The sequence below is a fragment of the Salinimicrobium gaetbulicola genome, from assembly GCF_042676025.1.
Taxonomy (GTDB): domain Bacteria; phylum Bacteroidota; class Bacteroidia; order Flavobacteriales; family Flavobacteriaceae; genus Salinimicrobium; species Salinimicrobium gaetbulicola.
On the sequence record NZ_JBHTJP010000035.1, the window covers coordinates 913,037 to 1,025,953 of the forward strand.

Annotated in this window: 111 protein-coding genes and 3 tRNA genes (2 of these 114 only partly in view); 61 read left to right on the forward strand and 53 right to left on the reverse strand. The window is 40.6% G+C overall.

The genetic code is table 11. From position 1 onward, the window contains the following. From ACFQ1G_RS13495 to secDF, 4 genes are all read left to right on the forward strand, one after another. On the forward strand, window positions 1–43 hold the 3' end of the coding sequence (locus ACFQ1G_RS13495; RefSeq protein ID WP_380740383.1) for a DUF6588 family protein. It extends 968 nt beyond the left edge of the window; 43 of the gene's 1,011 nt are visible here — the last part of the coding sequence; its start codon lies beyond the left edge, outside the window; it ends in the stop codon at window positions 41–43. A gap of 121 nt (window positions 44–164) precedes the next feature. Further along, on the forward strand, window positions 165–1,163 hold the full coding sequence (locus ACFQ1G_RS13500) for a DUF6588 family protein (protein WP_380740385.1): 999 nt from the start codon (window positions 165–167) through the stop codon (window positions 1,161–1,163). 84 nt (window positions 1,164–1,247) lie between these two features. Next, on the forward strand, window positions 1,248–2,180 hold the full coding sequence (gene mdh, locus ACFQ1G_RS13505; RefSeq protein ID WP_380740386.1) for a malate dehydrogenase: 933 nt from the start codon (window positions 1,248–1,250) through the stop codon (window positions 2,178–2,180). Between the two features lie 289 nt (window positions 2,181–2,469). Further along, window positions 2,470–5,448, forward strand: a complete 2,979-nt coding sequence (gene secDF, locus ACFQ1G_RS13510; RefSeq protein ID WP_380740388.1) for a protein translocase subunit SecDF — start codon at window positions 2,470–2,472, stop codon at window positions 5,446–5,448. Window positions 5,449–5,574: 126 nt separating this feature from the next. Here the strand turns inward: secDF and ACFQ1G_RS13515 are convergent, their stop codons facing one another. The 7 genes from ACFQ1G_RS13515 to ACFQ1G_RS13545 form a co-directional block, all read right to left on the reverse strand. Beyond that, complete coding sequence (locus ACFQ1G_RS13515; RefSeq protein WP_380740390.1) at window positions 5,575–6,069, reverse strand: DUF192 domain-containing protein; 495 nt, start codon at window positions 6,067–6,069, stop codon at window positions 5,575–5,577. Next, the gene (gene lgt, locus ACFQ1G_RS13520) at window positions 6,069–6,893 is read right to left on the reverse strand and encodes a prolipoprotein diacylglyceryl transferase (RefSeq protein ID WP_380740392.1); all 825 of its coding nucleotides are present in this window, start codon (window positions 6,891–6,893) and stop codon (window positions 6,069–6,071) included. Before lgt ends, ACFQ1G_RS13515 begins: the two co-directional genes overlap by 1 nt. A 53-nt stretch (window positions 6,894–6,946) precedes the next feature. Beyond that, complete coding sequence (gene yidD, locus ACFQ1G_RS13525; protein WP_380740394.1) at window positions 6,947–7,195, reverse strand: membrane protein insertion efficiency factor YidD; 249 nt, start codon at window positions 7,193–7,195, stop codon at window positions 6,947–6,949. 15 nt (window positions 7,196–7,210) lie between these two features. After that, a complete protein-coding gene (cysS, locus tag ACFQ1G_RS13530; RefSeq protein ID WP_380740396.1) occupies window positions 7,211–8,695 on the reverse strand; it encodes a cysteine--tRNA ligase in 1,485 nt (494 codons plus the stop codon). A gap of 21 nt (window positions 8,696–8,716) precedes the next feature. Further along, a complete protein-coding gene (gene folE / locus ACFQ1G_RS13535) occupies window positions 8,717–9,394 on the reverse strand; it encodes a GTP cyclohydrolase I FolE (protein WP_380740398.1) in 678 nt (225 codons plus the stop codon). Window positions 9,395–9,553: 159 nt separating this feature from the next. Next, a complete protein-coding gene (locus tag ACFQ1G_RS13540) occupies window positions 9,554–11,089 on the reverse strand; it encodes an OmpP1/FadL family transporter (RefSeq protein WP_380740400.1) in 1,536 nt (511 codons plus the stop codon). 19 nt (window positions 11,090–11,108) lie between these two features. Then, window positions 11,109–12,149, reverse strand: a complete 1,041-nt coding sequence (locus ACFQ1G_RS13545) for a hypothetical protein (RefSeq protein WP_380740402.1) — start codon at window positions 12,147–12,149, stop codon at window positions 11,109–11,111. Window positions 12,150–12,248: 99 nt separating this feature from the next. Here ACFQ1G_RS13545 and proS point away from each other — a divergent pair, with 99 nt between their 5' ends. The 4 genes from proS (at window position 12,249) to rpsT (ending at window position 14,272) form a co-directional block, all read left to right on the forward strand. Next, window positions 12,249–13,727, forward strand: coding sequence for a proline--tRNA ligase (gene proS / locus ACFQ1G_RS13550; protein WP_380740404.1), 1,479 nt, complete (start codon window positions 12,249–12,251; stop codon window positions 13,725–13,727). Between the two features lie 78 nt (window positions 13,728–13,805). Then, a tRNA-Glu gene (locus ACFQ1G_RS13555) sits at window positions 13,806–13,877 on the forward strand. 44 nt (window positions 13,878–13,921) lie between these two features. Continuing rightward, window positions 13,922–13,993, forward strand: a tRNA-Glu gene (locus tag ACFQ1G_RS13560). A 30-nt stretch (window positions 13,994–14,023) separates the two neighbouring features. After that, window positions 14,024–14,272, forward strand: a complete 249-nt coding sequence (gene rpsT / locus ACFQ1G_RS13565; RefSeq protein ID WP_380740406.1) for a 30S ribosomal protein S20 — start codon at window positions 14,024–14,026, stop codon at window positions 14,270–14,272. A 312-nt stretch (window positions 14,273–14,584) separates the two neighbouring features. Here rpsT and rho read toward each other — a convergent pair whose 3' ends face one another. Further along, window positions 14,585–16,285: a transcription termination factor Rho gene (gene rho / locus ACFQ1G_RS13570; protein WP_380740409.1), complete on the reverse strand. Its 1,701-nt coding sequence runs from the start codon at window positions 16,283–16,285 to the stop codon at window positions 14,585–14,587. A 195-nt stretch (window positions 16,286–16,480) separates the two neighbouring features. On the opposite strand from rho, the gene ACFQ1G_RS13575 reads away from it, so the two are divergent. Then, window positions 16,481–16,891, forward strand: a complete 411-nt coding sequence (locus ACFQ1G_RS13575; protein WP_380740412.1) for a DUF4293 domain-containing protein — start codon at window positions 16,481–16,483, stop codon at window positions 16,889–16,891. 93 nt (window positions 16,892–16,984) lie between these two features. Here the strand turns inward: ACFQ1G_RS13575 and ACFQ1G_RS13580 are convergent, their stop codons facing one another. Next, on the reverse strand, window positions 16,985–17,479 hold the full coding sequence (locus tag ACFQ1G_RS13580; protein WP_380740414.1) for a metallophosphoesterase family protein: 495 nt from the start codon (window positions 17,477–17,479) through the stop codon (window positions 16,985–16,987). A 105-nt stretch (window positions 17,480–17,584) separates the two neighbouring features. Between ACFQ1G_RS13580 and truA the strand changes: the two genes are divergently transcribed. Both truA and ACFQ1G_RS13590 read left to right on the forward strand, forming a co-directional pair. Continuing rightward, on the forward strand, window positions 17,585–18,325 hold the full coding sequence (gene truA / locus ACFQ1G_RS13585; RefSeq protein WP_380740416.1) for a tRNA pseudouridine(38-40) synthase TruA: 741 nt from the start codon (window positions 17,585–17,587) through the stop codon (window positions 18,323–18,325). Next, on the forward strand, window positions 18,325–20,097 hold the full coding sequence (locus ACFQ1G_RS13590) for an ABC transporter ATP-binding protein (protein ID WP_380740418.1): 1,773 nt from the start codon (window positions 18,325–18,327) through the stop codon (window positions 20,095–20,097). Before truA ends, ACFQ1G_RS13590 begins: the two co-directional genes overlap by 1 nt. A gap of 1 nt (window position 20,098) precedes the next feature. Here ACFQ1G_RS13590 and cdaA read toward each other — a convergent pair whose 3' ends face one another. Continuing rightward, window positions 20,099–20,872, reverse strand: a complete 774-nt coding sequence (cdaA, locus tag ACFQ1G_RS13595; RefSeq protein ID WP_380740420.1) for a diadenylate cyclase CdaA — start codon at window positions 20,870–20,872, stop codon at window positions 20,099–20,101. Between the two features lie 35 nt (window positions 20,873–20,907). Continuing rightward, window positions 20,908–21,732 carry a dihydropteroate synthase gene (gene folP / locus ACFQ1G_RS13600; RefSeq protein ID WP_380740422.1) on the reverse strand — a complete coding sequence of 275 codons (825 nt, stop codon included), beginning with the start codon at window positions 21,730–21,732 and terminating at the stop codon, window positions 20,908–20,910. 84 nt (window positions 21,733–21,816) lie between these two features. Here folP and ACFQ1G_RS13605 point away from each other — a divergent pair, with 84 nt between their 5' ends. The 6 genes from ACFQ1G_RS13605 to ACFQ1G_RS13630 all read left to right on the forward strand — a co-directional run bounded on the left by ACFQ1G_RS13605 (window position 21,817) and on the right by ACFQ1G_RS13630 (window position 26,661). Next, window positions 21,817–22,374 carry a DUF1599 domain-containing protein gene (locus ACFQ1G_RS13605; RefSeq protein WP_380740423.1) on the forward strand — a complete coding sequence of 186 codons (558 nt, stop codon included), beginning with the start codon at window positions 21,817–21,819 and terminating at the stop codon, window positions 22,372–22,374. 12 nt (window positions 22,375–22,386) lie between these two features. Continuing rightward, on the forward strand, window positions 22,387–23,481 hold the full coding sequence (locus ACFQ1G_RS13610) for a BT_3928 family protein (RefSeq protein WP_380740425.1): 1,095 nt from the start codon (window positions 22,387–22,389) through the stop codon (window positions 23,479–23,481). Window positions 23,482–23,702: 221 nt separating this feature from the next. Next, complete coding sequence (gene tpiA, locus ACFQ1G_RS13615; RefSeq protein WP_380740427.1) at window positions 23,703–24,455, forward strand: triose-phosphate isomerase; 753 nt, start codon at window positions 23,703–23,705, stop codon at window positions 24,453–24,455. Between the two features lies 1 nt (window position 24,456). Then, entirely contained in the window at window positions 24,457–25,296 is an 840-nt protein-coding gene (gene prmA / locus ACFQ1G_RS13620) for a 50S ribosomal protein L11 methyltransferase (RefSeq protein ID WP_380740429.1), read from the forward strand. Between the two features lie 53 nt (window positions 25,297–25,349). Beyond that, entirely contained in the window at window positions 25,350–25,625 is a 276-nt protein-coding gene (locus ACFQ1G_RS13625) for an ATP-dependent Clp protease adaptor ClpS (RefSeq protein WP_380740431.1), read from the forward strand. Between the two features lie 157 nt (window positions 25,626–25,782). After that, window positions 25,783–26,661: a DUF6252 family protein gene (locus tag ACFQ1G_RS13630; RefSeq protein WP_380740433.1), complete on the forward strand. Its 879-nt coding sequence runs from the start codon at window positions 25,783–25,785 to the stop codon at window positions 26,659–26,661. Between the two features lie 92 nt (window positions 26,662–26,753). Here ACFQ1G_RS13630 and ACFQ1G_RS13635 read toward each other — a convergent pair whose 3' ends face one another. From ACFQ1G_RS13635 to ACFQ1G_RS13650, 4 genes are all read right to left on the reverse strand, one after another. Further along, window positions 26,754–27,935, reverse strand: coding sequence for an amidohydrolase (locus tag ACFQ1G_RS13635; RefSeq protein WP_380740434.1), 1,182 nt, complete (start codon window positions 27,933–27,935; stop codon window positions 26,754–26,756). Window positions 27,936–27,962: 27 nt separating this feature from the next. Next, entirely contained in the window at window positions 27,963–28,334 is a 372-nt protein-coding gene (locus tag ACFQ1G_RS13640; RefSeq protein WP_380740436.1) for a VOC family protein, read from the reverse strand. A gap of 21 nt (window positions 28,335–28,355) precedes the next feature. Then, on the reverse strand, window positions 28,356–28,928 hold the full coding sequence (locus ACFQ1G_RS13645; protein WP_380740438.1) for a GNAT family N-acetyltransferase: 573 nt from the start codon (window positions 28,926–28,928) through the stop codon (window positions 28,356–28,358). 125 nt (window positions 28,929–29,053) lie between these two features. After that, window positions 29,054–29,224 carry a hypothetical protein gene (locus tag ACFQ1G_RS13650; protein ID WP_380740440.1) on the reverse strand — a complete coding sequence of 57 codons (171 nt, stop codon included), beginning with the start codon at window positions 29,222–29,224 and terminating at the stop codon, window positions 29,054–29,056. Window positions 29,225–29,515: 291 nt separating this feature from the next. Here ACFQ1G_RS13650 and ACFQ1G_RS13655 point away from each other — a divergent pair, with 291 nt between their 5' ends. Continuing rightward, the gene (locus ACFQ1G_RS13655; protein WP_380740442.1) at window positions 29,516–31,213 is read left to right on the forward strand and encodes a CoA-disulfide reductase; all 1,698 of its coding nucleotides are present in this window, start codon (window positions 29,516–29,518) and stop codon (window positions 31,211–31,213) included. Window positions 31,214–31,259: 46 nt separating this feature from the next. Here the strand turns inward: ACFQ1G_RS13655 and ACFQ1G_RS13660 are convergent, their stop codons facing one another. Then, the gene (locus tag ACFQ1G_RS13660; protein ID WP_380740444.1) at window positions 31,260–32,414 is read right to left on the reverse strand and encodes a porin; all 1,155 of its coding nucleotides are present in this window, start codon (window positions 32,412–32,414) and stop codon (window positions 31,260–31,262) included. Between the two features lie 476 nt (window positions 32,415–32,890). On the opposite strand from ACFQ1G_RS13660, the gene ACFQ1G_RS13665 reads away from it, so the two are divergent. Together ACFQ1G_RS13665 and ACFQ1G_RS13670 are read left to right on the forward strand one after the other, a co-directional pair. Next, complete coding sequence (locus tag ACFQ1G_RS13665; protein ID WP_380740446.1) at window positions 32,891–34,228, forward strand: phage integrase SAM-like domain-containing protein; 1,338 nt, start codon at window positions 32,891–32,893, stop codon at window positions 34,226–34,228. An 8-nt stretch (window positions 34,229–34,236) separates the two neighbouring features. Beyond that, window positions 34,237–35,178 (forward strand): hypothetical protein, encoded by a 942-nt coding sequence (locus ACFQ1G_RS13670; protein WP_380740448.1) that lies wholly within the window; start codon window positions 34,237–34,239, stop codon window positions 35,176–35,178. A 30-nt stretch (window positions 35,179–35,208) separates the two neighbouring features. Here ACFQ1G_RS13670 and ACFQ1G_RS13675 read toward each other — a convergent pair whose 3' ends face one another. Together ACFQ1G_RS13675 and ACFQ1G_RS13680 are read right to left on the reverse strand one after the other, a co-directional pair. After that, on the reverse strand, window positions 35,209–36,291 hold the full coding sequence (locus tag ACFQ1G_RS13675) for a CfrBI family restriction endonuclease (protein WP_380740450.1): 1,083 nt from the start codon (window positions 36,289–36,291) through the stop codon (window positions 35,209–35,211). 4 nt (window positions 36,292–36,295) lie between these two features. Then, window positions 36,296–37,588, reverse strand: coding sequence for a DNA-methyltransferase (locus ACFQ1G_RS13680; protein WP_380740452.1), 1,293 nt, complete (start codon window positions 37,586–37,588; stop codon window positions 36,296–36,298). A gap of 85 nt (window positions 37,589–37,673) precedes the next feature. Between ACFQ1G_RS13680 and ACFQ1G_RS13685 the strand changes: the two genes are divergently transcribed. The 3 genes from ACFQ1G_RS13685 (at window position 37,674) to ACFQ1G_RS13695 (ending at window position 40,693) form a co-directional block, all read left to right on the forward strand. Beyond that, window positions 37,674–37,949 carry a helix-turn-helix domain-containing protein gene (locus ACFQ1G_RS13685; protein ID WP_380740454.1) on the forward strand — a complete coding sequence of 92 codons (276 nt, stop codon included), beginning with the start codon at window positions 37,674–37,676 and terminating at the stop codon, window positions 37,947–37,949. 55 nt (window positions 37,950–38,004) lie between these two features. Next, on the forward strand, window positions 38,005–38,991 hold the full coding sequence (locus ACFQ1G_RS13690; RefSeq protein ID WP_380740456.1) for a hypothetical protein: 987 nt from the start codon (window positions 38,005–38,007) through the stop codon (window positions 38,989–38,991). A 418-nt stretch (window positions 38,992–39,409) separates the two neighbouring features. Next, a complete protein-coding gene (locus tag ACFQ1G_RS13695) occupies window positions 39,410–40,693 on the forward strand; it encodes a pentapeptide repeat-containing protein (RefSeq protein ID WP_380740458.1) in 1,284 nt (427 codons plus the stop codon). Window positions 40,694–40,838: 145 nt separating this feature from the next. On the opposite strand, the gene ACFQ1G_RS13700 is transcribed toward ACFQ1G_RS13695, so the two are convergent. After that, window positions 40,839–40,912 (reverse strand) — tRNA-Arg (locus ACFQ1G_RS13700). A gap of 91 nt (window positions 40,913–41,003) precedes the next feature. Further along, the gene (locus tag ACFQ1G_RS13705; protein WP_380740460.1) at window positions 41,004–41,690 is read right to left on the reverse strand and encodes an arylesterase; all 687 of its coding nucleotides are present in this window, start codon (window positions 41,688–41,690) and stop codon (window positions 41,004–41,006) included. A 64-nt stretch (window positions 41,691–41,754) separates the two neighbouring features. On the opposite strand from ACFQ1G_RS13705, the gene ACFQ1G_RS13710 reads away from it, so the two are divergent. The 3 genes from ACFQ1G_RS13710 (at window position 41,755) to ACFQ1G_RS13720 (ending at window position 46,439) form a co-directional block, all read left to right on the forward strand. After that, complete coding sequence (locus ACFQ1G_RS13710) at window positions 41,755–42,441, forward strand: ABC transporter ATP-binding protein (RefSeq protein ID WP_380740462.1); 687 nt, start codon at window positions 41,755–41,757, stop codon at window positions 42,439–42,441. Further along, window positions 42,438–44,996 (forward strand): ABC transporter permease, encoded by a 2,559-nt coding sequence (locus ACFQ1G_RS13715; protein WP_380740464.1) that lies wholly within the window; start codon window positions 42,438–42,440, stop codon window positions 44,994–44,996. The genes ACFQ1G_RS13710 and ACFQ1G_RS13715 overlap by 4 nt, the downstream gene beginning before the upstream one ends. A gap of 72 nt (window positions 44,997–45,068) precedes the next feature. After that, window positions 45,069–46,439 carry an alanine/glycine:cation symporter family protein gene (locus ACFQ1G_RS13720; protein ID WP_380740466.1) on the forward strand — a complete coding sequence of 457 codons (1,371 nt, stop codon included), beginning with the start codon at window positions 45,069–45,071 and terminating at the stop codon, window positions 46,437–46,439. On the opposite strand, the gene ACFQ1G_RS13725 is transcribed toward ACFQ1G_RS13720, so the two are convergent. The 5 genes from ACFQ1G_RS13725 to ACFQ1G_RS13745 all read right to left on the reverse strand — a co-directional run bounded on the left by ACFQ1G_RS13725 (window position 46,436) and on the right by ACFQ1G_RS13745 (window position 52,241). Then, window positions 46,436–47,485, reverse strand: a complete 1,050-nt coding sequence (locus tag ACFQ1G_RS13725) for a Gfo/Idh/MocA family oxidoreductase (protein ID WP_380740468.1) — start codon at window positions 47,483–47,485, stop codon at window positions 46,436–46,438. The genes ACFQ1G_RS13720 and ACFQ1G_RS13725 overlap by 4 nt on opposite strands. 102 nt (window positions 47,486–47,587) lie before the next feature. After that, entirely contained in the window at window positions 47,588–48,022 is a 435-nt protein-coding gene (locus ACFQ1G_RS13730) for a response regulator (protein ID WP_380740470.1), read from the reverse strand. Then, window positions 48,015–50,765, reverse strand: coding sequence for a PAS domain-containing protein (locus ACFQ1G_RS13735; RefSeq protein ID WP_380740471.1), 2,751 nt, complete (start codon window positions 50,763–50,765; stop codon window positions 48,015–48,017). Before ACFQ1G_RS13735 ends, ACFQ1G_RS13730 begins: the two co-directional genes overlap by 8 nt. A gap of 287 nt (window positions 50,766–51,052) precedes the next feature. Next, window positions 51,053–51,541: a hypothetical protein gene (locus ACFQ1G_RS13740; RefSeq protein ID WP_380740473.1), complete on the reverse strand. Its 489-nt coding sequence runs from the start codon at window positions 51,539–51,541 to the stop codon at window positions 51,053–51,055. 214 nt (window positions 51,542–51,755) lie between these two features. Further along, window positions 51,756–52,241: a YciE/YciF ferroxidase family protein gene (locus ACFQ1G_RS13745; RefSeq protein WP_380740475.1), complete on the reverse strand. Its 486-nt coding sequence runs from the start codon at window positions 52,239–52,241 to the stop codon at window positions 51,756–51,758. 179 nt (window positions 52,242–52,420) lie between these two features. Between ACFQ1G_RS13745 and ACFQ1G_RS13750 the strand changes: the two genes are divergently transcribed. After that, window positions 52,421–52,936 carry an adenine phosphoribosyltransferase gene (locus ACFQ1G_RS13750; protein WP_380740477.1) on the forward strand — a complete coding sequence of 172 codons (516 nt, stop codon included), beginning with the start codon at window positions 52,421–52,423 and terminating at the stop codon, window positions 52,934–52,936. Here the strand turns inward: ACFQ1G_RS13750 and ACFQ1G_RS13755 are convergent. After that, complete coding sequence (locus ACFQ1G_RS13755) at window positions 52,933–53,085, reverse strand: SsrA-binding protein (RefSeq protein WP_380740479.1); 153 nt, start codon at window positions 53,083–53,085, stop codon at window positions 52,933–52,935. The two genes, ACFQ1G_RS13750 and ACFQ1G_RS13755, sit on opposite strands and share 4 nt — an antisense overlap. 139 nt (window positions 53,086–53,224) lie before the next feature. Here ACFQ1G_RS13755 and ACFQ1G_RS13760 point away from each other — a divergent pair, with 139 nt between their 5' ends. From ACFQ1G_RS13760 to ACFQ1G_RS13775, 4 genes are all read left to right on the forward strand, one after another. Beyond that, window positions 53,225–54,172 carry a calcium/sodium antiporter gene (locus ACFQ1G_RS13760; RefSeq protein WP_380740481.1) on the forward strand — a complete coding sequence of 316 codons (948 nt, stop codon included), beginning with the start codon at window positions 53,225–53,227 and terminating at the stop codon, window positions 54,170–54,172. Window positions 54,173–54,294: 122 nt separating this feature from the next. Next, window positions 54,295–56,481, forward strand: coding sequence for a glutamine synthetase III family protein (locus ACFQ1G_RS13765; RefSeq protein ID WP_380740483.1), 2,187 nt, complete (start codon window positions 54,295–54,297; stop codon window positions 56,479–56,481). A 110-nt stretch (window positions 56,482–56,591) separates the two neighbouring features. After that, the gene (locus tag ACFQ1G_RS13770) at window positions 56,592–57,773 is read left to right on the forward strand and encodes an AIR synthase related protein (RefSeq protein ID WP_380740485.1); all 1,182 of its coding nucleotides are present in this window, start codon (window positions 56,592–56,594) and stop codon (window positions 57,771–57,773) included. Window positions 57,774–57,911: 138 nt separating this feature from the next. Further along, entirely contained in the window at window positions 57,912–58,901 is a 990-nt protein-coding gene (locus ACFQ1G_RS13775; protein WP_380740487.1) for a DUF2156 domain-containing protein, read from the forward strand. 85 nt (window positions 58,902–58,986) lie between these two features. On the opposite strand, the gene ACFQ1G_RS13780 is transcribed toward ACFQ1G_RS13775, so the two are convergent. After that, window positions 58,987–59,481, reverse strand: a complete 495-nt coding sequence (locus ACFQ1G_RS13780; RefSeq protein ID WP_380740489.1) for a peptide-methionine (S)-S-oxide reductase — start codon at window positions 59,479–59,481, stop codon at window positions 58,987–58,989. A 143-nt stretch (window positions 59,482–59,624) separates the two neighbouring features. On the opposite strand from ACFQ1G_RS13780, the gene prfA reads away from it, so the two are divergent. The 3 genes from prfA (at window position 59,625) to ACFQ1G_RS13795 (ending at window position 62,462) form a co-directional block, all read left to right on the forward strand. Beyond that, window positions 59,625–60,701, forward strand: a complete 1,077-nt coding sequence (gene prfA, locus ACFQ1G_RS13785) for a peptide chain release factor 1 (RefSeq protein ID WP_380740491.1) — start codon at window positions 59,625–59,627, stop codon at window positions 60,699–60,701. Between the two features lie 66 nt (window positions 60,702–60,767). Continuing rightward, entirely contained in the window at window positions 60,768–61,577 is an 810-nt protein-coding gene (gene pyrF / locus ACFQ1G_RS13790; RefSeq protein WP_380740493.1) for an orotidine-5'-phosphate decarboxylase, read from the forward strand. Window positions 61,578–61,649: 72 nt separating this feature from the next. After that, on the forward strand, window positions 61,650–62,462 hold the full coding sequence (locus ACFQ1G_RS13795) for an ABC transporter substrate-binding protein (RefSeq protein ID WP_380740495.1): 813 nt from the start codon (window positions 61,650–61,652) through the stop codon (window positions 62,460–62,462). Here ACFQ1G_RS13795 and ACFQ1G_RS13800 read toward each other — a convergent pair. Together ACFQ1G_RS13800 and ACFQ1G_RS13805 are read right to left on the reverse strand one after the other, a co-directional pair. Next, window positions 62,444–62,629 (reverse strand): Lacal_2735 family protein, encoded by a 186-nt coding sequence (locus tag ACFQ1G_RS13800; protein ID WP_380740497.1) that lies wholly within the window; start codon window positions 62,627–62,629, stop codon window positions 62,444–62,446. The genes ACFQ1G_RS13795 and ACFQ1G_RS13800 overlap by 19 nt on opposite strands. Window positions 62,630–62,850: 221 nt before the next feature. After that, the gene (locus ACFQ1G_RS13805) at window positions 62,851–63,555 is read right to left on the reverse strand and encodes a DUF4197 domain-containing protein (RefSeq protein WP_380740499.1); all 705 of its coding nucleotides are present in this window, start codon (window positions 63,553–63,555) and stop codon (window positions 62,851–62,853) included. A gap of 178 nt (window positions 63,556–63,733) precedes the next feature. On the opposite strand from ACFQ1G_RS13805, the gene ACFQ1G_RS13810 reads away from it, so the two are divergent. Then, complete coding sequence (locus tag ACFQ1G_RS13810; protein WP_380740501.1) at window positions 63,734–67,165, forward strand: methylmalonyl-CoA mutase family protein; 3,432 nt, start codon at window positions 63,734–63,736, stop codon at window positions 67,163–67,165. 51 nt (window positions 67,166–67,216) lie between these two features. Here the strand turns inward: ACFQ1G_RS13810 and ACFQ1G_RS13815 are convergent, their stop codons facing one another. The 3 genes from ACFQ1G_RS13815 to ACFQ1G_RS13825 are packed head-to-tail and all read right to left on the reverse strand — an operon-like array spanning window position 67,217 to window position 69,055. Continuing rightward, window positions 67,217–67,627 carry a YkvA family protein gene (locus ACFQ1G_RS13815; RefSeq protein ID WP_380740503.1) on the reverse strand — a complete coding sequence of 137 codons (411 nt, stop codon included), beginning with the start codon at window positions 67,625–67,627 and terminating at the stop codon, window positions 67,217–67,219. A gap of 13 nt (window positions 67,628–67,640) precedes the next feature. After that, complete coding sequence (gene ligD, locus ACFQ1G_RS13820) at window positions 67,641–68,456, reverse strand: non-homologous end-joining DNA ligase (protein WP_380740505.1); 816 nt, start codon at window positions 68,454–68,456, stop codon at window positions 67,641–67,643. Between the two features lie 2 nt (window positions 68,457–68,458). Beyond that, window positions 68,459–69,055, reverse strand: coding sequence for a DNA polymerase ligase N-terminal domain-containing protein (locus tag ACFQ1G_RS13825; RefSeq protein WP_380740507.1), 597 nt, complete (start codon window positions 69,053–69,055; stop codon window positions 68,459–68,461). 202 nt (window positions 69,056–69,257) lie between these two features. Here ACFQ1G_RS13825 and ACFQ1G_RS13830 point away from each other — a divergent pair, with 202 nt between their 5' ends. The 4 genes from ACFQ1G_RS13830 (at window position 69,258) to ACFQ1G_RS13845 (ending at window position 72,270) form a co-directional block, all read left to right on the forward strand. After that, window positions 69,258–69,872 carry a MarC family protein gene (locus ACFQ1G_RS13830; protein ID WP_380740509.1) on the forward strand — a complete coding sequence of 205 codons (615 nt, stop codon included), beginning with the start codon at window positions 69,258–69,260 and terminating at the stop codon, window positions 69,870–69,872. A gap of 76 nt (window positions 69,873–69,948) precedes the next feature. Further along, entirely contained in the window at window positions 69,949–70,140 is a 192-nt protein-coding gene (locus ACFQ1G_RS13835) for a cold-shock protein (RefSeq protein WP_380740511.1), read from the forward strand. Window positions 70,141–70,258: 118 nt separating this feature from the next. After that, window positions 70,259–71,653 (forward strand): hypothetical protein, encoded by a 1,395-nt coding sequence (locus tag ACFQ1G_RS13840; protein WP_380740513.1) that lies wholly within the window; start codon window positions 70,259–70,261, stop codon window positions 71,651–71,653. Window positions 71,654–71,667: 14 nt separating this feature from the next. Continuing rightward, on the forward strand, window positions 71,668–72,270 hold the full coding sequence (locus ACFQ1G_RS13845; protein ID WP_380740515.1) for a DUF1684 domain-containing protein: 603 nt from the start codon (window positions 71,668–71,670) through the stop codon (window positions 72,268–72,270). On the opposite strand, the gene crcB is transcribed toward ACFQ1G_RS13845, so the two are convergent. Both crcB and ACFQ1G_RS13855 read right to left on the reverse strand, forming a co-directional pair. Next, window positions 72,267–72,635: a fluoride efflux transporter CrcB gene (crcB, locus tag ACFQ1G_RS13850; protein WP_380740517.1), complete on the reverse strand. Its 369-nt coding sequence runs from the start codon at window positions 72,633–72,635 to the stop codon at window positions 72,267–72,269. The two genes, ACFQ1G_RS13845 and crcB, sit on opposite strands and share 4 nt — an antisense overlap. A 7-nt stretch (window positions 72,636–72,642) precedes the next feature. Next, on the reverse strand, window positions 72,643–73,671 hold the full coding sequence (locus tag ACFQ1G_RS13855; protein ID WP_380740519.1) for an SRPBCC family protein: 1,029 nt from the start codon (window positions 73,669–73,671) through the stop codon (window positions 72,643–72,645). A 158-nt stretch (window positions 73,672–73,829) separates the two neighbouring features. Between ACFQ1G_RS13855 and ACFQ1G_RS13860 the strand changes: the two genes are divergently transcribed. Next, on the forward strand, window positions 73,830–75,869 hold the full coding sequence (locus ACFQ1G_RS13860) for a dipeptidyl-peptidase 3 family protein (protein ID WP_380740520.1): 2,040 nt from the start codon (window positions 73,830–73,832) through the stop codon (window positions 75,867–75,869). An 80-nt stretch (window positions 75,870–75,949) separates the two neighbouring features. Here the strand turns inward: ACFQ1G_RS13860 and ACFQ1G_RS13865 are convergent, their stop codons facing one another. After that, complete coding sequence (locus ACFQ1G_RS13865; RefSeq protein WP_380740522.1) at window positions 75,950–76,141, reverse strand: hypothetical protein; 192 nt, start codon at window positions 76,139–76,141, stop codon at window positions 75,950–75,952. Between the two features lie 35 nt (window positions 76,142–76,176). Between ACFQ1G_RS13865 and ACFQ1G_RS13870 the strand changes: the two genes are divergently transcribed. Next, window positions 76,177–76,563, forward strand: coding sequence for a pyrophosphohydrolase domain-containing protein (locus ACFQ1G_RS13870; protein ID WP_380740524.1), 387 nt, complete (start codon window positions 76,177–76,179; stop codon window positions 76,561–76,563). Window positions 76,564–76,633: 70 nt separating this feature from the next. Here ACFQ1G_RS13870 and ACFQ1G_RS13875 read toward each other — a convergent pair whose 3' ends face one another. Beyond that, window positions 76,634–77,707: a branched-chain amino acid aminotransferase gene (locus tag ACFQ1G_RS13875; RefSeq protein WP_380740526.1), complete on the reverse strand. Its 1,074-nt coding sequence runs from the start codon at window positions 77,705–77,707 to the stop codon at window positions 76,634–76,636. Window positions 77,708–77,806: 99 nt separating this feature from the next. Here ACFQ1G_RS13875 and ACFQ1G_RS13880 point away from each other — a divergent pair, with 99 nt between their 5' ends. The 3 genes from ACFQ1G_RS13880 to ACFQ1G_RS13890 all read left to right on the forward strand — a co-directional run bounded on the left by ACFQ1G_RS13880 (window position 77,807) and on the right by ACFQ1G_RS13890 (window position 79,961). After that, complete coding sequence (locus ACFQ1G_RS13880) at window positions 77,807–78,289, forward strand: DUF4920 domain-containing protein (RefSeq protein ID WP_380740528.1); 483 nt, start codon at window positions 77,807–77,809, stop codon at window positions 78,287–78,289. A 1-nt stretch (window position 78,290) separates the two neighbouring features. Continuing rightward, window positions 78,291–78,971 (forward strand): tRNA (5-methylaminomethyl-2-thiouridine)(34)-methyltransferase MnmD, encoded by a 681-nt coding sequence (gene mnmD, locus ACFQ1G_RS13885; RefSeq protein ID WP_380740530.1) that lies wholly within the window; start codon window positions 78,291–78,293, stop codon window positions 78,969–78,971. 69 nt (window positions 78,972–79,040) lie between these two features. Then, the gene (locus ACFQ1G_RS13890; protein WP_380740532.1) at window positions 79,041–79,961 is read left to right on the forward strand and encodes a TIGR01777 family oxidoreductase; all 921 of its coding nucleotides are present in this window, start codon (window positions 79,041–79,043) and stop codon (window positions 79,959–79,961) included. Between the two features lie 36 nt (window positions 79,962–79,997). Here the strand turns inward: ACFQ1G_RS13890 and ACFQ1G_RS13895 are convergent, their stop codons facing one another. Next, window positions 79,998–80,681: a YceI family protein gene (locus tag ACFQ1G_RS13895; RefSeq protein ID WP_380740534.1), complete on the reverse strand. Its 684-nt coding sequence runs from the start codon at window positions 80,679–80,681 to the stop codon at window positions 79,998–80,000. A gap of 151 nt (window positions 80,682–80,832) precedes the next feature. On the opposite strand from ACFQ1G_RS13895, the gene ACFQ1G_RS13900 reads away from it, so the two are divergent. The 6 genes from ACFQ1G_RS13900 to ACFQ1G_RS13925 all read left to right on the forward strand — a co-directional run bounded on the left by ACFQ1G_RS13900 (window position 80,833) and on the right by ACFQ1G_RS13925 (window position 87,257). Continuing rightward, a complete protein-coding gene (locus tag ACFQ1G_RS13900; RefSeq protein WP_380740536.1) occupies window positions 80,833–81,408 on the forward strand; it encodes a nucleotide exchange factor GrpE in 576 nt (191 codons plus the stop codon). A gap of 34 nt (window positions 81,409–81,442) precedes the next feature. Then, on the forward strand, window positions 81,443–82,570 hold the full coding sequence (dnaJ, locus tag ACFQ1G_RS13905) for a molecular chaperone DnaJ (RefSeq protein ID WP_380740538.1): 1,128 nt from the start codon (window positions 81,443–81,445) through the stop codon (window positions 82,568–82,570). Between the two features lie 231 nt (window positions 82,571–82,801). Further along, a complete protein-coding gene (locus ACFQ1G_RS13910; RefSeq protein WP_380740540.1) occupies window positions 82,802–83,731 on the forward strand; it encodes an ABC transporter ATP-binding protein in 930 nt (309 codons plus the stop codon). Continuing rightward, window positions 83,724–85,016, forward strand: coding sequence for an ABC transporter permease (locus ACFQ1G_RS13915; RefSeq protein ID WP_380740542.1), 1,293 nt, complete (start codon window positions 83,724–83,726; stop codon window positions 85,014–85,016). Before ACFQ1G_RS13910 ends, ACFQ1G_RS13915 begins: the two co-directional genes overlap by 8 nt. A gap of 2 nt (window positions 85,017–85,018) precedes the next feature. Continuing rightward, on the forward strand, window positions 85,019–85,945 hold the full coding sequence (locus tag ACFQ1G_RS13920) for a mechanosensitive ion channel family protein (RefSeq protein WP_380740544.1): 927 nt from the start codon (window positions 85,019–85,021) through the stop codon (window positions 85,943–85,945). Between the two features lie 148 nt (window positions 85,946–86,093). Continuing rightward, the gene (locus ACFQ1G_RS13925) at window positions 86,094–87,257 is read left to right on the forward strand and encodes a sigma-54-dependent transcriptional regulator (protein ID WP_380740546.1); all 1,164 of its coding nucleotides are present in this window, start codon (window positions 86,094–86,096) and stop codon (window positions 87,255–87,257) included. 3 nt (window positions 87,258–87,260) lie between these two features. On the opposite strand, the gene ACFQ1G_RS13930 is transcribed toward ACFQ1G_RS13925, so the two are convergent. After that, window positions 87,261–87,851 carry a hypothetical protein gene (locus ACFQ1G_RS13930; RefSeq protein ID WP_380740548.1) on the reverse strand — a complete coding sequence of 197 codons (591 nt, stop codon included), beginning with the start codon at window positions 87,849–87,851 and terminating at the stop codon, window positions 87,261–87,263. A gap of 183 nt (window positions 87,852–88,034) precedes the next feature. On the opposite strand from ACFQ1G_RS13930, the gene ACFQ1G_RS13935 reads away from it, so the two are divergent. The 4 genes from ACFQ1G_RS13935 (at window position 88,035) to ACFQ1G_RS13950 (ending at window position 91,748) form a co-directional block, all read left to right on the forward strand. Beyond that, a complete protein-coding gene (locus ACFQ1G_RS13935; RefSeq protein WP_380740550.1) occupies window positions 88,035–89,456 on the forward strand; it encodes a M20/M25/M40 family metallo-hydrolase in 1,422 nt (473 codons plus the stop codon). Window positions 89,457–89,535: 79 nt separating this feature from the next. Further along, entirely contained in the window at window positions 89,536–90,903 is a 1,368-nt protein-coding gene (locus tag ACFQ1G_RS13940; RefSeq protein WP_380740552.1) for an MATE family efflux transporter, read from the forward strand. A gap of 20 nt (window positions 90,904–90,923) precedes the next feature. Next, entirely contained in the window at window positions 90,924–91,151 is a 228-nt protein-coding gene (locus tag ACFQ1G_RS13945; protein ID WP_380740554.1) for a hypothetical protein, read from the forward strand. Window positions 91,152–91,154: 3 nt separating this feature from the next. Beyond that, on the forward strand, window positions 91,155–91,748 hold the full coding sequence (locus ACFQ1G_RS13950) for a phosphatase PAP2 family protein (protein ID WP_380740556.1): 594 nt from the start codon (window positions 91,155–91,157) through the stop codon (window positions 91,746–91,748). Here ACFQ1G_RS13950 and ACFQ1G_RS13955 read toward each other — a convergent pair. From ACFQ1G_RS13955 to ACFQ1G_RS13965, 3 genes are read right to left on the reverse strand one after another with little or no spacing between them, the layout of a single operon-like run. Further along, complete coding sequence (locus ACFQ1G_RS13955; RefSeq protein WP_380740557.1) at window positions 91,714–93,336, reverse strand: ArnT family glycosyltransferase; 1,623 nt, start codon at window positions 93,334–93,336, stop codon at window positions 91,714–91,716. The two genes, ACFQ1G_RS13950 and ACFQ1G_RS13955, sit on opposite strands and share 35 nt — an antisense overlap. Continuing rightward, the gene (locus ACFQ1G_RS13960; RefSeq protein ID WP_380740559.1) at window positions 93,329–93,952 is read right to left on the reverse strand and encodes a lipid-A-disaccharide synthase N-terminal domain-containing protein; all 624 of its coding nucleotides are present in this window, start codon (window positions 93,950–93,952) and stop codon (window positions 93,329–93,331) included. The genes ACFQ1G_RS13955 and ACFQ1G_RS13960 overlap by 8 nt, the downstream gene beginning before the upstream one ends. After that, window positions 93,945–94,661, reverse strand: a complete 717-nt coding sequence (locus ACFQ1G_RS13965; protein WP_380740561.1) for a glycosyltransferase family 2 protein — start codon at window positions 94,659–94,661, stop codon at window positions 93,945–93,947. The genes ACFQ1G_RS13960 and ACFQ1G_RS13965 overlap by 8 nt, the downstream gene beginning before the upstream one ends. Window positions 94,662–94,794: 133 nt before the next feature. Here ACFQ1G_RS13965 and ACFQ1G_RS13970 point away from each other — a divergent pair, with 133 nt between their 5' ends. Next, a complete protein-coding gene (locus ACFQ1G_RS13970) occupies window positions 94,795–95,736 on the forward strand; it encodes an NAD-dependent epimerase/dehydratase family protein (RefSeq protein ID WP_380740563.1) in 942 nt (313 codons plus the stop codon). Here the strand turns inward: ACFQ1G_RS13970 and meaB are convergent. Then, window positions 95,731–96,813 (reverse strand): methylmalonyl Co-A mutase-associated GTPase MeaB, encoded by a 1,083-nt coding sequence (gene meaB, locus ACFQ1G_RS13975; RefSeq protein WP_380740565.1) that lies wholly within the window; start codon window positions 96,811–96,813, stop codon window positions 95,731–95,733. The two genes, ACFQ1G_RS13970 and meaB, sit on opposite strands and share 6 nt — an antisense overlap. A gap of 66 nt (window positions 96,814–96,879) precedes the next feature. On the opposite strand from meaB, the gene ACFQ1G_RS13980 reads away from it, so the two are divergent. The 4 genes from ACFQ1G_RS13980 (at window position 96,880) to ACFQ1G_RS13995 (ending at window position 100,029) form a co-directional block, all read left to right on the forward strand. Next, the gene (locus ACFQ1G_RS13980; RefSeq protein WP_380740567.1) at window positions 96,880–97,287 is read left to right on the forward strand and encodes an Ohr family peroxiredoxin; all 408 of its coding nucleotides are present in this window, start codon (window positions 96,880–96,882) and stop codon (window positions 97,285–97,287) included. 268 nt (window positions 97,288–97,555) lie between these two features. Continuing rightward, window positions 97,556–98,047, forward strand: coding sequence for an RNA polymerase sigma factor (locus tag ACFQ1G_RS13985; protein ID WP_380740817.1), 492 nt, complete (start codon window positions 97,556–97,558; stop codon window positions 98,045–98,047). After that, window positions 98,031–98,645 carry a hypothetical protein gene (locus ACFQ1G_RS13990; protein ID WP_380740569.1) on the forward strand — a complete coding sequence of 205 codons (615 nt, stop codon included), beginning with the start codon at window positions 98,031–98,033 and terminating at the stop codon, window positions 98,643–98,645. Before ACFQ1G_RS13985 ends, ACFQ1G_RS13990 begins: the two co-directional genes overlap by 17 nt. Next, complete coding sequence (locus tag ACFQ1G_RS13995; protein ID WP_380740571.1) at window positions 98,626–100,029, forward strand: hypothetical protein; 1,404 nt, start codon at window positions 98,626–98,628, stop codon at window positions 100,027–100,029. The genes ACFQ1G_RS13990 and ACFQ1G_RS13995 overlap by 20 nt, the downstream gene beginning before the upstream one ends. Window positions 100,030–100,094: 65 nt before the next feature. Here the strand turns inward: ACFQ1G_RS13995 and ACFQ1G_RS14000 are convergent, their stop codons facing one another. The 11 genes from ACFQ1G_RS14000 to ACFQ1G_RS14050 form a co-directional block, all read right to left on the reverse strand. Beyond that, window positions 100,095–100,673, reverse strand: a complete 579-nt coding sequence (locus ACFQ1G_RS14000) for a DUF2911 domain-containing protein (protein WP_380740573.1) — start codon at window positions 100,671–100,673, stop codon at window positions 100,095–100,097. Between the two features lie 89 nt (window positions 100,674–100,762). Further along, window positions 100,763–101,260, reverse strand: coding sequence for a PA2169 family four-helix-bundle protein (locus ACFQ1G_RS14005; protein ID WP_380740575.1), 498 nt, complete (start codon window positions 101,258–101,260; stop codon window positions 100,763–100,765). Between the two features lie 167 nt (window positions 101,261–101,427). Beyond that, a complete protein-coding gene (locus ACFQ1G_RS14010; protein WP_380740577.1) occupies window positions 101,428–102,156 on the reverse strand; it encodes a VIT1/CCC1 transporter family protein in 729 nt (242 codons plus the stop codon). Window positions 102,157–102,186: 30 nt separating this feature from the next. After that, window positions 102,187–102,675 (reverse strand): DUF4199 domain-containing protein, encoded by a 489-nt coding sequence (locus ACFQ1G_RS14015; protein WP_380740579.1) that lies wholly within the window; start codon window positions 102,673–102,675, stop codon window positions 102,187–102,189. A 123-nt stretch (window positions 102,676–102,798) separates the two neighbouring features. Beyond that, the gene (gene secA / locus ACFQ1G_RS14020) at window positions 102,799–106,152 is read right to left on the reverse strand and encodes a preprotein translocase subunit SecA (protein WP_380740581.1); all 3,354 of its coding nucleotides are present in this window, start codon (window positions 106,150–106,152) and stop codon (window positions 102,799–102,801) included. A gap of 86 nt (window positions 106,153–106,238) precedes the next feature. After that, entirely contained in the window at window positions 106,239–106,460 is a 222-nt protein-coding gene (locus ACFQ1G_RS14025; protein WP_013070580.1) for a DUF2795 domain-containing protein, read from the reverse strand. Between the two features lie 148 nt (window positions 106,461–106,608). Further along, window positions 106,609–107,184: a cob(I)yrinic acid a,c-diamide adenosyltransferase gene (locus ACFQ1G_RS14030; protein WP_380740584.1), complete on the reverse strand. Its 576-nt coding sequence runs from the start codon at window positions 107,182–107,184 to the stop codon at window positions 106,609–106,611. Window positions 107,185–107,542: 358 nt separating this feature from the next. Next, window positions 107,543–107,707, reverse strand: a complete 165-nt coding sequence (locus ACFQ1G_RS14035; protein WP_380740586.1) for a hypothetical protein — start codon at window positions 107,705–107,707, stop codon at window positions 107,543–107,545. 54 nt (window positions 107,708–107,761) lie between these two features. Next, entirely contained in the window at window positions 107,762–108,463 is a 702-nt protein-coding gene (locus ACFQ1G_RS14040) for an ABC transporter ATP-binding protein (RefSeq protein WP_380740588.1), read from the reverse strand. A gap of 125 nt (window positions 108,464–108,588) precedes the next feature. Continuing rightward, window positions 108,589–109,368, reverse strand: coding sequence for an O-methyltransferase (locus ACFQ1G_RS14045; RefSeq protein ID WP_380740590.1), 780 nt, complete (start codon window positions 109,366–109,368; stop codon window positions 108,589–108,591). A gap of 21 nt (window positions 109,369–109,389) precedes the next feature. After that, window positions 109,390–111,255: an ABC-F family ATP-binding cassette domain-containing protein gene (locus tag ACFQ1G_RS14050; protein ID WP_380740592.1), complete on the reverse strand. Its 1,866-nt coding sequence runs from the start codon at window positions 111,253–111,255 to the stop codon at window positions 109,390–109,392. 162 nt (window positions 111,256–111,417) lie between these two features. Between ACFQ1G_RS14050 and ACFQ1G_RS14055 the strand changes: the two genes are divergently transcribed. Then, window positions 111,418–112,206 (forward strand): polysaccharide biosynthesis/export family protein, encoded by a 789-nt coding sequence (locus ACFQ1G_RS14055; protein WP_380740594.1) that lies wholly within the window; start codon window positions 111,418–111,420, stop codon window positions 112,204–112,206. A gap of 3 nt (window positions 112,207–112,209) precedes the next feature. Further along, window positions 112,210–112,917, forward strand: the start of a protein-coding gene (locus ACFQ1G_RS14060) for a GumC family protein (RefSeq protein WP_380740596.1). Its footprint extends 1,758 nt past the window's final position; only the first 708 of its 2,466 coding nucleotides appear in the window; the start codon lies at window positions 112,210–112,212; its stop codon lies beyond the right edge, outside the window.

Consider the following 112,917-nt stretch of genomic DNA (forward strand, 5'->3'; position numbering starts at 1 on the left):
GGAATACGATGCAGTGTCTGTAGGGCTTCATTTGAGTTTCTAACAGTTGCTGACTTAAAATATTTAAAAGCCCGCATTTTTTGCGGGTTTTTTGTTTCTTGAAAGATTCGGAATGGGGCAAATCTTTTTTTAGTATTTTTAATTAACCACTTAAAATATTTTCCGTGAAAAGTAAAGTATTAGCCCTTTTGATCATGATTGTTTTAGCACCCGTTTCGCTGGTTGCTCAATCTGAGGAAAACACCGAATTATTTATTGCCGATATGCTGACCCTTGCCGATAATTTTGCCCGGCCGGCATCAAACGGAGCTACTTACCAGGCTAGTGCCGGATGGTTTAGTTCCGCCAAATCTCTTGAAAAATGGGAGTTCAGGATCGCGTTGCATGGAAATGCCCTTTTTGTGCCTGACGAAAAAAAGAACTTCAGTTTAAATAATTCTCAGCTAAGACTGCTGGAAATAGAAAATGCTCAGTCGGCACGATTGCCCACAGCTTTTGGGTCAACTACTAATAATTATTTTACTGGGGAAGTGACCTTTTTGAATCCTGTAACCCAGGAAATGCAAACCCAGGAAGTGAGATTCAAAGCTTTTGAAGGGATTAACAGAGATTATATTCCTCATGCCTTTTTGCAGCTCGCTGTAGGATTGCCTTATGAAACTGAATTGACCGTAAGAGCAATGCCCGAGGTCACAATTGATGATGTTACGGCGAGTACGTACGGAGTGGGCTTAAAACATAGTCTTAGTCAGTATTTTATTGATGATCCCGATGGATTCCAACTGGCAGCGGCCATAGCTTTTAGTAAGTTCAATGTAGAGTACGGCTTTGAACCCATAGAGGTGGAAGGCTTGGTTATGATGGACCTGATCATGGTAGATGCTGATCTTTGGATGGTGGAGGCTATTGCCTCACAACGCTGGGGAGTTTTTGAAGCATTTGCTGCGGCAGGGATCGCCAATTCCAATTTCAATTATGAAATGGGTGGAAATGGAATTGCTTTAAGCATGGTGAATACTGAATTGCAAAAGCTGGGCGATACCGAGGCGAAGTTCAAAGCAGATCTCGGCTTCAATTTGCATTTCGGAAAATTCAGAATAAGCGCGATGGGAACAGGGGGGAAATATTTCAATGCTAATTTGGGTCTTCATGTCCGCTTTTAAAACTGGTCTTTTAACGGATAGATTCCTATAAAAACTCCTCTATAATTCGTATTTTCGCAACACTAATAATCAAACACATAAATTATGAAAGTTACTATAGTAGGTGCAGGAGCTGTTGGAGCCAGCTGTGCAGAATACGTTGCCATTAAAAATTTCGCTTCAGAAGTAGTTTTGGTTGATATCAAAGAAGATTACGCTGAAGGAAAAGCAATGGACCTTATGCAAACAGCTTCATTGATGGGCTTTGATACTAAGATCACCGGTGCGACCAATGATTACTCTAAAACAGCGAATTCAGATATCGCAGTTATTACCAGCGGTATTCCACGTAAACCGGGAATGACCCGTGAGGAATTGATCGGGATCAATGCTGATATCGTGAAGTCTGTTTCTTCTAGTCTTATTGAGCACTCTCCTAATGTAACTATCATCGTGGTAAGTAATCCTATGGATACAATGACTTACCTGGTTCATAAAACAACTAATCTTCCAAAGAACAAGATCATTGGAATGGGAGGAGCTTTAGATAGCGCCCGTTTCAAGTATCGTTTAAGCGAGGCTTTGGAATGCCCTGCTTCAGATGTTGAAGGAATGGTAATTGGGGGGCACAGTGATACCGGAATGGTGCCGTTGTCAAGATTGGCGACCCGTAACAGTGTTCCTGTATCTAAGTTCCTTTCAGAAGACAGAATCAATCAGGTAGCAGAAGATACTAAGGTTGGCGGTGCTACGCTAACAAAGATGTTGGGTACCAGCGCATGGTATGCTCCGGGAGCAGCGGTTTCTTCCCTTGTACAGGCGATCGCTTGTGACCAGAAGAAAATGTTCCCATGTTCTGCTCTTTTAGAAGGAGAATACGGCCTTAATGATCTTTGTATTGGGGTGCCTGTGATCCTTGGAAAGAATGGAATTGAAAAGATCGTTGAGATCGACCTTGATGAAGCTGAAAAAGCTAAGATGAAAGAAAGTTCAGAAGGGGTTAAGAAAACAAATGGTCTTTTGGATCTGAAGAAATAAATTTTCAGAAAAAATAGAGCTTTTTTAAAGGAGCTGTTTGAAGAAAACTGAATTGCTAAAGCGACGAAAATACTCTGGAAAAATCAGGTGACATTTAGCGTCTAAATCTTCAATTTTCAAATGAGAGAATCTGCTGAAAATGTGAGGAAAAGTAAGAATTCAGCAACATTTTCAAACCGCTCCTTTTTTAATCTAAAAAGTTAATTTTTTCAAAAAAAAATAATTGGGATTTCATTATTGAAAACCTATATTTGTCCGTTTTTAAAATTTGAACATAAATTAAAGAATAATGCAGAACAAGGGAATAGTCAAGGTGTTTGCGATTTTGTTCGGGCTGGTATGTATTTATCAGTTGTCTTTCACATTTATCGCGAATAACGTTGAGAAAGATGCCGAAGCATTTGCTGAGCAAAAAATCAGCTCAGATCAGGAAAATTACATTACCCTAAGAGAAAGGGCAGAACAAAGGTATCTTGACTCTATAGGAGGCGAGGAGGTTATTGCGGGGATCACCTACAATACTGCCAAAGACAAAGAATTGAACAAAGGTCTTGACTTGAAAGGTGGGATCAATGTGATTCTTCAAATCTCTGTTAAGGACATTCTTAGAGAGCTTGCAAACAATACTAAAGATCCTGCTTTCAACCAGGCTTTAGCAAAGGCAGATGAAGAGCAAAAGAAAAGTCAGGAGAACTACGTAGATCTTTTCTTCGAAGCTTTCGAAAATATTCCTGATGCGAAACTTGCTTCCCCTGATATTTTTGCAAACAAAAATCTTAGCGACGAGATCAATTTTGAAATGAGCAATGATGAGGTGAAGCCTATCATCCGCAGAAAAATTGACGAGTCTATTACTTCGGCTTTTGAAGTATTAAGAAAACGTATCGATAAATTTGGTGTAACTCAGCCAAATATTCAGCGTTTAGGAAATTCAGGAAGAATTCTTGTTGAACTTCCTGGAGCGAAAGAAATTGACCGTGTAAAAGGACTTTTACAGAGTACAGCTCAGTTAGAGTTCTGGCATGTTTATAAAAGCAATGAATTTCAGAATTTCTTCGTGCAGGCTAACAACATGTTGAAAGACATGGTTGCTCAAAAAGAAGAAAAAGCAGACACTACTTCAGCAGAAGCTGATGAGATCGATGCCCTTCTTGAGTCGGCAGATGATTCTACTGAAGTTGCTGAACAAAATAATCCATTATTCGACCTGATGGTACAACCTGGATTCCAGGGAGGGCCTATCCTTGCAACTTTCAAAGTTGGGGATACTGCTCAGGTAAACGAATATTTGAACAATTCTCAGGTTCGCGGATTGTTAACAGGAGATCAGCGTTACGCGAAATTCGTTTGGGGTAAGACCAGCGAAGATGATGAGGTTGCTGAATTGTATGCCCTTAAAGGTAACAGGCAAAATGAACCACCACTTTCAGGAAGTGTGATCACTGATGCAATGCAGACATATGACCAGGTTGGTCGTATTGCTGTAAGCATGCAAATGAATGGTAAAGGAGCGAAGAGCTGGGAAGATATGACAGCTTACGCTTTCGAAAATCAGAGTCAGATCGCTATTGTACTTGATAACATTGTTTATTCTGCACCAGGTGTTTCTTCCGGTCCTATTTCTGGAGGAAGAAGTGAGATCACCGGTGACTTTTCGATTACTGAAGGTCAGGATTTAGCGAACGTACTACGTGCCGGTAAACTTCCTGCTTCTGCTGATATTATTCAAAGTGAAGTAGTTGGTCCGTCATTAGGACAGGAAGCTATTGATAGCGGGGTTATGTCTTTCGCTATTGCTTTAGTGCTTGTTTTGCTTTGGATGATCTTCTATTACGGTAAAGCCGGGATATTTGCAGATATCGCCCTTGTGGTGAACATTCTGTTCATCTTCGGAATACTTGCAGGACTTGGTGCTGTATTGACCTTACCTGGTATTGCCGGTATCGTTTTAACGATCGGTATATCGGTTGATGCCAACGTACTTATCTTCGAACGTATTCGTGAAGAGTATGCGAAAGGAAAACTTCAGAAAGACGCTATTAGAGACGGTTTCAATAATGCCTTGTCTTCGATCCTTGATGCGAACATTACTACGGGGCTTACAGGTCTTATCTTACTTGTTCTTGGAACAGGGCCAATTAAAGGATTCGCGACTACCTTATTGATTGGTATTGCTACCTCTTTATTTACCGCGATTTTCATTACACGTTTGTTCATTGATGGTTATGGTAAAAAAGGTAAGAACCTTGATTTCTCTACTTCAATGACCAAAGGTCTTTTCGCTAACCTGGGAATTAATTTCCTTGGAAAAAGAAAGACTTTCTACATCGTTTCGGGAATTTTCATTCTTGTGAGTTTAGGCTCATTGTTCACTCAGGGTCTTAACCAGGGAGTAGATTTCGTAGGAGGAAGAAGCTACACTATCAGATTTACTGAGCCGGTTAACCCTACTCAAATCGAGTCTGACCTTGTAGCTGAATTTGGAAGTGCTGATGCCAAAACTTTTGGTGGGGCCAACCAGATCAAAGTTACTACCAAGTATAAAGTAGATGAAGAAGGAACTGAGATCGATAACGAGATCCAACAGAAGTTATATTCTTCTCTTCAATCATACCTTCCTGCCGACCTTACCTACGAAGATTTCTCAGTAGGTGAAGGAGAGCGTGAAATTGGAATTATGCAGTCTATTAAAGTTGGACCATCTATCGCAGATGATATCAAGCAGGCTTCTATTTGGGCTGTACTTGGTTCTCTATTGGTGATCTTCTTATATATCCTGCTTCGATTCAGAAAGTACCAGTTCAGTTTAGGTGCCGTTGTTGCGGTTATCCATGATGTTTTGATCGTGTTAGGTGTATTCTCACTTACTTACAAGTTCATGCCATTCAACATGGAGATCGACCAGGCTTTTATCGCGGCTATCCTTACCGTGGTAGGTTACTCGCTGAATGATACCGTGGTTATCTTTGACCGTATCAGGGAGTTCTTTAACGAGCATCCGGGATGGACTCAGAAAGATGCTATTAACGCAGCGATCAATAGTACTGTGAGCCGTACGTTGAACACCTCGATGACTACCTTAGTGGTGTTACTTGCGATCTTCATTTTTGGAGGTGAGAGCATCAGAGGATTCATGTTTGCCTTGATCGTAGGTGTGATCGTAGGTACATACTCTTCTATCTTTGTTGCTACACCTGTAACTTATGATACCTTCAATAAGCAGCAGGAAAAGAAGAAACTTAAGCAAAAAGAGCAAACAGTAGCTTAATTAAGAACTGTTTAATCATATAGAAAAAGCCTCCTTTATGGAGGCTTTTTTATTTGGAGTTTGATCCGCTACTTTAATTGATTAGTGCTTCTTCGGAAGGTGTAAAATTTGTTGCCTGGATTTATATTAGTTACGAATCAGATTTAATCGATCTCCGGGTTCCAGTTTCCATTGATCTGAAAGTCCCGCGTTCACCTCTAAAACATATTGTGCGGGTTCATTAGAAGGGATCGTTTCCAGGCTATGGGGTTTTGCATCTTTTCCTATGCTGACCACTTTTAAATCACTATCAAGAAAGATAAGGTCTAAAGGAATGTTGGTGTTCTTCATATAGAAGCCTCGTTGTGCTTCGGTGTCGAAAATGAACAACATGCCTCTGTTTTCCTGAAGGCTTTGGCGATACATCAACCCTGTTTCCCTCTGGTAGGTGTCATCGGCTATTTCTACCTCCAGATGAGCCAGGGTATCACCACTGGTGTTAGTCAAATAAACTTCCCCTTCTTTTTTGAATTCAATAAGCTGGGTGTTTACCTGCTTTCCCGGAGATTTCATTTCCTCTTTACAGCCTATAAAAAAGCCTCCCAAAAGAAGGAGGCTTAGTAATGAATATTTTCGAACCATTAGTTTACACGGTTTTTGGTTGACGGCCGGAACATAAAATAGAATCCTGCCAGTATGAATGGGATACTAAGCCATTGACCGGTATTAAGAACCCAGTTCACTCTTTCGCCTACTTGAGGTTCTTTAATGAACTCCACAAAGAACCTTACGGTCCAAAGCAGCACCAGGAATAATCCGAAGAGATATCCCAGTTTATTCCTTTTTTCGGTCTTCCAGTAAGTTAGCCATAAAATTATAAATACAACAAGGTAGCAGGCAGATTCATATAATTGTGCAGGGTGCCTTGCAAAATCTTCTCCTAGTTTTGTGAAAACCACTCCATAGTCACTACCTGTAGGTTTTCCAACGATCTCCGAGTTCATGAAGTTTCCTATTCTTACAAAGATCCCTCCGGAAGCTACCGGAACTACGATCCTGTCAAGTATCCAAAGCACCGGCTTTTTAAGAACGTTTCGGCTGTACATATACATGGCGATGATTACACCGATAGCGGCTCCGTGGCTGGCGAGTCCTCTGAAGCCTGTGAATTCAAATTCAGGTTCAAATCTAACAGGAAGAAAGATCTCTAAAAGGTGATGCTGAAAATAATCCCAATCATAGAAGATCACGTGACCTAAGCGGGCACCTATCAAAATTGAAAGAACCATATAAATGAACAGGGAATCCAGTTTTTCAAGAGAAACACCTTCGCGTTTAAAAATGTTCTTCATTAGATACCATCCCAGCGTGAAGGCGATCACGAACATTAAACTGTAATAGTGAATAGTGAAGAATCCCAGGTCAATTCCTTCAGAAGGATTCCAATAGAAAACATTTAAGAGCATGTAGTAAATTTAAGGTTGGATCGTAAAGATAAGTAAAAGCTTAATTTCCCAAATTACTTTTCCTTCGGAAGTTTTTCGGGTACGGGATCATATCCCGATCCTCCCCAGGGATTGCAGCTTGCAATTCTTTTTATGGAAAGCCAGCCGCCTTTAAATGCTCCATGTTTTTTAAGAGCTTCTAAAGAGTATTGAGAACAAGTGGGGGAGTAGCGACAAGTGGCCGGAGTAAAAGGGGAGATGAAATTCTGGTAGAATTTCACCATCCCTATTAACGGATATGAAAGCCACTTTTTGATCGCCATATGTCCTTTATTGTATTACGAAATGGAGAAGGAAGTTCCTTCTTTTCCATCTTTCAGCTGAATTCCCAGTTCAAGGAGTTCGTCTCGTATTTTGTCACTGGTTGCAAAGTCTTTATTTGCACGTGCTTCAGCTCTTAGTTTGATCAACAGTTCTACGGTGCCTGAAAGTTTATTTCCGGCATCGTCATCGGCTGCTTCGGTATCCTGTAACCCTAATACGTCAAAAATGAAACTGCTCATAACAGCTTTTAGTTCCTGAAGATCCCCTTCGGTTATCTTGCCTTTGCCTTCATTGATCACATTAATTTGCTTAACGGCGTCAAAAAGTTGCGCGATCAGGATAGGGCTGTTGAAATCATCGTTCATGGCGTCATAGCATTTCTGCTTCCATTCGGCTAAGTTGAATGATGATTCTGCTGAAGGATTAAGTTCGTCAATAAGATGGTAGGCATCCATGAGACGGTAGAATCCTTTTTCACTGGCCAATAAAGCTTCATTCGAGAAATCCAGGATGCTTCGGTAGTGTGCCTGAAGCATAAAGAATCTCGCTACAGAAGGATGGAATCCTTTTTCAAGGTTCGGATTATTTCCAGTGAAGATCTCATTTGGGAGTATATTATTACCGGTGCTTTTTGCCATTTTCTTACCATTAAGGGTAAGCATGTTCGCATGCATCCAGTAATTCACGGGGTTCTTCCCGGTAGCAGCTTCTCCCTGGGCGATCTCACATTCGTGGTGCGGGAATTTAAGATCCATTCCGCCTCCGTGAATATCAAATTCTTCACCCAGATATTTTGAGCTCATCACGGTACATTCCAAATGCCATCCTGGGAAACCGTCACTCCACGGGGAGGGCCATCTCATAATGTGTTGTGGTTCGGCTTTTTTCCAAAGCGCGAAGTCCTGCGGATTTTTCTTGTCGCTTTGTGCGGCAAGTTCCCGGGTATTCGGGATCATGTCTTCCAGCTTTCTTCCGCTTAATCTTCCGTAATCATGAGTTTCGTTGAATTTTAAAACGTCAAAATAAACTGACCCGTTCGCTTCATAAGCGAATCCTTTTTCAATGATCTCCTTAATGATCTCTATCTGCTCAACAATATGACCTGTAGCCGTTGGTTCAATACTTGGCGGAAGGTTGTTGAATTTTTGAAGGATGTTATGGAAGTCGACCGTATAGCGCTGTACCACCTCCATGGGCTCGATCTGTTCCAGTCTTGCCTTTTTAGCGATCCGGTCCTCACCCGAATCTGCATCATTTTCTAAATGGCCGGCGTCGGTAATATTTCTTACGTAGCGCACTTTGTAACCCAGGTGTTTCAGGTAACGAAATACCAGGTCAAAAGAAATGAAGGTGCGGCAGTTTCCTAAATGCACGTTGCTGTATACGGTTGGACCGCACACATACATTCCAACATTCCCTTCATTTATTGGAGTAAAGATTTCTTTTTCGCCCGAAATTGAATTGTAGATCTTTAATTCCTGCTCTTTATAAAGTGCCATAAGTAAGTTTTAAAACTTGGGTTAAAAGTCGGTTTCCAGGTTGATGTAATCAAGAAAATCACGTCTTGCTTCAGGGTCTTTGAAACGTCCGCCATATTCGCTGGTTACTGTGCTGCTTTCAACATCGCGAATTCCGCGGCTGTTCACGCACAAATGCTTAGCATCGATAACGCAGGCAACATCTTCTGTGCCCAATACTTCCTGAAGTTCTTTTACGATCTGCATGGTCAATCTTTCCTGAACCTGAGGTCTCTTTGCGTAATAATCTACGATACGGTTCATTTTTGAAAGACCAACCACAGTTCCGTTAGAGATATATCCAACGTGGGCTTTTCCAACAATAGGAAGCAGGTGGTGTTCGCAGGTAGAATAAAGAGTGATATTCTTTTCCACCAGCATCTCACCGTATTTATATTTGTTCTGAAAAGTTGATGCTTTAGGTTTAACCTGAGGATGTAAACCTCCGAAGATCTCATTTACGAACATTTTAGCTACTCGTTTAGGAGTTCCTTTAAGGCTGTCATCTGTAAGATCCAAACCTAAGGTTTCCATGATATTTTTAACATCCTTTTGAATAAGCTCGATCTTTTCAGCGTCTGATTTGTCAAAGGCGTCTTTACGCATAGGAGTATCAGTATTCGGGCTTACAAAAGCATCTCCCATCTCATCAATGGCCTCGTCTATATTGTCTTTTTTCATATTAAATTGTAATGAACAGTCAGTTTTAGGCTTGCAAAGATACAATTTATAACCCTTTTTTGATAATAAGGGAGGAATGGGTATCTCCTTTTTATTTAATTTTTAAGAATAAAAAAAGAGCAGCTGTGAATAGCTGCTCTTTTCAGACTCATTTATGGTTTAAATTCCAAAGCTCAGGGAAAGTATGAAATTAGAATTTTTTCTATCTGTAAAGGCTCTGTCGGTTAACCCTGTTGAGTATAAACGAGGGTTTTTGTCTTTTTCGAAAGCTTCATAAGCAAAATCTAATTTGATATTTCCGAAGTCATAACCCAGTCCAAGCGAATATCCGTTTAGATCACCTATATCTGCTGAAGCTTCCTCATTATATGGACTTTCTTCAAAACGATATCCTCCTCGCAGGCTCCATCTTTCAATCCTGTATTCCCCACCAAGTCTGAATGTGGAGGCTCCTTTTAATTCAGCTTCCATAATGTCATTTTGAAGAGCAAACTGCGGATCGTCCTTGGGTTTGAATTTGGTATTTGAGTAATCTTTATAAGAATAGTCAAAACTTAAGATTCCGCGGTTTCCGAAGAGATACGCTAAACTTGCGTTGAATTTTGAAGGAGTTTGCAATTCGTAATCAGGGTAGATATTAATGATATTAGGATCAACTACTGCCGATCCTGCGGCATCGCTAAATGTTTCCAAATATTGAGTGGTTTCTTCTGAAATATTATACCAGGTGGGTGATTCATAAGCCAAACCGGCTCTAACATTTTCTCCAAGTTTTGCCAAACCTCCAAGTTGAACACTAAAACCACTTCCCAGGGTGCTTAACCTGTCTTCAAAATAAATTTCATTGATGTCGCTGCCGGGATTATTGTTCAATTCTGAAAGGATCGTAACCCTGTCGTAGTTTATAAAATGCGTATTTAAATTGATTCCCAGATACAGAAAATCCTGGTATTGGGTGGCGAAGTTGAAAGAGAATTTTCCATTCAGCCCATTTGCTGAATAAGTGTATTGCTGATCAAAAGTTCCCGGGGCTACTGCTGAAAAATACCGGGTATTGTTCAGATCTTCAGGATCCTCGGCATTAATGATGAACCCCTGATATCCTAACATTGCCTGTTGGGCGGCAAAGCCTTCATTTTCTCCAAGGTAGGAGTATAACTCACTTATAGTTTCATTATTTGAGGAATCATCTGGATCATTTATAGGTACAAGTAGATCAAGTGGAATACCTTGAGCATATTCTAAAAAATATTGGTCAATAGATCGATTATTGTCACCCGCAGCTACAAAATCATCCTCAAAATTCGAAGTTTTGGAATAATTGAAGGCCAGGGTGAACTTTTTCCAGGCAGCGCTCTCATCGCGGTTATTGAATACGAAAGCAGCACCGGCCTGTCCAAGGTCAAAGTCTGAATTTGAATTACTGCTGAAACCGTTCATGAACTGAACCTCATTATCTGCATTTTCGAAGTCTGCCGTGAAGCTCACGGTACTGTTCAGGAATACGGCTGATCCTGCCGGATTGATATCAAGAGAGGAAAGATCTCCTCCCAGGGCACCAAAGGCTCCGCTCATTGCCCGGTATCTCGCCGTTCCGTATAGATCGGAAGTCGAGTAACGGGTTGCATCTGAGATATTTTGAGCCTCCATAGTCATTGTAAAAATGGCTATGGAGGCAAAAAGTAATTTTTTCATATTCACTGGTTTTCAGTAATTAGTTTCCTCGGCCGCGGTTAGATCGTGAAGATCCACTGCTTCCGGATGACCTGCTGCTGGAAGAGGATGATCGTACCGAACTATTATTTCCGGAAGATCTTGAGCTTCTTCTTACAGAAGAATTGTTGCTTCTGGAGCGGTTCGTTCTAACCTGGGTGGAATTCGTTGACCTACGGTTTGTGTTATAAGTGGAATTACTTCTTCTTTGGACACCAGAATCATAATTCACACGTCTTGAACGTGTTTGATAAGTTCTTTCATCATAATTACTTCTGGCTCTCACATTCCTGGGATTAGTATATCTTCCGGTACGGGTAGAACGGGCGTCAAGGCGGGTTCTGTTAGATCTGTAATCTGAATAAGAATCTCTTCGGGTGTTATAAGCTGTATAACCGTCTCTTCTGGAAGTATTATAAGCGACATTTCGATGATTGTAGTAAGGGTGGTATCGATTATATGGATGGTAATAACTTCCGTAGCCATATCTGTAATGCGGATAACCATACCACCAGCTGTTCCAACCATAACTCCAGCCTATGCTAAATCTCCATGAGTTATAGTGATAAGGGTAATATCCATACCCGTAATAATATCCCGGGTAATAGAAAGGATCATAAAATCCTGCGTAATAGGGATTGTAGTACCGTGGGTAGAACGGATCGTTGTAAATATTGATGGAAATCTCATCAGGATCTGATCCCCATGCAGCCTGGCCTATTGAGTAGTCTAAACCTTCTTGGTCGTAAGTGTCATCGTATGCTCCTGAATTGTAGCTTTCAATATCAGTAAAAATGGCTCCTTCTTCAGGAACATTCCCGAACTGGTCAGCTTTCTCGGCAAATAATTGTTGGTAGTACAGAGCGTTTTCGTAAGACTCCTCATAATCATTAGCAGTATAGGCCTCATTTTGGTTCGAGGAATATATCCCGTCATCCTCGTACCCGGCATACTGGTAAGAGCTACAGGATGCTAATAATAAAAGAGCGCTGAACGAAAATAATACAGCTCTAAAAGTAAAAAGAGTGTAATATCGTTTCATGGCTTCGATTTTATTATTGAACAATGTATAAAAATAGTTAGTTTTGCGCTAATATATCTATTACTAATAAGGCGCAAGATTTGTGCCAAATACAAGGCGATGGCAAAGAACTTAACAACGCGAGAAGAGGATTATTCCAAATGGTATAATGAATTGGTAGTCAAAGCGAACCTTGCAGAGAACTCTGCGGTGAGAGGATGTATGGTGATCAAGCCATATGGATACGCTATCTGGGAGAAAATGCAGGCTCAATTAGACAAGATGTTCAAGGAGACAGGACATGAAAATGCTTATTTCCCGTTGTTTGTTCCAAAAAGCCTTTTTGAAGCTGAAGAAAAGAATGCTGAAGGATTTGCTAAAGAATGCGCGGTCGTTACTCATTATCGCCTTAAGACAGATCCTGAAGATAAAACCAAGCTTATTGTAGATCCCGATGCGAAGCTGGAAGAGGAATTGGTGGTTAGGCCAACTTCCGAAGCGATCATCTGGAGCACTTATAAAGGTTGGATACAATCATATAGGGATCTTCCTATCCTTGTGAATCAATGGGCTAACGTGGTACGTTGGGAGATGAGAACACGTCTTTTCTTAAGAACCGCAGAATTTTTATGGCAGGAAGGCCACACCGCTCATGCTACCAAAGCGGAAGCTTTGGCTGAAACCGAGCAGATGAATAATGTCTATGCTGAATTTGCGGAATCGTTTATGGCTATGCCGGTCATAAAAGGTCGTAAAACTGAATCGGAGCGTTTTGCCGGAGCAGAAGACACTTATTGTATAGAAGCCCTGATGCAGGATGGAAAAGCCCTTCAGGCAGGGACCTCTCATTTCCTTGGTCAAAATTTTGCAAAGGCATTTGATGTGAAGTTCGCTTCAAAAGAAGGAAATCTGGAGCATGTTTGGGCTACGTCCTGGGGAGTGTCTACCAGACTAATGGGAGCGTTGGTTATGACTCATAGTGATGATCACGGACTTGTGTTGCCTCCAAACCTTGCGCCTATTCAGGTTGTGATCGTTCCAATTTACAAAGGAGAGGAGCAATTGGGTCAAATTTCTGAGGTTGCTAATAAACTGGCTTCAGATCTTAGAGCTAAAGGAATTTCAGTGAAGTATGACGACAGGGATACTCAAAAACCGGGATGGAAGTTCGCTCAGTACGAATTGCAGGGAGTTCCTGTAAGAATAGCGATAGGTCCTAAGGATCTTGAAAAAGGTTCTGTGGAGCTTGCTAGAAGGGATACTTTGAAAAAAGAGTTTGTAGCCCAGGATGACGTTGTGAGCAAGGTTGAGGGTCTAATGACCGAGATCCAGGAAAATTTATACGAAAGAGCAAATTCTTTCAGAAAAGAACATACTACCAGCGTAGATTCCTTTGAGGAGTTTAAGAAGGTTTTAAAGGAAAAAGGTGGCTTTATTTCAGCGCATTGGGATGGCACTGCAGAGACCGAAGCAAAGATCAAAGAAATGACAAAAGCAACTATCAGATTAATTCCTTTTAATGAAGAAAAAGAGGCGGGAGCCTGTGTATTAACTGGTAAGCCGTCTGAGCAGAGAGTGTTGTTCGCGAAGGCATATTAAATTTTCAAAAAAAAATTGTTGAACATTTGCGGCATTGAAAAATAGTTGTATTTTTGCATCCGCAATTAAGAAATAATTGGTCCGTTCGTCTAGGGGTTAGGACGCCAGGTTTTCATCCTGGTAACAGGGGTTCGATTCCCCTACGGACTACGAAAGGTTTGCAAGTCGTGTAAACCAACTTTGAAATAATAATTGGTCCGTTCGTCTAGGGGTTAGGACGCCAGGTTTTCATCCTGGTAACAGGGGTTCGATTCCCCTACGGACTACTGAAAAAGAATTAATTTAATATTAGTGTAATGGCAAATCATAAGTCAGCGTTGAAGAGAATACGTAGCAATGAGACTAAGCGTCTTAGAAACCGCTACCAGCATAAAACTACAAGGAACGCCATCAAGAAGTTACGTGAGGCTGAGAAGCAGGAGGCTGAGAGTTTGTTCCCTACAGTAGTTTCTATGATCGACAAATTAGCGAAACGCAACATTATTCATGATAATAAAGCCGCTAACCTTAAAGCAAGTTTAGCTAAGCACGTAGCTGCGCTTTAGTATTATAGTGTTCAATTTATAGGTGAATGCCTTTCGTTTTCTAACGGAAGGCATTTTTCGTATGCGGTTTTGTGAAAGTTCTAAATTCTCTAGCTCTGATCTTACAGCTGTCCTGATGGTTTTGGTTTCCTTTACTTTTTTGAGTGCTTAGTTAGTTGAGAGGTTTAATAAGGCTTTTTTACAGCTTCGGGGTTTGATAGGAAGCAGCAAAGTCATCTAGTGAATATATTTGAATAGAAAGCCCTGGAATACGATCAAAAAAAATCCGGACTGTTTGAGTCCGGATTTTGTTATTTTAAAAAGAGGTTCTTTTTACCCGTTCATGGATATTAGGAACTCTTCGTTATTTCTGGTTTGCTTGATGCGATCGTTAATGAATTCCATCGCTTCAACCGGATTCATATCTGCCAGGTATTTACGAAGCACCCACATTCTTTGCAGGGTGTTTTCGTCAAGCAAGATATCATCACGTCTGGTGCTTGAAGAAGTAAGGTCAATAGCAGGGAATATTCTTCTGTTAGCGATCTTTCTGTCTAACTGAAGTTCCATGTTACCGGTACCTTTGAATTCTTCAAAGATCACCTCGTCCATTTTAGATCCTGTTTCAGTAAGAGCCGTAGCGATTATTGAAAGAGATCCGCCGTTTTCGATATTTCGGGCAGCACCAAAGAACCTTTTTGGTTTGTGAAGCGCGTTTGCGTCTACACCACCACTTAATACTTTACCGCTGGCAGGCTGTACGGTGTTATAAGCTCTGGCAAGTCGAGTGATGGAGTCAAGAAGGATCACTACGTCGTGACCGCATTCTACCATCCTCTTAGCTTTTTCCAAAACGATGTTCGCTACTCTTACGTGTTCATGTGCTTCTTTGTCAAAAGTTGAAGCTACAACTTCACCTTTTACGTTACGCTGCATGTCTGTAACCTCTTCAGGACGCTCATCGATCAAAAGAATGATTTGATACACTTCAGGATGGTTCGCTGCGATTGCATTCGCGATATCCTTAAGAAGCATTGTTTTACCTGTTTTAGGCTGAGAAACGATCATACCTCTTTGTCCTTTTCCAATAGGGGAGAACAGGTCAATGATCCTGGTGGATACAGTGCTTTGACGTTCAGCGACATTGAACTTTTCCTGTGGGAAAAGAGGAGTGAGGTGTTCAAAAGAAACCCTATCTCTTACCACTTGCGGATCCAGTCCGTTGATCTTGTTGATCTTGATAAGCGGGAAATATTTTTCTCCTTCTTTTGGAGGTCTTACCTGTCCAAGAACAGTATCCCCGGTCTTTAATCCGAATAAACGGATCTGTGACTGAGACACATAAATATCATCAGGAGATGATAAATACATATAATCTGAAGATCTCAGGAAGCCGTAACCATCCTGCATGATGTCCAGTACGCCTTCACTTTCAATGATGGCATCAAACTCATAATCAGGTTCTTTGTAGCGGTTTCGGTTATCGCGATTTCCATTGTCACGGTTCCCGCTGTCACGGTTTCCGCTGTCGCGGTTATCGCGGTTGCTGTTATCTTTTTGGGGCTTGGTGTCTTTGGGTCGATTATCCTTTCTGGTATCTTTTTGCGGATTCCTGTTGGAATTATCGTTCTTAGAAGAAGGTTTTTTAGAGTCATCTCTTTTTGGGTGCTCTTTCCTTTTTTCTGAAGAATCCTTTTGGCGAGGGTGTTGTTTAGAGGATTCTTTTTGATCCTTATTATCCGCTTCTTTTTTATCGGCTACTGGTGCCGAAGAAGATTTTTCCTTGTCGTCACTTGATTTAATTCTTGGCTTATGCTGCTTTTTGGCAGATTTCTTTTCTTCCTGCTCAGGTTGCTTTTTATCGTCATCGATAAGAGCCTCCTGCACCTTTTTAGGGTTGGCAGCCTGATAATCAAGAATTTGGTATACCAAATCCAGCTTTTTTTGAGTGCGGTATTTTGGTACGCGTAGGGTTTTGGCTATTTCCTGAAGTTCAGGCAGCTTTTTAGCCTTTAATTCTGAAATTTCAAACATGAATGTTTTTGAATAAAAATTTGTCTTTGGTTTAATTAACCTTTTCGAGGAAGAATCGAAAAAATTATTTGGAGTCTAAGTAACCCTTATTGAATTGGTTACGCATCGATACTGCAATTATACAATTTTATTTTAATATTTTAGATATGGTTTCTAAAAAGAATCTTTATTTTTGTGCCTTTCAGAAACGAAATTATGTTGCAACGAATTCAAACTATCTATCTTTTTCTGGCCGCTTTGGTGAGTGCGGGATTGATTTTTGTATTCAGTATTGGAGAAAATAATGCAGGTGAAGCTGTATTCGCTCAGGACATTCTTTTAGTGTTTGGCCTGTTTCTGGCTTCAGCAGCACTTTCTTTGGTAACTATATTTTTATTTAAGAATAGAAAGCTTCAGTTCGTACTGGGGCGACTCAATATAATATTAAACTTAATTTTACTAGGATTATTTGTCTATTGGTCCCTAAACATATCTGGAGAGAGTAACATCTCAGAGAAAGGTATTGGGATGCTGATTCCTATCATTTCTATCGTTTTTTTAGTGCTGGCCAATAAGGCTATCAAAAAGGATGAGGATCTTGTAAAATCTGTGGACCGACTGCGATAAACCTTTCATCTTAGTAGTATTAGTGCGTAAAAACCCGAAGTGAAAACTTCGGGTTTTTTTGTGGTTTATTTCTTTTGAAAGATCCTGCTGAAATTACCTTTTTCCCAACTCAATAACCTCCAGGTCCTTGATCTCCTTTTTGTCGATCTTGAATCTTAACATGGTCCTTACCTGATGAAACCCCTGTTTTCCTGCTGCTCCGGGATTCATGTGCAATAGGTTCAGTTTTTTGTCGTGCATCACCTTTAAAATATGCGAATGACCGGAAATAAAAATGTCAGGAGGGTCATTTTTAATGTCTTCTTTTACCGCCGGGGAGTACCTGCCTGGATAGCCTCCAATATGGGTGATCCAGACATCAACTTCTTCACATTTAAACCGGTTGTTTAAAGGGAATTCTTTCCTAATGCTACCGCCGTCAATGTTCCCGAAAACTGCTTTTAATGGTTTGATCTTTTTTAGGGCGTCACTCACTTCGATAGTTCCAATATCTCCTGCGTGCCATATCTCGTCGGCTTCGTCGGCGTACGATTTTATACGATCGTCAATGTGTCCATGGGTGTCACTTAACAGGAGTATCTTTTTCATTGGTAAATTTTATGTGATGATTAGAAATCTATAACAGCCATGAGATGGGCGGTTGCGTATAATGGCTTATCTTTGTTTCTTCAACCGTAAAAGTAAAAATTTAGATTGAGATATTTCTTGGAGCTGGCATACTTCGGAAAGGCCTATCATGGCTGGCAACGTCAACCCGATGCTGCCTCGGTGCAGGAAGTGGCTGAAAATGCCCTTAGTACCCTGCTTCAGAAAAAGATCGAGATCGTAGGTGCGGGCAGGACAGATGCCGGGGTGCATGCGAGTCAGCTGTATGCGCATTTTGATGTGGAGGAAAAGTTACCTGAAAATATGATTTTCAGGATCAATTCTTTACTTCCGAAGGATATTGCGGCAGTAGAGTTATTTGAAGTTCAGCCTGAAGCTCATGCAAGATTTGACGCTACGGCCCGCAGTTATGAATATCATATTGTGCAGAAGAAGAACGTGTTTCAAATTAACACTGCTTACTGGGTGAAAAAAGATTTGGATGTCGAAAAGATGAATGAGGGTGCTAAAATTTTACTGGAATACAAGAACTTTAAATGTTTTTCGAGGTCACGAACAGATGTGAGAACCTATAACTGTGAGATCTCACACGCTTACTGGGAAAAGACCACAAGCGGACTGGTTTTTCATATCAAGGCTGACAGGTTTCTTCGCAATATGGTAAGAGCTATCGTAGGAACGCTCTTAGAAATAGGGCTGGGGAAAATGCATGTGCAGGAAATGCATACGATTATACAAAGTGAGAGCAGGAGTGAGGCAGGAGCCTCTGTGCCAGCACATGGTTTGTTTTTAACTAAAATAGAATATCCAAAAAGCATATTTAATTAATGGCTGCATCAACAGGAAACGCGTTTGATTTTAAACTTTTCAAGAGACTTCTTGAATATACCAATGCTTACAAATGGACCTTCTATTTTGTAGGTGTCGCGGCTGTTTTACTTTCCTTTTTTGCGGTTTTGCGTCCCTACTTACTGCAAGTTACCATTGATAATTCAATCGTACCGCAGGACAATGATCAGTTGATCTTCTATATCTCTTTAATGGGGGGTATTTTGATGTTGGAGGTTATCTTCCAGTTCCTTTTCATCTATTTTGCTAACTGGCTTGGTCAGGAAGTTATTCGCGATATCCGGGTGAATTTATTCGAGCATATGCTTGAGTTTAAAATGAAATATTTTGATAATTCGGCGGTCGGGAGACTGGTAACGCGTGCGGTAAGTGATATTGAAACCATAGCGAGTATCTTCAGCCAGGGATTGTTCATGATCATTAGTGACCTTCTAAAGATGATCGTAGTTCTAGGATTCATGTTCTACCAAAGCTGGAAACTTACATTATTGGTTCTCTTGATACTTCCTTTCATTTTATATGCGACGCGTGTATTTCAGAAAAAGATGAAACTGGCGTTCGAGGAAGTGCGAACACAAGTTGCCAACTTGAATACCTTTGTGCAGGAGCGTATTACCGGAATGAAGATCGTCCAGTTGTTCACCCGGGAGGAAAGAGAATATGAGAAGTTTAAAGAGATAAATGACAAGCATAGGAAAGGCTGGATTAAAACGGTATGGTATAACTCCATTTTCTTTCCTATTGCCGAAATGTCCACCTCTATAACTATTGGTTTGATCGTTTGGTATGGAGGATTGCGCGTGATGGCCGGGAGTGAAGCGATCACTTTAGGGGTGATCGTTGCCTTCATTGAGTTGAGTCAGATGTTGTTCAGGCCGCTAAGGCAGATCGCTGATAAATTCAATACCCTTCAAATGGGAATGGTGGCAGCTAACCGCGTTTTCGGGATCCTGGATACCAAGGCTTCGATTGCCGATAATGGTACTCTAGAGATCGATCACCTTAAAGGGGAAATAGAATTTGAAAATGTGCATTTTGGATACATCGAAAAAGAAGAGGTTTTGAAAGGTATCTCCTTTAAAGCGCAGGAAGGTGAAACAGTGGCGATTGTAGGTGCTACAGGTGCCGGGAAATCAACTATTATCAATCTTTTGAACCGTTCTTACGAGATCTGGGATGGTCGTATTCTTATCGACGGTGTTGATACCAAGGATATCACTTTAAGATCCCTTCGTTCACAAATTGCCATCGTATTGCAGGATGTATTTCTCTTTGCAGATACAATTTTGAATAATATTACTTTAAATCATCCGGAGATCACTAAAGAAACGGTAGTGCAGGCAGCCAAAGATATTGGGGTGCACGAATTTATTTCAAGTCTGCCGGGAGGCTATGATTACAATGTTAAGGAACGTGGGGTTATGCTTTCTTCAGGACAGCGTCAATTGATCGCGTTTTTGAGAGCCTACGTAAGTAATCCGAGTATACTTGTTCTGGATGAGGCTACTTCTTCTGTTGATTCATACAGCGAACAATTGATCCAGGATGCGACCGATAAGATTACACAAGGACGTACTTCTATAGTTATTGCCCATAGGTTGGCTACGGTTAAAAAAGCTGATAAAATATTAGTAATGGATGCCGGGAAAATAGTAGAAATGGGCACACACCATGAGCTACTTCAAAAAACGGATGGTTACTATAAAAAGTTATACGAAGTGCAGTTCATGCAAGAGGAAGAAACCTTATAGGCTAGACTAGATCTGCCTGTAATTTTCTGATGAGTTCTTCCCTGTCTTCAAACATCACGAATTCTCCGTCCTGAATATAGGATATCTGGCCGGTTTCCTCACTGACTACCAGTGCCAGGGCATCGGTTTTTTCGGTGATCCCTACTGCGGCCCGGTGTCGAAGTCCAAATCTTAAAGGAATGGTTCTGTCGTTGGAAACGGGTAATACCACACGAGTGGCGGTGATGTAGTTATCTTCAATGATGATCGCGCCATCGTGAAGAATACTGTTCTTGTAAAAAATAGATTCAATGATCGGCTGATTGACCAGGATCTTCATATTGTCTCCTGTGTTCTTCACAAAATCCAGGCTGGTACTTTTTTGAATGACGATCAGGGCTCCGGTATTTTGCTTACCCATGTTTTCACAGGCACGCACAATGGCCTCCACATCATTAGGAGTTTCAAGGTCGTCCTTGATAAGTTTCAGTGTTTGAAGAAATTTTCGTCTACGAGCAAAATTGGTGGACCCGATCATAAGCAGAAACTTTCTGATCTCCTGCTGAAAAACCACGATCAGTGCGAACATTCCCACTCCTATGAACTCTCCCAGCACATTGCTCAGCATTTCCATCTGAAGTAACTGCGTAAGCTTCCAGACAAAATAGATGATCACGATTCCTATGAAAATGTTGACCGCGACCGTACCCTTTACCAGTTTGTATAAATAGTAGAGAAGGGCGGCTATAAGAACAATATCAACTATATCGAGGATGCGTAGATCTAAGAAGTCCAAGGATGTGCTTTTTGGTAAATGTAAAAAAATCTATGTTAGTTTTTCATTCGCTCGGTCAATTTCACACATTCCACTGCTTCTTTCACGTCATGAACCCTGATAATATTGGCTCCTTTCATCAAAGAAATAGTATTCAATACGGTGGTGCCGTTCAAAGCTTCTTCAGGGGTGGTCTGAAAAGTCTTGTAAATGAGGGATTTTCTTGAAAGTGCAGAAAGGATCGGGAGTTCAAGATTTTTAAGCAGTTCCAGTTTTGAAAGCAGTTCAAAGTTCTGGCTGATGTTCTTCGAAAATCCAAATCCGGGGTCAATGATAAGGTCGTTGATACCATGATCCTTCGCTTCGGCGGTCTTTTCAGAAAAATAATAGAGAATATCTTCTGCAAGGTCATTGTACTCATTGAGGTCCTTCATGGTTTGAGGGTTGCCACGCATATGCATCATGATGTAAGGAACCTGTACATCAGCGACGGTTTTCATCATTTTTGGGTCCAGACTTCCTGCGGAAATATCATTGACCATCGCAGCACCTGCTTCCACGCAATTTTTGGCGACATTACTTCGGAAGGTGTCCACGGAAAGAATGATGTCCGGAAAATTTTCAACCAATGACTCTATTACCGGAAGTATTCTTTTTAGCTCCTCTTCTTCGGTAATATCTGTAGCTCCAGGCCTGCTGCTATAGGCGCCTACGTCAATGAAATCTGCTCCTTCCTCGAGCATTTTTTCGGCATGAAGCAGGAATTCCATTTTAGTTTTTCGCTTTCCGCCGTCATAAAAAGAGTCGGGTGTAATATTGAGAATACCCATGACCTTTGGCGTGGTAAGATCGATTAATTGGCCCTTGCAGTTGATATACATTTAAAAGGATGGTTTTTTGAATGGAAAAATTAACTTTGACAATTCGAAATAAATCAGCGAAATTTACGCAAATAACCCGTTTTTATGAAGGATACTTCAGCACAATATGATGCGGTGGTAGAAGAATGCCGCAGTTTGTTTATTAAAAAGATGAAAGATTATGGATGTGCCTGGCGCATTTTAAGACTGCCGTCCCTTACAGACCAGATCTTTATTAAGGCGCAACGCATTCGCGGACTTCAGGAAAACGCGGTTCAGAAAGTAGATGAAGGTCAGGAACCTGAATTTATAGGTATCATCAATTACTCCATCATGGCGTTGATCCAGCTTGAAAAAGGAGTGGCTGCACAACCCGACCTTTCCACCCAGGAGGTGGCAGATCTTTATGATTCTGTAATAGGGAAGACCAAAAAATTGATGGAAGATAAGAATCACGATTACGGTGAAGCCTGGCGAGATATGAGGGTAAGTTCCCTTACAGATCTTATTCTTCAGAAATTACTTAGGATCAAACAGATCGAAGATAATAAAGGCAAAACCCTGGTGAGCGAAGGGATAAGTGCGAACTATGAAGATATGATCAATTATGCCATTTTTGCCCTCATTCATATTCACGAGAACAGCGAATTAAGTAGATCATAAAATACAGTCAGCATGAAAATTCTTGTAGGTTTTGCCCGTTGGGTAGTAGGAATACTTTTTATTTTTTCAGGTTTTGTAAAACTCAATGATCCTATTGGGTTTTCTTTTAAGCTTGAGGAATACTTCAGCCCATCTGTTCTAAACCTTGAATTTCTGGCACCCTTTGCCCTGGTGATCGCCATTTTACTGGTGGTTTTCGAACTGGTTTTGGGGATCATGTTACTAATTGGCTACCTGCCTAAATTCACCACCTGGTCATTACTTTTAATGATCATCTTTTTCACCTTTTTGACGTTCTATTCCGCTTATTTCAATAAGGTAACCGATTGCGGATGTTTTGGCGACGCGATTCCGTTAACACCATGGCAGTCCTTTTATAAGGACGTGATCCTGTTCGTGTTGATCCTTATTCTGTTCTTTAATAAAAAATATATCGATCCTTATCTGGCTCCGGCTTCCCATCGCTGGATCGTGTTCCTGGCTTTCATGCTGTGCTTTACTTTCGCTTATTACGTTTTAATGCATTTACCGCTGATAGATTTCAGGGCTTATAAGGTGGGGACGAATATTGAAGAAGGTATGAGCGTGCCCAAAGATGCGCCCAAAGCTGTCTATGATTATAACTGGAAGTTCAATGTGAATGGCGAGGAAAAGATCGTGACCACTACGGGGGCATACCCAACAACCGAAGGGGAATTTATTGAAGTGGAAACTGAGCTGGTACAGGAAGGATATGTGCCGCCTATCCATGATTTTTCTATGGAAAAGAACGGGGAAGACTTTACTTCAGAATTACTGAACGAACCTAAATTACTTGTCATTATAGCCTACAGCCTGCGCAGAAGTGAAGCTGATGGGCTCTCCAAACTTCAGCCTGTGATCAAAGAGGCCATAAGTAAAGGGTATAGGGTTATAGGGCTTTCTGCTTCGGGTGACGACCTGAAAGCCGGGATTAGTGAAAAATATGATCTGGACCTGGAATGGTTCTTTAGTGATGAGACCGCTCTTAAGACTATCGTTCGCAGTAATCCCGGAATCTTAACCCTTCAGAAGGGAACCATTACCCAAAAGTTACACTGGAACGATTTAGAGAAATTGGAGCTTTAAATGCTCTGAAATATGACCAAAATCAGCCCTTTGGGCAGCGCTTTCCTCTTGAAAAGCTTCGTTCCTTTTGATGCTATTCGGTATATTTGTGGCCGTTAACAGTGGAGCTTTGTGCTTCCCAAAACATTAAATTTCAAACTAATCAAAATTCATTTTTTTAGTAATCCTTTAGGGGAAACTTCCAAAAATGAATTTTACCTTACCCTTTTAAAATACTGAAAATGAGAGACAAAATAGTTGCCGGTAACTGGAAAATGAATAATGATCTTGCGCAAACCGAAGATCTTTTAGCCAAAATAAAATCTTTAAGATCTGAAAAGGCGGGAGTACGTGTGATCGTGGCACCTTCTTTTACCAATTTATGGCACGCCTTTGAATCTTTGAGGGAAACTTCTGTTGAGGTGGCTGCTCAAAATATGAATGAAAATGAAAACGGTGCTTTTACAGGTGAAGTTTCCGCGTCTATGCTTACCAGTGTAGGTGTGAAATCTGTGATCCTGGGGCATAGTGAGCGTCGTGCGATCTATAAGGAAACAGATGAATTACTTGCTAAGAAGGTGGATGCCGCATTTAATAATGACATGGAAGTGATCTTCTGTTGTGGTGAAGAGCTGGAAGACAGAAAAAGCGAGAACCATTATGAAGTGGTTAAATCACAGCTTGAAAAAGGGCTTTTCCACATATCTTCAGATGCATGGAAGAACGTTGTGATCGCTTACGAACCGGTGTGGGCTATTGGAACAGGTGAGACAGCCTCTCCTGAACAAGCCCAGGAAATGCACGCCTTTATCAGAAAGACCATTTCTGAAAAGTTTGGAGCAGAGATCGCGAATGATGTGTCTATACTTTACGGTGGTAGTGTAAAACCGGCCAATGCAGAAGAGATCTTTGCGAAGGAAGATGTGGACGGCGGACTTATTGGCGGTGCCAGTTTGAAAGCTGAAGACTTTTTAGCGATCGTAGCGGCCATCTAATATGAAAGAAATGAATTATCTGGAGTTTAAATTTGTGATTGAACCTCCGCAACCGGCTACCGATATCCTTATTGCAGAATTGGGATCGATAGGATTCGAAAGTTTTGTGGAGAATGAAGATGGGGTGACGGCTTATATTCCTAAAGAGGAGTTTGAAGCTGAATCAATGGCGGGAATTCACATTCTCCAGTCCAATGAATTCGATATATCTTTTACTCAAACAGAGATCGAGCAGGTCAATTGGAACGAGGAATGGGAAAAGAATTTTCATCCTATTCTTGTAGATGATACTTGTGGGGTTAGGGCTCCTTTTCATCCAAAGCCCGATGTGAAATACGACATTGTCATCGAGCCGAAAATGTCCTTTGGGACCGGCCATCACGCGACCACGCATATGATGATCCAGTTCTTGCTGGGTCACGATCTCGAAGGAAAAAAGGTCCTGGATATGGGATGTGGTACCGGGGTACTTGCTATCGTCGCAGAGAAAAGAGGTGCCGGGCCAATTGACGCGATCGACATTGATAACTGGTGTTACCTGAATACCATTGAAAATGTGGAGCGTAATGACTGCAAGAATATTTCGACTTATGAAGGCGCAGCAGAATTGTTGAAGGGCAGGGAGTATGACACCATTATTGCCAATATTAACCGGAATATACTTCTTGAAGATATTTCAACTTATGTTAAATGTCTGCTTCCTCACGGGGAGTTGTATCTAAGCGGGTTTTACGGCAAGGATATTCCTTTCATTAAGGAAGAATGTGAGAAAAATGGCCTGCAATTTGACAAGCAATTGGAAAGAGATGAATGGGTTGCTCTCAGGTTCTTAAAGAAATAAATTTGAGAGGATTTTTTTATCTTTGGCAAAGAAGCTAATGAAATAGAGTGATTATGAGTACGAAGGAGAAAGTTTTAGAGAAAACAAAAGTTCAGGATAAAGAGTCGCGTTTACATGAGATCGTCTTGTATAATGATGATTACAATACTTTTGATCATGTAATAGAGACCCTTATCATTGCCTGTGATCATCAACCGGAACAGGCTGAGCAATGTGCTTTGTTGGTTCACTACAAAGGAAAATGTGTAGTGAAAACGGGCACTTATAAGGATCTGGAGCCTCGCTGCGGAAAATTACTGGAAGAAGGATTGTCAGCCGAGATAGTATAGATTTACAAACAAAGTGATTAGAAAAGAGGCTGCCATTTGGCGGCCTTTTTAATTTTTAAATAATAGAATCGTTAAATTTTTTAACTAAATTTAGCCTCTGAAAGTTCTGCCCCCTACCTTTTCTTTCATTTTTAATTTATAACCAAATCTTACCAAAATGAAAAAAACCTACTTTTTTATGGTGGTCATAACTATGACCATTATTTACTCATGTTCAAAAGATTCTGAATTATCAGATTTCGATTTCACAGCTGCTGCAGAAGGGGAATTGATCGCTACAGTTGACGGAAGGGAATTTAAAGCAACTACCCAGGATGCTATGTTTTATGAAGGTGATCTGTATCTCACCGCAACCGATCTCTCTACTGGAGAAATGATTTCTATTTCGGTAGCGTCTCCTGAAGAGTCAACTTTTGACCTGGGAAGTAATCGTATATCTATAACTTCTGCCAGCTACACTACAATGGAAAAGTCCAGTTATTTTTCCATTCATCCTGATGCGGGTGGGGAAATCACTATTAGTGAATTGGATATGGATAATAAAACGGTTTCCGGAACCTTTAATTTCAAAGGAATTAAACTTCGTATGGATGCCAGTTATGATGAAGTTATTGAAATTACCAGTGGTGCCTTCAATAAAATATCATTCTATGTTCCTGAGGAATTGACTAACAGCGGAACAGCTAAAATTGACGGAAATCCACTAACCTTTGACACTGTTTATTTCTTTGGAGATTCTTCGGATTTTAGTGTAAGTATGCACGCAAGTAGTAATAACGGTCTCCTAATGTTCCAAATAACGGATATTACTGCTGGAACTTATGATTTATCTGGAGGAACCTGGTCGGCGTCTTATATCATCGGAGGAGATGAATACTATTCCTCCACCGGTACTCTAACCATAATTAATCATGATACTGAAATGGGCTTACTCGAGGGCAGTTTTGAACTTGATGTTCAAAACTCTTCCCCTGATAATGGTGTTAATACATATAAATTTACAGAAGGTGAGTTTTCAATATACTATGTTCCTTAAACATATGGGAAAATTTCTCTTCAATGAATGTTAAGTATATGCATTTGTATCAAAAACTCTCATAAAGAGGCTGCCATTTGGCGGCCTTTTTTTTATGGTTCTTCGGAAGAATTCAGAATTTTTTGAATGATCGAAGTGAACATGTCAATTCCGGTTTGCAGTATCTCATCTGGAAAATCATAATCATTATGATGCAAGGCGGGAACATTAATACCTGCTCCCAATCCAAACATTGCCGCTTTTGTGTGTTGCGAGAACCATCCGAAATCTTCCCCGAACTTAAATGGATGTGGTTTGGTAATTAGTTGGTAGTCATTTTTGATAGCAACTTCTTTTATTATTTCATTGCATTTAGCATGATTTACCGTAGCGAGAAAGTGGTCAAACCATTGAATGTTGAATTTCAATTTTTCATCAGTACAGATTGAACCCACTAGATTAAGGATCTTTTTCTTCAAAACTTCCATCGCTTCTTCAGAGCGAGTCCTTATGGTGTAATGTAATTCCCCTTTTCCGGCAGAAATGCCATATGCTTTGTCACCCATATTCAGGTAAACAGGAGTCAAAAGTGCGAACTCCGGATTGTTTTCATCGGGAATTCTAAAATCGTTTAATCCGGTTATGATCCGGGAAATAGCAACGGCAGGATTTATACCATTTTCCGGTTCTGAAGCATGTGATTGTTTGCCGGTTAATTGTATTGAGAAACTTAATACCGTACAGGAAAAGGCATCTTCAACCGTTATTATGGAGTTCAATGGTTCACCAGGTAAGTTGTGGAGCGCAAAGATATAATCTGGCTTTAAGGCTTTAAACTTTACATCTTTTAATACTTGTAGTGCTCCTTTACCAGTTTCTTCAGCCGGCTGAAAAAACAATATGATCCTCCCTTTTTTGATGGCTTGTGTTTTTATCCACGGAAGGATTCCGGCTACAATCGCCATATGTCCGTCATGCCCGCATTTGTGGGAAATACCTTTTTTTAATGATCGGTGGGAAAATTGATTGGGTTCCTCAATTGGCAAGGCATCCAGTTCACAGCGTATCATAACTGTAGGGCCTTCTTCCGGAAATGAATAGATCAAAGCCAGGCCAGCTCCGCCGAGATCTGAAACGATCTCCACTTCCGAATGGCTTTTTGCGAATTCCTGAATGATCTTGGAAGTGCCCGCTTCTTTTCCTGATAGGTCCGGATTTTGGTGCAGGTGTCTTCTTAATGTAATGATCTCTTCCAGCATACCTTTAGTTTTGTTTTCAGGGATTACAAAATCCATGTAATACCAGAAATTCTTTTCATGATGCTACACATGCTGGTCGAACAGGATCGCATTTCCGTCTGGATCTAGAACCACAAAGCTGCCGGGGCCTTTACCACTTTCATCAACTTCCTGCTGAAGTTCTAAGTTGTTGTTTTTTAGGTGCTTCTGAATACTTCTCACATCCTGGAAATCCTCGATTTTTTGGGCATTGGAATCCCATCCCGGGTTGAAGGTTAAAATGTTATTTTCGAACATCCCCTGAAAAAGACCTATCAGGGTTTCTTCATTTTTCATGATCAAATAGTTCTTGGCCGGGTCTCCGGCAAAAACCTTAAATCCCAGGGTTTCATAGAATTTCTTTGATGCCTTCAGGTCTTTGACGCTCAGGCTTACTGAAAATGCTCCTAGTTTCATGTGTCCTAATTTATTTGTTTGCTAAGCTTTTCGAGGGGTGAAATCCCGTTCCAGCAGGCAATAGATCTCACTGTCTAAAAACCTTCCGTCGTAATAATAGTTTTCTCTAAAATACGCTTCCTTTTTGAAACCTGTACGTTCCAGAATTTTTCGTGAATTCATATTTTCAGGATTGATGTTCGCTTCAAAACTATGGAGATTCAGCTTCTTGAAACCAAATGCTAATGCCGCGTCCATCGCTTCCTTCATATATCCTTTTCCCCAATAAGCAGGGTTAAGGGTGTAGCCTATTTCAGCTCTGAAATTCTTGCTGTCTATGCGCCAGAAAGCAAAATCCCCTATAAAAGCTCCGGAATTCTTTTCGGTAATTGCCCAAAAAATGCCCTTTTCAAGAGAATAGGTGTTTAGATTTTCTTTGATAAATTCCTCTGATTGCGCGATGCTGAGGTGTTCTTTTGAATCCATATGTTTCATCACCCTTTGGTCAGACCGCATGGATTGAACTTCTTTTGCATCTTCCAGGGTAAATTTTCTTAGGATAAGTCTATTGGTTTCTAAAACAGGGAACTCTTTAAAGAATGTTTTGTTGATCATTTATCGATTATTTAATAGCCTGAGATGCCAGAAGGAAAGGTAGTCAAAAATGCCATTTTTAGAAGTTTAGCTGTAATCTGCTCAATAACCGGGTTTTTGCCTGGTGACCTAAATTGGATAATAAATTATTTCAATTTTCTTTCTTTATCAGCTTTATACACACCAAAGAGAGCTAAAAGGACACCTAATACTAAAAAAGTATATTTTAAAAATTTATTTTCTTCAAAAAGGGTGGGGCCAAGCATCGTTAATATAAGTCCTGTTGAAGCTACAGTGATTCCGATATTATTTTTCATTGAAAATAAATTTTGGGTTTAAATATGAGTAGATCAGTTTCTTCTTTTGTTACAATTTGATGTTTTTTCAACACTTATGTAAACCTTTTTCTCGCGAATTTTATTCATTCAGAATCACTGTAAATTAACCATTAATATTCCTGGTTTTTATAAAATTAAGTTTGAGAGGGTAAGTTAAGCTTCTTTAAACTCCTGACCTTAATCATAATTATTCTTCGATAATCCTCTCAACTTTGTCACCTGGAAAGTCAGTATTAATGATAACCGGTTTTTCAGAAAATGAACTTACCTATGGAAAAACAAAAAATAGTAATAGTTGGTGGTGTTGCAGGTGGTGCGACCGCTGCAGCCAGGTTGAGACGTGTAAATGAGAATTCCCATATAGTCTTACTTGAAAGGGGAGAACATATTTCATTCGCTAACTGTGGATTGCCATATTACATAGGTGGTTCTATAGAAAAGCGTGAAAAACTCCTTGTGCAAACCGTAGAAGGAATGTCTCGAAGGTTTAAACTTGATATTCGTAATCTTAGCGAGGTTTTAAACATCAATCGAGAGGAAAAAAGTGTCCGGATTATGGATCTAAGTACAGGAAAGGAATATGAAGAAACCTATGATGTTCTCCTGCTGTCACCCGGTGCAAAGCCATTCCTTCCTCCTGTGACAGGAATATCCGAAGCCAAGAACATTTTTAGCCTGAGAAGTATCCCTGATACCGATAAGATCAAAACATACGTAGAACAGAAAAAACCAAAAAGTGCGGTTATCATAGGAGGCGGATTTATCGGTCTGGAAATGGCCGAAAACCTTCACGAGCTTGGGATAAATATTCGCCTGGTTGAACGCTCCGGGCAGGTAATGGAAGCCCTGGATTTTGAAATGGCTGCGATTGTACAGGAGCATTTACGCGCCAAAGGGGTAGAACTTTTTCTGAATAACGGACTTGAACGAATTGAAGCTGAAGGTAAAAAAGTGATCCTTCAGAATGGAGAGGAACTGGATACAGATATGATAATCATGGCCGCCGGGGTACAACCTGAAAGTAAGCTGGCTGAGGAGGCCGGTTTGGAATTGGGAAGTCGAAATAGCATCCGTGTCAATGAATATCTTCAGACTTCAGATCCATCTATTTATGCTGTAGGAGATGCGATTGAGGTAAAAGATTACATAAGCGGGCAAGCCGGTTTTGTCCCGCTGGCATGGCCTGCCAACAGACAGGGTCGTATTGTCGCCGATACTATTTCGGGTAAGCCAACTGTCTACAAAGGTACTTTAGGCACGGCCATCGCAAAGGTATTTGACCTTACGGCAGCCGTGACCGGAAACAATGAAAAGATATTGCAGCGACGGGGAGTAACATACAAGGTAGCACACATCCACCCCAGCTCGCATGCCGGATATTACCCTGGAGCCACTCCTCTTGCTTTAAAAATGATATTCTCTCCTGATAATGGGACCATCTTGGGAGCACAGGCAGTAGGGGCCAAAGGAGCAGATAAACGCATTGATGTCCTGGCAACTGCCATTAAGGGAGGTCTAACAATTTATGATCTTCCGGAACTGGAATTGGCTTATGCGCCACCTTTCTCCTCGGCAAAAGACCCTGTGAACATGTTGGGATATGTTGCTCAAAACATGTTGGATGGTAAGCTGGAAACTTTTCAGTGGTATGAAGTCCCAGGACTTCAGGAATCCGGGGCTTTCATTCTGGATGTTAGAGAAGAGAAAGAGTGGGAGGCCGGACATATAGATGGAGCGGTACATTTTCCGCTTGACACTTTACGAAACCGTATTCATGAGCTGCCTGCTTCAGAAACTATTTATCTGTACTGTCATGCTGGCCTTCGGGGATACCTGGCTACACGTATTTTGGAAGAAAACGGTTTAAGGGTCAAAAACCTTGATGGTGGAAATAAGACCTACAGAACTGCAATGAACGAGCGGAAATTGACCGAAAAAGCGATGCCGGTACCGGAAGTACTGGGTTAATCATTTGCCAAATTTACAAGTCCTCACGAAAGTGGGGGCTTTTTGTTTACAGTAAGAGCAAGGGGGCGATAAAACCGAGCCTAAAATCGTTCTTATTATAACTTGAAACACCAAATTCTTCTTCAACAGAACCTGGATAATCAAAATACCTACCGATATAAGCTACGTAAAACCGGACATTAGTATTTTTAAAAGGACGGTAATATAAGGTGGGGATCATGCCATAGCTGGTTCGTATGTGGTCATTAGTGGTTTTGACATTATCATAGGCACTGCTGGTCATGAGTGTTAATAATGCCTTGAATTTTTGATTGAAGCGGTATTCAGCCCTTAACCAGTTCTCGATATACATTACATCTTCAGCCACCTGTTCGATACTTACAATATTGGTTACGATACCCTTCGTATCGACCTGTTCATAGCTGTAATGAAAGTCGTACATCAGGTTTAGATTGTTGTTTTCGTATTTATGGCCTAATGTGATAAATGTTGTGCCTCTTTTTTTAACTTCATTTGAATGGCTCACGCTATAAATGGTCTGGATCTTATCATTAAAAAAACTTCCGCGCCAGTTGGCCACAACTGCTACCGGCCAGTCAGGCTCCTGAATGTTTTCAGCAACTATATCCCCGTAAAGGTCATCATAATGCATGGTTCGCGAGTTTAATACCTGCAACCCTAATTTGTGATTTTCCGAAATCTGGTAATTAATTCCCGCTCCTGTTACGAATGCCAGGGCATTGTTATAAATGTCATTATATTCCAGAACATCCAGGTTACTGAACTCATACTCATAGCCCCCATAAAATGCCGTCATTTTCCCTACTAAGAGATTGAGGGTCGGTCCTATTTTTATATCCAGATAAGCTAATTCAATATTGCTGCCCAGTTGATCCAGGGTTTGTACATCACCTCCTTTATTAAAGCGGTTTCTGAAATTGAAATTTATCCTTTCGTGTACTTTCCCAGAGATACCGAGAGCCGTATGCCCGTTTTCAAACTGGATACCATTATAATAATTGTCTCCACCTCGGAAAGTATACGCTTGAAAATCCATACGCATATCAAAGGTGATATTAATGTTTTTTAAGAGTTCGATCTTCTCTAAAGGGATCAAAGGTTCAGGCAGACTATCATTTTGCTGCGGAAATCCCAATAGAGGAGTGAGTAAAAGCACACATAGTAATAATGACTTTATCATAGGAATTAAAATTTGCTGTTTTCTGAAGTATCCTAAGAATTTACTGAATTTTATTGAAATCAGTGTGTAAACTTATAATATAAAAGAGCTTTTATTTCTGATATCCAGAATTTTGCAGGGATTGGAATTGATAAAGGTGTGAATTCTGAGTTTGTACGATAGTAAGTTCGCAACTGCGAGGAGGGACTTTTATTCGGGAACATTAAGCAAATTCATAATAGACCTAAAATGAAAAAAGTCCCCATTTTCATGGAGACTTTCTGCTTTATGTGACCTCGCCAGAACTCAAACATTTAGAACTGCTGGTTTTTATCAACCCGGTATATTCATTAGTAACACATCAAAACCCTTGCATTTAAAGGCTTTATCTGCTATCTGTTTCTGCTAATAAGATTGAATGTTAATTAAAAATGTGGACTAGGTGTGGACTAAATGTGGACTAGTGCTATATTTGTTCCGGAAATCAAACTTAACACATGGCACTTTCTTTCTTTCTTCAATCAAAAAAGAACCCAGCTCCTATATATGTCCGGATTAGAGAAGGACGTGGAATTGACGCTAAGGCGAAGACTAATCTAAAAATAAATCCAGACCACTTTGTCAAGGGTAAAACGAAAAACTTAAGAATGCCGTCTGGAGCAGATATTCAGACAAAGAAGCTAGTTCAGGAAACTAACATGGCTCTAAATAGTCTACAAGAAGATCTTGATCTACTTAGGTTTAGCCTTACTACGGCGCTAAATAATAGAAAGGATTATGAGACTATTAATAGTGACTGGCTAAAGGAGCAAATAAATCCATGCAAGAAGGATGAACTACCGGTAGATCTCATAGGATATTTTGACTACTATTATGAAGTGAAGAAAAATGAGCTAAAACCTACTACACTAAAGAAAAACAAGTCTATCAGGAACAGGGTGGAAGCATTTCAAAAAACGTACGGGAAGATATATATCCAAGAGGTAAACAGGAGGTTTAGTAGATCTTTCCAGAGCTGGTGCGACAAAGAAAACTATGCTAATAACACAAAGTTGCAGACTCTAAAGGTAATTAAGACCATATGCTACCATGCTAAGGAAAATGGAATACCTACACACCCAGAACTGGAATACATTGCTAAAGGGCTTAGATTTCAAAAAGCAGAGCATATTCACCTGAGCTTTGAGGATATCAAAAAAATTGTTGAGGTGAAACTGGAGAAGGAGCGTCTGGATACTGCAAGGGATTGGCTAGTAATAAGCTGTTATACTGCTCAAAGGGTGTCAGACTTTCTGTATTATTCTGAGGATGATGTGACCTATAATATGGAAGAGAAAATGTATATGTTAAACATCAAACAGGACAAGACAGAGAAACCAGTTAGCATTCCGCTTGTGCCTGAGGTGGTTGACATATTAAAAAAGAGGGACGGGAAATTCCCGCCGATCTTTTCAAAAAATGAAGACAGTAATGAAGCGATGTACAATCGAGCTATAAAGGAAGTATGTCGGCTTGCTAAGGTCAATGACTTAGTTGAGGTCCAAATGAAAAACCCAAAGACAAAGAGGAATGAAGAAGTACTAGTGCAGAAGTTTAAAGCAGTAAGTAGTCACATTGGGAGAAGATCTTTCGCTACAAATTTTTATGGTCGTATTAAAACTCCTTTGTTAATTAGTGCAACAGGACATTCAACAGAAGCGCAATTCCTGAGGTATGTCGGTAGAACTGAGGATCAAAATGCTGTTGCTCTTGGCCATGCGATGAGGGGTGTGCTGGAAACAAGAAACAGAGAGCCTCAGCTAAAAGTGGTTAAGGCAGCTGTAAATGAAAATTAACCACCCTTATGCAAATTTTCAATTTTGACTCATACCGCAACTGTTATCCTGAAGGAGTGATATTCGCGGCTATTCAGAAGCTTTTACAATCAGACTACACAAAGTTCACACCAAGAGAAAAAAGGTATTTAATTGCGGATTTTGTAAAGCATATATCAAGCCAGAAGCTTTTAGATCCCACGTTAGATCTTTTGGAAGACTTTGAGCTAATTAGCCAAAGAACGGAGGTTCAGCTGCAAATAGATGCCGCTGGAACAAGTAAAAACTATTCCTCAGAAGACTTATGGAAATTAACAGCTATCAGTTTTTCAGAAGTCATGATTTATTCTTCACTATTAAAGGATTCTGGACAACCGGAAGGTATACCTCAGCTGAGTATGGCATTTTTAGATCGAGCGGTAAGTTCTAATACTGATGAGGTCGTAGATTTTGTGAAACGATCTCAGTATAACGCTTTTATAGAAAGAAATGAAAACCTATCTCTAAGGCAAAGGGAGGAGGATCTAAAAGCCGTAATATCTTCAATGGCTAAAATTGATTACGAGAATGGCACTAGGTTTTTTCAAGAGGAAAAAGAGTATCTATCTTATGTAAAAGAAAATCTACCTGCTGAGGTAAAGGAGCAGGAAGATATTTTCAGCAACCCTTTTCCGGAAGTATTTAAGGGATCTGACAACAGAGCTTTCCTGCTGTTTAAAGAATATCTTGAGCAGCATGTGATAGCTCCTTATGTAGACATTAGCTTCCTTTTTCAACAGCTCAGAAGAGATGGACTTTTGTACCGAATAAAACACTCAGATTTTACGCTGTGGCTGAAGGAGAATCATTTTATTTCTAACAAGGTATTTGAAATCCTCCTAGCACATGGTCATTTTCGTTCCTTAAGTAAATCATCTAGTGAGCACCGGGTAAACAACTATAGATTGATCAGGGAGAAGTACTTCCAATGAAGACGAGTCAAGCAAGAACTAATCTTCAGGTTACATGAAGTTTTTCAGGTCAATATTCTCCATTTCCTTTTCAATGTAGTCTAGAGTTTCCTCTCCGCTCATCTTCAGTATAGGGTGTTTATGTCCAACTTTTTCCTGCAAGATTTCAGCCACCTCTTTAACCCAGTATGTCATGCTCATCTGAACTATATGGCCATCAATTTCTGAGGCCATGTCAGTAATTCGGCTACCTTCTCCAATCCGGTCTACCAAAATTATGGTTGACATATAATGAAGCTGTCTTCCGTGATCCATTTCCCTTTCGAATCTCGATACCTTATCGAGGGAAATTTCTGTGTTTCCTGGTCCTATAAAGCCAATATCAAAACGTGCGCCTACACCCGGTTTTGACAAAATCGTAGCATCACTTTCTCGCTTATTTTTTCTTTGAGAAAGCCAGAAGACTTTGTTGGTTTTGCTGCTTTTTTCAGGATCTATTTGCTCAAAGCCGAGTAAAGTCAAAACTGCTCCCAAAATCAATTTTTCAAACAGCTTTCCGTACATGGACTTTTCACTTCCCCTCAGTGCGAGAGTTTGGGTTCCTATGCCGTAGAAGAGTCTTAAAATACTTGGCCACTTAAGCAGGTAGTTATTCTCAGAGATTGATACTGCCGTGTTTAGTTCTCCAAATTCTTCCGTTAGCTCCTTCGAGGCTGAGGTGATCCTATTGGAAAACTCCTTAAGATGATTTTCTACCTCCTCTGGATTGCTTCGCAAGACGTTTTGTATACTCTTCCCAGTCAATCCTAAGAACCATTGAAGAAAGATCTTCTCCTCAGCCTTCAGTTTGTTCTCGAGCAGCTCATTTGTTACAATATTATCTATGTTCTCCTCAAAATCCTCAAAGGTTTCCAAGCCTTTCAAATAGGTCAAGAAGAAAGAGGCATTCGAGAGAACGATTCTTCTTTGTGTAAGTCCTTCAGTTAGAGTGCGAACGTTTCCGCCGCTCAGGATAGAAGCTACCACTCCATTAATGACCTCTCGACCTACACGGTCAATCATTTCTTTTCCAGTGAATTTTGTTAATCTTCTGCCTACCTCCGGGATTTGCTTGGACAGTAATTTTTTAGCCATAGAGTTATTTTGCAGCAGTCTCCTCGTTAAATGGATTTGCCATGTTGAGCCAGTTTATCTTAGGCATTTCAGCCTTGAACCAGCTTTTAATATTTTTCTTAATCTCTTTCATGTAGTCTTCCTCTCTCTCAAAGAGCACGAATCTCCTATCATTCTTAACAGCCGCCTTTCCGGTTGTGCCTATTCCAGCAAAAGGATCTAAGACTACGTCATTTTTAAACGAATAGTATTTGATGACTTTCTCTGCCAGCTCAAGAGGGAAAATAGCAGGGTGTTTTTTACTGTAAGCTGGATGAATCTTCCAAAGGTTTGTCACTTCATAACCATCCTCAACCTTTGATTCTTCTATGATTTTTTGATCAGGATGTTTTCTGATATGCCAGTCAATCAGTTTATCGGTTTTCTTTCTATAGACCAATACATACTCCGTTACAGGAACCGGTTTATACTGTAATGGATTCCTATCCGCTGAAAACCTTCTGCCTCTACCGGTAGCCCATCCGGCACCTTCTGGTTTAACCCAATGGATATCGTCAATAAATTCAAACCCTTCCTGAATAAACAATTGATGGAAATCAAATGGAACCGCAATTCTTTTTGATGCTTCACTTCTACTAGCTCTCCTTATAAGTACTGGAGATACATTCAACACAAAAAATCTTCCTTCATTTAAAACTCTATGAGCTTGATGAATAATTTTTCGCATTTTCAACAGGTACTCCTCATAGGATAAATATTCCGCATATTCTGGCCTTGCATTGAAGTAGGGAGGCGAGGTAAAAACTAAGTCTACTGATTCGTTAGGAGTCTCTGATAAAAGTTCTTCAGAATCACCGAAACCAACTGTATTACGAAGGGAGGAAATCTTTGGAGGCTCCACCTTTGTTCTTCTTTTTTTCTTTCCAGTCTGTCTTCCCAACAGACGTGATTCTAAAACTTCTTTAGACGTAGTTTTCTTTTCGCTTACAAGGGTAGTCTCAGCATCAACAACTATTTCACCTAATTTTTCTGTGGTTCCTTTATCTTTTCTTAGTACCGGCACTCTCCAAATATGGTATCTGTCATCAACCTCCGGCAAACCGAACTCTGTAACCTTCTCTAAATCAAGAGATTTCAAGTAATTTTTCGCTACGGTTTTAGCTTCAGTAACGGTTTTAACTTTATACTTGTCTTTTTTATTGCTTTTTCTGGTCATCATCAACTTTTTTTCGATTAGCAATGATAAGAAATTTTTAACTTTTGAAGTGGGGGCGGTCCTAAGGTATTTGCTGATAACAACTATTTCTTTCCTATTCATTGCTTTTCCGGTTTTCGGAAAAAACTGCCATAGATCGGAATTGATGCTGAAGGACATTTGCTGAGTAAATAATAAAACAGAAATCATGAGCACAATCACTCAGCTACACAATGCAACCCCAGAAGATCTCATTAACGAATTAAGAGCAGTCTTTCAGAAAGAATTAGAGCAAATAAAGGAACATTTCACTCCCAAGCAACCGGAGGAGCTTCTAACCAGAGAAGAGGTCGCAAAGCTGCTTAAAATTGATATTAGCAGCGTCCACAATTGGAGCAAAAAAGGGACTCTCAAACGCCATGCAATAGGAGGTAGAGTTTATTTTAAGAGAAGCGAAATAGAGGAGAGTTTAATACCCTATTAGATCCTTGCTGAGGCTATATATAATTATACCGTAAAAGGGACTAAAAATTAGACCAATGAAACTGGACACCATTCAACTAAAAACACATACGGGATATTTACAGGATTTTGACAGAAGCAGGTTTAATCATGCGAGAATCAAGAAGGTGAATGATCTTGTTGTAGACAACTATTCTCTTGCTGTTAAATCCTTCGGAATGGAAAGCCTTAACGTTAACGAAACCTTTGATTTCGTTGCTCTACAGGTAAACAGCAAAATACTCAAGGATCAATACTCTGAAGGAATTACTATAAATACTTTAGAGCGACTACTGGCTGAGGTTAGTGCCTTAGGGGTGAAGTTGGATCCTTCTTTTTTAGAGGATTGTGATCTCAAGCGTATTGATGTTGCTGATGATATTTCAGTCACAGCGCCGGCATCCTCTTACTTCAACTCTCTAAATCACCTGATAGCACCAAAGTTCTATAAAACCACCTATGACTCTGGAATCGTATTCAAGGAGAAAATCGCAAGTCAAAAACTGTACACGACATTTTACTCCAAAGAGTCACCTTCAATACAGGACAAGAGGTTCTTCAAAGAATACGCAAAGGCTGCTCTGGGTTTTAAAAACAAGATCAGGATGGAAACCAAGCTCTCAACAGCAGGAACCATTAAGAAATATCTTTCCACCAGTACACTTCCGGAGATACTTCAGGACACAACCCTGAACGCTGTTGCATTTGATAAGATCATTAATGGTCAGCTAGATTTTCCTGGATCAATTACTGCTGAAAACTTAACTCTAACTGAAGAGAAGCATCTCATTTACGCGCAATATTTATTCAGCTTCTACAAAGGAGATCATAAGAGAATAGTGGAACACGTCAAGAGAAAGGTTCCAAGCAAGACAGGAACCTACTATCAGTTAAGGCAGATTGAGAGGTTTTTATCTATCCTAAGCAACAGTAAAGACTCTAGTATACATGCAAATATTGAAGAGGTGAAATCCGGAATAGGTAATTTGCCGCAGCAAAAGCTCCAGCAAAATGCTAGCAAATGATGCGACAAACGATTCGAACTCGGGCATTCAAAAAAACTTAAAATTTTTAAGCTACGTAGTGAAAGGTAATGCCCATACCTTCAGGAAAGCAGTTTTCCTCACAGACATCTTCAACTCGAGATCCCTTACAGTATCACCTCTTCTATCACAGAAGGGGGGATCTGTTTTTGGATCACGGTATTCTACTATAGTTGAGATCTCTTAAGGGTAATCTCTATATAGATTCTACCCTTATATTTTGTAGTTTCCTGTAATATCCAACCCTTGAGAGGTGCCTTTTAATCTACGTTTGTTTGCGTATAAGGATTTCACTAGTATTCTCTGTCTTGCATTCCCTTATGTGTCCCATTATCAAAATATTGCAGCAGTTTTTTACGGGATTCGGGAGCATTATATATATTTATGAAAATTTTAAGAAATGAGCTTCATAAAAAAACATTTGTTCCCTCTTATTTTGCTGTTGATTGCTGGTATCCTGGGACTAATCCTTCTTTTTTACGGTTCTGAAATTGCATGCTTTGCGTTCCCTTTCAATCTTAACAGGAATGGCGAGCTCTTAAAAGTCTCTCTTAGCGTTTTTGGAGGTCTGTTTGTCCTGTATGGGTTATATGTGTCTTTTTTAAGAGCAAGAGCTGCAGAGCGAGCGGTAGAAGCACAGACTTTGGCTATTGCTAATCAAAGTAATGAAATAGAGCTATCAAGAGAATCGCTAACAAGCGAGCAATTTAAGACAGCAATCGAGCATCTCGGGAGTGAAAAAGAACCGGTCATCTTAGGAGGTATTGCAGAATTAAATGATATCGCGGAAAAGTTCCCAGATAAATACGGGAATGTGATACTTGACATTTTTTGTAGCTATGTCAGGTCAGAAGCTAATCTGCAAAAGCAAACACAGGAAATCAAATGGAGTGCTATAAGCCAAATCATAAGGAATCTCTATACTCAGAAAGCATTCTTGGATTCAACCCCTGATCTGCGGAATTGTAATCTTTCAATGATAGAGCTTTCGAACTGTGAGATAAAGAGCTGGAATTTGTGCAAGTCAATAATGCCAATAAGTGTTCATAGAGTTACTTTCAAAGACTGTGATTTCTTAGGATCGAGTCTCCATGCTCCTTCATATAATGATGTACATTTTGACAACTGCGTTCTGCTTGATCTTTTTGTAGAAGGCGGGTACTTGAATTCATGCCGTTTCACTGGAGATACTTATCTTATGATCACAGCATTAGATGTAGTCTTGAGTTACTTGGTGATTGAGTGCACTTTTGGACAGTCAAAATTTTATGCATGCAGGTTAATCGGATGTGACTTAGGAAAAGAAGAGATTTTGAATATGTGTTTTGCTGGTAGTGGCTTATATGCCATGAAGATTCAGAACAGTCTTTACGGCTGTGACTTCAGTGCGGCTGGCTTGGAAAAGGTAGAATTCTTTGGGACGGTTGAACAATGTGTTTTTGATGGAGTGAGCTCTCTAATGGGAACTTTTGAGGAGGAGCTTGATAAGAGGCTCACCAGCTTTATTGGTTGCTATGCCGATACTTCTGGAATTGTTTTTCATAGTGAATACGCCGTTAGTGGTGAATCGCAATTCAATGAAGAGGATGCTTTAAAGATAGTTGAAGACTACAACAAGTTGATTTCTGACCGGAGTCGGAAACCTGACAAAAAAATCGTGTTGTCTTTGAGTGCAAGCCAGTGAAGCGCTTCTATGGGAAAGGTTAACAATAAACCCAAATTTATTCCTTGTGGACTACCGGTGGACTAAAAACGTTAAGGTAGAAGCAAAATAAAAACGCAACCTCCTTATTTGTAAGCGGTTGCGTTTCATTTTTATTTAATCTTAGTGACCTCGCCAGGATTCAAACCTGGAACCTTCTGAGCCGTAATCAGATGCGCTATTCAGTTGCGCCACGAGGCCTTGTGTAATGACTTACCTGTTTCGGTAAGCGGGTGCAAATATAATCTATTTTATAAAAAACAAAAACAATTCCTTAGAAAATAAAGGCATATTATTTCTTTAGCATGGGCTGCAATACATTCCACACATTTTCGGCCAGGATCCTGTGGCCTTCGGCAGTAGGATGTATCCCGTCTTCCTGGTTGAGTTTGAGATTTCCCGCCACCTCTTCGAGTAAGAAGGGGATAAGTTTAACTTCATTTTTTTCGGCTAAATCAGGAAATATGCTCCTAAATGCAGCCGTATATTCCGGGCCCATATTTGGTGGGATTTGCATGCCTGCCAAAATGATTTGGCTATCGGGATATTTCTTGAGCACATGATCTATGATCTCCTGAAGATTTTTTCGAGTCTCCTCCGGTGAAATTCCCCGGAGACCATCATTTGCACCTAGTTCAAGCACAAAAATATCCACCTCCTGGTTTAGAACCCAGTCAACTCGGTTCTTACCGCTCGCAGTCGTCTCTCCGCTGAGTCCGGCATTGACGACATTGTACTTGAATCCGAGAGAATCCAGCCTCGCCTGTATTACAGCCGGAAAGGCCTCATTGGGATCAAGTCCCATTCCGGCTGTAAGACTGTCGCCAAAGAATAGTATTGTTTTTGTTTTTCCTTCTTCATTTGACTGCTCTTTGTTTTCCTTTTCTTCTACAGGTTTTTCCTGCTCCTGCTTTTGATCTCCACAGGATAGGAAAAGAACTATTACGAACAGCAGGTGAAGGGGGTTTAAGTTTCTCATGGTTTCAAGCATCATATTCAAAATCAAATCCTTATTTTTCTTGTTCTAATATAGAAAAAAGAGGATGGCCAGGATATTAAACGTGAATAATTTGGAGAAAAGCTATTCCAGTGGCTCTAAACAGCTGAAAGTGCTTCAGGATATAAGTTTTAACGTAGAAGAAAGGGAGACCTTTGCAATAGTAGGCCCCTCGGGAAGTGGGAAAACCACTCTGTTAGGTCTTTGTGCAGGGTTGGATAGGCCCGATTCCGGAGAAATTTCCCTTTGCGGCACGAACATTAATTTGCTAAATGAAGACCAACGCGCTGTACTTAGGAACAAAAAGGTAGGTTTCGTTTTTCAGGATTTTCAGTTGCTGCAAACCTTAACTGCTTTAGAGAATGTTAGTGTTCCTCTGGAATTACAAGGAGAAAAACACGCTTCTGTAACTGCCCGGGACTTGCTTGAAAAAGTAGGATTGGGTGACCGGTTGCATCATTATCCTTCTCAGCTTTCGGGGGGCGAGCAGCAAAGAGTGGCAGTCGCCAGGGCATTTTCGAATCGCCCGGATATTCTTTTTGCTGACGAACCTACGGGAAATCTTGATGCCATTACCGGGGAAAAGGTGGAGCAGCTTCTTTTTGATCTAAACAAAGAACTGGGAACCACACTTGTCATAGTGACCCATGATATTGAACTGGCACAAAAGACACGGAAGATCCTGAGGTTAAAGGGAGGTAAAATAGTTTCAAAAGATATTTCGGCATCATGAAAAATGACATGAGCACAGGTTCTTCCAATAGTTCGGTTACCTGGCTTTTTAAGATGGCCTGGAGGGATGGGAAAGCTAGCAGCAGGAAACTGGCACTGTTTATGGCTTCTATCGTGCTCGGGATTGCCGCAGTGGTAGCGATCCAGTCTTTTGGAGAAAACCTGAAAGATAATATTGACCTGCAGTCAAAGTCCCTCATGGGAGCCGATTTTATTATTGACAGTGATAACCCTCCCAATGAAAGGGTGCAACAGATCATTGATTCCCTTGGTGGTGCTGATGCCAGGGAGATCAGGTTTTCTTCTATGGCTGCATTTTTAAAGGATGGAGCCACAAAATTAGTTCAGGTAAGGGGAATAGAGGGCGATTTTCCATTTTACGGAGAGTTGGAAACAACTCCACCATCTGCAGCAACCGATTTCAGGACTCGCGACGTGGCCCTGGTCGATGCTACGGTTATGGCGCAGCTGAAGGTGCAGCCTGGTGACAGTATCAAAATAGGAGCAGTTAAACTACCGGTTGGTGGCGCTCTGAATTCCGTACCCGGGAGTTCATCTTTATTCAGTTCCGTGGCTCCCCCTGTGATCATCCCGTATAAATACATTGCTGAATCTGGCCTTGTGCAAAGGGGCAGCCGAATTGATTATGAATATTATTTCGTGGCTGAAGCAGGTACTTCCATGGAAGAGCTAGAAGAAAGGCTTGAGCCTGTTCTCGATGAAAATGATGCCGATCTTGACACCCACACTTCTACCAGTGAACGCCTGGGGCGCAGGTATGAGAATTTCGCCAAATTCTTGAACCTGGTCGCTTTCATTGCCTTGCTGTTGGGATGTGTGGGGATTGCCAGTGCCATACACATTTACATCAAAGGAAAGCTAAAGGCTGTGGCTTTATTGAAATGCCTTGGAGCGACCCGGAAACAGACCTTTTTGATCTATCTGATTCAGATCGCGGGAATGGGATTTTTAGGAGGAATTATTGGAACGGTTACGGGGCTGTTGCTGCAAGGTCTTTTTCCAATGGTGCTTGGAGATTTTCTTCCTTTTGAGGTTGAGATCACCTATTCGGCACAACCTGTCTTTTTGGGGATACTGTTAGGGATTTTTATGTCATTGCTGTTCGCTTTTTATCCTTTAATGGGAACTCTCTATGTTTCACCTTTACAAACTCTTCGGGTGCAGGAGAAAGAAGTTGCCCAATCCCGGAAATCTGCTATCCTGGTTTCATTTGGGATATTTCTTTTCATTTTTCTCTTTTCCTACTGGTTACTGGGTGACCTTAAGTATGCTGCCGGCTTTGTGACAGGAATTTTAGTAACCTTTTCTATTCTGGCAGGAATAGCCCGAGTGTTTATGAAGCTGATAAGGAAATATTTCCCCACCTCATGGGGTTTTGCATCCCGTCAAAGTTTAAGGAATCTTTTTCGGCCTCAAAACCAAACCCTCACCCTGGTACTTGCCATTGGAGTTGGAACTTTCCTCATCAGTACCCTTTATTTCACTAAAGACCTCTTACTTGCCCAGGCATCAATTGAAGGCAAGGCAGATAGTCCTAATATGATCCTGCTTGATGTTCAGACAACACAGGAGGAAGGTGTTGCTTCTACTATTAGGCAGCAAGGCTTCCCGTTAATTAATTCTATTCCAATAGTGACCATGAGGGTACAAAACATTAATGGCGTACCGGTGAATGAACTTCGTAAGGATACTACCTCAGGAATTAATCAGTGGGTGTTCAATCATGAATTTAGGGTTACTTACAGGGATTCACTTATTTCTTCGGAAACTCTCAAAGAGGGCAGGTGGGTCTCAGAAGCGAAGGGTAGAAAATATATACCCATTTCTGTAAGTGATGGTTTTGCCGAAAGTGCAAAAGTAGGAGTGGGAGATACCTTGGGCTTCAACATTCAGGGGGTTGTAATGTCCACAGTTGTCCAAAGTGTGAGGACAGTGGATTGGGCAAGAATGCAGCTGAATTTTTCGCTCGTTTTCCCTAACGGTGTGCTCGAGGATGCACCTCAATTTAGGGTGCTTACCACAAAAGTACCAGATGATCAGGCGTCAGCTGGATTGCAGCGGGAATTGGTTCGACTATTTCCCAATATCTCCATAATTGATCTAAGGCAGGTGCTCACGGTGATCGGGGACATCCTTGATAAGATCTCACTGCTCATCAATTTCATGGCATTCTTCAGTATATTCACAGGGATCATTGTTTTGCTGGGTGCTGTAAGAACCAGTAAATATCAAAGAATCAGGGAAAGTGTGTTACTCAGGACCCTCGGGGCAAAAAGCAAGCAGATCCTAAAGATCGCTGCTCTTGAATATCTCTACCTGGGGGCGTTGGGCAGTTTATCAGGTATATTTTTATCTCTGGTCAGTAGTCAATTGCTGGCATGGTTGTTATTTGATACCCGGTTCTTTCCGTCAATGGTTCCATTCATTATCATTTTTCCGGCCATTACTTTACTCGTGTTGGCTATTGGACTGGGAAATAGCATAGGAATAATTAAAAGCCCGCCACTGGAGGTGCTTCGGAAGGAGGCGCGTTAAAGGGAAATGATCGGAAATGATGTTGTTGAGAAAAAATTTAGGTTTTCTTAAGGCTTCTGCTATATTTGTTTCATGGCTAAACTAGACGGGATTATAGCTGATTTCGCCTCCTTCGTGTGGGGACTTCCGCTTTTAATATTACTTACCGGGGGCGGATTATATCTGCTGATTTATTCAAAATTTCTTCCTTACAGATACCTTAGGCATTCCATCGAGGTGCTGCGAGGAAAATATGACAATCCCGATGACCCCGGGGAGATCAATCATTTCAAAGCACTTTCAACAGCCCTGGCTTCAACTATTGGTATGGGCAATATCGCGGGAGTGGCTGTCGCGATCGCCATTGGTGGGCCTGGTGCCATGTTCTGGCTCTGGGTAAGTGCGGTCATTGGGATGGCAACCAAATTTTTCACCAATACCCTGGCGGTAATGTACCGGGGTCGTGATACCAAAGGCGAATTACAAGGAGGACCCATGTATTTCATCATCGAAGGTCTTGGAAAAAAATGGTGGATCATGGCGGCCTTTTTCAGTGTGGCGGGACTCATTGGAGCACTTCCGGTATTTAATGTGAACCAGCTTACTCAGGCAATAAATTACATCCTTCTTACACCGAATGGGATTGAAGTGGATTTCACTTCCAATCTTATCGTTGGTTTGATCCTCGCGGCAATTACTTCAGTTGTAATTTTTGGTGGTTTGAATAGAATCAGTAATACCGTTTCAAGGCTTGTGCCTGCAATGGTCGCGCTTTATTTCCTTTCGGTATTGATCATTCTTATTGTGAATTTTGAAGTAGTGCCAAAATATTTTACACTTATTTTCACCGATGCTTTTGCTGCGAATAATTATAGCGGAGAACCATTTTTAGGAGGTGTGTTAGGCGGAATTATAATTTTAGGTATCAGACGGGGAGCTTTCTCGAATGAAGCAGGGATTGGTACTGCGCCAATGGCTCACGGGGCGGCTAAGACTACCGAGCCTGTACGTGAAGGACTGGTGGCTATGTTAGGTCCGGCGATTGATACTTTGGTGGTTTGTACCTTAACGGGGATGGCAATCCTGGTAACAGGAGTTTGGCAGACTACAGATGTTAATGGAGTTAGTTTGACAGCGGCTGCTTTTGATGCTTCTATACCGGTCTACGGAAATTATCTCTTGTTATTATGCATCGCTATTTTTAGTATTTCTTCCCTGTTCTCCTATTCTTACTACGGAACAAAGTGTCTTTCCTTCTTGCTGGGTGCTGAGAGGAAGCATTACTATAATTACTTTTATGTTCTTAGTATCCTGATAGGGGCGACCACTTCGTTGAGTATGATGATCAATTTGATCGACGGATTTTTCGCGCTAATGGCCATCCCTACCATGACGGCTACGCTCATTATGGCTCCAAGGGTAATGAAGGAAGCAAAGAAATATTTTGCCAAACTGAAGATCTAATAGTCAAAGGGAACTACCCTTTTCTCTTTATTGCTCTGTTGAGCCAGTTCAATGACCCTTACCACGTCTGCAGCCTGCTGTGGAGTGACGAGTAAGCTTTCCTTTTGTATGATTGCGTTATACACGTTTTGGTAAGGGATCCTGTAATCTCCTGGTTCGCTTTTGATTACTTTATCCTCATCGAGGGTATTTAGTTTACCCCAAATATTATCCGGTTCCTCACCCCAATTAGGATCTTGATTCGGTATTTTGCCTTTTTTGATTGCTTCCTCCTGGACATCGGCGCCATATTTCACAAAACTGCCACGGGTGCCTAAAAGGCTGTAAGTAGCTCCTTTTTCTTTTACAAGGGTACCAGCTTTCAAAGTGACTTTTAAATAGGGATAAAACAGTAAGAGTTCAAAATTATCGGGAACATGGGCGCCATCCCGCTGCTGCCTGATGTCGGCAAAGATCTCTTTGGGGTTTCCGAAGGTAGATAAAGCCTGGTCGATCAAATGGCTTCCAAGATCGTAGAGTATACCGCTTCCGGGAAGTTCTGGTTTTTCCTTCCAGCTATCTTTGATGTTATTTCTGAAGCGATCAAAGTGTGCTTCATATTCAACTAATCTGCCCAAAAGGCCTTCAGAAATGATCTTTTTGACCGTTCGAATATCACTGTCCCATCTTCGATTGTGGTTTACGCTTAAGATCAGGTCTTTTGTTCGGGCTAGTTCAATAAGTTCTTCTGCCTCCTTATAGCTTGTGGTAAAAGGTTTTTCCACCACCACATGTTTTCCCGCTTGTAAAGCCTTTTTAGCAAATTCGTAATGAAGAAAATTAGGAAGGAGAACGATCACCAGTTCAATTTCCGGATCTTTCAGCATGTCTTCATAATTGGAAACCACTGTTGCCTGCGTAAAATCCTTTTTAGCCCACCTGATGTTTTCAGGATTTGAAGTTAATATCTGTTGCACCGAAAATCCTTCGATACTCTTTATAATAGGTGCGTTATAGATCCTGCCTCCTGAACCATATCCTGCCAGGCCGATATTTACTTGCTTCATTAAAGAAAGAGTAGTTTTACCCGGATTGTCTTTCGAAAATCGGGAAGTTTTAAATGTAAATTTAATAAGACCCAGCTGAAATACTAGGAAAGGGCAATGAAATTATGACTGAAAGACGTCGGATTCTTTGCTTAAGATCAAAGATCTTAGCTGAGGCAATTCCTTAATTTTTTCAAGATGTGAAACCTTTAAAGGTTTATGACAAAATCCGATTACCTGCTCAAACTCCTGTGCCATGCGCTTGTCTACAGTGCAAATGGAGGAAGTGACCAGCACCACATAAATGGAGCAGGCCAGTGAATTTTTCCGAAGTTCCTTTAGAAAATCCCATCCGTTTAGAACAGGCATATTGATATCCAGGAGTAATAAAAAGTTATTCCCGGGCTTATTTTTGGCATATAGATAATCAAGTGCCTTTTTTCCATTGAAAAAAGGTATTGGAGGTTGCAGGTGGTTAGATAGTAAATGCTTGTGCATTAAGGATACTACCTTATCATCATCTACCACTAAGATTTCAAAGTCATTCTGATTAGGCATGGGCTTCCATTTCTTCGGTCTTTCCAACAATACTTCTAATGATCCCATCAAGTTCTTCGGCAGACTCTCTTATGTGATACAACACCTGTTCGCGGCTCATTGCCTCGTGGTCGTCATTTTCCAGTAAATTTAAAAGGCCTTTTATTCGTGCCAGTGGAGCGCGAACACTGTGGGACTGTTCCCATGCAATATCTTTAAGAACAGAATTCTGCTTCTTTATCTTTCCAATGAGAGTTCTGAATTTGGTTACATCCAGTACGGCACCTACCATTCTTGTCGCCGTTCCGTTTTCATCCCTTAAGATATAACCACGGTCATGAACAAATGCAAGCTCCCCGTTTGCCTTAATAAGCCTGTATTCCAATTCCCATTTTTCTTGTGTAGGATCTGAAAGAATTTCTTTTAGTGAGGTGCGAATTCTGTGTTGATCTTTTGGGAAAACTTTGGTGAGCCAGAATGAATGAACAGAGGTAGCCTGGTTTGTGTCGTAGCCAAAAATTTCTTTATAACCTTTATTTCTGGTTACCGAATCTGTTGCTATTTCCCAGTCCCAGATCATTTCATTGGTCGCCTTCATTGCCATCTGGAATCGTTGGTTGGCAATTTTCAGAGCTTCTTTTTTTGCGGTTATATCAGAAATATCACTGGTGGCACCAATCAATCTAATTGCTTTTCCCGAGTGATCCCTTAGAATGTAACCTTTGTCGCTCACTTTTGCGTAGCTGCCATCAGCTCTTCGGAATCTGTATTCGGTCTTAATGAACGATTGCGAGGGGTCATTAAGTACAACTGATAATTTTTTCTTTTCATTCGGAAAATCTTCCGGGTGAACCTTAGTTTTCCAGAAATCCCGCTGGTTGACTTCTTCCGAAGTATAACCGAACAGTTTTTTAAGTCCTCTATGGAATCGATTTACCTCCCTGGTTTGAAGGTCCCAGTCGTAGAGAAGGTCTTCCGTAGCGGTTGCGGCCAATTGATAACGCTCATTAATATTCTCAATTTCACGAGCCTGTTCAATAATTGTTGTGATATCCCTTGAATTCGACACGATACCTTGAACAGACGAGTCTTGCATCATGTTGGTCGCTGTGGTTTGCAGCCACCTGTATTCTCCCTGTTTGTTCCTGAACCTGAAAGGTGAGATCTTAACTTGTTTTACCTCATGAAGTTCCAGAAATTGCTCTCGTACACGTTCCCAGTCCTCAGGGTGAATGAACTCTGATGCATTTTTACCGGTAAGCTCTGCTGGGGCGATCCCTAAGATATTCTTGTGGTTTTCACTTACAAAAAAGTGGTTTCCCTTTGGGTCAAGAATGGTGATTAGATCTGATCCTTCCTGAACCAGGGATCTGAACTTTTGTTCGCTTCTTTTGAGATCTTCCTCTCGTTTCTTTACCTTAAGTAGAGCTTCCCGCTTTTCAAAAGCATTTGTGAGGTTGTTGGTAAGACTTCTTAAAAAAGTGATTTCATCTTGATTCCATTCTCTTTCTCTGGTACAATCATCAAAGCCAATAAAACCATACAGGTCATCTTCCATAAAAATGGGGAGTAACAACATGGATTTTATATCCTGGTCTGTAAAGATTTCCTTCATCATGCCATCTGAGAGTTTGCTCAAGGTGGCGTTAAAAGGCTGGTTCTTTGTTAGGGGAGATATGATTTCTTCGATCTTTTTGATCGGCATATTTTGCATCTCAGGATTGTTGAGCTGTGCGGTAGCCTTTTCACTGCACCATTCTACCTTTTGACTAATGAGTATCTCGTTGGTCTCAGGATCCCTATCTGCTCCAAAATAGTACATACGGTCTGCCTCCACAGTTCTTCCAATGATCTCAAATGTTTTATGAAGTGCATCCTCGTTCAGTTCATTTTCCATGAGGGAACTAATAAAGGCAGCGTTAACCTCCAGGAAACGGCTTTTTTCTATAATGACCTTTTCAGATTCCCTGATGCCTGAAATATCTTTGGCTATTCCATGCACTTCTGCGATCTTTCCGTCAATTACCATAGGCATTAACAGTATTTTCAAGATCAGTAAATTTCCTTTCGCAGAAATAAAATCTGCCTCAAATGACAGGGTGTGGCCTTTGGAGGCCTGCACGAATTGAGAAAAGATATATTCTTTATCATTAGGAGCACAAAATGGTAAAAAATCCATTTTCAGGATTTGCTCTAATGGAATGTCAGCCATCTTTGCGAGTCCTTCGTTTGCATGAAGGAAATTTCCCTGTAGATCTAGCCTGAAGAGTCCGTCTGGGTTCGATCTTATAAAGTTTCTATATTGCTGTCTGTTGACAGCAATTTCCATTTTCAATTCTTTTTCACGCTTTTCAAAAGAAAACTCAAGCGTATTGTCTTTTATGGTGTGCAGTATTACTTCTAGTTCGCCTTTTTCATTCAGTAAAGGGATGTTTTTGATCTCCCATTGACGATCTCCGCAAGTTTCAATTCCTCTTATTGAGATATCATAACCACCTGAAGTAAGTGCATGGGGTTTTGCAGTATCTAAAACCAATTGGAAGGACTGCTGGATAGGGGAGTTGTCTTCTAAATTCTCCTTTGTATTATAAGGGATTATTTCCTTAGCATCCTTACCTACCAGATCTTCTGTGATCGTACCGGTCAATACTAGGTAGGGTTCATTGACATCTATAACGAAAAGTCCTCCATTGGGATTGGGTTTAAGAACCAGGCACGCCACAGGTAAGGCCTTAAAGATCTCATTCCAGTTGCTTATATTCATTCTCTCTTTCAGGCTGAAATTCTTTCGGTTTCCACCTTGTTTGTAGGGGTCGAAAAAGAAAGGGATTTTCTTAAGGTTTTGTTAATTTATCAAGCTAAAGATAGAATTAATTTTTGATTATAAAAACAACTTACTCATAAACTGCAGATTTAAAGGGTTGTACGGCCGTTTAAGGAGTGTTTATTTTATTGTTGGAAAGTAAATTCGTACAAAATGTTTTAACAAATTATGTTTTTTAGTTCTCCGTTAGATAACGTTAAAAGTTATACTGCCGATGAGAATTTTAGTCAAATTAGTTCTTCCTGGTGTTTTGAAGAATCGTTACCTGTGGTAGTCTCAATTTTCTCCTTGATCAGTTTTTTAAGCGATCGTAGTTCAGTAATATGTCCTGCAATAATGGCTTTGTGACGGATCAAAATTTCACGACAATTTCCATCATTGATATTGGAGAGAGCCCTTTTATATTTAGAAAGACTTTGTTTGTATAACTTCAGGTTTTTTCGAACATTTTTGAGTTTGTTCTCATGTGATATCTCTGACCATCGACTTTCATATGTTGAGGTTGGGATATAGGGCTTTTTTTCACCTAGTTCATTTAATTGGTCACCCAGTTCTATGGCAAATTGAGAACGTTTGGCAGCTAGTTTTTGGAAATAATGTCGAAGAGAAATTTCTGAAATGGTTTCCATAGTTGCACGACAGTGTTTGGCTACCGTGAAATTATCATTGATAAGAAAATGTAATTGTTTTATCTTTTTTGAATTTGAAACTTCCATGACTCCCCTCCTAATTTCTACAGACCTAAAATTTCTAATAATATAAGAAAATTAAGGCGGTTAAAACATTGATAAACAGTTAATTAACCATAATTTAATGAACCGTGTATTACTGTTAAAATACTGTGTATCTTATTCTATTTTTAGAAAAAAAATCGTTTAAAAAATATTTTTTAAACGATTTCAATAAAAAGCTGTTAATTCGTCATTTGCATCAGGCTTTCGCTTTTCTGTTTAGACGGTCTTCTGCCATGTCGGTAAGAGTGTTATCTGCTTTATATTCTTCATCTAAAGTCTTCTGAAGTTTGTCGGCAATTTTATCAAGGCCAAGCTCTTTAGCTAGCCGAACTGCTGTTCCGTATCCGGAGATTTCATAGTGTTCAACCCGTTGTGCTTCAGCGATTATTCCTGCATCCATAACTTCTTTTTCGGCATCTTCTTTCAGGAAAGATTCAGCTTCTTTCACCAATCCCTGCATTGCTTTGCAGGTTTCCCCAGTGGGTTTGATTCCCATCTCTTCGCAGATCTCCTCCAGCCGTTGTACATGTTTTTCAGTTTCTTTTAAATGCTTTTCAATTGCTTTTTTTAATTTGTCATCACTGGCAGTATCTTTTAGTTTTGGCATGGCGCGTAAAATTTGATTTTCTGCACTATAAAGATCTTTTAACTCGTGCTCAAACAGGTCTTTTAAATTTTTCATTTTCATATAGTTTTTAGTTTTATTAAAAGTAACTATTGGGCCTTTTTCAATTAGTTAATTGGGTGGTAATTATTTGTTGCTAGTATGCCAATCTGATGTAGGAATTTCCAGCATTAATGCCATTTTTCAGTTATTATTCGCTTAGAAAATTTTATCTTCGTGACTTCAAAATTGAGATCATGTTCAAGATTCAGGATTATATACGCGACATTCAAAATTTTCCCAAACCAGGGATCGTTTACAAGGATATCACCCCCTTACTGCAAGATCCTGTTGCTGCAAGGAAAACCACCGATGCTTTGTTGGAGACTCTGGGAGATGTCAAAGTGGATAAGGTAGTTGGGATTGAGTCACGTGGTTTCTTTTTTGCAACACTTCTTGCTGAAAGATTAAATGCAGGTTTCATTCCAATTCGTAAGCCGGGGAAATTACCATATGAGACCTTTAGTGAGAGTTACTCACTTGAATATGGCGAGGATGTTTTAGAGATTCATTGTGATGCCATTAAACCCGGTGAAAAAGTACTTCTCCATGATGACGTACTGGCTACAGGTGGTACTGCAGAGGCTGCTTGTAAATTAATTGAAAAAATGGGAGGGGAGATCGTACAATGTAACTTTCTTATGGATCTTGATTTTCTTAAGGGAAAGGAAAAACTAAAAAAGTATAAGGTAGCCTCGCTCCTTACAGTTTAGTCCAAAGCACGTTTTGTAACCCACAGTTTCCAGCCGATTATTCCCATTTGAATTTTGGAGGCTTTGGCCAGGTCCAGGCGTTTCTTTGAATAACTAGGTAATACTTTTTTATTAAGCTTAGCCAGAAGTTTAAAGATCTTTTTTTTCATTTCTGTTAATTTATCACGGGCAAAGATCGGTTTTTAACAATTGTAAAGTTATTATTTTTTTAGAACTTGTTCTAGATACCGATTTTCCTGTTGAATAAGGTTTCCAATGGGAATCTATTATCTTCGCAAAAAAAAATTCATGAGCATTCTTTATATTTTCCTGGGATTTGTTTTGTTGGTTGTAGGTGGGGAATTCCTTGTACGTTCCTCGGTAGCAATATCTTTCAAACTCAATCTTTCTAGAATGGTAATTGGTCTTACCGTAGTTTCTTTTGCTACCTCGGCACCCGAATTACTGGTAAGTCTGCAGGCAGCTCTTAACGGTTTTTCTGATATTTCACTTGGAAATGTAATTGGCTCTAACATAGCAAATATTGGCCTGGTCCTAGGGATTACAGCGATCATTTCACCTCTCATGGTAGATCGGGATTTTTACCGGTTCAACTGGCCGATCATGATGATATTCTCTATTGTCCTGTATTTTTTTCTTTCTTCGGAATTAGTTCTTTCCAGGATAGAAGGGCTTGCATTATTCTTGGGTATTGCGCTGTATCTTATTCTATTAATAAGAAGAGCGCGTAAAAAACCAGATGTGCAGACCGAGGAAGTAGATCCATCCTTAATGCGCACCTCTAATTTCAAAGTTATAATATGGTTATTGATTGGGGGTGGGGCTCTTTACGGTGGATCAGAATTATTGGTTACGGGTGCAGTAGATCTGGCCTCCCGTCTGGGGGTGAGTGAAAGAGTGATCTCGGTTACCATGATCGCGGTAGGAACCAGTGTTCCTGAATTAGCGGCATCGGTAATCGCTGCATTAAAACAAGAAAAAGCAATTTCCCTGGGTAACCTTATTGGATCTAATATTTTCAATATCGCTTCGGTTTTGGGGATAACAGCTATGATACAACCAATCGCGGTGGTCTCAACAGCTACTCTTACCAGTGATATCTTCTGGATGCTGGGAGTGTCCTTTATATTAATTCCCCTGGCTTTCCTTCCGAAGAAGTTTATGGTAGGAAGAATAAAAGGCCTGGTTTTATTCGTTGGCTATGTAATTTTTGTCAGTTTGGCCTTTATCAATTAAAAAATAAGGGGGTTAATCATAAATTTTTTCAAAAACTTTACAAACTACCTCTAAAAAAATAGGGGGTATTGTAAAAACGTGTACATTTGTGGCCATCAACACACAAACAATTTTTTATAATTATGGCCACATTACGATTTCAAGCCTTAAAAGAAACCCTTAACCGTAAGCCGGTTGAAGTAGAAGAAAAAGAGCGTCGTTCAGAATTATTCGGAAAAAATGTATTTACCGAGAGCGTGATGCGTCAATTCCTTACCAAGGAAGCATACCAAAGCGTTAAAGAGGCGAATGCTACCGGAAAAAAGATCGACCGCACGATCGCCGATCATATTTCTACAGGAATGAAGGAATGGGCGATCTCTAAAGGTGCTACTCACTACACTCACTGGTTCCAGCCTTTGACAGGTACTACTGCTGAAAAGCACGATGCGTTTTTCGAAACTATTGGAGATGGTTTGGCAATTGAAAAATTTGGAGGTGGACAATTAGTACAACAAGAACCCGATGCTTCCAGTTTTCCTCATGGAGGGATAAGAAATACTTTCGAAGCTCGTGGTTATACGGCATGGGATCCTACTTCTCCTGCGTTTATCTATGGAACTACCCTTTGTATTCCAAGTGTTTTCGTTTCATATACTGGAGATGCACTGGATTTTAAAACTCCGCTTTTAAGAGCCTTACAGGTAATTGACCAGGCTGCGACCGATGTTGCAAAATATTTTGATAAGAACGTTACTAAGGTACAGGCGACATTAGGTTGGGAGCAGGAATACTTCCTTATTGATTCGGCGTTGGCTGCATCAAGACCAGATATTCAACTTGCCGGAAGAACATTACTAGGTCATTCTCCTGCAAAAGGTCAGCAGTTGGATGATCATTATTTTGGTTCTATCCCTCCGCGTGTACTTTCTTTCATGAGGGAACTTGAGAAAGAATGTATGGTGTTAGGAGTGCCGGTTAAGACCCGTCACAATGAGGTGGCACCAAACCAGTTTGAACTGGCTCCTATTTTTGAGGAGGCAAACCTTGCGGTAGACCACAATTCTTTGTTGATGGATATTATGCAGCGTGTTGCTGAACGTCACAATTTTGTGGTTCTTTTTCATGAGAAACCATTCGCCGGGATTAACGGAAGTGGAAAACATAACAACTGGTCTTTGAGTACAGATACAGGAGTAAACCTTTTAGGTCCTGGATCAACTCCTATGAAGAACCTGCAATTCCTTACATTCTTTATCAACACCATTAAAGCGGTGCATGATAACGAGGAATTGTTGAGAGCCACTATTGCAAGTGCTTCCAATGATCACCGCCTGGGTGCGAATGAAGCTCCACCGGCAATTATTTCTACTTTCATCGGATCTCAATTGACAGAAGTGCTTGATGAACTTGAAAAAGTTACGGACGGGAAACTATCTCCACAGGAAAAAACAGAATTAAAATTGAACGTAGTGGGGAAGATCCCTGAGATCCTTCTTGACAATACAGACAGAAACAGAACTTCTTCTTTCGCCTTTACAGGTAATAAATTTGAGTTCAGAGCGGTAGGTTCTACAGCAAACTGTGCTCAACCAATGACTGTTTTGAATACCATTGTTGGTAAACAACTTATTGAGTTCAAAAAAGAAGTAGACAGTCTTATCAAGGGCAAAAAAATGAAGAAAGATGATGCTATCTTCAATGTCCTGAGAGAATACATTAAAGATTCTAAGAATATTCGTTTTGAAGGAGACGGTTATTCTCAAGATTGGGAAAAGGAAGCTGAAAAGAGAGGGTTGAGCAACAACAAAAATACTCCTGAAGCTTTGAAGGCTATGGTGACTGAAAAAAACATTGCTCTTTTCGCTGACTTAAATGTGATGAACAAGGTTGAGGTAGAGGCTCGTTATGAGATCGAACTGGAAGAGTATATTATGAAGATCCAGATCGAAAGCCGAATTCTTGGAGATATTGCTCGCAACCATGTGATCCCGACCTCTATCAGGTATCAGAATATCTTAATTAAGAACGTTCGCGGATTGAAGGATATTTATGGAGATGACTTCAGAAAGTATTCAAAAGAGCAACTGGAGATCGTAGAAGAGATATCAGCTCATATCGCAAAGATCAATTCCGGAATTACTGAAATGATCGAAGCCCGTAAAAAAGCCAATAAAATGGAAGAGGCAGAAGAGAAAGCATTTGCATACTGTAATGATGTAAAACCTTTCTTTGAAACCATCAGGTATCACTGTGATAAGCTTGAGCTGTTGATCGACGATGAGATCTGGCCGCTTACTAAATACAGAGAATTACTTTTTACCAGATAATTCTAACTTGAAATAGAAAGCCACATCTTTTGATGTGGCTTTTTTTATTCCCCAAACAAGGGAAATTAAAAGTTCAAATCTATTTATCTTTGAGCCACAAACACACAATCATGAGTAAGGAAATAAGCAAACGATATGCCGGCAGAGGCGTTTCAGCAGGAAAGGAAGATGTACACAACGCTATAAAAAATGTTGATAAAGGTCTTTTCCCGAAGGCTTTTTGCAAGATAGTGCCAGATCATCTTACAGGGGATGAAGATCACTGCTTAATAATGCACGCCGATGGGGCTGGCACGAAATCTTCCCTTGCCTATCTTTACTGGAAAGAGACCGGGGATGTTTCGGTTTGGAAAGGGATAGCACAGGATGCCCTTATCATGAACATAGATGACCTTTTGTGTGTGGGGGCAGTAGATAATATCATGTTGTCTTCCACCATAGGGCGAAATAAGAATTTGGTTCCGGGCGAGGTGATCTCTGCGATCATTAACGGTACTGAAGAATTGCTTGAGGATCTTAAAAACTTCGGAATCACTATTCATTCAACTGGAGGTGAAACTGCAGATGTTGGAGATCTGGTTCGTACTATTATCGTTGATTCTACTGTAACGGCACGAATGAAGCGCAGTGAAGTGATCGATAATGCAAATATTAAACCCGGAAATGTGATCGTGGGACTTTCCTCATCAGGCCAGGCAACCTATGAAAAGGAATACAATGGCGGGATGGGTAGTAATGGTCTTACTTCTGCGAGGCATGATGTTTTTAGTAACTATCTGGCCGTTAAGTATCCTGAAAGTTTTGATCCTTCCATTCCAAATGAGCTTATCTACGGCGGATCAAAAAACCTTACAGACAAGGTGGAAGGAAGTCCGATAGACGCTGGTAAACTGGTTCTTTCTCCAACCAGAACCTATGCTCCCGTCATTAAGAAGATCCTTGAAAAATATTCCAATAAAGACATTTTTGGAATGGTGCATTGCAGTGGTGGTGCGCAGACCAAGGTGCTTCACTTTGTGGAGAATGTACATGTCATTAAAGATAATATGTTTGAGGTGCCTCCGCTTTTTAAATTGATACAGGAGGAAAGTGGTACAGACTGGAAAGAGATGTACCAGGTTTTCAATATGGGGCACCGAATGGAATTATATGTAGATGAAGCGATAGCCGAAGATATTATTGCCATTTCAAAATCATTTAATGTCGATGCACAAATCATCGGTAGAGTGGAAAGTTCTGAAAGCAAGAAGCTTACAATTTCAGATGCTTACGGGACGTTTACATACCGCTAAATTTTAGAGACTTAGCCTAATCCCCTTCAAAAAAATCTATAGATTTTTCCTTTTTAAAATTAAAGAGGGTAAAACTTGTAGTTTGTCTTCGGATAGACTTTACAAACGATATTTACAAATAACATTTTTTAAATGCGAATGACTCCTGATGAGATTTTTGAAAGTTATATTAAACCCTACAGCCAGGGTTGTTGTATGCATTATTCAATACTTCAGCCTGAAATGCAATATTTTCAGCACGAATATGGATTAATTTCCTATATCAAAAAATATGGGTGTTATTTTGTCTTGGCGGATCCAATTTTCAAATATTCTGAAAAGGAATTCAGAGTAGAATTAATAAAGAAATTTCTGAATAAATACAATCGGGTTTCTTTTGTCCAGATTTCAAAACAATTTGCTGAACTTTTAAATGATGAATTTAATTACTATTCTACACAGATTGGTAATGAAAGACTGATTAACATTCAAAAGTGGAAAATCAGCGGCAAGAGAAAACAGGTAATTCGTACCTCATGTAATCAGGTAGCAAAAAATGAAATTAATATTTTAGAAAGTCCTCTTGAAAATGGTTTTGACACAATATCTTCAAATTGGCTAAGAACGAGGCAGGTTAAAAAACGTGAGATTAAATTTCTTATTAGGACCCACCCATATTTTGAAATAGATACTAGAACTTTTTGCGCTTATGATTCGGATGGCAATCTAATGGCGTATATAATTTTTGACCCAATATTTGAAAATGGAAGATGTGTTGGATATGTTCCCGATATTTCAAGATCAAGCGCTAAATTCAAACAAGGTATTTTTTATGCAATTATGGTTGAGGCCATAAAGAAATTTAAGAACGAAGGATTTGAATATCTAAATCTTGGCTTATCTCCGCTTATTTTAAACAGTAATTCAAAATCATTTGAATCTGAAAAATTACGTTCAATATTTAAAATTATTAGAAAGTATGGTGCGAAAATGTATAATTATAATGGAATAAATTATACAAAATCTAGATTTATTGATGAATCTGCCAAAGAAAAAGAAGGAGTGACTAATCCGGTATACTTCTGTCATAAATCGCCACTTCCGTTGTTTAAAATTACAGCAGTATTTAAAGCTTCTAATGTTATTTAGTTCATTCTTCTTTTTCATTTTTAAATAGTAAAAAGGAATATGTTAGTACATTAAACCTCGGGTAAATTTTTAAATTATTTGAGAGTTAATCCTCTTTTTTCAATTTTGGAAAATTTTTCTGAAGTAACCTCATTTTAGGGTGAATATACTTTTTGCAAAACGGCTTTTCAGGGTTCTTTTTATAATAATCCCATAAAGATTCTCTAGAAGGTTTGAATTCCTTTAGCGGAAGAATTTGAGTGTTGATCTTTTCGCTGAATTCCTTCTGAAGATCCTGAAGTATATTTTCACAGACGGGAAATTCATTTTCTTCTGAAGTATAAATTGCACTACGATATTTTCTTCGGAAGGAATGGTTTGAAGTTGATCTATGCGTGAAGATGTGAACGCTTATAAGCTCCTGTAAAGAAATGATCTCAGGATCGTAATGAACAACGACCGCTTCAGAAAAAGAGGCAGCTTCATTTACTGAGGATATATAACCCTGTTCTACTTTTTCCACTCCCTTTAGAGCCTGGAAAACAGCTTCGGTACACCAGTGGCAACCTCCTCCCAATCCAATTTTCTTCAATATAGACATACTCCTGAATTTAAGTGAATTTCCGTCGAAAGATCAATTTTCCTGAAGTAATTTTATATAATTGAAATATTTCCGAGGTTAAAAATGGATTCAATAAATCAATTGATTTATCGTAAATTTGTCCCACTTTACAAGAAGATGTTATGATCGAGAAATTAAATATTGTGAAGCAACGCTTTGACGAGGTGAATGATCTTATCATTCAACCCGATGTGATTGCTGATCAAAAACGTTACATAGAGCTTAACAAGGAATATAAGGACCTGAAGGCTTTGATGGAGGAGCGTGAGAAGTATATGGGTCTTACCCAGAATATTTCGGAAGCGGAGGAGATCATCTCTGATGGCAGCGATCCCGAAATGACCGAAATGGCAAAAATGCAATTGGAAGAAGCCAAAGAGCAGCTGCCTGGGTTGGAGGAGAAGATTCGTATGATGTTGGTTCCAAAAGATCCTGAAGACGCTAAGAACGTGGTGATGGAGATTCGTGCCGGTACCGGTGGGGATGAGGCCAGTATCTTTGCAGGAGACCTTTACAGAATGTACACCAAGTATATTGAAAGTAGAGGCTGGAAACATAATATTGTTGACTTTAGTGAAGGAACGAGTGGTGGTTTCAAGGAGATCATCTTTGATGTGACCGGGGAAGATGTCTACGGAACTTTAAAGTTTGAAGCCGGAGTACACCGGGTGCAACGTGTTCCTCAAACTGAAACTCAGGGACGTGTGCATACATCTGCGGCTACCGTAATGGTATTGCCGGAAGCTGAGGAATTTGATGTGCAGATCGACCCAAAAGATGTGCGTATTGATTATTTCTGTTCTTCAGGACCTGGAGGTCAGTCGGTGAACACGACTTATTCTGCTGTTCGGTTAACACACACCCCAACAGGATTGGTAGCCCAATGTCAGGATCAGAAATCTCAGCATAAGAACAAGGAAAAAGCTTTCCGTGTATTGAGATCGAGATTGTATGAGCAGGAATTGGCCAAGAAAATGGAGGCAGATGCTGCAAAACGAAACTCTATGGTTTCCAGCGGTGACCGTAGTGCAAAGATCCGTACTTATAACTATGCGCAAGGCCGGGTGACCGATCACCGTATCGGGCTTACGCTCTATGATCTTTCAAATATCATTAATGGTGATATCCAAAAGATCATCGACGAATTACAACTGGTAGAAAATACCGAAAAGCTCAAGGAGAATTCGGATATTTTTTAAAACAATAAAGCATTTAAAGCTGTCGCAAATTTTCCGGCAGCTTTTTTCTTTTTAACCTAACCTATCATGACGACCCAGGAACTTGTTCAGGAAATTAAGCGTAAAAGATCATTTTTGTGCATCGGTTTGGATGTAGATCTTACCAAAATTCCGCAGCACCTTTTAAAAGAAGAAGATCCGATTTTCGCTTTTAATAAAGCTATTATTGATGCAACCCATCACCTTGCTGTGGCTTACAAACCGAATTTGGCCTTTTATGAAGCCTATGGGATCAAAGGATTGGAGGCTTTAGGAAAGACGATCGATTACCTAAATCAAAATCACCCTGAAATTTTCACTATAGCAGACGCAAAAAGGGGTGACATAGGTAATACTTCGGGAATGTACGCAAAGGCGTTTTTTGAAGACCTCAATTTTGATTCGGTTACGGTGGCTCCTTATATGGGGAAAGATTCAGTAGAGCCCTTTCTGGCCTATGAAAATAAACATACAATTTTACTGGCACTTACTTCTAACGCCGGCGCCTACGATTTCCAAACCAGGGAAGTAGAAGGAGAGGAGTTGTATAAGCATGTTCTGAAAACTTCCAAGACCTGGAAGAACGGTCAGAATCTTATGTATGTGGTAGGAGCTACAAAAGCTGAATTTTTGGCTGAGATCAGAAAGATTATTCCTGAAAGTTTTCTTTTGGTTCCGGGAGTTGGTGCCCAGGGCGGAAACCTCCAGGAGGTTTGTAAATATGGCATGAGTCAAAATGTTGGTTTACTGATCAATTCTTCCCGCGGAATCATATACGCCTCTAACGGAAAGGATTTTGCTGAAGCAGCGGCCGAAAAAGCTGCAGAGCTACAGCAACAAATGGACAGGCTTCTATAATTTGAAGTTTAAAAATTTCTTTTAAAAACAGACTTTTCTCACTAACTTATTAACTCATTTAAAATGAGTGAAATGCGTGTGTTTTATGATCAGTTGGACAGGGAAATTAAAATTCCGAATCCGCCTAAAAGAATAATCTCACTTGTTCCCAGTCAAACCGAGTTGCTGGTTGATTTGGGTCTTGAAGATGTTCTCATTGGCGTCACTAAGTTTTGTGTACACCCAAAGGACCTGAGGCAGAGAAAAAATACCGTAGGCGGTACCAAGCAGGTTCATGTTGATAAGATCAGAAAATTGGCGCCGGAAATAATTCTTTGCAATAAGGAAGAAAATACTCTTGAAATGGTTGCGGAGCTTGAAAATATCGCTCCTGTTCATGTCTCTGATGTCAAGAGTGTTGATGATTCTCTGGAATTGATCAGGGAATACGGGGAGATCTTTGGCGTTCGAGAAAAAGCGTCAGAAATAGCAGGTCAGATCATGGATCTTCGGGAAGATTTTTGTGAGTTTATAGATAAAAAGCCGAAACAAAGAGTGGCTTATTTCATCTGGAAAAATCCGTGGATGGTAGTGGGTAAAGATACCTTTATTGATCACTTGCTCGAGCTCAACAAATTTGAAAATGTCTATCGCCTTGAAAAATCACGCTACCCGGAAATCTACCTCGATCAATTAACTACTAAAAATGCGGACAGGGTTTTCCTTTCTACCGAACCTTATCCTTTCAAGGAAGAAGATAAATCTATGTTCAAAAAAGCGGTGAGGGAGGATTGCATCCACATTGTGGACGGGGAATATTTTAGCTGGTATGGATCCCGATTAATTGCAGCTTTTGATTATTTCAAGAAACTTCACGGGACACTCTCTTATTCTTCTTCAGAATGACTTTCCTCCATTCGTCTGATCTCCTGGAGAATTTTACGGGCCTTTTCATTGAGCATATCGCTTCTCATCTTATCATCAAGAGCGAGCTCATAAGAACGGCGCATCAGGAAGCTGTATTTTTCCCGAAGTCTTTCTAAAGTGGAACGTGGTTCGAATATTCTAAACATATAGTTTTAGTTATATTACAAATATATCTACATGAAATTCGAACATTTCCTAAGCTTAAGTTAACATTATTGTAAAATGCCTGCTTGCTCTCCTCCAGATTGTTAAAAACTTTTTACCTATACCCTTGATTGTCAACTATATTCTAGGTTTCAAGGATTTTTAAAATGTGGACAAGTGGGCTTAGTTGTTGAAAAATTATGGCTGCTTAATTCCTTAGTTTTTAATCTTGTAGAGCGAAAACCCGGCGTAACAGGTCTGTAGTCCTGGAAGCAAAGTTATTCCTAATCTCCTTTTCTTCGAGCGCGATCATGGTGAACACACCTTTTAGGGCTTCATTAGTCACATAATCGGGCAGGTCGGGGTTTACGTTGGACGTTAGCGGGAGGCTGTTGTATTTGTTGATAATATTCGACCATACTTGTGTGGCGCCTACTTCATCAAGGGAATTCTTAATCACCGGATTAAATTTAGAATATAGAGGAGTGGTGGTTTTCTCGGCTAAATAGGTAGTGGCAGCCACATCATTTCCGGTTAGAATATTACGCGCATCAGCAAAAGTGATCTCTTTGACTGCTGTTACAAAGATTGGGGTCGCTTCTTTTACGGCGTCTTCCGCAGCCCTGTTCAAAACTTTCAGGCCTTCATCGGCAAGAGCGTCAAGTCCTACATCTCTTAAGGTTTTATCTACTTTCTGAAGTTCAGGCGGAAGTCCGATGCGAACAAGTTCATTTTTAAAAAATCCGTCTTCCTGGGTAAGTTTTGTCACCTGCTTGTCGATTCCGTTATCCAGAGCCTGTCTTAACCCCGCTGCTATTTCGGCATTAGAGATATAACCGCCTTCATTTGGCATTTGTTCGGCGATTTGTTGCAATTCTGCACAGCCTAAAAAAATGGGTAAAAACGCGAGAAGTAGGATCTTTTTCATATTTGGGTTTTTCTTTAAACTAGGGCAGGAAGATAAAATATAAATTATGGTAATCCTAAAACGATAGCGGATTTTCACTTTTTCAATTTTTAGGGGTTCAATTTATAATAACTTCGATATATGGCAAGTTCCTTCCTAAATTCGTAAATTGCGGCCACTAAAAATATCAGGAAAAAACATGGAACAACAAGCTCCTTATAAACCTAAAAATAAAGTAAGAATAGTAACAGCAGCTTCCCTTTTTGACGGGCATGATGCGGCGATCAATATCATGCGCCGAATCATACAGTCTACGGGGGTTGAGGTGATCCACCTTGGTCATGACCGCAGTGTAGAAGAAGTGGTGAACTGTGCTATTCAGGAAGACGCGAATTCTATTGCCATGACCTCTTACCAGGGAGGACATACCGAATATTTCAAATATATGTATGACCTGCTTCAGGAAAAGGGAGCCGGCCATATCAAGATCTTCGGGGGTGGAGGAGGAGTGATCCTTCCCGAAGAGATCAAAGAGCTTCATGAGTACGGGATCACCCGAATTTATTCTCCAGATGACGGAAGGGAAATGGGACTTCAGGGTATGATCAATGATCTGGTAAAGCAGTCCGATTATCCTTTGGGCGAAAATCTCAACGGTGAGGTCAATTCGCTGGCTTCAAAAAATCCAGGCGCTATTGCAAGAGTGATATCTGCTGCTGAAAATTTTCCGGAGATCGCAAAAGAAACTTTAGAGAAGATTCATGACGATAATAAAGGAAATAAAACTCCTGTACTTGGGATCACCGGAACCGGTGGTGCGGGTAAATCATCTTTGGTAGATGAACTGGTGAGAAGATATTTAATGGATTTTCCTGAGAAGACCATTGGGATCATTTCTGTAGACCCTTCAAAAAGGAAGACCGGAGGTGCCCTTTTAGGAGACCGTATTCGTATGAATGCGATCAATAATCCTAGAGTTTATATGCGTTCTCTGGCTACCAGGCAGTCAAACCTGGCACTTTCAAAATATGTTTCGGAAGCTATCGAAGTTTTAAAAGCGGCAAATTATGACCTTATCGTGCTGGAGACTTCCGGGATTGGTCAATCTGATACCGAGATCCTGGAACATTCTGATGTTTCTTTATATGTCATGACTCCCGAATTTGGAGCTGCGACTCAATTAGAAAAGATCGATATGCTTGATTTCGCAGATCTTGTGGCCATCAATAAGTTCGATAAACGCGGTGCTTTAGATGCTTTAAGAGATGTGAAAAAGCAATACCAGCGAAACCATGGACTTTGGGAAGCTGATACTGATAAGCTTCCGGTTTTTGGAACCATCGCTTCCCAGTTCAACGATCCCGGTATGAACACGCTGTACAAGCAGATCATGGATAAGATAGATGATAAAGCGGGTGCTGAGTTCAACTCTACCTTCAGTATTTCCAAAGAAATGAGCGAGAAGGTTTTTGTGATCCCGCCAAGCAGGACACGTTACCTTTCTGAAATTTCAGAAAACAACAGGTCTTATGATGAGAAGGCCGAAGCTCAGGCTGAGGTTGCTCAAAAATTATACGGAATTTACAAGACCCTTGAATCTGTTACCGGACAAAAGATCGAACTCAATAAGTTCGGTTTGGATGAGGATGGACTTAATTCGGCTACAACTTCAGAAAATGAAGAACTGGCAGGTCTTTTGAAAAAGGAATTCGATAAGGTTAAAATGGACCTTGACCCTTATAACTGGGAGATCATCACCGGTTGGGATGAAAAGGTAAATAGATATAGAGAGCCTGTCTACAGTTTTAAAGTGCGGGATAAGGAGATCAAAATTAAGACGCATACAGAGTCACTTTCCCACACCCAGATCCCGAAAGTTGCCTTGCCTAAATACCAGGCCTGGGGAGATATTCTTACCTGGTGTCTTCAGGAAAATGTACCGGGAGAATTTCCTTATACGGCGGGATTATATCCTTTCAAGAGGCAAGGTGAGGATCCGACCCGAATGTTCGCCGGGGAAGGTTCTCCCGAAAGGACTAACCGTCGTTTCCATTACGTGAGTATGGGCTTGCCGGCAAAACGTCTTTCTACCGCCTTTGATTCGGTTACCTTATACGGGAATGACCCAGATCACAGACCTGATATCTACGGAAAGATCGGGAATGCCGGGGTGTCTATTTGCTGTCTTGACGATGCAAAGAAATTATATTCAGGATTTGATCTGGCAGACCCTATGACCTCAGTGAGTATGACTATCAATGGTCCGGCTCCCATGTTGCTTGGGTTCTTTATGAATGCAGCGATCGATCAGCAATGTGAAAAATATATCAAACAGCACGGTCTTGAAAAAGAGGTGCAGGAAAAGATCGATAAGATCTATGCCGAAAAAGGCATGGAACAGCCAAAATATCGCGGAGAGTTGCCGGAAGGGAACAACGGTTTAGGATTGATGCTTTTAGGAGTTACCGGAGACCAGGTACTCCCGGCTGATGTATATGCGGAGATCAAAAAGCGTACTTTGAGCCAGGTTAGGGGAACCGTCCAGGCTGATATCCTGAAGGAAGATCAGGCACAGAATACCTGTATCTTCTCTACGGAATTTGCCTTGAGACTGATGGGAGATGTTCAGGAATACTTCATTAAAGAGAATGTTCGTAATTTCTATTCGGTTTCAATTTCGGGATATCATATAGCTGAAGCGGGAGCAAACCCAATTACTCAATTGGCACTGACGCTGGCCAACGGATTCACCTATGTGGAATACTACCTAAGCCGCGGAATGGACATTAATAAGTTTGGGCCAAACCTTTCCTTCTTCTTCTCTAACGGAATTGATCCTGAATACGCGGTTATTGGCCGTGTAGCTCGAAAGATCTGGTCAAAGGCCATGAAATATAAATATGGCGCGAACGCGAGAGCACAGATGTTGAAATATCACATCCAGACTTCCGGGAGATCCCTTCACGCGCAGGAGATCGATTTCAATGATATCAGAACTACGCTTCAGGCATTATATGCCATTTATGACAACTGTAACTCCTTGCACACTAATGCATATGATGAGGCGATCACTACGCCTACAGAAGCTTCGGTAAGAAGAGCGATGGCGATTCAATTGATCATCAATAAGGAACTGGGGCTTACCAAAAACGAGAACCCTATCCAGGGATCTTTCATTATCGAAGAGCTTACAGATCTTGTTGAGGAAGCGGTATTGCTGGAATTTGATCGAATCACTGAAAGAGGTGGTGTACTTGGTGCTATGGAAACCATGTACCAAAGAAGTAAGATCCAGGAAGAAAGCCTTTATTACGAGACCTTAAAGCACAATGGGGAATTTCCGATCATTGGGGTGAACACATTCTTGAGTTCAACCGGTTCTCCAACGGTGACTCCAGGAGAAGTGATCAGGGCTACTGAAGAAGAGAAGCAAAACCAGATCAAAACACTACAAGATCTACATGAAGCTAAAAAAGAACTGGAGCATGAAACTTTGGAAAAGGTGAAAAATGCTGCCATTCAAAATAAAAATATTTTTGAGGTTCTTATGGAGGCTACCAAAGCTTGTTCATTAGGTCAGATCACTACCGCGTTATTTGAGGTAGGAGGTCAGTACAGAAGGAATATGTAAATCGAAAATGAGGTTATATAATAAAAAATCCCGCTCATAGGCGGGATTTTTCTATTCTACATGTTCAGTATTTTCTTTCCTGACTTTCCATTTCTCATAGGTTATAAGATCATCGTTTATCAACGTAAGACATGCCGCAATTACACCCGCGTCATCCAGTAATCCAACCAATGGAATGAAATCGGGGATAAGGTCCAACGGCATCAGAACATACAAAAGGGCTCCGGCAGTGGCAGCGATTGTTTTCCAAGGCACTCCCGTGTATTCCCCGCTCCAGTAATCCCTTATTAAAGAGATCATGCTTTTGGCTTTATCAATATATCCGCTTATTGAGTCATTCTTTCTGAATTTATTCTCGATCTTATCCTGCTTTTTGATCACTTTTTCAAGATCCTTCTCTTTAATTTTTTGAGCCTGTTCCTGTAAGGCGTGATCTGCTCGCTCGGGGCTGATGTTTTCCATTTTTTGCTCTGATTTATTTATCTAATTGTCCTAATCTATTAAAAATATTGTCAATGTTATAATAAGAAGCGCTCTCTAGTTTTGAAAGTTCTTCCCATGCCAGAGGAGTTGCAACTCCTGCTTCCTCGTTTGCGCGCAAGGAGAAAGGGCAGACGGCTGTCTGCGCATAAGCATTCCTTAGGTAGTCCACAAAGATCTTGCCTTCCCTTTGATCTTTCCTGATTTTGGTTGTCAGGAGATCGGGGCGAAGTTTGGTGACCTCCTCTGCTACTTTCCTGGCTTCTTTTTTTATTTCGTCAAAATCTTTTCCTCTTCGCACCTCATAATAAAGATGCAATCCTTTTTGCCCGGTAGTCATTAATTGAGGATCTTTTTTTTGTTTTTTAAGGTAGCTGCGAACAACTTTCGCTGCTTCTTTAACCTTGTCGAAGGCATTTTCTGGCGGGTCCAAATCAAAAACCACCTTATCAGGCTGCCTTATCTTATCCTTCCGGCTTAGCCATATGTGAAATGAAACTGTTCCCTGGTTCACCAAGTAAAGGAGACTTTTTTTGTCATTACAGATGATCTGGGTGTTTGAACCTTCTTCGGTTTCAATTTCTACGGTTTTTATATACTTCGGAAAATAATCTGATATACTTTTTTGGTAAAAACCGGCTTCTCCTATTCCGTTAGGAAATCGCTGAAGCGTGAGGGGGCGATCTTTCATATATGGTAAAATGGAATCGGCGACCTTGTCGTAATAAGATGCCATATCTGCTTTGGTGATGTTTTTCTTCGGAAAGATCACCTTGTCAGGATGCGTTATTTCAACCCCTGCTATTTCCATCGTTACTTTGATTCTTTTTGTTCGTCTTTTTCGATATCCTTTAAACTTCGACCGGTAACCACACTTTTGGACTGTGTGCTAACCGGATTTCGGCGTGCATCGGCATGTTCATCATCTTGCTTGATGAGCAGCCAGTTACCCTTCATTTTACCGCTTTTCATTTCTACCAGGTTATACCCGCCCTGTAATTTTTTTCCATGGAGGGTGACCTCGATACTTCCTGCTTTGAAACTTTCTTCTAAAGATATAAGGTTTCCGTCCTCATCTTTTTTGTTGCTTTCTATCGTTCCGTGGTCCCATATCATTACCGTTCCTCCTCCATATTGCCCTTCGGGTATAGTTCCCTCAAAATCGGCATAAGTTATAGGATGATCTTCAGTAGGAATAGCCATTCTTTTAACTGATGGATCTGTGCTGGGACCTTTTGGAACAGACCAGGATTTGAGCGTATTGTCAATTTCAAGCCTGAAATCATAATGCAAATTGGTGGCATCATGTTTCTGGATCACAAAAATGGGATCTTCGTTCTTCTTTTTTGGAGGCGAATCTTTGGGTTCCCGGGTCTTTGTGAAATCCCTCTTTTCGTTATAACTCTTCATTTGACCTGCTTTGTCAATGTGGAAAAAGTACAAAATTTGGACCTGTACGGGCGTTAAAGAAGTCTGAAAATAATGCTGTGAAATGTGTTTTTCAACGGATCATAATTTTAATAATTAAACTTTTGCCATCAATTTTTGCGAGAAATATATTTTGAATACTTTTGCCAGCTTAATTTCAACATAATCAAATAATTAAATCAAAATGGAAAATATAGGTGTACTTGCTATAGCTGTATTCACCGGATTCATAGCTATCAATAATCCGGTGGGAAATGTTCCTATATTCCTGAGCCTCACGCGTCAGGCAGATCGCCCTACGCGGAAAAAGATCTCCAAAAAAGCGACTTTTACGGCTTTCGTGATCGTGTCTGGGTTCATTATTTTAGGGAAATACATTTTTGATTTCTTCGGATTGACCGTTCCGGCCTTTAAGATCACCGGGGGAATTTTGGTATTTTTCGTAGGATTTGAAATGATTCGTGCCCAAGTATCCAGTATTGATAACCAGACCGAAGTTAACTTTAACGAAGGTATCTCTATTTCACCCCTGGGGATTCCTATTCTTGCCGGTCCCGGTACTATTGTTACTGCGATGAACTTTACAACCAACGCTACCTATCTTGACCTGGGGATAATTTTGGTGATGTTTGCCGTGGTGATGTGGTTAAATCACCTGGCTTTCTTATCAAGCGAATACCTGGTGCGCTATATTGGTGCTAATAAAATCGTGGTGGTAGAAAAAATAATGGGTCTTATTATAGCCATTATTGGGGTTAACATGTTGATACAGGGGATTCACATTGCCTTTGATATTTAATTTTTAATAATTTATTGGTTTTTAGTAGGTTATCATTTATTTAGTTGTAACTTCGCACCCAATTTAAATTTATATAATGAATAAAGGTACAGTTAAGTTCTTTAACGAAACAAAAGGTTACGGTTTTATTAAAGACGAAGAATCAAATGATGAGTATTTCGTACACGCTAATGGATTAATTGATGAAATTAGACAAGACGACGAAGTTACTTTTGACCTTGAAGAAGGTAGAAAAGGTGTAAATGCAGTAAACGTGAAACAAGCATAGTTTCAGGTTCTTATTTATAATTTTATTAAGCCTTACGAGAGTAAGGCTTTTTTCATGCCCTTATTTTAGCATTCCTAAAGCTCTTCCCGGGGTGAAAAAAAATCACTAATTTAATTCCATGAGAAAATTACTTCTTTTATTTCTTGTGGTGACACAGGTTTCTGCCCAGGAATTTACTGTTAAGAAAGGGATGGTGGTCGATTCTTTAAAGGTTTCCGATTCCCTCTCAGAAACATACGCGTTATACCTTCCTTCTGAATTTCAGGGAGAAAAAAACTGGCCGGTTCTTTTCCTTTTTGACGGAGAAGGGCGCGGCAGGTCGGCCGCACAACTTTTTAGATCGGCTGCTGAAGAACAAGGCTATTTACTAATTTCTTCCAATAATATTTCGGTTGAAAATGAAATATCTGAAAACCTGGAAATAGCAAAGAGACTTATAAATAATTCAGCCAATACTTTCCCATTAGACATAAGGATGGTGGCCGCAGCGGGCTCTATGGAAGGTGGAAAAGTGGCGTCTATTATTCCGGTAATCTATAATGACATACTTGGGGCTATTGCCGTTGGTAATTATTGGGTCAATTTGGACATGTTTGAAAAAAAGAAGGAATTCACGTTTATAGGGATTGCCGGTGACGAACAGTATACTTCCGCAGGAATTAAATTCACGGCAGAACTTTTACGGACCTTCAAATTTCCCAGCCAGGTCTATTCTTTTGAAGGAGATATGGATTGGCCGAAAAATGGAACTATTTCCAGTGCGGTAGGTTCTCTAACTTTAGAAGCCATGAGAAAAGGCTTTCGTTCGGCAGACCGTGATTTAATAGAACAACTTTTTAATGCCGATCTTTTGCATGCTAATAAGATGGTAAGCAATGTGAGACTGGTTGAGGCTATGGAGTTTTTGGAGCTTATGGAAGATAAATATAAAGGCTTGCATGACCTTGCTGAAGTTGAAGAAAAACAGAAGCAAATTAGGCGCTCCAGGAATTTTGTGAGCCAGGAGAAAGAGTACACAGAGGTAGAGGAGAAGGAGATGAGGTTGATGGAAGATTTTATCTATTACCTGGGTGCTGATATTCAAACGGCTAATTTTGAAAATTTAGGCTGGTGGAATTATCAAAAAATTCAACTGGATTCTCTTTCAGGTAAAAGTGGTCCTGAAGGCAAAATGGCTAAAAGGCTGATTGGTTTTATTGATTATCTGGCAGAAAATGCTGAAAAGGAACTGGAAGAGGAGCATGCTTCATTAGATAAAATGATGATCGCGAACATTATTCAGACTATTTACAACCCTAAAAATTTTAAGGCTTATAAGAAAATCATTTCTTTGAGTGCTCAGGACAATGATTTTAGTACGGCACTTTTTTACCTGGAGGAAATGTTGAAACATGGATACAAAAATCAGGATGCCCTTTACGACATCGAAGGAACCCTTGGTCTTCGGCTTACTCCGGAATTCAATGCTATTATCGAAAACTATCTAGGGTCCTCGAGATATTACAGTAATTAATTTTAAACTTATTGATGAAAGTTATAATCACCTCGTTCTTTTTGTGCCTGTTCTTTATGGTAAATGCCCAAAAAAACGAAAAGGTTCTTGCCGCCGAAAGATTTCAGAAGAAAATAAACAAGGAATTTAAAGACCCTGCCCAATCTCCCTTACCCGAAAAGGATCGTAAAACTTTTAAAGGTTTGGACTTTTTTGAGATCGACACGGCTTTTAGTGTGGTGGCCGAATTTGCGCGAACCCCCTTCGAAACACCTTTCGCTATGCCTACCACTACAGATCGAAAACCAATTTATGTGAAATACGGGGAGCTGTTTTTTAAATTAAAGGGGAAGGAGTATAAACTTAATGTTTACCAAAACCAGCATCCTAAAAAAGAGGAATACAAGGATTATTTATTTTTACCTTTTACAGACCTTACAAATGGAGAAGAATCATATGCAGGAGGCAGGTATATAGACATGACCATTCCAAGATCGAACAGGGTGGTGATTGATTTTAATCAGGCTTATAATCCATATTGCGCATACAGCGGGGAGTATTCCTGTCCCATTCCGCCGGAAGAGAACGATCTTGACCTTGCTGTAAAAGCTGGAGTGAAAGCTTATTCCAAGCACTAGATAAGCCGGGAAAAATAGAAGCCTCCAAAAACGGCTCCCAATCCTAAAAGAATACTGGAAACTGTGTACAACCCAAAGCTCATGAAGTCCCCCGATTTCAGGAAAACCTGGTTTTCATAGGCGAAGGCCGAAAAGGTGGTGAAACCACCGCAAAACCCTGTGGCAAGTAATAAAATAGTGTTGGTTGACATTATTTGTTGACGATAGCCCAATCCTAAAATAAACCCTATTAGGAGGCTGCCCCCGACATTTACCAATAACGTTCCTAGAGGAAGAATGGTGGCCTGGTTAAGGCTTTTTGAGATCAGAAATCTCAGCGCGCTTCCCGCGCCACCTCCCAGAAATACCAATAACAGTTGTTTCATGCGTTAATTATTGAACCGGAATGTAAATTTCAGTGACCCATAGGGCAGGATTTTCAACCTCGAGTGGATTAGTGATGAAAATTTCAAAGGCCTGGCCTCGCGGGTCAACCTCTAATCCGTTCTCTTCGATATAACGATAGGTTTTTTCCCAGGCTTCCGCAGCATTTTTATTGTGACCCTTAAGGGTTGTTTTCACCACTTTTTGCGGAGCCAGGTAACCATTTAAGACGGGGCTGCCCGATGGGGTGATCACCTGACTTGGAGTTGGCACTGCCGCTGAAAAAATGGAAGAGTTATTTCTTTCATCCCGCTGATTGTAAATGATAAAAGGTTTTCCGCTTATTGAAATATTGTTGTCGTCCATATAAACGCTCACCTGGGAGATCATTTTTGACGCCCTTGCGTTGACTTCGCCAAGTTTGGCAGCAGTAGTTGTATACATATAATAACCTCCACCATGCTCGGTGATGCCGTCAACATTGATGGAATATTCTTCCATTCTGCGAATCACATTTTCTTCTAAGTTTTGGAGACCTTGTTCGAAAATAGGTTGAAAGATCTCCGTGAAATCCTTTTCCTGAATCGTAAAAGCCAGTTTTTCTTTGAAAGACTGAGAGCCTGACATTTGCCAGGTTACCCGGGTTTGTTCATCCACGGCTTCAAAACTCCAGATGATCTTTCCGGTTGCTTCCCCGGTACTGGTTTCCAAAACTAAGGATTGTTCGATCTTGCTATATGGAATGGTGGAAAGGGTAGTGATCTTACCATCTCTTATTTCATCTGCCGTCCAACTGAATTCTGCACCTTCACCGGTAGGTTCTTCTGAAACATCCATGTTGATCTCCTTTTGTTCATCCCAGGCATTCCATGACTTCCAGTTTGAAAGATCTGCCACCTCTTTGAACAATAATGGAGCGGGTGCATTTATTACTTTACTTGACTCAACAGAATAGTCACCGTCCTTGGTGGCCACATAAATTGAACCGGCTATAAATACTATGAGGAACAGGAAAAAGAGATACTTTATGATTTTCATGGTTATCAGGCAGGTTTGTTAGATTAATACGCTAATATAGTTATTTTGCTTGATGGTAATTCTTACATTTGTTTCTAATTAAAAGAGTATTTCTAAAGCCGGGATTAAACCTTAAACCCGGCGATTTAATACCAATACTAAAATTAAAACCCTAACAAATGAAAATTAAATTTTTATTGATGCTTCTACTGGCATCAACGATTTTCTTTTCCTGTGCTGACTCTAATGAAGACAAGTCGGCAAAAACGGAAAAAGTTGCACAAACAGATGATTTTGAATATTTGGTTGACGAGTTCGCCGATATCAAAGTTTTGCGCTACCAAATTCCGGGATGGGAAAATTTGAGTTTACAAGAGCAAAAACTTGTTTATTATCTAACCCAGGCCGGTCTTAGCGGAAGAGATATCATCTGGGATCAAAACTACAAACACAACCTTAAGATCCGTGAAGCTTTAGAGAATATTTATTCCAACTATGAAGGTGATAAATCTTCCGAAGAGTGGAATGCCTTTGAAACTTATTTAAAGAGAGTTTGGTTCTCAAATGGTATTCACCACCATTACTCAATGGATAAGATCAAGCCTGCGTTCAGTAAAGAGTACTTTGACACATTACTTGCTGAAACAGGAACCGAACTTACCGGAGAGCCTTATGAAGTTATCTTCAATGATAAGGACAGTAAAAAAGTAAACCTTGATGAGTCAAAAGGACTTGTAGAAGGTTCGGCAGTGAATTTCTACGGAGAAGGTGTTACAGCAGATGATGTAGCTGCATTCTATGCAAAGAAACAGTCGCCGAATCCTGAAAAACCTCTTGCTTATGGATTGAACTCTAAGTTGGTTAAAGAAAACGGTCAGCTTGTAGAGAAAACCTGGAAGAGTGGAGGAATGTATGGAGAGGCAATTGACAAGATCACTTTCTGGTTAGAAAAAGCTAAAGGTGTAGCTGAAAATGAAAAGCAGGCTAACGCTTTAGGTCTGTTGATCGACTATTACAAGACTGGAGATTTAAAGACGTGGGATGATTACAATATCGCATGGGTAGAAGCTACCGAAGGGAATATTGATTACATCAACAGTTTTATTGAAGTTTATAATGACCCGCTTGGGTACAGAGGATCTTACGAGACTATCGTACAGATCAAGGATTTTGATATGAGCAAAAAAATGCAAGTATTGGAAGAAAATGTACAGTGGTTTGAGGATAACGCTCCATTAATGGATGAGCACAAAAAAGATTCGGTGGTAGGTGTGACTTACAAAACTGTGATCGTTGCTGGAGAAGCTGGTGATGCGTCTCCAAGTACTCCAATTGGTGTGAACCTTCCAAACTCTAACTGGATCAGAAAGGCCCATGGAAGTAAATCTGTTTCTTTAGGTAATATTATCAATTCTTACAATAACGCCGGAACTACCGGTAGATTAGAAGAATTTGCTCATGACGAGGAAGAGGTAGCTCTTGAAAAAGAGTACGGTCAATTAGCCGATAAATTACACACTGCTCTTCATGAAGTAGTAGGTCACGCTTCAGGTCAATTGAATCCTGGAGTTGGTGAGACAAAAGAAACTCTTAAGAGTTACGCATCTACTTTAGAAGAAGGAAGAGCCGACCTTGTTGGGTTATATTACTTGATGGATCCTAAGCTTGAGGAGCTTGGTCTTGTAGATGACCACATGAAGGTAGGAAAAGCTGCTTACGATGGGTATATCAGAAACGGACTTATGACTCAGCTTATCAGATTGGAGCAGGGAGCAGATGTTGAAGAAGCTCACATGCGTAACCGCCAATGGGTAAGCGCCTGGGTATTTGAAAAAGGTGCAGAAAATGGTGTGATAGAGAAGGTTTCCAAAGATGGTAAAACCTATTTCGATATTAAAGACTACGCAGCTTTACGGGATCTTTTTGGACAGTTGTTGAAAGAAACTCAGAGAATCAAGTCTGAAGGTGATTACCAGGCAGCTAAGGATCTTGTTGAAAATTACGGGGTTAAGGTAGATCAGGATATCCACAAAGAGGTGCTTAAAAGAAATGAGCAGTTCAAATCAGCTCCTTACAGCGGATTTGTAAATCCTGTTCTGGTTCCTGAAATGGATGAGAACGATGAGATCGTTTCGATCAAAGTGGTTCAGCCTGCAAGCTTTGAAGAACAAATGCTTCACTACTCTGAAAATTTTGACGTTCTTCCTTTAGAGAACTAATCAGTCAGAAATATTTATAAAAAGACCGCCACTTCGAAAGAAGTGGCGGTTTTGTTTTAATAGGTTTTTCTTCGGAAGTATTAAGACTTCAGAAAAGATTTGATCACAAAAAGGAGCCCTATAAACATTAAAAATCCGATCAGGATATAAAGCGTTCCTTTATAATATTTTCGGTGCAATTTTAAATCTTTCCGGTAGCTGAAGAAGATGATCACAACAAATGTCAGGAAGAAAAGAACAGCGAAAACAATTTGTCCGGTGGTAAAATCCATTTATCTTAAATTTATTGCGAAGTTAAAGTATTAAGATGAAAAAAAGATTAGATGCCGTCCGGGAGTTTCACACAGCTTTTGGATTGGGAATTGAACAACAGCCAACAGCCAATCTTGGTACCGCCAAAAACAGGTTGAGATTTGAATTGATGAAAGAAGAAAATGAGGAATACCTCCAAGCGGCCAATGCCGGAGACCTTGTTGAGGTGGCAGATGCCCTGGGAGATATGCTCTATATTCTTTGCGGAACCATCCTTGAACATGGAATGCAACACAAAATAGAAGAGGTTTTTGAAGAAATTCAGCGTAGTAATATGAGTAAATTGGGGGCTGATGGCAAGCCTCTCTACCGTGACGATGGAAAAGTACTGAAGGGTCCTGATTATTTTGAGCCGCAACTGAAGCCTATTCTAGAGAGCTAATGGTAAAAAAAAAGTCGGAAGAGATAGAATCTATTCCGACTTTAATATTTGAGATATTGTTATTTAGATTTTAATTTTTGACAAGATATCTCCATCCGTATTTATCTTCAGACTTGTTGTACTGAATGTTCATAAGCTCTTTTTTGAAGAAAGTCGCATATGAATCCTCCAATTCTGGAAGCTCGAATTTTTTACCCTGATGACCAAATCCTTTAACCGGATTGATGGTCGCTGCTGTACCGGCCCCAAAAATTTCTTTTAATTCACCTTTTTCTGCAGCCTCCACGATCTCCTGAACTTTTACTCTTCTTACCTCCACTGGAATTCCATGTTCTTCTGCAAGGGTTATGACAGATTTTCTGGTGACCCCATCAAGGATTCGATCACTGGTAGGCGCGGTAAGAAGTTTATCTCCAACTCTAAAGAAGATATTCATGGTACCGGCTTCTTCCAGGTATTCATGAGTATTGGCATCTGTCCAGACTATTTGTTGATATCCTTCTTCTTTTGCCAGGTTGGTTGGATAGAATTGAGCTCCGTAGTTTCCGGCAGCTTTTGCATAACCTACACCACCATCGGCCGCACGGCTGAACTTTTCTGCAAATACTACTCGCACTTCTCCGCTGTAATAAGCTTTAGCAGGGGAGCAAATGATCATGAATTTATAACTTTTTGAAGGGGAAGCTGAAACTCCAGACTCTGTTGCGATCACAAAAGGTCTTATGTAAAGCGAATTTCCGAATCCTTTTTTGATCCAATCCCTGTCTAAATTCAGCAGGGTTTCTAATCCTTCAAAGAAAAATTCCTTTGGAAATTCAGGGATTGCAAGGCGAACAGAAGATTTATTAAATCGGTTGAAGTTATCTTCAGGTCTAAAAAGCCATACCTGGTCCTGGTCATCCTTAAAGGCTTTCATTCCTTCAAAGATTGCCTGGCCGTAATGGAATACTTTCGCAGATGGTTCAAGTTCTATGGGGCCATAAGGCTTAATAACTGGATTCTGCCATTCACCGTTCACATAATCACAAATCATCATGTGGTCAGTAAATACATTTCCAAAAACTAAATTCTCAAAATCAACAGCATCGATTTTAGAGGTTTTTGCCTCTACTACATCGATTGCGTCTGGTAAACCATTTTTCATGTTATAACATATTTGTGCAAATTTACCGAATTTAATACGGTTATTAAAGCCGTTAAATGACTAATTTTATCATATTTTAAGGTCTAAAACTTCAATATGATGAGAAAACTTATTTTACTGCTGGTAACTATTCTGTTGACGAGCATAAGTTCTGTAATTACAGCTCAGGAAAATACTGGTGAATATATTTCGGTTGGAACTCCAATCAACACAGAAAAAATTTTAAGTTCTTCGCATATGTATCAAAACTACCAGGATCTGAAGGCCGGAGACACCTTAAATGCCAGTTTTAAGGCAGAGGTGAATTCGGTATGTGAAAATAAAGGCTGCTGGATGAAACTTAATCTTGATAATGAGGAAGAGGTTATGGTAAAATTCAAAGATTATGCATTTTTTGTTCCTAAAGATATTGGAGGAAAAGAAGTGATCGTGAATGGCGAGGCTTATGTGGAAGAAATGTCGGTAGAGGACCAGCGTCATTACGCTGAAGATGCCGGAGCCAGCCGTGAAGAAATCGAAAAGATTGTAAAACCAAAAAAGACCTTGTCTTTCATTGCTGATGGGGTCAAGATCAAAAAATAATTTGAAAAGAGAAATAATTAAAACCGGAGACGGTTCGTCAACAATATACTTACCCGAGTGGAATGAGCATTATCATTCCAAACATGGTGCATTGCAGGAGGCTAAGCACGTTTTTCTTAAAACCGGATTTCATCATTTCCTGGAAAAGACGGATGCGCAGGCTCTATCGATTCTTGAAATAGGTTTCGGTACCGGTTTGAATGCGCTGTTGACTTATTTTGAAGCGGAAGGAGCAGGGGTGTCAGTTGATTACACCGGTGTGGAAGCCTATCCAGTTTCTTCAAAAGAATTGGAAGCTTTAGATTATTCCGAAGTTATTTCAAATAAGGAAGCTTCAGAGGTGTTCAAATCAATACACGACGCGGAATGGAGCAAAAGAGTAGAGATTTCTGCTTTTTTCAACCTTCAGAAGCAACAGATGTTTTTTAGTGATATTAGAGCAGAAGGAGCTTATGATCTTATTTACTTTGATGCTTTTGGACCCCGGGTTCAGCCAGATCTTTGGACCGAAAAGATCTTTTCTCTAATGTACCGGGCATTGAAGGATGATGGGGTGCTGGTTACTTATTCAGCAAAAGGAGACGTGAGGCGAGCCATGCAAGCAGTTGGCTTTTTGGTGGAACGACTTCCCGGGCCTCCCGGAAAAAGAGAAATGCTTCGGGCGACGAGAAAAAATCCATAAATTTCGGTTGTTAAACATTTGATAATCAAAGAAGTCTTTCTTTGGTAATTTTCTAATTTTAAAATAAAAATGAGGGTTTTAATTACGGGTGCAACTGGTTTAATAGGAAAGAAGATCACCGAATTATGCCATGAAAATGGGATGAAGGTGAGTTATCTTTCTACTAGTAAAAACAAGTTGGAAGACCAAGATAATTACCGTGGTTTTTACTGGAATCCTTCAACCGGTGAGATTGATACCCGTTGTTTTGAGCGTGTCGGCACTATTATTAATCTGGCCGGTGCAAATGTATTTCAGCCCTGGACAAAAAAGGCGAAAGCCAATATTCTTAATAGCCGTGTGGATTCATTAAACTTACTCCACAAGACTTTGAGCGAAAATTCGCACGAAGTTGGCCAATTGATCTCTGCAAGTGCGGTAGGGATTTATGAAAGTTCCTTTCAAAAAATGCACACCGAAGATGACAGGAAAGTAGATGATTCATTTCTGGGAAAAGTAACCCAGCGGTGGGAAGCTGCGGCTGACCAATTTAATGACCTGGGATTGAGAGTGGCTAAAGTAAGAATTGGACTGGTGCTTTCAAATAAAGGCGGGGCTTTGGCCCAGATGCAGAAACCTTTTAAGTACAATCTTGGCGCTGCCCTGGGAAGCGGGAAACAATGGCAATCCTGGATCCATATTGAAGATCTCTCCAGAATCTTTCTTCATATTTTAAAGGAAGGCTTAACGGGGGTCTATAATGCCGTAGCTCCAAACCCGGTAACCAACAAGACTTTAACCGAGCAGTTGGCTAAAATCATGGGTAAAAAAACATGGTTGCCAAATGTGCCGGCTCCTGTCTTGAAAATTTCCATGGGTGAAATGTCACAGATAATACTAAGCAGCCAGTTGGTGTCTAGTAAAAAAATAAATGAAACCGGATTTACTTTTCATTATATCAATCTGGAAAGGGCTTTAAGAGATCTGTTAAAAGAAAAAACCGGCGCATAGCCGGTTTTTCTGGTTGGTTAGGTGATTTTATTTGATCTAAGCTTTCTTTGCTTTTACTAAGATGCTAAGCTCAATATCATCATTGATGAAACTATCCCCCAGGTCGTCAAAAACAGATTTTGAACCATAATTCACTTTCCAGTCTGTTCTGTCAATAGTAAAGCTTTCGCTTTCAATTAATATCTCATCTCCTGTAACGGTGGTTTTCACCGGAACGTGGATGTTTTTAGTGTCTTCCTTAATGGTAAGATTGCCTTGCAACATCTTTTTTCCTTCTTCTTCGGTAATACCGGTGATCTCGAAAGTGGCGGTTGGATATTTCTCCACGTTAAAAAAGTGGTTTTCTTTTCCTTCAACCGTTCCTTTAAGGTGATTCTCAAGGTTGGTGCGTTTTTTTTCCTCCATACCTTCGTCAGTCACTGTAATAGAATTCATATCAATAACAACATTTCCGCCGGTGACCTTTTCTGAAGTAGCTGAAATTGTCCCTTTTTGAATGTTAATAGTGCCTACGTGTTCCCCGGTTGGTTTGGTGCCTTTCCAGGTAATAGTGGAGGCATTAGTGTTTATTTTATAATTTTCCGCATCTTCTGCGGAAACAGTTGCTTCCTGAGTATCTCTGGTTTCAACAATTTCTTTTTTGTCGTTCTTGCAGGCGATGGAGCCTATTGCGATACCGGCAATTAGAACCAGATTTAAAGCTTTTTTCTTCATGATCATTATTTCGTTTTTATTTCAACGGTCAAAATTAGATTTTTGACGTTTGAAAAATCTTAAAGAAGTACTAATTTTTTTCTGTGACATTTTGACATTTAGCATTTATTGGCAGCACTTTTGTCTAATAGTTCAAGGAAATAAATAATATCGAAAAATGAGCGAAAAAGACCATAACGAAGAAAATATTTCAGAAGAGAATATCAAAGATCAGGTAGAGGAAATACTTGATGACGCTATAGAGGAAGTAGAAGAGAAGGAATCGGGTGCAGAAGAGGAAACCTCAGAAAAAGAACAGCTTAAAGCCGATCTTGAGAAAGAGAAGGATAAGTTCCTTAGACTATTTGCCGAATTCGAAAATTATAAAAGACGCACCAGCAAGGAGCGTGTAGAAATGTTCAAGACCGCAGGTCAAGATGTGATCGCGGCCTTACTTCCGGTACTTGATGATTTTGATCGTGCCAATAATGAAATTGCAAAGGCAAAAGATAAAAATCTATTGAAGGGTGTGGAACTTATTCACAATAAATTAAAAGAAACACTACGTTCAAAAGGTCTGGAGTTAGTGGAGGTGAAAGAGGGAGATTCCTTTGATGCCGATATCCACGAGGCTATTACTCAAATTCCTGCTCCTTCAGATAAATTAAAAGGCAAGATTGTTGACGTAGTAGAAAAAGGATATAAACTGGGTGACCGAATCATCCGCTACCCAAAAGTGGTGACAGGGAAGTAGTTTGTACCATTAAAATCTAGAACAAGAATTTACAATGAAACAGGATTATTACGAAATATTAGGACTAAGCAAGAACGCGACTACGGCCGAGATCAAAAAGGCTTATCGTAAAAAAGCTATAGAATATCATCCCGATAAAAATCCGGGAGATGCCAAAGCAGAAGAAATGTTCAAAAAAGCTGCTGAAGCATACGAGGTTCTTAGTAATGAAGATAAGCGCGCCAGGTATGACAGATTTGGTCACCAGGCATTCGAAGGCGGCTTCGGTGGCGGCGGTGGCGGAATGAACATGGATGATATTTTCAGCCAGTTCGGAGATATTTTCGGCGGTGCCTTTGGTGGAGGTGGCGGATTTTCCGGTTTCGGTGGTTTTGGCGGCGGTGGCGGCCAGCGCAGAATGAAAGGTAGTAACCTTAGAATTCGAGTAGCGCTTACTCTCGAGGAAATCGCTAACGGCGTTGAAAAGAAAATAAAAGTAAAACGTAAGATTCAGGCGAAAGATACTACTTACAAGACCTGTCCTACCTGTCATGGTAGCGGTCAGGTTACCCGTGTCACAAATACCATTTTAGGTAGGATGCAAACAGCTTCTCCCTGTACCTCATGTGGCGGAAGTGGTCAAACCATTGAGCACAAACCGGCAGATGCAGATGCTCAGGGATTGATCATGAAGGAAGAGACTGTTTCGATCAAGATTCCGGCCGGGGTAGTAGAAGGCATGCAGCTTAAGGTTTCAGGAAAAGGTAATGAAGCTCCGGGTAACGGAGTGCCGGGAGACCTTTTGGTTGCCATTGAAGAGAAAGAACATCCGGCTTTGCAGCGAGAAGGGGATAACCTGCATTATGATCTTTACATCAGTTTCTCTGAAGCAACTTTAGGTACCTCAAGAGAGATCGATACGGTGACAGGTAAAGTTCGTATCAAAATTGATGAAGGAGTGCAGTCTGGTAAGATATTACGACTTCGCGGAAAAGGTATCCCAAGTATCAACGGGTACGGAAAAGGAGATCTTTTAGTGCATGTGAATGTGTGGACTCCAAAAACACTTAGTCGTGAACAAAGAGAATTTTTCGAGCGAATGGCGAATGATGAACATTTCCAGCCAAAGCCTGAAAAATCGGATAAATCATTTTTTGAAAAAGTTAAAGATATGTTTACATAATGTAAGAATGTTAAAAAATTTTTACATATATTTGAGCATCACTAATTAAGATTAGTGATAATTTTTCTTTTTCATAGCAATTTTTTTCCCATCCTTAAGCAATTAAGGGTGGGTTTTGTTTTTTTGGCTCATAAATTTTTAAAATCTGTAGCTTGTCTTCAAATATTAAAATCTTCCCAATTTTAAAATTCGATTTTTAATATTTCAATACATTTACGCCAAACCTCTTTTATGGATAATCTATTGGTTGCAGAAAGTATCTCAAAGACTTTCGGAGAATTTACTGCACTCAACAATATATCTCTTGAGATCCCAAGAGGCAGCATTTTTGGGCTGTTAGGCCCTAACGGTGCGGGAAAAACCACTTTCATACGAATCATAAACCAGATCATACTTCCCAGTAAAGGAAAAATAATGCTGGATGGTCATTTATTGCGACCAGATGACATCCAGCATATAGGGTACCTTCCGGAAGAAAGAGGTTTGTATAAATCCATGAGAGTGGGAGAGCAAGCCCTTTATCTTGCACAGTTGAAAGGCTTGTCAAAATCCGAAGCCAAAGCGCGCTTAAAATACTGGTTTGAAAAGCTGGAAATTGAGCACTGGTGGAATAAAAAAATACAAGAGCTCTCAAAAGGGATGGCTCAAAAAGTACAATTCGTTGTTACTGTTCTGCACAGGCCTAAGTTGTTGATCTTCGATGAACCTTTCAGCGGATTTGACCCTGTAAATGCCAATATAATCAAAGATGAGATCCTTCAGTTAAGAGATGAAGGCGCTACTATCCTTTTTTCCACACATCGCATGGAAAGTGTTGAAGAGCTATGTGAATATATGGCTTTGATCCATAAAGGGAATAAATTGCTGGACGGGAAGGTTTCGGCGATCAAAAGAGAATATAAATCCAATACTTTTGAAGTTGGCCTTGGTGTCAATGATCCTGAATTGCTTCGGAAGGAGTTGAGTCAAAAATTCACTATTTCAGGCACATCTTTTAAAAGTATTAACCAGGATCTGAAACTTCGAATTCAAATTGAAGAGAACGCTTCGCCAAATGATCTGTTGGTGTATCTTACATCCAGGGCACAGGTGAACCATTTCGTGGAGGTGATCCCTTCCGTAAATGATATTTTCATAAAAACCGTTACCACAAATGCGTAATCTTAAATTGATCATCAAAAGGGAGTATTTAGCAAGGGTGAGAAATAAAACCTTTGTTATAATGACCTTTTTAAGCCCTTTAATCCTTGTGGGAATGATCTTATTGATCGCCTACCTGGCAAGCTTAAATAAAGATGAGCAACGCATAGTGGCTGTAAGTGATGAAAGCGGTCTATTTGTTTCAGATTTTCAAACTTCAGAAGAGATCAGGTTTATAGACCTTTCTCAAATCGCGCTTGATGAGGCCAAGCTCCTGGTGGAGGAAAAAGAGTATTACGGACTTTTACATATTCCGAAGTTAGACGGGCTTGATATGCCCGAAATTCAATTTTTTGCGAAGGAAGCTCCTGCCTTCGGATTTTTGACAGATATTGAAAAGGCCATTGGAAATAAGCTTACCAATATGAAGCTTCAGGAGCGGGGCATTGATGTGGATCTAATAAAAGAATCAGATACTAATATTGATATTTCAATCCAGAATTTTTCCGGAGAAAGAACTTCTAAAATGTCAAATTACGTGAAGATGTTCTTTGGCGGGGCGGCTGGTTATTTATTGATGATGTTCATTATCATCTACGGAAATATGGTGATGCGCAGTGTGATCGAGGAGAAGACCAACAGGATCATTGAGATCATTATCTCTTCGGTTAAGCCCATTCATCTTATGTTGGGGAAGATCCTGGGAACTTCTTTGGCCGGAATTACTCAATTTGTGATCTGGGTGATCTTAGGAGGAATAATGTTGACCGTAGCCTCTTCGATAGCCGGGGTGGATATTGCCGCAGTTCACAGTCCGCAACAACAGGCCGTAGATCAAATTTTGGAAAATGATCTTCAGCAGTTGATCGTCGATATCGCAAAACTGCCCATGCTCACCATTTTGCTGAGTTTCCTGGTATATTTTATAGGAGGTTATTTCCTTTACAGTTCTATTTATGCGGCCATTGGCGCGGCAGTAGACAGTGAGACAGATACGCAACAATTTATGCTGCCGTTGATACTTCCGTTAATGCTGGGTATTTACGTGGGATTCTTTTCTGTAATTGAAAATCCTCACGGAGTGATCTCCACGGTGTTTTCGATGATCCCGTTGACCTCACCAATTGTGATGCTCATGAGAATTCCTTTTGGAGTAACTTGGTGGGAGCTGACTTTATCCATAACTTTATTGATCCTGAGTATAGCCGGAACTGTGTGGGTGGCAGCAAAAATATATAGAGTTGGTATTTTGATGTATGGTAAGAAACCGGGCTATAAGGAATTATATAAATGGCTTAAATACTAACCATGCAAGAAGGAGTTAACCAGGTAAAAGAAGTGATCGAAGAAGATATTTGGGGAACCGTTCAGGATTTCCTGAACTTCACGCTCATTGATGCCGGTACCGATCAAAACCCTATTAAAATTACCGTATGGGTGGTTTTACTGGTGGTGGTTGCCTTTCTTCTTACAAATATTGTAATGCGCGGGGTAAGACTCTTTTTTACCCGAAAATTAGAAGAGCCCGATAAATTAAAATTCATTAGTGTCTTTAAGTTTATCAGGTATCTGGTATACGTCATTGTAATTATAGTCACGCTAAGTTCGGCCGGGATCGATATTACCATTTTACTTACCGCATCGGCAGCCCTCTTCGTTGGTTTGGGTCTTGCCCTTCAGGAACTTTTTCAGGATATTATCGGGGGACTTTTTATTATAGTAGATAAGTCTCTGCTCGTTGGCGATGTGGTCGAAATGGAAGGAAGAGTGGGCCGGGTGATCGATATCAAGCTAAGAACAACCCGACTGCTTACACGCGATGATAAAGTGATGATCATTCCGAATCATAAATTCACAAGTGAGATCATCCTGAATTTTACCCAAAACCACAGAACCACACGAGAATTGGTGCGGGTTGGAGTTGCCTACGGAAGTGATACTGCACTGGTCAAAGAACTGCTTTTGGAATGTGTAAATGAACAGGCCGGGATCACCAAAAAACCAAGTCCGTTTGTCCTTTTTGAAGAGTTCGGAGATTCGGCTCTTGTCTTTTCAGTGAATTTCTTTGTAACCGATAGTTTTGTTGATCCTAAGATAAAAAGTCAGGTGCGTTACAAGATCGATCAGAAGTTCAGGGAGCACAAGGTTACGATCCCATTCCCGCAAAGAGATGTGCATTTTTTCGATCGCAGTGCGAAAATGAGCCCTCCTTCCGAAAATAATGGATCGGAATAGGGAATTTCACTACCAGAATGCAAAGAGATTTTTATAAAATTTTTAATAGTTTCCTCTTAAGCAAGAGACTAAATATTGTTATTATTCAATTCTGAAAAGGTGCTTCGGAAGGAGTTCCTCAAAAGAATAATTTTTAAACTAACAGACCATGTCAAAAATACTTTTAATAGAAGATGAAGCAGCGATCCGTAGGGTATTGATCAAGATCCTTACTGAAGAAAACAATAATTATGAGGTAGAGGAAGCTGCAGATGGTCTGGAAGGAGTTGAAAAGATCAGGGAGAATGATTACGACCTGGTACTTTGTGACATAAAAATGCCAAAAATGGACGGGGTTGAGGTGCTGGAAGCCGTGAAAAAGCTTAAACCCGAAGTACCTATCGTAATGATCTCCGGGCATGGAGATCTTGATACCGCTGTAAATACCATGAGACTTGGTGCGTTTGACTATATTTCAAAACCACCTGATCTAAACCGACTTTTGAATACTGTACGCAATGCTCTTGACAGAAAAGAACTGGTTGTTGAAAACACCCGTTTAAAGAAAAAGGTAAGCAAGAACTTTGAAATGATAGGTGAGTCTGAGCCTATCAAAAAGATCAAGGATATCATTGAAAAGGTGGCTCCTACAGATGCAAGGGTGCTCATCACAGGTCCTAACGGAACGGGTAAAGAATTAGTAGCTCACTGGCTGCATCAAAAAAGTGAACGGTCCGGAGGACCAATGATAGAAGTGAACTGTGCAGCGATCCCTTCAGAATTAATAGAAAGTGAACTTTTTGGTCATGTGAAAGGAGCCTTTACTTCTGCAAATAAAGACAGAGCGGGAAAGTTTGAAGCCGCAAACGGCGGGACTATATTTTTAGATGAGGTGGGAGACATGAGTCTTTCGGCTCAGGCAAAAGTATTGCGCGCCCTACAGGAAAGTAAGATCTCAAGGGTGGGTAGTGACAAGGATATTAAAGTAAATGTAAGGGTGATCGCCGCAACCAATAAAGACCTGAAAAAAGAGATCGAGGAAAAGAAATTCCGGGAAGATCTGTATCACAGGCTGGCGGTTATATTGATCAAAGTTCCTGCATTAAATGACAGGCGTGATGATATCCCACTTCTGGTGAATTTCTTTTCAGAAAAGATATCAGAGGAGCAGGGCGTCAATCAAAAAACCTTTTCTGAAGCAGCCCTTAAATTACTGAAAGAATATAACTGGACCGGAAACATTCGTGAACTCAGGAATGTCGTGGAACGCCTTATTATTCTCGGTGGAGATCAGGTGAGCGAAGAAGATGTGCGTCTTTTCGCCAGTAAATAGCCATTAGCTTTCTTTTGGCGGCGGAAAATATCTTAAAAAATACATTTTGTCGCCACTTGGGTGATCCCATTCGTTGAAAAGCTCAAAACCGTAACGACGGTATGCAAGACTAATTCTGCGAATTCTTGTTTCAGCATAAATAGGAAGTTGTAAATCCTTAGCGATCTCGTAGAACCTATTTTTCATATTATAGGCGGTCTTACTGTCGTCACTTCCGCGGGCGTCAGAAATAATTCCCCAGAACCAGCAATATAGGTAATCACCTTCCTTAGGACGCTGACTTTTCACGTAGCCCTGAGTTTTCATGGCCTTTAGACCCTTTTTTATTCCGGTTACGTTAATGGCCAATTTAAGGTCCTGGATCAGATCTTTGAAAAAACTCTTGTCCTTACTGTTGGTTCTAAAAAGAATAGCTATTCCCTTTCCGTCATCAGATACGATCAAAGCATCCTTTTCAATGGCTTTTTCAACCATGTGTTTTGCCAGATATCTGAATCTTTTTTCCTTTTTATGATCATCTTTCACGATCTCCATAGAGGTAGGGATCTCCTGAAGGAGTATAGAAACATTTTCGATGATTTGTTGTTTGTCCAAGGCTTTTAAATTTTGCCGAAAGATAAAAAAATAGCAATAATTGAGAGCTGCCTTATCACTTTAATAATCCTCAACAAGGCAGAAGGTTAAAAAATAATCAATAAATCAACGAAATAAGTAAGTCTTTGGAATGGTTTTTTATTTTTGTTTTCCTTAATTGAACAGATTTTGAAGATTTCCATTATGAAAAATATAATTTCAATAATTACAGTACTGTTAATTGCCTTTTCTGCCAGTGCACAAATGTCCCTTAGAGAACAGGATTCTATGAATATAAGGAAGATGTATGATATGTCTTTAATGAACGGGAAGAGTTATGCCTGGCTGGATCACCTTTCTAATAAGATTGGAGGAAGGTTATCCGGTTCTGTCAATGCTGCCCGTGCTGTAGAATATACGAAAGCTGAATTGGAACAACTGGGCCTGGATAAGGTATGGCTTCAGCCGGTAATGGTTCCAAAATGGACACGTGGCGCTAAGGAATATGCTTATGTACAACCGTCTGAAGGTCCAACTCAAGTTGTAAATATTACGGCTTTAGGAGGATCTGTAGCTACACCTGAAACAGGTTTGCGGGCAAAAGTGATCGAAGTGCAGGGGCTGAAGGATCTTGAAAGATATGGTAAGGAACAGATAGAAGGAAAGATCGTATTCTATAACCGCCCAATGCAAGCCGACCTAATCCACACTTTTGAAGCTTACGGCGGATGTGTGGACCAAAGATATGCGGGGGCTATGGAAGCAGCAAAATATGGTGCGGCAGGAGTGATCGTTCGTTCCATGTCTCATAAAATTGACGATAATCCTCACACCGGTTCTATGACCTATGGGGATCTTCCTAATGAACAGCGAATTCCGGCTGCGGCGATCAGCACTCAGGATGCAGAATACCTAAGCAGTATTCTGAAACTTGATCCTGAAATGAAGTTTTATTATAAAATGAACTGTCGCAATTATGAAGATGTAGAATCTCATAATGTGATCGGTGAGATCACCGGAAGCGAGTTTCCTGACGAGATCATCGTGGTAGGCGGACACCTTGATTCCTGGGACCTTGGAGACGGGGCACACGATGACGGAGCTGGGGTAGTGCAGTCAATGGAAGTGTTGAGGCTGTTCAAAGAAAGTGGTATCCGCCCTAAAAGAACCTTACGCGTAGTTCTATTTATGAATGAAGAAAACGGATTAAGGGGTGGTAAGAAATATGCTGAGGTCGTAAAACAGAAAAATGAAAATCACATTTTCGCCCTGGAAAGTGATGCCGGTGGTTTCACTCCGCGAGGATTTTCGTTTGACGCTTCTCCTTCTCAGTTCAAAAAAATTAAATCCTGGGAATCTCTATTTAAGCCTTATTTGATCCACTACTTTGAACTTGGAGGAGCCGGTGCAGATATTAGCCCACTTGCCAATGGAAATATTGTTCTTGCAGGATTAAGGCCTGATTCTCAGCGTTATTTTGACTATCATCATGCTGCAACAGATACTTTTGAGATGGTGAACAAAAGAGAACTGGAATTAGGAGCAGCTACCATGGCATCTTTGATCTACCTGGTAGATACCTATGGATTTGAGTCGATAGATACTACGAAAGAAATTCTGAAATAATATTATTGAAAGATAACGGGCCTGCGATACCCGTCCTCTCATAAACTTTTTATCTTTGCCTCCTTAAAAAATCGGAAGGGTGCACATTACGGCCTATACAAAAGAGTTTGGTAAAAACCTCAGCATTGCCTATCCGGTTATGCTTGGGCAGTTAGGTCATGTTCTGGTAGGACTGGCAGACAATATTATGGTTGGGCAGTTAGGTGCTGCGCCACTGGCTGCGGTTTCACTGGGAAACAGCCTTGTATTCATTGCCCTTTCCCTTGGGATTGGATTTTCTTTTGCCATTACTCCGCTCATTGCCGAAGCTGATGGGGCCGGGGATATTGAGACCGGAAAAAGCTATTTTCACCACGGAATCATTATGTGCGGGATCAATGGGATCTTGCTTTTTATCCTGTTGTTACTGGCGAAACCTATTTTATACCATCTTGACCAACCGCCCGAAGTAGTTGCTCTCGCAATCCCTTATCTGGAAATTGTAGCCTTTTCCATGATCCCATTAATGATCTTTCAGGCTTACAAACAGTTTGCCGATGGATTGTCACAAACCAAATATGCAATGTATGCGACTTTGATCGCCAATGTGGTGAACGTGGTCTTCAATTACCTGCTTATTTACGGAGTATGGATCTTCCCCAGGATGGAAGTGGAAGGAGCTGCGACAGGAACTCTCATTTCACGTTTCTTCATGTTGTGGTTTGTGTGGGAGATCTTGAGAAGGAAAAAGAAGTTCAGACAATATTTCATCTGGTCTAAAAAGGAACTGCTTAAAATGGATATTTTTAAGAGGCTTTTTGATCTTGGATTCCCAACTGCTTTGCAAATGTTATTCGAGGTAGCCATCTTTACTGCAACTGTATTTTTGGCGGGAACATTGGGGACTAACCCGCAGGCGGCCAACCAGATCGCTCTTAATCTCGCTTCCATGACCTTCATGATAGCCGTGGGACTTGGGGTGACAGCGACTATTCGAGTTGGAAACCAGAAAGGGAAATCTAATTTTGAAGACCTGCGTAGAATAGCATTTTCAACCTTTTTACTGGTTTTCATTATTGAAGCGGTCTTTGCGGTAGGATTCATTTTAATGAAAGACTGGCTGCCAACTCTTTATATTGATGATACTGCCGTGATCTTATTGGCGGCACAATTACTTATTGTGGCGGCTCTTTTTCAGCTTAGTGACGGTTTGCAGGTGGTAATTCTGGGTGCCTTGCGCGGACTTCAGGATGTGAAATTCCCAACTCTTATATGCTTTATAGCTTACTGGATAATAGGTTTTCCAGTGTCCTTTTTCCTGGGCAAAGAGGATGTAATGGGCAGTATGGGAATCTGGTTTGGACTGCTCGCAGGATTAACCGCTTCAGCATTAATGTTGTATATTCGATTCAATTATTTAAGTAAAAAACTACTACAGGAAGCTGCGGTCGCAGAAGTTCCTGTTTAAACTATATTATTCCTCTATTTATGGACTTTCCAAAATTCCTTCTAGGCGATAACACAGATTATCCGGACGCGATCTTTATTATTCACACAGAATTCCCAAGATTTATTCTCAACCTTGAGAACGATGAGGTTGAGTGGCTGGAAGATTTCGATGCTTCCGACGAAAAAGAACTTGCTTCTGAAGCTGAAGGTCTTATTCAACAAGCAACCGATTTTTATGACAGGGAGATCTCCCGCTATGAAGATTAACAAATGGAAGAACTGGTAAAGATCGATCAGGAACTTTTCTTGTTTTTAAATACTCTGGGTAACCCTGCCTGGGACAATTTCTGGAATCTAATTACCAACAAGCTAAGCTCGATTCCTTTTTATGCCCTGCTGCTTTATCTTTTATACAGGAGTATAGGGTTGAAAAAGACTCTGGTCACGCTTTTATTGGTAGCCGGTCTTATTACCTGTACAGATCAATTAGCGAATCTTTTCAAGCACACTTTTGAAAGGCCGCGTCCCTGCCGGCAGGAAGGAGTGATGGAACTTGCGAGATATGTAGCCGTGCGCTGTGGTCGTTTCGGATTTTTCTCTGCTCATGCGGCAAGTTCAGCGGCATTGACCGTTTTTCTGGGATTGATCTTGAGACAGTATTGGAAGGGTAGTTTGGTGGTGCTTACTTTCTGGGCGGCTTTGGTTTCCTATAGTAGAATTTATGTAGGAGTACATTACCCCGGTGATATTGTGGTGGGCTGGTTCTTCGGAATTTTGCTTGGATTATTATTTTACAAACTCTGGAAATACCTTTTGGAAAAGTACTTTTCTATTCCTTCTTCTCCAAAACATAAAACCTCCTGATCAGCCTGCTTTTGTATCCCCTTTTTTCGGGGTTTACATAATTAAGGTCATATCTCCCGGAAGGTTGGATGGAATAGGAATTCTCCAGCTTTTTTAATTCTGAAGTGTCCTTTTCTATTATGAGGAGCCCAAATTTTTCCTCCTCTGGAAATCTGATGGAATCTTTATCATAGATCCTTGGGATTGGTTCACCATATTCCCAAATTATTTCGGGTGTTAAATGGTCATATTCATAGATCTTAAGACCAACGGGCTTATTTGTCTGGAGCTCTGAAAAGTTTCGAAAATCCGGATTATGGAGCAGGGCATTTGCAAGAGGAAAACCAACAGCCATTATTCCGCAGATGAATGCGACCGTTAGGTAAAAGACCTGGGGGAATTTCTTCTTTATCAGAAAATAGATGATAGCGGCACCAATTCCGAAAAGCACAATAGAAGTAAAAAAGTACTGACTCCAGTAACCGTCAGGTTTCAGAAAAAATGGAGCGCCCAAAGGAAAAGCAATTCCAATACAGGCAATGAGGGCAAAATTGAAATATACCACCCAGCTTTCCTTCCTGGGCAGGGATTGGAATCTCCTGAATAAATATTCAATGTAGAAACTGGTATTTAGCGCCAGTGGTATCATTACAGGCAACAGGTATCGCGCCTTTTTTTCCGGGATGATCGATAACAGGATCACTGCTGAAAGTGTCCACACCATAGAAAAAACATAGGCTCTTTTGTTTGAAACCTTATTCTTAAGATAGGGGTATAAAAGTCCGACAAACGCCGGAATGGTCCAGATGCCGCTTTGGGTAAAAAAGCTCCAGTAATAATAAAAGGGCTTGACATTATAATTTGCCCACCTGGAGGTTTCTACAGAGGTGACCTTTAGAAAAGCGATGGGGTCAAAGACTCGAACATATATGAACCACCATGCGCTAACTGCCAGGGCAATTAACAAAAAGACAAGGAAGGGTTTAAGCCTACTTCGGAAACTGGTAAATTTATAGGTGGTTCCGTATGCTATCAAAAATGGTAAAAGAAGCGCGAAGAGCGAAACCGGGCCTTTGCTCAAAAAGGAAAGTCCAATAAAGAATGCTGCCAGGAATCCATTTTTATATAAGCCTTCAGTAGAGCTGAAAAATTTCCATAAAAAATAGATGCCGCCCATCATAAAAGAATGGGTGAAAATATCCCATTGCCCGTTTCGACCGGCAAAAATGATATAAAATGAAGTAGCTAAAATAAGGGTAGCTAAAAAGGATTGTTTTAACGATACTTCCAGCTTTGGTATTAATTTGAAGAAGAAATAAAGCAGCAGAAGAGTGATTAGAGCAGCCGGTAAGCGAAGCGCGAAAAGACTTTCCATTCCAAAGGTTATTCCGCTAATGGCTGTAAGCCAGGTAGGCAGGGGAGGTTTTTCGTATCTTGGTTCTGCATTCATGGTCGTGAGCAGCCAGTTGCCATCATGAACCATTTCTCTGGCCGTTACAAAGTTGCGAGCCTCCATAATATTGACATGCAGGACATCAAGATTTAGAAAGAAAATCAGTACTCCCGTAAGGAGGATCCACCACAGGTATTTTGTTAAGGTCTTATGCATATTGACGTACGCTTAGCACAATATTTCTAATATAAATAATAGATCCAACGAGGTGGCCAATCAGTAAAACGGGATCCTTTCGTATTACGGCATAAATAAGGATCAAGCCGGCACCGGTCAAACTAAGGATCCAGAATCCTAGCGGTAACACAGATTCATTGATCTTTTCAGAATAGATCCACTGGTAAATAAACCTGAAAGTAAAAATTATCTGTGCTCCAGATCCTAAAACCAGTAACCAGAGCGGAATTTCCTCGTTAAAGAATAATTTTTGAATGTCGTAGGTGTTGTTATTATAAGAATAGAAAAAAAGGATAACCGGAAATAAATATAAAAACCATCGGAAATTGACATTTAAATTGGTCCATTCCCCCTGTAATTGCAGGTTTCTGATATAAATAAAGTAGGTGAGTGCCTGGCCAAGCATAATCGAGAAGTCACTTCTCAGGTATCCATAAACAAACAGGAGAAAGGATGCAAAAAGGGAGATTTTCCAAAAGGAGGAAGGAGTGAGGACCTTTTTCTGTTTCTCTGAAGCGATCCATTGTATCATTAACCGTGCTGAGAACAGGATCTGGGCGATGAATCCTATGGTGTATACCCACCAGCTACTCATTCTTACGGGCAATTTTGTATTCTATATAATTTCTTTTCATCCAGAGGTATGCGAAACAATCGATGAAAGGACCTACAAGTCTATTCATTACATGGAATTTTGCTTTCCCTGCAATCCTTGGGTAATGACGCACCGGCACTTGTTTGATCTTGCCTTTTTGAAGCAGAATCATGGCTGGTAAAAACCGGTGTAAACCTTTGAACATGGGGATATTCTGAGCGTAATCTGTTTTAATGACCTTCAGCGGGCAGCCGGTATCATCCATCCCGTCCTGAGTGAAACTTCTTCTTATGCCGTTGGCAATAAGAGAGGAGATATTTTTGACAAAGGAGTCTTTCCGGTTTGTTCGAACCCCTGTGACCAGGTCATAATCACCGATTTCTTTCAGCAGTAATTCAAAATCTTCAGGATCGGTTTGCAGATCGGAGTCTATATATCCAACCAAAGGAGTTAAGGTGTGGTCAAATCCTGCCTTAATGGCAGCGCTCAATCCTCTGTTCTGTTCAAAAGAAATAAATTTGAATTCACTGTGGCGGCTGCAAATTTCTTCTACAAGCTCCAGGCTGTTATCAGTAGACCCATCATTTACAAAAAGAACACACGTCTTGAGTGAGGCTTCATGAAGATATTTACCAAGTTCCTTTTCTACTCGCAACAGGTTTGCCTCTTCATTGTACAGAGGAACGATTATAGTAAATTGGTAATCCATATATAGGCTGGTGTTGGGCAAAGTTATAAATAATTAATTATGCAAAACATGATGGTGATTTTACACTTTTATAAAAAATGATTGTTTCTTTGTGAAAACACATTATCCCTCGGTCTTCCAGAAAAGTAAAATAATGAAAGTATTGGTGACAGGTGCAGCAGGATTTATAGGATCGCATGCTGCGGAATATTTTAAGAAAAAAGGCTTTGAGGTCATTGGGCTGGACAATTACTCCTCTTATTATGATATAGGTCTTAAGAAGCTGAATACCCAGACCCTTGAGAAACAAGGAATTCCTGTCCTTAAAATGGATCTTAGGAATCCCGGAGATCTAAAGGAGCTGGACACTGATTTTGATTTTATCATTCATTTTGCGGCCCAACCGGGTATTTCTGATTCAGTGAGCTTCGAGGATTACTACAGTAATAATATTTTGGGTACTCAGAATTTACTTGAATTTTCCCATCAGAATAAAGATCTGAAGCATTTTGTAAATATTGCCACTTCTTCGATCTACGGACTTGAAGCTGCTTTTTCTGAAACCGAAGAACCTAAGCCTGCATCCTGGTACGGTGTGACCAAACTCGCAGCGGAACAATTAGTTCTTGCCCAGAGCAGGCTTATCAAGCTAAAAGCATCATCCTTAAGGTTGTACTCTGTATACGGCCCGAGAGAGCGGCCCGAAAAACTGTATACGAAGTTAATTGCCTGTGGATTAGAAGATCGAAAATTTCCCATTTTCGAAGGCAGTAAAGAACATCTTCGCAGTTTTACCTATGTAGGCGATATTGTCGATGGAGTTTATAAAGCCGTTCAGAATCATGAAAAGATCAATGGGGAGATCATCAACCTGGGAGCCGAAGATGAACATTCCACTGCGGAAGGAATTTCCCTGGTAGAGGAAATCCTGGGAAAAAATATCGAACTGGAGATAGTACCGAAGCGTAAAGGAGACCAGTCAAGAACCCTGGCCAATATCGAGAAAGCAAAAATTCTGCTTGATTATGCGCCTAAAACCGGATTAAAGGAAGGATTGAGCTTACAGGTAGAATGGTATAAGGCCAATTTTCTATAGGGACCTGTATTTCTTCAGAAGGAAATCGGCGGCCTGGAAGGGAGTGGTTTCATTTTTGTCAAGGGCTTCTAACTGAGCAGGTAGTAATTTTTTAATTTCCGGATGGTTGTAAAATCTGCTTTTCAAATGTTCCTCAATAGTTTGTAGCATCCAGAATTTATTCTGCTGATGCCTTTTTGAATCAAACTCTCCACTTTCCTTCAGCGACTTTTTATATTCAGAAATCAAGTTCCACACCTCGGTTATCCCTGTTTTTTCAAGAGCACTGCAAAGCAAAACTTTAGGCTGCCAACCGCTGTCCTTTGCGGGATATAGATGTAAAGCTCTTCTGAATTCTGCACGGGCCTTTTGCGCCGGTTTTAAGTTTTCCCCGTCAGCTTTGTTAATAACAATGGCATCTGCCATTTCCATGATCCCTCGTTTTATACCCTGTAATTCATCGCCGGCACCGGCCAGCTTTAATAGCAGGAAGAAATCGGTCATGCTATGTACCGTGGTTTCACTTTGTCCAACTCCCACAGTTTCGATCAGAAGGGTGTCGAAACCGGCTGCTTCACAGAGAATAATTGTCTCACGGGTTTTTTTTGCGACACCTCCCAAAGAATCTCCGGAAGGAGAAGGCCTGATAAACGCATTTTCATGGGAGACCAGTGTTTCCATTCGTGTTTTGTCTCCAAGAATGCTCCCGCGGGAAACCGTACTGGTAGGATCTACTGCCAACACCGCTACTTTTTTTCCGCTGTCTGCGAGGAATCCCCCAAATGCTTCTATAAAAGTGCTTTTTCCAACTCCGGGTACGCCGGTGATCCCGATCCGGATGGATCTGTTCGCATGCGGAAGACATTTTTCTATAAGAAGCTCGCCTTTTTCCTGGACAGCAGGATTTGTACTTTCGATCAAGGTGATTGCCCTGCTTAAGGCAGATTTATTCCCATTAATAAGTTCCTCAAAAAGTTTTTCTACGGAAACTTCCTTTTTTCGGGACGCTCTGATCTTTTTTGCAATATTCGCGTTTACCCCCGTGGAAGGCCGCTGGCCTTCAGATTCATTTAATGCAGATTTCTTGGACAAACTCAAATATTGTTTTTAAGTGGGAATCTTCTTCGTATATTGAAGTACTAAATTAATAAAATAAAGATCATTATGAAGACATTGTATACAGCAACAGCCACAAATAATGGCGGACGTGAAGGTCAGGTTCGAAGTGATGACGGAGTTTTGGATTTTGAACTGGGGCAACCCGGCGACAAGACCAATCCTGAACAACTTTTTGCAGCAGCCTACGCGTCGAGTTTTGGCAGTGCCCTGAAAGTAGCTGCTGACAATCAAAATATAGATATCGAAGATTTTAGTGTGACTGCTACGGTTGAACTGGGATTGAACGAGGATGATGATAAACAACTTTCTGTTATCCTTGATTCTTACCTGCCCGGCGTAGATGTGGAAACCGGAGAGGACCTGGTAGATGAAGCCTATGAGATCTGTCCGTTCTCAAGAGCGACCATGGATAATCTCGATGTTACTTTGAATCTTATGTTGGATGAAGAATAACTTCAAGTAATATATCAATACTCAAAAGAGGCATTTTTTAATGCCTCTTTTTTTTGATCTAAATGAGACCGTAAAACCTTCCGAAGAAATTAAAAGTTAAAAACTTCTATTTTTAACACCCCGATAATAGACAGCTGGCAAAAATTATCAACTTTTTTGCAACGCGGGTGAAAAGCTGTCGTCTTTAAAATGAACAGCAACCAAAAAAGTTATTTTGATACAACATCAATTAATAGAAGCTTGCAAGCAGAATAACCGCAGGGCACAGATGAAGCTTTACAATAAGTATTGTGAAGGTATGTATTATGTCGCCAAACGGTTCATTACAGATTCTTATGAAGCTGAAGACGCTATGCAGGAGGCTTTCGTCAAGGCCTTTGAAAAGCTCCATCAATTCAATGGCGAAGTAACATTCGGAGCATGGTTAAAAAGGATCGTCATCAATAAATGCCTTGATAAGTTAAAAGCGAAAAAAATGGAATTGATCGCTTTGAATGAACAGGTGATGGGAACGGTAGAAGAAGATGAGAACTGGTCAATTGAGGACGGGATAGGAATAGAGGAAGTCAAAAATAAGATGGAGCAACTTCCCGAAAAGTACAAATACCCGCTTATGTTGTTTTTGCTGGAAGGGTATGATCACGAAGAAATTGCCGAAATATTGAATATTACAAAAGTCGCATCACGGACGCTGGTGCACAGAGGAAAGAAAAAATTACAGGAAGCATTAAAAAATTTACGTCATGGCACAGGATATTAGAAAAATGTTTCAGGAGGACAAAAGTTTTACTTCTGATAAATTAGAAAAAGGCCATCAGAATAGGTTCCAGGCAAAGCTTGAGAAAGCACTTCCGCAGGAAACAAAGAAATCAAACAATAAGTTCTTCTTCCTAAAGATCGCGGCCGTAATGGTAATTGCACTTGGAGTAGGATTTATTTTCTATAACCAGGATCCGAACATTGGAGGGAATGAGGTTGTAGATACTGATACTAATACTGAAGTAACCAAGGATGAAGAGATTCCGGTGGCAAAAGAATACCAGTTAAGTGATGTCTCTCCTGAATTCAAGAAAATTGAAAACTATTACCTGGCGAATCTGAACATTGAACTGGCCAAACTGGAGGTGAACGACGAGAACAAAGCCCTTGTAGATTCATTTATGGAACAACTGGCCGAGCTGGACAAGGAATATAAAAGGCTTAATAAAGAGATCGCTGAAACCGGTCTTAATGACAGCAGTATAGAGTCTATGATCTCTAACCTTCAGTTAAGACTGGAGCTGCTTTTCAAGCTTAAAAATAAATTAAAGGAAATCAATCAATCTCAAAATAAGAATTATGAAAATCATCAAGCTTAATTACCTGTTAGTATGGCTGCTAAGCTGTGCATCGGTTTTTGCCCAGACAAAGAAACTGGACAAGACCTTTAAAACGAATGCAGATGTGACCCTGAATATTGATGCTACACATACCAATATAGAGGTTGAGCACTGGGATAAGAATGAAGTGCAGGTGCAGGCCTACATGGAACTTAAAGGTATGGATAAGGAGGAAATGAACAGGATCCTTAAAAACTGGGATCTTCGGGCTTCTGGGAATGGAAAAGAGGTAGTCGTCAAATCTTCCGGCGGAATGACCTGGAATGGAAATATTGATATGACCGCCTTTGAGGAGTCTCTTTCTAAACTACCTGAGATCATTTCACCTATTCAAGAGATGATAGGGCCTATGTTAGAAAGTATTTCAGGAAATCCGCTTCCTCCTGAATTTTATGAGAACATGGGAGATCTTCATTTTGATTATGAAGCTTACCGAAAGGATGGTGACAAGTATCTTGAAAAATTTGAAAAGAAGATAGAAAAGAATTTTGGTGAAGATTTTGAAAAATCAATGGAAGAGTGGGCTTCGAAATTTGAAAACGACTCTGCAATCTGGAAGAACAAGGTGATCGTCATGAAGGGAGATAAATTTGAAAAGGAGATGGAAGCCTGGGGTGAGGAATTCGGAAAAAGTATGGAAGCCTGGGGAGAACAGTTTGGAAAGGAAATGGAAACCTGGGCTCAGAATTTGGAAAAAGAAGTGGAAACAAAGTATAAAAAATCTGATGGCAAGACGATCATCCTGCGTGGGGATGACCTGAAAGCGAAGAAAACCATCAGGATAAAAATTCCGAAGAACGGGTCGGTAAAACTGAATGTTCGCCATGGAGATGTGAAAATGGCCGGAAATGTAAAGAATCTCAGAGGAGATCTGGCCCACGGAAGTTTTACTGCGAATACCATTTCCGGAGAAAAGACATATCTAAAAGTAGCTTATACCCCGGTAAAGGTGAAGCAATGGAATTATGGAATGTTGAAGGCTTCTTATATTCAAGAATTACATATTGATAAAGCAGTAAGTATCAAATTGACCTCTAATTCCAGCGATGTGGTCATCAAAGAATTGGTGGACCAAGGAATATTAAGAGGAACATTTGGCGAGTTGGTGATCGATAAATTGGGAAATGATTTCAAGAGCCTGGATATTGTTCTTGAAAACAGTGATCTTAAACTTGATCTTCCCGAAGTAGCCTATAATTTCCAGTACACCGGAACCAAGAGTAAGGTGAAATTTCCTGATCGATTAAAGCTAAAATCCAGCAAGTCCTATGACACGCAAAAATTGAACGGCTTTAATCAAAGTAAAAATGCCAATGCGTCGATCTCGATCAGCGCGAACTTTAGCGATGTGCTGTTGAAATAAGTTAGATCAGATTAAAGTGAAATAAAAAAGACCGGTCTCAGCCGGTCTTTTTTATTGTGACAAACTCAACTGATCTTATCTACTTTTGACAGATCTTTAATTGGAATCTCGACCATGGTTTTATCCCAGGCCATAGTCATAAGAATGAAATCATGAGTGTGTTCAAAATCTATGGTAAACTGTTCTACAGGCTGGTCTAGTTTAATGACCGGTACCTCGATTGTAAGCACGTCGAATTCCGCTTCTCTGGAAGGTTGACCGTCCGGTGTGATTCCCCACGGATATAATTTCGAATTGAAAATAACTTTCCAAGAATTCTCATTCGGAATGGTCCATAAGGTATATGTACCCGCTGCTAATTGAGAGCCATCTACAAGGATTTCCTGATCTGTAAAAAAAGTGGTGGCTTCATTTGCGCCTGTACGCCAAACTTCCCCATAAGGTACAAGGCCTCCAAAGATCTCCCTGTCTTTCTTATATGGCCGGTTATAAAAAACTTCCAGTGTTAGTTCATCGACAGGGAATGTCACTGTTTCTTCGGGACTGAAGGACTTGGTATTGGTTTTAAAAATGACATAGGCAACCATGATGGTTCCCGCTAGTATCATCAACCCCAGGAATGTTCTCTTAATAGTCCTTTTCATGCAAGGAAGTTAGCAAAATCCAAGCCGAAAAAAAATCCACCAGCGTTTAGGCTGATGGATTTTAATATAGCAATTTTTTAAATCTGTCCTTAAATAGCTTTTAGGGTTAATACTTTTGGCTCCTTATTGGATTCAAGAGGTTGTTCCCCGCTTTTAAATTTCTGGGCATTTGAAAGGCTTTTGACGATAGTGTTCCGCTGTCTTTTCAAGACCTTAAGAACTTCTTTTGGAAGTTTCTTTTCCTTAATGATCTCTTCATACAGTTCCAGATTCTTTTCATCTCTTTCCCTGCATTTTTTGAGCAGTTTTAAAGGTTTTTGGCGGGTAAGCGCCTTTTTTTCCTGCCTCCAATCTCTGTGGAGATTTCCTTTCTGCACCCAGTCTTTATGCGGTTCTACACCTGCCTGGACCAGTTGTTCAGATATCTCGTAGCTAAACCTGTTTCGGTTCACACTTTCATGATTGAAAAACCGTTTCAAGTCCACTTGCTGAACATCTTCGCCTGCATTGTAGTATACCCGTTCGGCTTCAAAGCTCTGGGTGAGAAGCCAGTTCAATTTTTTAAATTTAGAGTAACGATCTTCCATAGTATGCCTTTTAAAATTATGAGGCAATATACTAATGGAGTATTCATAGGTGCTGCTAATCAATTGTTAAAACGCTGATTTTTAATAGAATATTCAGTCTTTTTTAAGAATAAACTGAAAAAATTAAGATTTATAATAGATGGAATTTTCTTACCGATGATTTCGTGCTATACAAAGAGTTTTTCGAGCCAATCCCCTACAAAATAAGCCAGTAGCGCGGCCAGACCGCCCAGGGAGAGTGTCTCAATGATCCCGATAAAAATATTTTTTTCGTTAACAATGCTTTTTAAGCTTCCTACGATGGCTAAAGCTACTGCGGTCAGCATACAGGAATAGAAAAATAATAGCGGATTATTGGCTGAAATACCGTTTCCCACAAAGACATAAGAAAGTAATGGGACTGAGCCAACCAATATAAAACTTAAGAAAGTTACCCCGGCCGTTTTATAAGGTGTTTTTTCACCCTTTACCATTTCCAATTCCTCTTTCATCATGGTATCTACCCAAACTTCCTTATCTGAAATGATAACTTCCACAACCTGGTCGAGGAGCTCTCCTTTAAAGCCTTTTGCAGCATAGATCTCCCTGATCTCTTCTATCTCCCTCTCCCTAAGATTTTCTATCTCCCAATATTCTACCTGCTTGTGTTTTTCAAAGGAATCTCTTTCGGCTTTGGTGGAGAAAAAATTCCCGACAGACATTGAGAATCCGTCGGCAATAAGATTGGCCAATCCTAATATGATCACTACAGAAATACCTAGACTGGCGCCTTCAGCACCTGCTACCACTGCAAAAGTGGTAATAGCGCCGTCGATTCCGCCGTAAACGAATTCGGCAATATATTCTTTATTGAAAAAAAGGATCTTGTCCCGGGAGTGTAATTTGGCTTCCTTCATGAGGAAAGAGTTGAAATGGGTTATTTGCGATTACAGTCTCTTTTTGTTTTTCCGCATGATCAAAGCTGTCAAAGCAGCGGTTATCACCCCTGAGATCACTGCCCATACGGCGGTTAACACAATATAATTTTTTAAACTGAAATATTCTTCTGCCTGGTTTCGGGTCATCTCACCCTTGTCAACCGAATGCCTTATAATGTTAGGAAAGTATTCCGGGGAGACATATTGACTAATTATGTACTGAGTCAAAGGGGACAAGATCAATATTACAAGTGTGATAAAAAGACCAGAAATGAATCCTTCCCGCCAGGACATATAGCCGTTGTAATAATTCTTCCTTTTGTCATAAAGAGCGAAAAGATAAATAGCGATCGCTAACACAGCGAAGAAATTGGTGTAGATAGCGTGTTTTTCAATGTATGTGTCGTGAAGGCCAAAAAGTCTTTCTCCAAACATCCAAATTAACAGGACAATACTGAAAATGATCCCCCATTTGATTTCGATAGAGCGTTTTTCCATAATGACTTTTTTAGCGGATAGTATCTAAAATTAGGAAAAAAAGAGCCTTCTTTAGAAAAAATGGAAAATAAAAGACCCGAAGCGTGAACTTCGGGTCTTTAAAAAAATAGTATTTAACGTATTTTATTCATCAACAAGCACCCAGTCTCCTTTATCTAATAAAGGGATAGCTTGTTTAAATTTCATGGATTTATTCTCGCCGCTCATTACATTTTTAATGGTAACACGGTCGTTTCTACCAATCTTAGGACGTTCCCTGGTAATGGTTTCAGTTACCTGAGGACGGCGCTGGGTTTGTCCTGCAGCCCTGTTTTGTGCTGCACGCTCATCCATGTTCGGGATCTCTTCCTTGGTAGTTTCAACTTTTTCACGACGCTGTTGTCTCGCTTCGTGGATCTGACTTGGGTTAGGTGCCGGAAGCTCTCCTTTGAAAAGGAAGGAGATCACATCTCTATTCACCTGATCAAGCATCACTTTGAACAATTCAAAAGCTTCGAACTTGTAGATCAATAATGGATCTTTCTGCTCATGAACAGCCAACTGTACACTTTGCTTCAATTCATCCATCTTACGTAAATGCGTTTTCCACGCGTCGTCAATAATGGCTAAACTGATGTTCTTTTCGAAATCGGTGATCAGTTGCTTTCCTTCAGACTCATAAGCCTTCTCCAGGTTAGTAACAACTGATAAAGTTTTTACACCATCTGTAAATGGTACAGAGATTCGCTCGAAATTATTGCCTTTATCTTCCCAAACCTGTTTGATGACAGGGTATGCAGCATCTGCATTGCTCTTCATCTTAGCCTGGTAGTGCTCGTAGGCAGTCTTGTAAATGATTCCTGCGATCTTCTGGAAATCCATCTTCTCAAATTCTTCCGCTGTAATTGGGGAGCTCATTGAGAAATATCTGATCAATTCGAATTCAAAGTTCTTGAAGTCGTTTGCCAGTTTATTGGTTTCCGTGATACCTTCAGAAGTATCATAGATCATATTGGCGATATCCACACGAAGTCTGTCTCCAAATAAAGCGTGGTAACGACGTTTGTAAACCACCTCACGCTGGGCGTTCATAACATCATCATACTCCAGAAGTCGCTTACGTACCCCAAAGTTGTTCTCTTCGACCTTTTTCTGGGCTCTTTCGATAGACTTTGAGATCATGGAATGCTGGATCACTTCCCCTTCTTCCAGACCCATGCGGTCCATAAGTTTTGCGATCTTTTCAGATCCGAACAAACGCATCAGGTTATCTTCAAGAGAAACATAAAACTGAGAAGAACCAGGATCTCCCTGACGACCGGCACGACCTCTTAGCTGACGGTCGACACGTCTCGAGTCGTGACGCTCTGTACCTATTATGGCTAGACCACCGGCATCTTTCACTTCTTTAGAAAGTTTGATGTCTGTACCACGACCTGCCATGTTGGTGGCAATGGTCACAATCCCTCCTTTACCGGCTTCTGCTACGATATCGGCCTCTTTCTTGTGCAATTTTGCGTTCAAAACGTTGTGAGGCACATTGCGCAGCTTCAGCATTCGGCTTAAAAGCTCTGAGATCTCTACAGAAGTTGTACCTATCAATACCGGTCTTCCTGCTCTGGAAAGTTCGGTAACATGGTCAATTACCGCGTTGTATTTTTCACGTTTGGTCTTGAAAACAAGATCTTCTTTATCTTTTCTGGCAATAGGACGGTTGGTTGGGATCTCGACCACATCAAGTTTGTAGATCTCCCAGAATTCCCCTGCTTCTGTAACAGCGGTACCGGTCATACCCGATAGTTTGCTGTACATTCTGAAATAATTCTGAAGCGTCACGGTCGCGAAGGTCTGAGTTGCATCCTCGATCTTCACATTTTCCTTGGCTTCAATAGCCTGGTGCAGTCCGTCACTGTAACGACGTCCTTCCATGATACGACCTGTTTGCTCATCAACGATCTTCACCTTATTTTCCATCACTACATACTCTGTATCTTTCTCAAACAGGGTGTAGGCTTTCAATAACTGGCGAAGGGTGTGTATGCGTTCACTTTTCACGCTGTAATCGCGGAAAAGGTCTTCTTTTTTCTCTGCTTCTTCTTCTTTGGAAAGGCCTTCTTTTTCAATTTTGGCGATCTCCATACCAATTTCAGGCATTACGAAGAAATCAGGGTCATCTTTTCCTGAAAGGTATTCAATACCCTTGTCGGTAAGATCTATCTGGTTGTTCTTTTCTTCAATGGTAAAGTACAATTCGGCATCAACCTTTGGCATTTCGCGGTTGTTGTCCTGCATGTAGAAATTCTCGGTCTTTTGAAGCAAGGCTTTAACTCCTTCTTCACTTAAGAATTTGATAAGTGCTTTATTCTTTGGGAGACCACGATAAACTCTCAATAACTGGAAACCTCCTTCTTTGTTATCTCCTGCAGCGATCAATTTCTTTGCTTCGGCAAGAACACCTGTAAGGTATTTACGTTGCGCTTCAACGATGTTGGCAACAGCCGGTTTCAGCTGGTCAAATTCGTGAACATCCCCTTTTGGGATAGGCCCTGAAATGATAAGTGGCGTTCTCGCGTCATCGATCAATACCGAATCCACCTCATCTACGATGGCGAAGTTGTGTGGGCGCTGTACCAGGTCATCTGGAGCGTGAGACATATTATCACGCAGGTAATCAAAACCAAATTCATTATTGGTTCCGTAGGTAATATCTGCATTATAGGCTTTTCTTCGTGCCGCTGAGTTTGGTCTGTGATAATCGATACAATCTACTCTCAAGCCGTGAAATTCAAAAAGAGGTGCCATCCAGGCGCTATCCCTTTTTGCCAGGTAATCATTCACTGTTACCAGGTGAACCCCATTTCCCGTTAGGGCATTCAGGTACATAGGAAGGGTAGCTACAAGCGTTTTACCTTCCCCGGTTTGCATCTCGGCGATTTTCCCCTGGTGCATGGCGATACCACCAATAAGCTGTACATCATAATGCACCATATCCCAGGTTACTGGTTTACCGGCGGCATCCCAGGAGTTGTTCCATATCGCATGGTCTCCATCAAGGTTTACATAATCTTTATCTGCGGAAATTTCCCGGTCAAAAGCAGATGCGGTAACTTTTAATTGCTGATTGTTAGCAAAGCGTTTGGCGGTTTCTTTTATGGTTGCAAAAGCTTCCGGGAGTATCTCGTTAAGCACATTTTCAGAGATCTCATATGCTTTGTCTTTCAGGCTGTCAATTTCAGCGTAAATATCTTCCTTGCGGGTAATGTCTTCAGAGGCGTCGGCTTCGGCATTCAGGCTTTCAATCTCAGCATTGACCTCTTTAAGGGCTTCCTGTATTTTGTTTTTGAAAGTGGCAGTCTTGGCGCGGAGTTCATCTAAGGAAAGAGCCTCAAACTCCTGTTCCAGCTCTTTGATCTTAGTGACGATAGGCTGAATCTCCTTAATGTCCTTTTTGGACTTGTCGCCAACAAAAACTTTCAAAATTGAATTTAAAAAATCCATAGTTTTTATTGTTTTAATATGTCAAATGTACGCAAAAAAAAAGCCTCAATTTTGAGACTTTTTTCTTCTATTTATCTAGTGTGCTTTTAGTATTCATCCTCATTCCAGAGATAATCGTCATCTGTAGGATAGTCTGGCCAGATCTCCTCGATCGAATCATAGGAATCACCCTCATCTTCGATGGCCTGAAGGTTTTCTACAACCTCAAGCGGGGCACCCGTTCTGATGGCGTAATCAATTAACTCATCTTTTGTTGCGGGCCATGGCGCATCACTTAAATAAGATGCTAATTCTAATGTCCAATACATCGGTTAATCGGTTTTAATTTTTGCAAAAATAATTTTTTTGACGAGATAGTCAAGAAAAAAATCTATTATTTATCAATAATTTAAAGAACGTTTTTCTAAAAACTGTAATCTGTTGAAAATGTCTAGTTTTGAGAATCCTTTCGGAGGGCTAAGATTCTTTTTGAGGAATCCACTGAATTTCTTCTGCCTGTAAATCTTTTGACAACTTCCGTGCCAGCACAAATAAATAGTCGCTCAGCCGGTTCAGGTATTTCAAAACCTCTTCGTCAAACGGCTCATTATCAAAGAGTGCCGTTGCTAAACGTTCTGCTCTGCGACATACGCAACGCGCTATGTGACAAACTGACACGGTTTGATGGCCACCCGGTAGAACGAAGTGAGTCATTTCGGGTAATTCCTCGTTCATTTGATCCATTTCCTTCTCCAGGAATTCGATGTCTTCGGCAGAGATCCTTGGGATATCAAGACGTTGCTTTCCGCTTTTTAAGGTAGCTTTCTCAGGGTCTGTTGCCAGTATCGAGCCCACGGTGAACAGTTTATTCTGGATCTTCAAAAGGGAATTAAAGCTATGTGCATCGAGCTTTTGATCGCGTAACATTCCCAGATGAGAATTTAGTTCATCTACGGTCCCATAACTCTCTATCCTCAAATGATGTTTTGGAACCCTGGTGCCGCCGAAGAGGGCAGTGGTTCCTTTATCGCCCGTTTTAGTATAAATTTTCATGGATTTATCTTCAAAATTAGTTGCTGAAGAACAGCTCAGAATTCTTAAAGAGGCTAATGTAATAAAAATGACAGCAGTTGGGATTTTCCGGAAGGAAAAACCCGTAAGATTTACGCGATGTTCTGTTTTCGCTTTTTCTTCCAGAACTTTTCGCTCAGCGAACGCCTGAATTCCAGTTCCTTTTTACGCCTTTTACGGCTTCTTAAATAGAAGTAAAATGAGACGCACACTGAGAGCAGTGCGAGATATAAAAAGATATTATCGAAGAAGGAGATAGCCATAACTTCCATTTTTAGCCATCTTCAATTTAGATAAAAACTATTTTAAAAACAATTTTAAATAGCTGAATTACAAATTTTTAACGATTCCTTCTGTTTCGCTTCTCGTGGTATCTTTTCCGGAAGTTCCGGTTTTTCTGGTCTTCTCTGTTCTTTTTGGTCTGTCGTTTGTTCCAGAGAAAAAATGCAAGAAAAATGATGATTACGGCAATGTAAAGCAAGGTGTCATTATCGAGAAATTCCATGAAGAATAATTCAGCAGTTTAAAAAGGTAAAATTAAGCATTTCCGCAGTAAGTGCTATTCCCCGGCTAAAACAGATTTTCGCTCATCACTTTCCACCATTCCGTCTCGTAGTCTAATGATGCGATGGGCGTGTTTCGCGATATCTTCTTCGTGTGTTACCAGGATCACCGTATTTCCGGCAGCGTGAATGTCATCAAACAGGTTCATGATCTCTACGGAAGTTTTGGAATCCAGGTTTCCGGTAGGCTCATCGGCAAGGATTATGGACGGTTTATTGACTAAAGCTCTTCCTACCGCTACACGTTGGCGCTGTCCTCCTGAAAGTTGATTGGGTTTATGATCCATTCGGTCGGCAAGACCTACGTCTGTAAGTACTTTTTCCGCACGTTCCTTTCGCTCTGCTTTGCTGGCACCGGCATAGATCATAGGTAGCGCGACATTGTCTAAGGCAGTAGTTCTTGGTAAGAGGTTGAACGTCTGGAAAACGAACCCGATCTCCTTATTCCTGATCTCTGCCAGTTCGTTATCGCTCATCTGGCTCACATCGTTCCCGTTCAAAATATATTGTCCGGAAGTTGGGGTGTCCAGACATCCCAAAAGGTTCATTAAAGTAGATTTTCCGGAACCCGAAGGACCCATGAACGCTACATATTCCCCTTTCTCAATGTCAAGGTCAATGCCTTTTAAGACTTTTACAATTTCCTGGCCCAGGTAGAAATCCCGGGTTATATTCCTGATCTTTATAACGCTGCTCATATAGTTTTTTCTTACATTCAGTAAGACGCAAGTTACATTGAAATGTTACAGCTGCAGATTTTCAATTTTTCTACGGAAGGGAAAACTTAATGACTTGTCTTTGACAGGGTAGTTGAAAGATGGAGTTATGGTCGTATCACAAAATGCTCTTTTTCCTGTTCCCTTCGGAAAAAGACAAATCCCCAGAAAAAAGTATCGATAGTGACTTTAACTGCCGGATGCTTTTTTATCTCTTCCCAGGCTTCTTCCATTTCTGCAGACCAGTGAATGTCATCGAAGATAAATACGGTATCGTTGTGAGCTGTTGGTAATAATTTTTCAAAATAGCTCAGAGTGGCCTCTTTCTGATGGTTTCCGTCAAAATAGACCAGGTCGAATTTTGCTTTTTCCGTTTCGGAAATGATATTTTTCAGAACACTGTCGAATTCCCCGATCTTAAAGTCTATTTCCTGAAAACCGTGTTTTCGGAGATTTTCTTTTGCCACTCTTGCTGTTTCTGGGCAACCTTCAATAGTTGTGATCTTAATATCATTCCCCGCAGCCATAGCGGCAGTTCCTATCCCGACGGAAGTGCCAATTTCAAGAACATTTTTAATGTTCAGGTAAGGAATTAATCTGTTCAGTAGCCTCGCCCGGGACGGAGTAATTCCCGCATTTTTCGCGATAGCTGAAACTTTCCTGGTATCCGATCTAAAAACACGGCTGCCTGCGCCAAAATCGGTTACCTCAATACTTTCAGCATTTTTTAAAAGTGATCTTCGGTATTCTTTGATCTTCTCGTAGGCCGGTTTTTTCTTTTTATCATAAAAACAGCGGGTAACCAGGTTGTACACAAAAGGGGAGTGGACCCCGTGCTGATTACTGGATCTCCAAAGGAACTTTATGTATGCTAGGATTATGTGCAAACTAATCTGGAAAATCAGGTTTTATGATTCAGCTTTGTCTCCAAGTTCAAACCAGCGTTCAGTTTTCTTCTCTATCTCATCAATGATCTTTTGGAGTTCTAAGGAGGTCTTGTCTATCTCTTCGCCGCTTAGATCCTGCAGGAACTTTTTCTGAACTTCCTCTTTCTTTTTCTCCAGATTATGGATCTCCCTTTCCAGCTTCTGGTATTCCTTCTGCTCATTATAGGTGAGTCCGGTAGTCGTGGTTTCTTTCTTCCAGGCTTTTTTATCGGTTGAGGCAGTTTCAGATTTTGAAGGCTCTGCAGGAGAACTGGCTTCATATTCCCTGTAATCAGAGTAATTTCCGGGGAAATCTTCAATTTCTGTATCGCCTTTGAAAACGAATAAATGGTCTACGATCTTATCCATGAAATAACGGTCGTGAGATACCACTATCAGGCAACCGGGAAAATCCAACAGGAAGTTTTCGAGCACATTCAGGGTGACGATGTCAAGGTCGTTCGTAGGCTCATCCAGGATGAGGAAATTGGGATTCTGAATGAGAACGGTACACAAATACAGTCGTTTTCTTTCGCCACCACTGAGCTTTTCTACGTAATCATACTGTTTCTTGCGATCGAACAGGAAACGTTCCAGTAACTGCTGGGCTGATATCTGTCTTCCTTTTTTCAACGGAATATAATCCCCGAACTCTCTTATTACGTCAATGACCTTTTGACCTTCCTTGACCTCAATCCCTCTTTGAGTGTAATATCCAAACTTTACAGTTTCCCCGATCACGATCTTTCCTGAATCTGGTTTGACAGCGCCGGTAAGTATGTTTAGAAAAGTGGATTTTCCGGTCCCGTTCTTTCCTATGACCCCAAGACGATCCCCCGGTTGGAAATTATAACTGAACTTGTCAAGAAGCTCTTTATCTCCAAAACTCTTGGAAATGTTGTGCATTTCGATGATCTTATTCCCAAGGCGTTCCATGTTGATCTCCAGCTGTACCTCGTGGTCATTCCTGCGTTTGGAAGCCCTGTTCTTGATCTCGTGGAAGTCGTCTATTCGCGATTTTGATTTGGTGGTACGGGCTTTCGGTTGCCTGCGCATCCAGTCCAGTTCCTTCTTGAAAAGCTGTTTGGCCTTATCGGTATTGGTTTGTTCCAGGGCTATTCTTTCCTCTTTCTTATCCAGATAATAGGAGTAATTTCCTTTGTAGGTGTACAGGTTTCCGTCCTCCAGTTCTACGATCTCATTGCAGACCCTCTCCAGGAAGTAACGGTCGTGAGTCACCATGAAAATGGTGAAATTCTCTTTTCTGAAGAATTCCTCCAGCCATTCGATCATATCAAGATCCAGGTGGTTGGTAGGCTCATCCATGATTATGAGGTCAGGTTTGTTCAGGATCATGGCCGCCAGGGCAAGTCGTTTTTTCTGTCCACCGCTCAAACTGGCGACTTTGGCATGCAGGTCTTCCAGTTTTAACTTGAAAAGGATCTGCTTATAAGTGGTTTCAAAATCCCAGGCCTGGTGTGCTTCCATTTGCTCAAAAGCTTTCTGGTAGGCATCAGCGTCTTCAGGATTTTCCAGCGCTTTTTCATACTTCTCGATCACTTTCAGGATCTCATTGTCTGAAGCGAAAATGGTTTGTTCTACCGTTAAAGATGGATCCAGGTTGGGCTCCTGCGGAAGGAACGCGGTGGTGATATCTTTCCGGTAGACCACATTTCCGGCATCGGGAGAATCTGCTCCAGAAAGTATATTTAGGAGGGAAGTTTTTCCCGTTCCGTTCTTGGCGACAAATCCTACTTTTTGACCTTCGTTTATTCCGAAGGAAATATTTGAGAACAATTCCCGTTCTCCATAGGCTTTAGCAATATTTTCAACCGATAAGTAATTCACGCAGTTATTTTTTGCAAAAGTAGCTAATTCAATTATCAAATGACAAGAAACAATTACGATCGTCGAACAGTAGGAGATCTGCCGCCTCGGCCAAAGTATTTAACGAAATATTTTATTATTAGCCCTCAACTGCTATATTTGTCTTAACCTTATCAGTCCCGAATGAGTCTCAGGCAATTACTTGGAATCTTTAGTGTTATACTTTTCGTCTCTTCCTGCGTACCTAGTAAACGCTTGAAATACCTGCAGGAAACCGAAACAACTACCGATAGTATAATCGCTGTAGAGCGAATTCAGAAACCATACCGCATACAAACAAACGACCTTTTAAGCATTCGTGTGAAAGCCATGGATCAAGAGCTCGCGGGAATGTTCAACCCAATAGGGGAGGGCAATCCAAACGCTACCGGGGAAGAACGTATGTATTGGGACGGATTTCTGGTCGATGAGCACGGAAACATCAGGGTGCCAACCCTGGGAGAAGTGAATGTGCTGGGCTATACCGTTGATGAGGTAAGGGAAAAGATCGAAAAAGCCCTTTTAGAGAAATACTTTAAGGAAGAAGCGAATATTTTTGTGACCGTGAAACTCGCGGGGATACGTTATACGACCATTGGCGAAATTGGTTCGGGCAGCCAGGTGATCTACAAAGAGCAGGTGACCATTATGGAGGCGATCGCAAACGCCGGAGATATAATGGAATTCGGGGATCGTACAGATGTGATCATCGTTCGGAAATATCCGGGAGGTGAAAAAAGACATCATATTGATCTGACCAGCATGGACGCGATGAGGTCTCCATATTATTACATTCAGCCGAATGACCTGATCATTGTGAATCCGCTTCCGCAGAAAACAATAGGCCTGGGAACAACAGGGCTGGAAGTGTTCCGGACGGTAGTAAGTGTTTTGGCGATCCTTACATCAAGTATTCTATTATTCAGCAGATAAATTATGGCACAGGAAGATGATCACATATCAGATGTAGGCTCCACCTTTGATTTTAAAGGTTTTGTGCTGAAGGTTTTAAGTTACTGGCAATTGATCCTGGTTTCGATCGGGATAAGTCTGGCGGTGGCTTATTACAACAACGTACGCAAACTTCCGGTATATCGACTGGGGAATTCCATCAGCATAAAAGATGATCAAAATCCTTTTTTTACTACCAATACGAGTTTGACCTTTAACTGGGGAGGAACTTCAGATAAAGTTAATACCGCCATAACCATTTTACGATCTCGTTCTCATAATGAGGAAGTGGTCGAGCGGCTTCAGTATTATATAGATTACAAACAGGACGGGGAGTATCAGCGGGTGAATGCCTACGGATTTACCCCTTTTAGGGTGGTTGCCGATAGTTCCGCGTTTCAGGCACAAGGCAATACATTTACCGTATTATTCAAAGATCCCGAAACCTTTACTTTAAGCACGAATTTTCCGGGAGAGAATGCCCGGGTGTTCAACTATGCCGCAAAGGAATATTCTTCGGTAGTTGTTGAAAAAGGAAAGTTCGAAAGAGATTATAAACTGAATGAGCATATAGATCTGCCATTTTTTAGTGGAAGGCTGATGCCTACAGATAAGGCACCGGTTATAGGAAAGCCCTTTTACGTGCAGTTCAAACATTTTGACGGCACGGTTGGCAGGTTTAAAGGAGGTGTT

What these genes read in the sequence shown, in the direction of transcription:
- ACFQ1G_RS13970 (WP_380740563.1), top strand. Translation starts at nt 94,795, where the DNA reads ATGAAAGTATTGGTGACAGGTGCAGCAGGATTTATAGGATCGCATGCT.
- folE (WP_380740398.1), bottom strand. Translation starts at nt 9,394, where the DNA reads ATGAAAAAAGACAATATAGACGAGGCCATTGATGAGATGGGAGATGCT.
- ACFQ1G_RS13915 (WP_380740542.1), top strand. Translation starts at nt 83,724, where the DNA reads ATGCGTAATCTTAAATTGATCATCAAAAGGGAGTATTTAGCAAGGGTG.
- ACFQ1G_RS14005 (WP_380740575.1), bottom strand. Translation starts at nt 101,260, where the DNA reads ATGGAAGATCGTTACTCTAAATTTAAAAAATTGAACTGGCTTCTCACC.
- ACFQ1G_RS13985 (WP_380740817.1), top strand. Translation starts at nt 97,556, where the DNA reads ATGAAGCTTTACAATAAGTATTGTGAAGGTATGTATTATGTCGCCAAA.
- ACFQ1G_RS13945 (WP_380740554.1), top strand. Translation starts at nt 90,924, where the DNA reads ATGGACTTTCCAAAATTCCTTCTAGGCGATAACACAGATTATCCGGAC.
- ACFQ1G_RS13655 (WP_380740442.1), top strand. Translation starts at nt 29,516, where the DNA reads ATGGAAAAACAAAAAATAGTAATAGTTGGTGGTGTTGCAGGTGGTGCG.
- ACFQ1G_RS13695 (WP_380740458.1), top strand. Translation starts at nt 39,410, where the DNA reads ATGAGCTTCATAAAAAAACATTTGTTCCCTCTTATTTTGCTGTTGATT.
- ACFQ1G_RS13690 (WP_380740456.1), top strand. Translation starts at nt 38,005, where the DNA reads ATGAAACTGGACACCATTCAACTAAAAACACATACGGGATATTTACAG.
- ACFQ1G_RS13900 (WP_380740536.1), top strand. Translation starts at nt 80,833, where the DNA reads ATGAGCGAAAAAGACCATAACGAAGAAAATATTTCAGAAGAGAATATC.
- ACFQ1G_RS13980 (WP_380740567.1), top strand. Translation starts at nt 96,880, where the DNA reads ATGAAGACATTGTATACAGCAACAGCCACAAATAATGGCGGACGTGAA.
- prfA (WP_380740491.1), top strand. Translation starts at nt 59,625, where the DNA reads ATGATCGAGAAATTAAATATTGTGAAGCAACGCTTTGACGAGGTGAAT.
- ACFQ1G_RS13720 (WP_380740466.1), top strand. Translation starts at nt 45,069, where the DNA reads ATGGCTAAACTAGACGGGATTATAGCTGATTTCGCCTCCTTCGTGTGG.
- ACFQ1G_RS14055 (WP_380740594.1), top strand. Translation starts at nt 111,418, where the DNA reads ATGAGTCTCAGGCAATTACTTGGAATCTTTAGTGTTATACTTTTCGTC.
- ACFQ1G_RS13725 (WP_380740468.1), bottom strand. Translation starts at nt 47,485, where the DNA reads ATGAAGCAAGTAAATATCGGCCTGGCAGGATATGGTTCAGGAGGCAGG.
- ACFQ1G_RS13910 (WP_380740540.1), top strand. Translation starts at nt 82,802, where the DNA reads ATGGATAATCTATTGGTTGCAGAAAGTATCTCAAAGACTTTCGGAGAA.
- ACFQ1G_RS13590 (WP_380740418.1), top strand. Translation starts at nt 18,325, where the DNA reads ATGGCTGCATCAACAGGAAACGCGTTTGATTTTAAACTTTTCAAGAGA.
- secA (WP_380740581.1), bottom strand. Translation starts at nt 106,152, where the DNA reads ATGGATTTTTTAAATTCAATTTTGAAAGTTTTTGTTGGCGACAAGTCC.
- ACFQ1G_RS13830 (WP_380740509.1), top strand. Translation starts at nt 69,258, where the DNA reads ATGGAAAATATAGGTGTACTTGCTATAGCTGTATTCACCGGATTCATA.
- ACFQ1G_RS13640 (WP_380740436.1), bottom strand. Translation starts at nt 28,334, where the DNA reads ATGAAACTAGGAGCATTTTCAGTAAGCCTGAGCGTCAAAGACCTGAAG.
- ACFQ1G_RS13710 (WP_380740462.1), top strand. Translation starts at nt 41,755, where the DNA reads ATGGCCAGGATATTAAACGTGAATAATTTGGAGAAAAGCTATTCCAGT.
- crcB (WP_380740517.1), bottom strand. Translation starts at nt 72,635, where the DNA reads ATGAAACAACTGTTATTGGTATTTCTGGGAGGTGGCGCGGGAAGCGCG.
- ACFQ1G_RS14030 (WP_380740584.1), bottom strand. Translation starts at nt 107,184, where the DNA reads ATGAAAATTTATACTAAAACGGGCGATAAAGGAACCACTGCCCTCTTC.
- ACFQ1G_RS13610 (WP_380740425.1), top strand. Translation starts at nt 22,387, where the DNA reads ATGAAAATTCTTGTAGGTTTTGCCCGTTGGGTAGTAGGAATACTTTTT.
- ACFQ1G_RS13775 (WP_380740487.1), top strand. Translation starts at nt 57,912, where the DNA reads ATGACTCCTGATGAGATTTTTGAAAGTTATATTAAACCCTACAGCCAG.
- ACFQ1G_RS13870 (WP_380740524.1), top strand. Translation starts at nt 76,177, where the DNA reads ATGAAAAAAAGATTAGATGCCGTCCGGGAGTTTCACACAGCTTTTGGA.
- rpsT (WP_380740406.1), top strand. Translation starts at nt 14,024, where the DNA reads ATGGCAAATCATAAGTCAGCGTTGAAGAGAATACGTAGCAATGAGACT.
- ACFQ1G_RS13745 (WP_380740475.1), bottom strand. Translation starts at nt 52,241, where the DNA reads ATGAAAAATTTAAAAGACCTGTTTGAGCACGAGTTAAAAGATCTTTAT.
- ACFQ1G_RS13875 (WP_380740526.1), bottom strand. Translation starts at nt 77,707, where the DNA reads ATGAAAAATGGTTTACCAGACGCAATCGATGTAGTAGAGGCAAAAACC.
- ACFQ1G_RS13635 (WP_380740434.1), bottom strand. Translation starts at nt 27,935, where the DNA reads ATGGATTTTGTAATCCCTGAAAACAAAACTAAAGGTATGCTGGAAGAG.
- ACFQ1G_RS13605 (WP_380740423.1), top strand. Translation starts at nt 21,817, where the DNA reads ATGAAGGATACTTCAGCACAATATGATGCGGTGGTAGAAGAATGCCGC.
- ACFQ1G_RS13670 (WP_380740448.1), top strand. Translation starts at nt 34,237, where the DNA reads ATGCAAATTTTCAATTTTGACTCATACCGCAACTGTTATCCTGAAGGA.
- ACFQ1G_RS14010 (WP_380740577.1), bottom strand. Translation starts at nt 102,156, where the DNA reads ATGAAGGAAGCCAAATTACACTCCCGGGACAAGATCCTTTTTTTCAAT.
- ACFQ1G_RS13580 (WP_380740414.1), bottom strand. Translation starts at nt 17,479, where the DNA reads ATGAAAAAGATACTCCTGTTAAGTGACACCCATGGACACATTGACGAT.
- ACFQ1G_RS13895 (WP_380740534.1), bottom strand. Translation starts at nt 80,681, where the DNA reads ATGATCATGAAGAAAAAAGCTTTAAATCTGGTTCTAATTGCCGGTATC.
- ACFQ1G_RS13835 (WP_380740511.1), top strand. Translation starts at nt 69,949, where the DNA reads ATGAATAAAGGTACAGTTAAGTTCTTTAACGAAACAAAAGGTTACGGT.
- ACFQ1G_RS13865 (WP_380740522.1), bottom strand. Translation starts at nt 76,141, where the DNA reads ATGGATTTTACCACCGGACAAATTGTTTTCGCTGTTCTTTTCTTCCTG.
- yidD (WP_380740394.1), bottom strand. Translation starts at nt 7,195, where the DNA reads ATGGCGATCAAAAAGTGGCTTTCATATCCGTTAATAGGGATGGTGAAA.
- ACFQ1G_RS13750 (WP_380740477.1), top strand. Translation starts at nt 52,421, where the DNA reads ATGTTCAAGATTCAGGATTATATACGCGACATTCAAAATTTTCCCAAA.
- ACFQ1G_RS14015 (WP_380740579.1), bottom strand. Translation starts at nt 102,675, where the DNA reads ATGGAAAAACGCTCTATCGAAATCAAATGGGGGATCATTTTCAGTATT.
- ACFQ1G_RS13765 (WP_380740483.1), top strand. Translation starts at nt 54,295, where the DNA reads ATGGCCACATTACGATTTCAAGCCTTAAAAGAAACCCTTAACCGTAAG.
- cysS (WP_380740396.1), bottom strand. Translation starts at nt 8,695, where the DNA reads ATGGCACTTTATAAAGAGCAGGAATTAAAGATCTACAATTCAATTTCG.
- ACFQ1G_RS13890 (WP_380740532.1), top strand. Translation starts at nt 79,041, where the DNA reads ATGAGGGTTTTAATTACGGGTGCAACTGGTTTAATAGGAAAGAAGATC.
- ACFQ1G_RS13840 (WP_380740513.1), top strand. Translation starts at nt 70,259, where the DNA reads ATGAGAAAATTACTTCTTTTATTTCTTGTGGTGACACAGGTTTCTGCC.
- ACFQ1G_RS13845 (WP_380740515.1), top strand. Translation starts at nt 71,668, where the DNA reads ATGAAAGTTATAATCACCTCGTTCTTTTTGTGCCTGTTCTTTATGGTA.
- ACFQ1G_RS13800 (WP_380740497.1), bottom strand. Translation starts at nt 62,629, where the DNA reads ATGTTTAGAATATTCGAACCACGTTCCACTTTAGAAAGACTTCGGGAA.
- tpiA (WP_380740427.1), top strand. Translation starts at nt 23,703, where the DNA reads ATGAGAGACAAAATAGTTGCCGGTAACTGGAAAATGAATAATGATCTT.
- ACFQ1G_RS13825 (WP_380740507.1), bottom strand. Translation starts at nt 69,055, where the DNA reads ATGAAGAGTTATAACGAAAAGAGGGATTTCACAAAGACCCGGGAACCC.
- ACFQ1G_RS13920 (WP_380740544.1), top strand. Translation starts at nt 85,019, where the DNA reads ATGCAAGAAGGAGTTAACCAGGTAAAAGAAGTGATCGAAGAAGATATT.
- ACFQ1G_RS13995 (WP_380740571.1), top strand. Translation starts at nt 98,626, where the DNA reads ATGAAAATCATCAAGCTTAATTACCTGTTAGTATGGCTGCTAAGCTGT.
- ACFQ1G_RS13515 (WP_380740390.1), bottom strand. Translation starts at nt 6,069, where the DNA reads ATGGTTCGAAAATATTCATTACTAAGCCTCCTTCTTTTGGGAGGCTTT.
- ACFQ1G_RS13955 (WP_380740557.1), bottom strand. Translation starts at nt 93,336, where the DNA reads ATGCATAAGACCTTAACAAAATACCTGTGGTGGATCCTCCTTACGGGA.
- secDF (WP_380740388.1), top strand. Translation starts at nt 2,470, where the DNA reads ATGCAGAACAAGGGAATAGTCAAGGTGTTTGCGATTTTGTTCGGGCTG.
- folP (WP_380740422.1), bottom strand. Translation starts at nt 21,732, where the DNA reads ATGTATATCAACTGCAAGGGCCAATTAATCGATCTTACCACGCCAAAG.
- dnaJ (WP_380740538.1), top strand. Translation starts at nt 81,443, where the DNA reads ATGAAACAGGATTATTACGAAATATTAGGACTAAGCAAGAACGCGACT.
- ACFQ1G_RS13855 (WP_380740519.1), bottom strand. Translation starts at nt 73,671, where the DNA reads ATGAAAATCATAAAGTATCTCTTTTTCCTGTTCCTCATAGTATTTATA.
- ACFQ1G_RS14000 (WP_380740573.1), bottom strand. Translation starts at nt 100,673, where the DNA reads ATGAAAAGGACTATTAAGAGAACATTCCTGGGGTTGATGATACTAGCG.
- ACFQ1G_RS14035 (WP_380740586.1), bottom strand. Translation starts at nt 107,707, where the DNA reads ATGGAATTTCTCGATAATGACACCTTGCTTTACATTGCCGTAATCATC.
- ACFQ1G_RS13780 (WP_380740489.1), bottom strand. Translation starts at nt 59,481, where the DNA reads ATGTCTATATTGAAGAAAATTGGATTGGGAGGAGGTTGCCACTGGTGT.
- ACFQ1G_RS13860 (WP_380740520.1), top strand. Translation starts at nt 73,830, where the DNA reads ATGAAAATTAAATTTTTATTGATGCTTCTACTGGCATCAACGATTTTC.
- ACFQ1G_RS13685 (WP_380740454.1), top strand. Translation starts at nt 37,674, where the DNA reads ATGAGCACAATCACTCAGCTACACAATGCAACCCCAGAAGATCTCATT.
- ACFQ1G_RS13675 (WP_380740450.1), bottom strand. Translation starts at nt 36,291, where the DNA reads ATGGCTAAAAAATTACTGTCCAAGCAAATCCCGGAGGTAGGCAGAAGA.
- ACFQ1G_RS13630 (WP_380740433.1), top strand. Translation starts at nt 25,783, where the DNA reads ATGAAAAAAACCTACTTTTTTATGGTGGTCATAACTATGACCATTATT.
- ACFQ1G_RS13760 (WP_380740481.1), top strand. Translation starts at nt 53,225, where the DNA reads ATGAGCATTCTTTATATTTTCCTGGGATTTGTTTTGTTGGTTGTAGGT.
- ACFQ1G_RS13705 (WP_380740460.1), bottom strand. Translation starts at nt 41,690, where the DNA reads ATGAGAAACTTAAACCCCCTTCACCTGCTGTTCGTAATAGTTCTTTTC.
- ACFQ1G_RS13645 (WP_380740438.1), bottom strand. Translation starts at nt 28,928, where the DNA reads ATGATCAACAAAACATTCTTTAAAGAGTTCCCTGTTTTAGAAACCAAT.
- rho (WP_380740409.1), bottom strand. Translation starts at nt 16,285, where the DNA reads ATGTTTGAAATTTCAGAATTAAAGGCTAAAAAGCTGCCTGAACTTCAG.
- ligD (WP_380740505.1), bottom strand. Translation starts at nt 68,456, where the DNA reads ATGGAAATAGCAGGGGTTGAAATAACGCATCCTGACAAGGTGATCTTT.
- ACFQ1G_RS14040 (WP_380740588.1), bottom strand. Translation starts at nt 108,463, where the DNA reads ATGAGCAGCGTTATAAAGATCAGGAATATAACCCGGGATTTCTACCTG.
- ACFQ1G_RS13660 (WP_380740444.1), bottom strand. Translation starts at nt 32,414, where the DNA reads ATGATAAAGTCATTATTACTATGTGTGCTTTTACTCACTCCTCTATTG.
- ACFQ1G_RS13680 (WP_380740452.1), bottom strand. Translation starts at nt 37,588, where the DNA reads ATGAATAGGAAAGAAATAGTTGTTATCAGCAAATACCTTAGGACCGCC.
- ACFQ1G_RS13960 (WP_380740559.1), bottom strand. Translation starts at nt 93,952, where the DNA reads ATGAGTAGCTGGTGGGTATACACCATAGGATTCATCGCCCAGATCCTG.
- ACFQ1G_RS13755 (WP_380740479.1), bottom strand. Translation starts at nt 53,085, where the DNA reads ATGAAAAAAAAGATCTTTAAACTTCTGGCTAAGCTTAATAAAAAAGTA.
- ACFQ1G_RS13965 (WP_380740561.1), bottom strand. Translation starts at nt 94,661, where the DNA reads ATGGATTACCAATTTACTATAATCGTTCCTCTGTACAATGAAGAGGCA.
- ACFQ1G_RS13665 (WP_380740446.1), top strand. Translation starts at nt 32,891, where the DNA reads ATGGCACTTTCTTTCTTTCTTCAATCAAAAAAGAACCCAGCTCCTATA.
- ACFQ1G_RS13770 (WP_380740485.1), top strand. Translation starts at nt 56,592, where the DNA reads ATGAGTAAGGAAATAAGCAAACGATATGCCGGCAGAGGCGTTTCAGCA.
- lgt (WP_380740392.1), bottom strand. Translation starts at nt 6,893, where the DNA reads ATGCTCTTAAATGTTTTCTATTGGAATCCTTCTGAAGGAATTGACCTG.
- ACFQ1G_RS13815 (WP_380740503.1), bottom strand. Translation starts at nt 67,627, where the DNA reads ATGGAAAACATCAGCCCCGAGCGAGCAGATCACGCCTTACAGGAACAG.
- prmA (WP_380740429.1), top strand. Translation starts at nt 24,457, where the DNA reads ATGAAAGAAATGAATTATCTGGAGTTTAAATTTGTGATTGAACCTCCG.
- ACFQ1G_RS13735 (WP_380740471.1), bottom strand. Translation starts at nt 50,765, where the DNA reads ATGAATATAAGCAACTGGAATGAGATCTTTAAGGCCTTACCTGTGGCG.
- mdh (WP_380740386.1), top strand. Translation starts at nt 1,248, where the DNA reads ATGAAAGTTACTATAGTAGGTGCAGGAGCTGTTGGAGCCAGCTGTGCA.
- ACFQ1G_RS13540 (WP_380740400.1), bottom strand. Translation starts at nt 11,089, where the DNA reads ATGAAAAAATTACTTTTTGCCTCCATAGCCATTTTTACAATGACTATG.
- ACFQ1G_RS13810 (WP_380740501.1), top strand. Translation starts at nt 63,734, where the DNA reads ATGGAACAACAAGCTCCTTATAAACCTAAAAATAAAGTAAGAATAGTA.
- ACFQ1G_RS13795 (WP_380740495.1), top strand. Translation starts at nt 61,650, where the DNA reads ATGCGTGTGTTTTATGATCAGTTGGACAGGGAAATTAAAATTCCGAAT.
- ACFQ1G_RS13730 (WP_380740470.1), bottom strand. Translation starts at nt 48,022, where the DNA reads ATGCCTAATCAGAATGACTTTGAAATCTTAGTGGTAGATGATGATAAG.
- ACFQ1G_RS13935 (WP_380740550.1), top strand. Translation starts at nt 88,035, where the DNA reads ATGAAAAATATAATTTCAATAATTACAGTACTGTTAATTGCCTTTTCT.
- ACFQ1G_RS13625 (WP_380740431.1), top strand. Translation starts at nt 25,350, where the DNA reads ATGAGTACGAAGGAGAAAGTTTTAGAGAAAACAAAAGTTCAGGATAAA.
- ACFQ1G_RS13990 (WP_380740569.1), top strand. Translation starts at nt 98,031, where the DNA reads ATGGCACAGGATATTAGAAAAATGTTTCAGGAGGACAAAAGTTTTACT.
- ACFQ1G_RS13925 (WP_380740546.1), top strand. Translation starts at nt 86,094, where the DNA reads ATGTCAAAAATACTTTTAATAGAAGATGAAGCAGCGATCCGTAGGGTA.
- ACFQ1G_RS14025 (WP_013070580.1), bottom strand. Translation starts at nt 106,460, where the DNA reads ATGTATTGGACATTAGAATTAGCATCTTATTTAAGTGATGCGCCATGG.
- ACFQ1G_RS13880 (WP_380740528.1), top strand. Translation starts at nt 77,807, where the DNA reads ATGAGAAAACTTATTTTACTGCTGGTAACTATTCTGTTGACGAGCATA.
- ACFQ1G_RS13740 (WP_380740473.1), bottom strand. Translation starts at nt 51,541, where the DNA reads ATGGAAGTTTCAAATTCAAAAAAGATAAAACAATTACATTTTCTTATC.
- pyrF (WP_380740493.1), top strand. Translation starts at nt 60,768, where the DNA reads ATGACGACCCAGGAACTTGTTCAGGAAATTAAGCGTAAAAGATCATTT.
- ACFQ1G_RS13575 (WP_380740412.1), top strand. Translation starts at nt 16,481, where the DNA reads ATGTTGCAACGAATTCAAACTATCTATCTTTTTCTGGCCGCTTTGGTG.
- proS (WP_380740404.1), top strand. Translation starts at nt 12,249, where the DNA reads ATGGCAAAGAACTTAACAACGCGAGAAGAGGATTATTCCAAATGGTAT.
- ACFQ1G_RS13715 (WP_380740464.1), top strand. Translation starts at nt 42,438, where the DNA reads ATGAAAAATGACATGAGCACAGGTTCTTCCAATAGTTCGGTTACCTGG.
- ACFQ1G_RS13950 (WP_380740556.1), top strand. Translation starts at nt 91,155, where the DNA reads ATGGAAGAACTGGTAAAGATCGATCAGGAACTTTTCTTGTTTTTAAAT.
- ACFQ1G_RS13650 (WP_380740440.1), bottom strand. Translation starts at nt 29,224, where the DNA reads ATGAAAAATAATATCGGAATCACTGTAGCTTCAACAGGACTTATATTA.
- ACFQ1G_RS13545 (WP_380740402.1), bottom strand. Translation starts at nt 12,149, where the DNA reads ATGAAACGATATTACACTCTTTTTACTTTTAGAGCTGTATTATTTTCG.
- ACFQ1G_RS13805 (WP_380740499.1), bottom strand. Translation starts at nt 63,555, where the DNA reads ATGAAAAAGATCCTACTTCTCGCGTTTTTACCCATTTTTTTAGGCTGT.